Here is a 115,343-nt window from a genome sequence, read left to right as displayed (position 1 = left end):
GGTCCGGGCGTTTGCTGTCCGGCTCGATCTTGCGCCGCAGGCGGCTGACCTGCACGTCGATGCTGCGATCAAAGGCGTCGTGGCCCTGACCGCGAGACAGGTCGATCAATTGTTCGCGGGTAAGAATGCGCTGCGGGTGTTCGAGAAACACCACCAGCAGATCGAACTCGCCACCGGACAGCGGAATCATCACGTTTTCCGGGGAGCGCAGTTCGCGACAAGTGATATCCAGATGCCAACCGGCGAAGGCGATCACCGGCCGCGCCGGTTCACTCGCCGGGCTGACCTGCTCACCGGCGCGACGCTGCACGGCGCGCAGACGGGCCAACAGTTCACGCGGGGCGAACGGTTTGGTGACGTAGTCATCGGCGCCCAGTTCAAGGCCGACAATCCGGTCGCTCAATTCGCCCATGGCGGTCAGCATGATGATCGGAATGCCCATCTGCGCCCGCACTTTCTGGCACAGGCTGAGGCCCCCTTCACCGGGCAGCATCAGGTCGAGAATGATCGTGTCCGGGCGCTGCCGGGCAATTGCCGCCCACATCGCTGCGCCGTCAGCGGCGACATCGACCTCGTAGGCGTGCTGGACGAAGAACTTCTTCAGCAGGGCGAGAATTTCCACGTCATCGTCGACGATCAGCAGTCTGCTCACGGGCACAGGATCCTCAGGCCAAAAAAAGAACGCATCTAAAACTATTCTGGCGGGCGGGTCATATATTTCAATCGAGCAACATTCCGTCGTCCCGGACATCAAGCAGACATTCTGCGGCAAAACCCCTCAGGCACCCTGCACGCCATCGACAACCGGGGGGCTTTCAATGAGCGCATTGCACAACCGTTATACCGCCGAGGGCCACGACGCCCGCTATCCGTTGATTCTCAGCCAGCGCACCAGCGCGCCCGAGCAGGATACGCCGCTGTTGTTTCAGGAGTTCTGCCTGGGCCTGTCAGATGACCAAAGCCGTATCGTCCTGCGCCGCTATTTCGAGCAGTACGGCCCCAGCGATTCGCAATGGGTGGAGTACGTGCATTCGATTCCGACCGCCGAGCTCATCCAATGGATCATGAGCCACGGCCGTCTGCACATCGAATGCTCGGACAACACCCCGCCACTCTCCTCCCCCATCACAGCCCGCGCTTAAACCACGCGGGGCAACAGCGCAAAACAAGGATTCGCATGATCAGAAGCCATTGCTTGATGTCGGTGCTGTGTACGGCGTCCCTGAGCCTGTCGGCCTGCAGCAGCAAAACCGTCGAACCGCAGAAGTACACGGGATTCCTGTACGATTACAGCGTGCTCAGCGAGCACCAGTCGCCATCGGGGCAGACAGTGCTGAGTTGGGTCAGCCCGGCATTGGCCCGGGGGCGTTACACCCAAGTCTATCTGGCGCCCAGCCAGTTCTACCCCAGCGCCGCGCCGAGCGAGCGGATCCCGCTGAGCACGCTGTCCGGCGTCACCGAGTACTACGACGCCGCGCTCAGGCTGGAACTGGGCAAGGTCATGCGCCTGGTGCCGCAACCCGGCCCGAACACCCTGACCGTCAGACCGGCGATCACCCGCGTCGCCGCCAGCACCCAGGGCCTGCGCTTTTATGAATGGCTACCGGTGACGCTGGTCGCTGCAGGTGTGAGCACCGCCACCGGCATCCGCGATCAGGACAGCGAAATCACCACCGAAGTCTCATTCGAAGACGGCTCAACCGGCGAAGTGGTCGCCGAAGTCGTGCGCAAGGGCACCGGGCTACCGCTGGAAAACGACAAACAGGTACTGACCGCCGATGACGTCAAAGCGGTGCTGGATGGTTGGGCGAGTGATCTTGGGCAGTCCTACCTGGCGACCCGCCGTTAGCCATATCTACTGATGAACAAGTCTGTTGTGGCGAGGGAGTTTGCTGAACAGAAGTAGCCTGTGGCGAGGGAGCTTGCTCCCGCTGGAGCGCGAAGCGGTCCCGCTTCTCAGAGAAGGCTGCTGCGCACCCAGCGGGAGCAAGCTCCCTCGCCACAGTCATTCGTTGAGTTGGGAGTATTTTTCAGTCGGTCGCAATCGCTGAATCCACTCATGCTCTGGGTGCAATCGAGCCAGATGTCGCGCCAGCGCTCATGCGCCCTGCTCCTTGTCCGCCGCCGATCTGTCTCGGCATTTTATTCAGCTAGCCTTGCTTTGTGTCACTGAAGGAATTCAGCAAGGAGCTGCCATGTTCAAGTTCATCAAAACCACCGTGATTGGCGGATTGCTGTTCATTCTGCCTTTGGTGCTGGTTTTCGTCCTGCTGGAAAAAGCCATCCACCTGTTGCGTGGCCCCGTGGAAAAGCTGCTGCCGATGTTTGCCGGGCACGACGTTGCCGGCGTGACCCTGATCACGCTGGCGACGTTGTTCGGTTTGATTGTGCTGTGTTTTCTCGCCGGGCTGCTGGCCCGCACTTCCACCGCCGCCCGAGCGATCGAAAACGGCGTAGACAAGGTCTTGAGCAATCTGCCGGGTTACCAGTTGCTCAAGGACACCACCACACGCTTTGCCGGGATGGAAAACCCCGACGGCTCGAAGGTTGGCCTGATTGCCGAGGAACAAGGCTGGCGTCTGTGTCTGGTGGTGGAAAGTGTCGGTGACTGGATGACCGTGTACATGCCGGATGGCGGAACGGCCGGTGGCACGGCGGGCGAAGTGCGCTTGCTGCACGCCCGCGAAGTGATCATTACCGAGCTGTCGTGGCTGGCCATGGCCGCCGGGCTCCGCCGAGGCGGACGCGGGATGCTGGAGTTGATGCAGCCGTGGTTGCCGAAAACCTGAAAACCACTACTCGCTGCTCAAAATGCCATGACAGATCAAACCCAGCACACCGCGCATGTGTTCGGCATGTGCCGCCCGGTCCGGCTCAGGCTCGGTCGCCAGACGGATAAACGCCATGTTCGCGTACTGATTGAACAGCGTCGCCGCCACGTCCAGATCTACCGTCGCCCGCACCTTGCCCTGCGCCTGAAAATGCCCGAGCAGGGCCTTGGTCTCTTCGATCACCGCCGCATTCCACGGACTCAACGCCAGCGCCAACTCACCCGTCAGTAGAAACGGTGCCAATTCACGCCACAGCGAGGCCGGCATGGCTTGCAGTTGGTAGTCAGTCATCAAGCCTTCGAACTCGCACAACGCCTCCAGCGGATCGCTGTCGTCATCCAGATTGGCCCGCGCCTCGCGCATGGCCTGCTCGTCCGGTTGCTTGAGCAAGGCCAGCAAGATCTCCTGTTTGCCACCGAAATAATTGACCACCGTCGGCGCGGACACCCCGGCCTGGACCGCGATCTGGTCCAGCGTGGTGGCCGCAAAACCGTTGGTCTTGAACAGCTCCAGCGCTGCCTGCGCGATGACTTCCCTGCGCTGTTCCTTTTGCCGCTCTCTGAGCCCGCTCATGGTGCCTTTGTCCTGACTTGCTGATGGTCGTCAGCCTACGGATTTATTTTTTCACCGACAAATATTTTCTTTACAAAAATATTTTTAAGTGACAAATATTAACCGTGCACCGCTGGAATGAACGCGCACCCACTTGCCCCGTTTCTCTGGAGAACCGCCATGTCCGCCGAATTCGATCCGACCCGCAGCACCCGCGATTACCAGGCCGCCGACGCCGCCCACCACATTCACGCGTTCGTCGATCAGAAGGCCCTCAACGAGGAAGGCCCGCGGGTGATGGTCAGCGGTGATCGCCTGGCGCTGTGGGACAACGACGGCAAGCGCTACCTGGACGGCATGTCCGGCCTGTGGTGCACCAACCTCGGTTACGGGCGCAAGGATCTGGCCGCTGCTGCCACCGCACAGCTGGAACAACTGCCCTACTACAACATGTTCTTCCACACCACTCACCCGCAGGTGATCGAGCTCTCCGAACTGTTGTTCAGCCTGCTGCCCCAGCACTATAGCCACGCGATCTATACCAACTCCGGCTCGGAAGCCAACGAAGTGCTGATCCGCACCGTGCGCAAGTTCTGGCAGGTGATGGGCAAACCCGAGAAGAAAATCATGATCGGCCGCTGGAACGGCTACCACGGCTCGACCCTGGCTGCGACGGCGCTGGGCGGCATGAAATTCATGCACGAAATGGGCGGCACCATCCCCGACGTCGCGCACATCGACGAGCCATACTGGTTCGCCCACGAAGGCAACCTCAGCCCCGAAGAATTCGGCCTGCGGGCGGCGCGACAACTGGAAGACAAGTTCCTCGAACTGGGCGCCGACAAGGTCGCCGCGTTCGTCGCCGAACCGTTCCAGGGCGCCGGCGGCATGATCATCCCGCCCGCCACCTACTGGCCGGAAATCCAGCGCATCTGCCGCAAGTACGATGTGCTGCTGTGTGCCGACGAAGTGATTGGCGGTTTCGGCCGCACCGGCGAATGGTTCGCGCATCAGGCCTTCGGTTTCGAGCCGGACACCCTGTCGATCGCCAAAGGCTTGACCTCCGGCTACATCCCCATGGGCGGCCTGATTCTGTCGCGGCGCATGGCCGAGGCACTGGTGGAAAAAGGCGGCGTGTTCGCTCACGGCCTGACCTACTCCGGCCACCCGGTGGCGGCTGCGGTGGCGATTGCCAACCTCAAGGCGTTGCGCGATGAAGGCGTGGTCACTCAGGTGAAAACCGACACCGGCCCGTACCTGCAGAACTGCCTGCGCGAGGTGTTCGGCAACCACCCGCTGGTGGGTGAGATTCAGGGCGTGGGGCTGGTGGCGGCATTGCAGTTCGCCGAAGACAAAGCCACCCGCAAGCGTTTCGCCAACGAGAACGACATCGCCTGGCGCTGCCGCACGATTGGTTTTGAAGAAGGCCTGATCATTCGCTCGACGCTGGGCCGGATGATCATGGCCCCCGCGCTGATCGCCACGCGGGCGGAGCTGGATGAATTGGTCGACAAAACACGTATCGCGGTGGATCGCACAGCCCGCGAATACGGCCGCCTCTAACCCATAACTCACTGTGGGAGCGAGCTTGCTCGCGAAAGCGGTCGATCAGTTGACATAGATGTTGAATGACGTACCGCATTCGCGAGCAAGCTCGCTCCCACAAGGAATCGAGGTAAATCTGGAATCAAGAGGCGCGGTTTGATCTGTCGTTTGGTAACCCTGTCATTCAAATTTGGAACCCAATCCCTGTGGGAGCGAGCTTGCTCGCGAAAGCGGTCGATCCGTCGACATAGATGTTGAATGACGTACCGCATTCGCGAGCAAGCTCGCTCCCACAGGGGATTCAGTGCGTCGTGGATGCTGTAGTAATTGGCGGAAGGCAGCCGGAGTCGAACCTGCCCGGGAACGGATGCCGTCCCCAACCGGGTTTGAAGCCCGGCCGCGCCACCGGGCGCGATTGCCTTCCTTTGAACTCAGGGTGCGTCGGCACTGGCCAGCGCGTTGTCGTGGCGGATCACCCGGGATTCGCCGATGCGTCGGGTCAGACCGAGGCGGTCGAAGTATTCCAGGTACTGAATGCAGCGTTTGCGTCCCAAGCCTAGCGCATCACGGAAGGTTGTCACCTGGATCGACGGATTTTCCTGCTCCAGTTGCAACAGAATGTCCGCCATGCGCCGTAGTTGCAGGTCAGTCAGAAACAGGTCGCGCACCACCTGATGCATCAACCCCAGGCGCGCCAGTTTGCGCAGCAACAGACGCACCGGCGCGTCATCCTCGCCAAGCACTTTGGCGACATCACGCACCCACGGCGGATCAAACCCGGCCTGTTCGAACAGCGGCTGTATACGCTGCCACAGCGCTTCGTCTTCGCCATTCAAACGCACCTGATGATCCGGCAGATGCAACCACGGCCCGCTGGCGTTGATCGATCCGGCGGCGCGCAGTTCTTCCAGCAGGCTGCCGAAGGTCGAACGCTCCAGCGCCAGACCACTGAAGCGGCGCAGGCGATCGCGATCCGGTCCCATCTGGTCCGGTTCCAGTTCATGCAACTTGGCCAACTGCTCCAACAGGGTGAACTTCAGCTGCCCCCAGCGCTGCACGTTGAACAGCACCGGGCCTTGGCGGGTGTCGATCAGGCGCACGTTGGCCGGCAGCGCCCAGTCTTCACGCGGGCGATTGAACTGGCGCTCCAGCCGTTGCGGATCGAGGCCGCCAGCGCTGTGGTCGAGCAACATCGGCAGCGCCTGTTCAAGACTGTCGCTGCTGGCCAGCGCTTGCAGTTGTGCCAGCCGTTCCGGGCTGCGGCGCTGTCGGGCCGGGGCGAACGGGTCGAGCACCTGCCCGCCGCCGAGGGTGCGTTGCGCACTCTGGTCGCGCAGGATCAAGCGGTCGCCCTTTACCGCATGCACCGGCGCATTGATCAGCAGTTGCGCAAACATCCGTTCGCCGGGACGCAAACGCGGACCCTCGAGCAACGCCACGCGGGCGATGACGTCTTGCGTACCGAGGTGCACGTGCACCGGGTGAAAATGTTCGAACGTGCGCTCACCGGGCAACAACTGAAACTCGATATCGACCCGTTGCGTCGGTGCGTGCAGCCACTCCGCCAACAGCCATTGACCGCGATGGATCTGTTCCAGCGCCAGTCGATCGCCACTGATATTCAGCGCCACCCGCTGTCCGGCGAAGGCCTGCTCGGCGGGCTGGTTTTGCGCGTGCAGTCCTCGCACCCGCACCGATTTGCCGGACGCTGCGAGGGTCAGTTTGTCCCCGATACACACCGTGCCCGACAACGCCGTGCCGGTGACCACAATCCCGGCGCCCGCCACGCTGAAGGCGCGGTCGATGGCCAGGCGAAAACCACCGTCGCGACTGCGCTCATGCACTTCGCTTTGAATCTGCAGCAAGCTCTGGCGCAGTTCATCGACGCCCTGCCCAGTCACACTCGACAGCGCCAATATCGGCGCTTCGGCAAACGGCCCGGGTTCGAGCAAATCCAGAACCTGGCGCTGCACCTCCTCCACCCTGCCCGCTTCAACCCGATCGCATTTGGTGATCGCCACCAGCGCCCGGGGAATGCCCAGCAACTGGACAATCGCCAGATGCTCGCGGGTCTGCGGCATCACTCCGTCGTCCGCCGCTACCACCAGCAACACCAGATCGATGCCCTGCGCCCCGGCGAGCATGTTGTGGGTGAATTTCTCGTGGCCCGGCACATCGATGAACCCGGTCAGCCCGGCGCCGGGTTCCAGCTCCGCGTAGAGATAACCGAGGTCGATGGTCATTCCGCGCTCGCGCTCCTGCGGGCGGCGGTCGCCGGTTTGCCCGGTCAGGGCTTGCAGCAGCGAGGTCTTGCCGTGGTCGATGTGCCCGGCGGTGCCAACGATCACGACTCGACCTGCAACTGCGGCAACTGCGCCAGCCACGCCGGCTCGTCGTCGAGTTGGCGCAGGTCCAGCCACAGCGCGTCGTCGTCAATGCGACCGAGCACCGGGATCGGCAGACTGCGCAAAGCAGCTTCCAGATTCAGCAGAAAACGCCCGCGCAAGCGTTTCGATACCTGCGGGCGCAGGCAAAGCGCTGCACTCGGCAGACGGGCCACCGGTTGGCTGCCGCTGCCGATCATGCCCAAGGCCTGCACGGCGCTGACCTGCCAGGGTTCGCCCAAGACTTCCGCCATCGCCGGTTGCAGGCGAGAAGCCTGGGCGAGGATCTCCGCTTGCGGGCGAGTCAGCAGGCGCAAACTCGGCAGACGTTCGGCTAGGCGATCGGGATCGCGATACAGGCCGAGCACCGCTTCCAGTGCGGCCAGGGTCAACTTGTCGACCCGCAAGGCGCGCTTCAACGGGTTCTTCTTGATCTTCGCGATCAAATCTTTGCGCCCCACGATCAACCCGGCCTGTGGCCCGCCGAGCAATTTGTCGCCGCTGAAGGTGACGATGTCCGCGCCATCAAGCAGCGCCTGCCTTACCGTCGGTTCCGCCGGCAGACCCCAGCGGGTCAAGTCCAGCAGACTGCCGCTGCCCAGATCCTCCAGCAGCGGCAAGCCGTGTTGATGAGCCAGCTCGGCCAGTTCGGCGGTGGGCACCCGCGCGGTAAAACCTTCGATGCTGTAGTTACTCGCATGCACGCGCATGATCAAACCGCTGCGCGGGCTGATCGCCGCTTCGTAGTCGCGGGCGTGGGTGCGGTTGGTGGTGCCGACTTCGTGCAGACGCACGCCGGCGCGGGCCATGATGTCGGGGATGCGGAACGCGCCGCCGATTTCGATCAACTCGCCGCGCGAGATGATGCCTTCCTTGCGTGCGCCGAGGCTGTTCAGCGTCAGCAACACCGCAGCTGCATTATTGTTGACCACGGTAACGGCTTCGGCACCGGTCAGTTCGCGGATCAGGCCTTCGATCAGGTCATCGCGATCACCGCGTTTGCCACTGGCCAGATCGAATTCCAGATTGAGCGGATAACGGGCGGCCATCTGCACCGCATCGATGGCTTCATCCGGCAACAGCGCCCGGCCAAGATTGGTGTGCAGCACCGTGCCGGTCAGGTTGAACACCCGCCGCACGTTGCTGCGCTGCTGCTGGGCCAGACGCTCAGCAACCCGCCCGGCGAGTACGTCGGGGCTGATTTCGACGGCTGACAATTGGCCGTTCAACACGCTGGAACGCAACTCATCGAGCAACTGGCGCAAGCTGGCCAGCAACGACTCGCGGCCATAACGTTCGGCCAACGGCAAACACGCCGGGTGACGCAACAACCCATCAATGGAAGGTAAACGCGGGGCCACACTTGCGGACATCAGCCACTCCCGAAAAAACAAGACTGTCCGGCGAGTGTAGACGCTCTGGTCATTCGTCTCCCGGCGCCAGCAACAGATTCGGTGCCAAACGCTGATAACCGTCCTGCGCCAGACGCATGTCGAGCAGCAGGCTGGTGAGGTCAGCCGACAGCGCTTCGCCTTCGGCATCGTTTTCCAGGTACAGCAGTTTCAAATAGCTGTTGCAGCCCGGGCAGACCTCCGCCCGAATCGGCGCCTGATTGGCCGCATGCCGATCATCCTCAAGGCTCAGGTAATCCAGGCCCTTGCTCGATTCGCAATACACGCACTTGACCCGCACCACATGCCATTCGCAGGCACACAACGAACACACCAGATAACGCAGGCCGTTGTGTTTGCCGCGATGACGAATGACCCCGGCCATCGCCGGTGAGCCGCAACCCGGGCACTGGCTGAGGCTGTCGCCGGATTTCAGTTGCAGGTGGGGCACGCTGAGCAGCCAGTGGCTCCACGCCGCTTGCAACCCGGCACCGAGAAACGGCACCAACTGCGCCGGCACCATCGAATACTGGCCGCTGACCAGCGCCACGGCCCACGCACGCAACTGCCCGGCACTGGCGCCACGCAAGGTGGCGAGCGCGTCGACCACGGCGGGTTGATCGGGCGGCACGTAGCGTTGCAACAGAGCATCCAGATAAACCTGCCAGCCCTCTTCGCGCAACAATGTGTCGGCGGCGAACGGCGGCAAACCATGCAGCTGACAGGCTTCGATCCTTTGCTGATCAAACGGTGCCGTCAGCGGTGGATCGTCGAATACCTGCTGCTGAGCCCGGCACAATCCGCCGATCAGCCGCAGGTAATCGGCCAGCGGATGCCCTTGAGCCAATTGCTCCAGGCGCTGGGCGCGCAAGGTGAACAGGTTGTGCGGCGGCAGGTGCAGAAACGGCGGCGAACTGGCCGCCGCTTCGATTTCCCCGGGTTCAAGAATGGTTGCCAAAAGTCAGCCCTTTTTGGTGATCGGTCGCTCCGGTACGTCCGGATTGCGTTCATCGCGGGTGATGTCGCGATACCAGAGTTCATGGTGTTTTCTCGCCCAGGCGCGGCTGACCCAACCATGCAGCATCGCGTCCACCGAACCCTTGATCCACAGCCCGGCGTAGATGTGAATGATGATGCTGAGGATCAGCACAAACCCGGCCAGCGCATGCAGGAGCATGGCCCAGCGGATCACGGTGATGCCGAAGTACGCACTGAAATACGCGCGCCAGATCACCAGCCCGGTGAACAGCAAACCGAGCATGCACAGCAGTAAAGTCCAGAACAGCATCTTCTGCCCGGCGTTGTACTTGCCCACCGGCGGTACGCTTTCTTCATCGTTGACCAGCACCCGGTCGATGCGGCGCATCCACTTCCAGTCATTGTCGATGAAGAAGTTCGAACGCCAGAAGCGGAACACCAGACCGAGGAACAACACGAACATCAGCACGCCCATGAACGGGTGCAGGATCCGTGTCCACGGCCCGCCGCCGAACAGGTGGGTCAGCCAGAACATCGACGGATGAAACAACGCCAGCCCTGACAGCCCGGCCATGAAGAACAGAATCGCCACCAGCCAGTGATTGGTGCGCTGGTTGGCGGTGTAACGCAGGATCGTCTTGTTGCTCATGGCCGGTCCTCCCCGCGTGGATCGAAGGTGTGCACCGCCGGATCGACGACATGTACCGAAGTATCGGCTGGCGCCGGATGTTCATCTTCCTCGACGCGATTCGGCCCGATACGCACGTAATGGAAGAACCCGGCCAGCACCGCCGCGCCCATTGCCAGCAGGCCCAGCGGTTTGCTGATGCCTTTCCACAGGCCCACTAGCGGGCTGATGGCTGGTGCATCGGGCAACCCGGCGTAGATCTTCGGCGTGTCGGCGTGGTGCAACACATACATCACATGAGTGCCGCCGACGCCTTCCGGGTCATACAGCCCGGCGTTGTCGAAGCCACGGCTTTTCAGGTCGACGATGCGTTCGGCGGCGTGTTCCTTCATGTCTTCCTTGGTGCCAAAGACGATGGCGCCGGTCGGGCAGGTTTTCACACAGGCCGGCTCCAGCCCTACCGCGACGCGGTCGGAACACAAGGTGCATTTGTAGGCCTTGTGATCCTTCTGCGAAATCCGCGGAATGTTGAACGGGCAACCAGTGATGCAATAACCGCAGCCGATGCAGTGATCCTGATCGAAATCGACGATGCCGTTGGCGTGCTTGATGATCGCCCCGGGACTCGGGCAAGCCGCGAGGCACCCCGGTTCGGCGCAATGCATGCAGCCGTCCTTGCGGATCAGCCACTCCAGGTTGCCGGCGTCGGTTTCGTGTTCGGTGAAGCGCATCAGGGTCCAGGTTTCTGCGCTCAGGTCCTGCGGGTTGTCGTAGGTGCCGTGGTTGTGGCCGACCTCGTCGCGCAGCTCGTTCCATTCCGAGCAGGCGACCTGGCAGGCCTTGCAGCCGATGCATTTGGTGGTGTCGATCAGCTTGGCGACTGCCTGCTGATTCCGCACCGAGGGCGGCACCGTGGTGGTGGCCGAGCGGGCAATGATGTCTTGGCTGGCCATTTACAGTTTCTCCACGTTGACCAGGAATGACTTGGATTCCGGGGTCTGTGTGTTGCCATCGCCGAGGAACGGCACCAGGGTGTTGGTCAGGTAACCGTGGCGCGTCTGGCCGGTGAACCCCCAATGCAGCGGGATGCCGATCTGATGCACCACCTGGCCGTTGACCTGCAGCGGCCGGATGCGTTTGGTCACCACCGCCACCGCCTCGATGAACCCGCGCTTGCAGCTGACCCGCACCCGATCTCCAGCCGCGATGCCCTTCTCCTTCGCCAGCACTTCGCCGATTTCGACGAACTGCTCGGGCTGGGCAATCGCATTCAACTTGCAATGCTTGCTCCAGAAGTGAAAGTGCTCGGTCAACCGGTAACTGGTGCCGGCGTACGGGAAGTCCTTGGCTTCGCCGAGGCTTTCCCAGACCGAATCGAAGATCCGCGCCGCCGGGTTGCTGGTGGCTTTCTTGTTTTGCGGGTGCAGCGGGTTGATGCCGATCGGTGTTTCGAACGGCTCGTAGTGCTCGGGGAATGGCCCTTCGTTCATCTTGTCGACGGCGAAGAACCGCGCCACGCCCTCGGGGTTCATGATGAACGGGTTCATCCCGGCTTCCGGCGGCACATCGGCCTTGTAGTCCGGCACGTCGGTGCCGCCCCAGGCCTTGCCGTTCCACCATACGAGGCGCTTTTTCGGATCCCACGGTTTGCCCGCAACGTCTGCCGAAGCGCGGTTGTAGAGGATCCGCCGGTTGGCCGGCCAGGCCCAGGCCCAGCCCTGATGCTGATGCATGCCATACGGGTCGGCATTGTCACGCCGGGCCATCTGGTTGCCGGCCTCGGTCCAGCTGCCGGCGAAGATCCAGCAACCGGACGCGGTGCTGCCGTCGTCCTTGAGCAACCCGAACCCGGCCAGTTGCGAGCCGGCCTTGACCGCCACGCCGCTGGCATCGGTGAAATCGACCATGGCGCTACCATTGATCTCCTTGGCCAGTTCCTCCGGCGAAGGCTCATCCGGGATCTTGTACGGCCAGGACAGGTTCAGCAGCGGATCGGGGAACTTGCCGCCCTCGGCCTGATAACGCTTGCGCAGGCGCAGGAACAATTCGCTCATGATGCGAATGTCGGTCTGCGCTTCGCCGGGGCCGTCGGCGCCTTTCCAGTGCCATTGCAGCCAGCGACTGCTGTTGACCAGCGAGCCGTCCTCCTCGGCAAAGCAAGTGGTCGGCAGACGAATCACTTCGGTCTGGATCTCGGCGCTTTTCACGTCGTTGTACGGCCCGACGTTTTGCCAGAACTCCGAAGTTTCGGTGGCCAGCGGATCCATCACCACCAGCCACTTGAGCTTGGCCAGCGCGCCCATCACCCGGTTCTTGTCCGGCAGCGCAGCGATCGGATTGAAACCCTGGCACATGTAGCCGTTGACCTTGCCCTGGCTCATCAGATCGAACATTTTCAGGACGTCGTAGTTGGGGATGTCCAGTTTCGGCAGGTAATCGTAATTCCAGTTGTTCTCCAGCGTCGCGTTGGCGCCGTACCACGACTTCATCAGGCTGACGTGGAATTTGCTGTAGTTCTGCCAGTAGGACAATTGCCCCGGACGCAGCGGCACCTGTGTGCGCTTTTTGATGAAGGCGTTGTAGTCCTGCTCGCCATCGCTGCCCAGGGTCAGATAGCCCGGCAACGAGTTGGACAGCAACCCGAGGTCGGTCAGGCCCTGAATGTTCGAGTGGCCGCGCAAGGCATTCACGCCGCCACCCGGCATGCCGACGTTGCCCAGCAGCAGTTGCACCATCGCCGCGCTGCGGATGATCTGCGCGCCGATCGAGTGCTGCGTCCAGCCGAGTGCATACAGGATGGTCATGGTCTTGCCCGGCGTGGAGCACGTGGCAATCTCATCCCAGATTTTTTGCATGGCATCGACCGGCATCCCGCAGATCTGGCTCGCCAGCTCAATGTTGTAGCGGCTGTAATGCTGCTTCATCAATTGATAGACGCACTGCGGATCCTGCAGGGTCGGGTCGACCTTGACGAAGCCGTCTTCCCCCAGCTCGTAACCCCAGCCGGATTTGTCGGTGTAGCTGCGTTTGGCCGCGTCGTAGCCGCTGAAGATGCCGTCTTCAAAGCCATAGCCGGCTTTGACGATGAACGAGACGTCGGTGTAGTTGCGCACGTATTCGTGCTGGATCTTGTCCTGAGTCAGCAGGTAATTGATCAGCCCGCCCATGAAGGCGATGTCGGTACCGGTGCGGATCGGCGCGTAATAGTCGGCCACCGAAGCGGTCCGGGTAAAACGCGGGTCGACCACGATCAGCCGGGCAGCGTTGTGCGCCTTGGCCTCGGTCACCCATTTGAAGCCGCAGGGATGCGCTTCTGCTGCGTTGCCGCCCATCACCAGGATCAGATTCGCGTTGGCGATATCGGTCCAGGTGTTGGTCATGGCACCACGGCCGTATGTCGGGGCAAGACTTGCCACCGTCGGGCCGTGTCAGACACGCGCCTGGTTATCGAACCCCAGCATGCCGAGACTGCGAATCACCTTCTGGGTGATGTAACCGGCTTCGTTGGACGCTGCCGACGCGGCGAGAAACCCGGTGGTCAGCCAGCGATTCACCGTCTGCCCGGTGGCGTTCTTCTCGATGAAGTTGGCGTCGCGGTCGGCCTTCATCAAGTCGGCGATGCGATCCAGTGCTTCGTCCCAACCGATGCGTGTCCACTCGCTGCTGCCGGGTTTGCGCACCTGCGGATATTGCAGGCGGCCCGGGCTGTGAATGAAATCCAGCAGGCCCGCGCCTTTTGGACACAGGGTGCCGCGGTTGACCGGGTGGTCGGCGTCGCCCTCGATGTGGATGATGTTTTGCGCGACGTTCTTCGCGGCATCGCCCTGGCTGTACATGATCAAGCCGCAACCGACCGAGCAATACGGGCAGGTGTTGCGGGTTTCATGAGTGTGGGCAAGCTTGAAGTGACGCACCTGCTCGGCGAAGGCCAGCGTCGGGGCCATGCCCAACGCGCCCAGGCTAGAGCCTGCAAGGCCGATACCGGCGACCTTGAAGAATTGACGACGGCTGAGATCCATCGTGCACTCCTGATCAGGTGGAACCCGGTACTTGAGCCGGGCTTTTTCTGGACAAACACGGTTACGGCAGAATGGCTGCCGACTTTTTCACTGTAGACAATGACCACACACTCTGTGTGAAAACCGACCGTCGGCCGTTTGTCGGTCTATTCGCCAACGAACACAAAACCCTGTGGGAGCTGGCTTGCCAGCGAAAGCGGTGGATCAGCCAACACCAATAGCGACAGTGACGACGCCATCGCTGGCAAGCCAGCTCCCACATGGGTCGCGTTGGGCTTAGAATGGCGCCCAGGACCCATCCCGCCTTCACGAGACCGCGCATGACTTTCGATTTTGATCAGCTATTCGACCGCCACAACACCGGCAGCACCAAGTGGAGCCGCTACCCGGCCGATGTGTTGCCGATGTGGGTCGCTGATATGGATTTCGCCGCGCCGCCGGTCATCATCGAGGCACTGCAGCAGCGCCTGTTACACCCCCTGGTAGGCTACAGCGTGGCGCAGGACAACCTGCGTGAAGCCATCGTCGCCGACCTGTGGAACAAGTTCGCCTGGAAGGTCAAACCGCAGGAGCTGATCTTCCTGCCGGGTGTTGAATCCGGTTTCAACATGGCTTTGAAAGCGCTGGTGCAGCCGCAGCAGAACGTCGTGGTGCAGGTGCCGAACTATCCGCCGCTGCGACATGCACCGGGGCATTGGGGGCTGAACAAGGTCGAGCTGGAATTCGTCGCCCAGGCCGATGGCACTTATGCCACCCCGCTGGAGACCCTGCGCGAATCGCTGAACGGTGGCGGCGCCCTGCTCCTGAGCAACCCGCACAACCCGATCGGCAAAGTGTTCGATCGTGAAGAACTGCAAGCCGTGGCGGATATCTGCGCGGCACAGGACGCCTGGATCATCTCCGACGAGATCCACGCCGAGCTGTGCTTCGACGGCCGCGTGCACATTCCGACCGCCTCGCTGAGCCCGGAAATCGCCAGGCGCACGATCACCCTGATGTCGGCGAGCAAGGCCTACAACATCGCCGGCCTCAAGACCTCGTTCATGATCATCCAGGACGCCGCCCTGCGCGAACGCTTCAACCACGCCCGTTGCGGCATGGTCGACAGCGTCAACCCGCTGGGCATGGAAGCCACCCGCGTCGCCTACAGCGAAGGTGCGCCGTGGCTGGCCGAACTGAAAACCTATCTGCAGGCCAACCGCGACTGGCTGGTGGATGCGGTGCGCAGCCGCTTGCCGGGCGTCACGATCAATGTGCCGCAGGGAACCTATCTGGCGTGGCTCGATTGCTCGGCGCTGGAGCTGGACAATCCGCAGCAGTTCTTCCTCGAACAGGCCAAAGTCGGCTTGAGCCCCGGTCTGGACTTCGGTGACCAGCACCAACAGTTCGTGCGCCTGAACTTCGGCTGCCCGCGCTCGCTGCTCGAAGAAGGCATCAGCCGCATGGAGCGCGCCCTGACCAACCGCAAATCCTGAAAACACCACCTCCCCCTGTAGGAGCTGCCGAAGGCTGCGATCTTTTGACGTTGGTTTTTTAAAACAAGATCAAAAGATCGCAGCCTGCGGCAGCTCCTACAGGGGGTTTGTGTTTGCAGTGGGTGTGCAGCGCAAATCCGATCGAACTCACGGCAAACCGTCCGGGTCAACCACCCATACCTGCCCTGAGAACCTCGGAGATTGATGATGACCGACTACCCAAAACCACCCTTCCCCGCACAAGCCCAAGCCGTTCCCGGTGCGCAAAGTAAAATGCAGCCGTACCCCGACTGTGGCGAGCAAAGCTATGTCGGTTCCGGGCGGCTGGCCGGCAAGATTGCGCTGATCACCGGCGCCGACAGTGGCATTGGCCGCGCGGTGGCGATTGCCTTCGCCCGTGAAGGCGCAGACGTGGTCGTGGCCTATCTGAATGAACATGACGACGCCAAAGAGACCGCACGCTGGGTCGAACAGGCAGGCCGCCAGTGCCTGTTGCTGTCAGGCGATCTGGCGCAAAAGGCCCATTGCCAGGAATTGGTGGACAAGACTGTCGCACGCTTCGGGCGCATCGACATTCTGGTGAACAACGCCGCGTTCCAGATGACCCACGAAACCTTCGAAGAAATCCCCGACGACGAATGGGTGATGACCTTCGACGTCAACATCACGGCGATTTTCCGGTTGTGCCAGGCAGCGATCAAGCACATGCGCCCCGGCGCGTCGATCATCAACACCAGCTCGGTCAACTCGGACATGCCCAAACCGACGCTGCTGGCCTATGCCACCACCAAAGGCGCCATTGCCAACTTCACCGGCGGTCTGGCGCAGATACTCGGGCCGAAAGAGATCCGCGTGAACTGCGTGGCCCCCGGGCCGATCTGGACACCGTTGATCGTCTCGACCATGCCGGATGAAGAAGTGCAGAACTTCGGCAGCGAAACCCCGCTCGGTCGCCCCGGACAACCAGTGGAAGTGGCGCCGATTTACGTGCTGCTGGCCTCTGATGAAGCCAGTTACATCACCGGTCAGCGCTATGGCGTGACCGGCGGCAAGCCGATGCTCTGAGCAGCGCGATAAAAACTGAACCTGGCGGCATGACGTCCCTCCATACCTTTAAGAGTCCCAACCGGTCCGCAGGATCAGGAGGTCGTCATGTCCGCCCCTCTCATTAAACTCTTCACCCAGCCCAACTTCGCCTGGACCGATATCCGCCGCGAGGAAGAGGCCCATCCCCGTCACTACTTGGCGCATCTGTTGCTATTGGCGCTGATTCCCGCCGTGTGCCTGTTCTTCGGTACCACGTATGTCGGCTGGAGTCTGGCAGCCGGCGAGACCGTGCGCTTGAGCACGGCCAGTGCGCTGCAACTGAGCATCATGTTGTATGTGGCCATTGTCGCCGGGGTCGCGGTCATCGGCGGGTTCATCCGCTGGATGTCGCGTACGTTCGACGCGCGCCCCACGCTTAACCAGTGCATCGGCTTTGCCGCCTATACCGTAACGCCGTTTTTCGTCGCCGGCATCGCCGGTCTCTATCCGAGTCGCTGGCTGGCAATTCTGGTGCTGGGTGCCGCTTCGGTGTATTCGACGTTCCTGCTGTTCGTCGGCCTGCCGACGTTCATGCATGAACGCAAGGAACAGGGCCTGCTGTACTCGGCCTGCGTTTGGGGCGTCGGCCTGCTGGTGATGGTGACCATTCTGGTGTCGATGATTCTGCTGTGGTTCAACGTGCTCGCGCCCGAGTACCTGCGTACTACCGTTGCTTAACCCGGTGCCGACGCTGTCGTCGATGGGCGACCGAACATGAGCTTCGTCATCTGGGTCGCGGTGCTTGGCGCGGTGTTGCTGACCCTGGCGCTGACTTCGTCGTACCTGCGCTGGATGCCGGTCACCACTTCGGCCGTGTGCCTGTTGCTGGGGATCGGCATCGGTCCGAGCGGTCTGGATCTGCTGAAGCTGCCCCTGGAAAACGCCTCGGTGTGGATGGAGCACCTCACGGAAGTGGCGGTGCTGTTTTCGCTGTTTGTCTGCGGGCTCAAGCTGCGCCTGCCACTGCGCGACAAGCGCTGGCGGATTGCGTTCGGGCTGGCTGGCCCGGTAATGGTCTTGACCATCGCCGGGGTCAGCGTATTGCTGCACTGGGGCCTGCAACTGTCGTGGGGGCCGTCGCTGCTGATCGGGGCAATGCTGGCGCCCACCGACCCGGTACTGGCCGCGCTGGTGCAGGTCAATGATGCGCGGGATGTCGACAGCGTGCGCTTCGGTCTTTCCGGTGAAGCCGGGCTCAATGACGGCATCGCGTTCCCGTTCGTGATTCTCGGCTTGCTGCTGTTGCAGGCCGACGCGCAACCCGGCGCCTTGACCGATTGGGTGCTGCACGGTTTGCTCTGGGCGGTCCCGGTCGGTTTGCTCACCGGTTACTGGATGGGCCGTGTCATCGGTCGGTTGACCCTGTCGCTGCGCATCCGTAACGACGACAGCACCCTGAGCCCGAATGATTATCTGGCGCTGTCGCTGATTGCCTTGGCCTACGTTGGCGCAGACGCCATCGGCGGTTATGGCTTTCTGTCGGTATTCGCCGCCGGCCTCGGCTTGCGCCAGGAAGAAGTCAAATCCACCGGCGCCAGTCAGCCGCCCGCCGAACATCTGGTGCAACCGGTGGTGGGCCATCAGAACATCGAACCGCAGCACGCGGTGCACGGTGATACCGAACGACTGGAAAGCAGCCAGGTTGCGGCCGGGATCATGATGGGCGACATGCTCTCGTTCGGCAGTCTGGTGGAACGCGCCATGGAAGTGTTTCTGGTGACCCTGCTCGGCGTGGTGCTGGTGCCGCATTGGGACTGGCGCGCATTGGTCATCGGCGCGGTGCTGTTCTGCGTGGTGCGTCCGCTCTGCGTGGCGTTGATGCCTTGGGGCACCTTGCTTGACCGCGGTCAGCGCCTGTTGATCGGCTGGTTCGGCATTCGCGGGATCGGCAGCCTGTTCTATTTGTTTTATGCCTTGAACCACGGCCTGAGTCCTTCAGTCGCGACGTTGTGCACCAACATCACCCTGTCGGTGGTGGCATTGAGCATTTTGCTGCATGGCATCAGCACGCAACCGCTGCTGGCGCGCTACGAACAACGGCAAAAACGAAAAAACTGATTTTTCCATCGGCAATATCTCCGGAAATCAATCGAAGTTTTTTCTGAAAATAAATGGATCCCTCGGCCAATACCGGCAGTCACAACCATAACCCTCGCTGTAAGCACTCGGCGGGTCCGGCAGGTTCGGTTCCCCTGCGGCTTGCAGCCCATGAATAGGAATCTTTGGATAACAAGGTCACAGTCATGAAAGAATGCTCGACTCCTGCACAAATCAAGGCTTGCAGGGCTTTGGCCCTGGAACGCAATCGTCAACTGTTCGAAGATGCCCACGCCCTCAACCGAGCGGCTTACGAGCTGCTGGAAGCGGACAATCTGGACCTCGAACAGTTTGAGCACTATCGAGCACTGCGCCGCAAAGCCGATGCGAAGTTCGAGGAAGCCATCGATCACTTGTGTGTCCTCAACGAAGACTTCCCGCCGATTCCAATGTCGCCGCATCACTCGCAGGAATTGCGTCGACAGCTTGAAACCGTCGAATAACGCGCACAAGAAAAAGCCCGGCTGCAAAGTCCGGGCTTTTTCTTTGGGCGGCGTTTAGCCCCCGGGGTTGGTCACCTGAATGAACACCGCATAAGCCCCGAGCAGGATCCAGAACGTGGCGAAAATCCAGGGCGTGCGCACCGAAAACAACAACGACTTGCGATAGCCCTTGTGGCTCGACTCCATCTCGCTGAACAGCGGCGACTCGTCGTAAGCCATGCCCATGATCGGCTCGCTGCGCAACAACTCGCTCTGCTTGTAGTGCCAGTGATCAATGATGTCGTACGCCGCACGAATCCCCGGCCAGGCGTTGAGCGAACTGAGCAGCCCCAACAGCGCGAGAAACGGCGGCACCACCAGCGTGAACAGCTTGCCCCACTCGGGGTTGAGGTTGGCCATGCACGACGCAAAGGCAATCACCAAGAACGACTGCGCCGCCAGATAGGCATCGGTGCGGTTGGCGAGGATGCTGGTTTCGTACTGGATTTCCTTGCGATAGAAATCCAGCCGTTCCTTGGGTGAGCCGAACATCTTGGCGTCGTGTTCAGTCAGGTGCTCTTCAGCGCTGGGCTCAGTCAGTATGCGTGGCAAGGGGCGCGCGCTCCGTGGCGGGGGAAACCTTTTAGAAGGCCCTCGCCACGGACAAGTTCAGGCGGATTCACTTCATCGACTGCGCGATGATTTCCACCAGGTTGAGCTGGGTGAACGGCTTGGGCAGACGCGGCAGTTGCGCGGCAAAGCCTTCCAGGCGTTCAGCGTAACCGGTGGCCAGAATGATCGGCAGATCCGGCTTGAGCAGACGCACTGCATGCGCCAGTTGCGCGCCGCTCATCTGCGGCATGGCCATGTCGGTGATCATCAGATCGATGACTTCACCCTGCTCGAACAACGCCAGCGCCCTGGCGCCGGAGGTGGCGCTGATCACACGATGGCCTAGGTCTTCGAGCAGCAGCGTGGTGCTGGTCATTACCAGCGAATCGTCGTCGACCACCAGCACGCTGAGGCGTGGCACCAACACCGGTTTGACTGCCGGGTAAAGGTTTTTTGCCGTCTCCCCGGCCAGCGCCACCGGTATCCACATTTCAGCGCGGGTGCCATGGCCTTTTTCGCTCTTGAGAATGAAGCGGCCACCCAGTTGCTCGATAAAGCCATGCACCATCGACAAGCCCAGCCCGGTGCCCTTGCCCACGCCCTTGGTGGTGAAAAACGGATCCCTGGCCGAACCCAGTGTGGCTTCGTCCATGCCTTCCCCCGTGTCGATCACGCTCAGGCACACATAGCGTCCCGCCGCCATTGACGAATGGCTTTGCTCAAGCACAACTTCCGGCTGCGCAGTAATGCACAGGCTGCCGCCGTCGACCATGGCGTCGCGGGCGTTGGTCGCCAGATTGAGCAGCGCCAGTTCCAGCTGGTTGCTGTCGGCCAGCACCGGTTGCAGATCCTCGGGAAAGCGTGTCTCGATGCGAATCCCCGGGCCTATCGAGCTGCGCAACAGCCCGGTGATACCTTGCACCAGTTGCGCGATATCGACCGGCTCGGTCTTGAGCTCCTGACGGCGGGCGAAGGCCAGCATGCGTTGGGTCAGCGATACGCCACGCAATGCACCCTGTGTGGCGTTTTCCAGCAGACGACTGTTTTTCGGATCGTCACCGATGCGCTTTTGCAAAATCTCCAGGTTGCCCAGAATCACCGTCAGCAGATTGTTGAAGTCATGGGCGATGCCGCCGCTGAGCTGACCGATGGCCTGCATCTTCTGCGCCTGGAACAGCGCTTCACGGGTCTTTTCCAGCGCCACTTGCGCCTCATGGGCTTCGGTGACATCGCGGGTGATCTTGGCAAACCCGAGCAGCGTACCGGTTTCGCCGCGAATGGCGTCGACCACCACGTGGGCCAGAAACCGCGTGCCATCCTTGCGCATGCGCCAGCTCTTGTTCTCGAAACGGCCCTCGCGGGTGGCAATCTCCAGCGCCCGCTGTGGTTCGCCGGCCACGCGGTCTTCGGGGGTGTAGAAAATCGAAAAATGCTCGCCGATGATTTCTTCCGGCTGGTACCCCTTGATCCGCTGGGCGCCCTGATTCCAGTTGCTTACGCGACCTTCGGGGCTGAGCATGTAGATCGCATAATCGGTGACCCCCTGCACCAGCAGGCGGAACTGCTGTTCGCTTTGCTTGAGGGTTTCCTCGGCCATCTTGCGGTCGGTCAGGTCGCGGGTGATCTTGGCGTAGCCGAGCAGTTTGCCGTCGGGATCGATGATCGGATCGATGACCACGTGGCACCAGAAACGGGTGCCATCCTTGCGCACCCGCCAGCCCTCGCCTTCGAAGCGTCCTTCGCGCAGCGCTGTGTCGAGCGCGCGTTGCGGCAGGCCCGCCGCACGATCATCGGCGGTATAGAAGCGCGAGAAATGCTCGCCGAGAATCTCCGCCTCTTCGTAGCCCTTGAAGCGTTTGGCGCCGGAGTTCCAGCTGGTGATGATGCCGTCCGGATCGATCATGTAAATCGCATAATCGACCACCGCATCGATCAGCAGACGGAAACGCATCTCCTCGATCGCGGCAGTTTTGCTCGGTTTGTCACTCATCAGGTTCACCGCTGGTTTTCATTAGCGCAAGTATGCGGCAATCCGGCGCCATGGGAAGGTGCAAACGCGCTTCTATTCACGGCGTGATCAACGGGTTGATTGAGGGCGAGTCGGTACCGAGCGACCACCAGCGCGGCAGCAGTTGCTGAATGCGCGGTTCGGCAAAGCGGTCATCGATCAGCATCACCACACCGCGATCCTGCCGCGTACGGATCACCCGCCCGGCGGCCTGCACCACTTTCTGCACGCCCGGATACAGGTAGGTGTAATCGTAGCCGGCGCCGAAAATCGCTGCCATGCGCCGTTTCAACTGTTCGTTGACCGGGTTGAGCTGGGCCAGCCCCAAGGTCGCAATGAATGCGCCGATCAGCCGTGCTCCGGGCAAGTCAATGCCTTCGCCAAACGCACCGCCCAACACCGCGAAGCCGATGCCCTGACTGTCGGCGGTGAACTGATCGAGAAAGGCCTGCCGCTGCCCTTCGGCCATGCCCCGCGATTGCTGCCACAGATTGATCTGCGGATGGCGTTCGGCGAGCAGCGTCAGCACTTGTTGCAGGTAATCGAAACTGCTGAAGAACGCCAGGTAATTGCCCGGACGCTCGCTGAACTGGCGGGCGATCAGCTCGACGATCGGTTCCAGCGACGCCTGGCGATGATTGAAGCGCGTGGAAATCCGGCTGACGATCTGCACCTGCAGTTGATCGGCGCTGAAGGGTGATTCGACGTCTATGCATACCGTGTCGGCGGGCGTGCCGAGCAGGTCGGCGTAATAGCGCCGCGGGCTCAGCGTCGCCGAGAACAGCACGCTGCTGCGCGCCGCTTTCAGGCGCGGGCCGATGAACGCCGCCGGCACCACGTTGCGCAGGCACAGTTGCGACAGCGGCCGCTTGCGCTCGAGGTCACGCTTGCTGATGTCGAACAGGTAATGCTCGTCGAACAGCTCCGCCACCCGGCCAAACTGCAGCATGTCGAAATAGAAGGTTTGCAGCGCGCTGTCGAGCCCCTGCGGATGATCATTGAGGTAATCACCAATGGCCGCGCTGCACAGGGAAACGGCTTGCAGCAGTTTCTCCGGGGCCTTGTCGTAGGCCTGATATGGCGCCAGTTGCGGCTGGTGCAGCGCGTTCCACTCGCGGTTGACCCGTTGCAGGGATTTTTTCAGCACTTCTGGAGCGCTTTTGCGCACGCTGGCCAGCGCGGCCTGATCGAGACTGGCGCTGTACATCGAGCGCCCGCGTTCGACCAGGTTGTGCGCTTCATCCGCCAGCACCGCGACTTTCCATTGGTTGAGCTGGGCCAGACCGAACAGCAGCGCACTGAAATCGAAGTAATAGTTGTAGTCCGCCACTACCACGTCGGCCCAGCGGGCCATTTCCTGGCTCAGGTAATACGGGCAAACCGTGTGCTGACGAGCCACTTCGCGCATCGCTGCCTGATCAAGCAGATTGATCCGGCTCGCCGCTTGCCGGGCAGCGGGCAGCCGATCATAGAAGCCCTGGGCCAACGGGCAGGATTCACCGTGACAGGCTTTGTCCAAGTGTTCGCAGGCCTTGTCCCGGGCGACCATCTCCAGCACCCGCAGCGGCAAATTTTGCGATTGATCGAACAACACCTGGCTGGCATCCAGCGCCAGTTTGCGCCCCGGGGTCTTGGCGGTCAGGAAGAACACCTTGTCCAGTTGCTGCGGCGCCAACGCCTTGAGCATCGGGAACAGCGTGCCGAGGGTCTTGCCGATCCCGGTGGGCGCCTGGGCCATCAGGCAACGGCCGGTGCTGACCGCCTTGAACACCGATTCGGCCAGATGTCGCTGCCCGGGGCGAAAGTCGGCGTGGGGAAAGCTCAATTGCTGCGCCGCCAGATTGCGCGCCTCGCGATGGGCCATTTCCTGCTCGGCCCAGTTCAGGAACAACCGGCATTGTTGTTCGAAAAAGGCCTGCAAGGCTGGCGCACTGAAGGCCTCGACCAGACAGGTTTCCTTTTCGCTGACGATGTCGAAATACACCAGCGCCAGATTGATCTGCGCAAGCTCAAACTTGCGGCACATCAGCCAGCCGTAGATTTTCGCCTGCGCCCAATGCAACTGGCGATGGTTGGCCGGCTGTTTGCTCAGGTCGCCGCGATAGGTTTTGACTTCTTCCAGACAGTTCTGCAGCGGGTCGTAGCCGTCCGCCCTGCCCCTGACCTTCAGTTGCAGAAACTCGCCTTCCAGCGCCACTTCGCTCTGGTATTTGTCGTTGCGCCGCGAGGCCACGGTGCGATGGCCGAGCACGCCTTCGAGGGCTGTCGGCGAAGGGGTAAACCGCAGGTCGAGGTCGCCGGTCTTGGCGGTGAACTCGCACAGCGCGCGGACGGCAATGCTGTAGCTCAAGCGCTTTGCTCCGCCCATTGCACGTAACACACGGCGACCGGCATCTGGTGCTGATGGCAGAACTCCAGCCAGCGCAGCTGGTTGTCCTGCAAGCGGTCACCGGGACCTTTGACCTCGATCATCCGGTAGGTCTTGTGCTGCGGCCAGAACTGGATCAGGTCGGGCATGCCGGCGCGGTTGGCCTTGATGTCGAGCAGCAGGCGATTGAACCAGTGCTTGAGGTGTTCCGCCGGCAAGCACGCCAACGCCTGCTCCAGCAGTTGCTCATTCAACGCGCCCCAGAACACGAACGGCGACTGCACGCCCCACTTGGCGGCGAAGCATTCACGAATGGTTGCGACGTAACGGCCATCGTCGAGTTGGTCGAGACAAGCCTGGAACAGTTCGGCGCGGCGTTGCTGGAAGTCTTCGTTGAGCAGATCCACCGGCCCGCGCTGAAACGGATGAAAGAACGCTCCCGGCAACGGCGCGAAAATCGCCGGCCAGCACAACAGGCCGAACAGCGAGTTGATCAGGCTGTTCTCGACGTAATGCACCGGGCCGCTGTCTTCGTGCAGATGCGCCTGCACGTAAAACTCCACCGACAATCCCGGATCAGTGCGCGGCAATTGCAGATCAAGGCGCTCGACCGGCCGTGGCGTTGCGCGTTTGAGCGGTGGCCCGCCGAGTTTGCGTCGCAGCCGTGGCAGCATCCGTTGCAGGCTCTGCTGCTCGGCGGCGCTTTCCGGCGCCTGTTCGGCGAGCGTCGCGAGCTCCAGCGCCAGTGCGTATTCGCCGCAGCGCTCGAGCACGCGGATCATGCGCTGGCGGGCGCCGGGGTAGGCGCAATCGCGATAAATGCTCAGCGCCAGGGCGAACTCAGTGATGCGCTCGCAATACTGGCCGATCTGGAACAGCACCTTGCCGCGCCGCCGTTGCAGCCAAGGATTGTCGAACTGCAACGCGCTGACCTGCTCGACAATGGGCTCCAACGGTTCACCGGCCTCGAAGCGTTGCTGGCACTGATGCAGGAACAGGCAGGCGTCGACGTCCTCTCGACTGCGCAGACCACGGGAGTCGACGCAGAATTCGACTTTTTCGTAGGTAAAGATGCCAAGATCGGCGAGCACGAATTCCGACCAGTCCTGATACAGGTTGCCGAAGAACATCAGGCGCAGACGGTCGCACAGGTCCATGATGGTCAGGCTGAGCAAGCGGTCGCCGAGCGTCGGCGCCCAGTCGCAGAGGCTGCGCGACTCGCTGAATTGCTCGGCGAGCGCCGGCAGCCAGTCGTCCTTGCGGCCCTTGGGCTGTTCGATAAACGTACCGAACGCTTGCAACAGTTCGGCCTTGAGCAACACGTCGAACACTTCGGCCACGCTCAACAGCGCCTGATCGTCGAGCCAGCCGTGACTCAGCAACGGCTGCGCGGCGTCGCTGATGTCCCCAATTTCCGGGTAGTTGAGTTTGCCAAGGCGGAAATGCACGCCCTTACGCATTACCATGCGCACCAGCAGACCCTGCGAAGCGTGCGGCAAGGCCTTGAAGTCGCTGATAAAGCCGTGCTCGGATTCGCTCATCACATCGGCATAGCGAAGCTCAAGCCAATCAAGCACTTGCCGGAAGTTGTTGAGGTAATAGAACGGATCGTCGAGCGGGTTGGCAGTCACGGGAATTCAGGGCCATGGCGAGCAAATACTGGTTATGCGTACAGATACCAGCTCTGCCCTGCCGGGTGCAAACGGAAAAAGATCAATGGCAGCGGCAATTCGGATTTTTTCAGGGGGCCATCGAACTTTTCCCGGTTCGATGGCACCAACCGCGTTAGAGACCGAAGTCGGTCAATTGATATGGAATGAGGTATTTGAGGTGGCTATGAAGATCAAGACTCTGGGTATTCCTCTGGCGGTAGCGGCCCTGCTGGCATTGGCCGGCTGCTCGACGCCGACCGTGGTCACCTTGCAGAACGGCACTCAGTATTTGACCAAGGACATGCCGAAAACCAAGACCAAGGACGGGTTCTATGAGTTCGAGGATATTTCCGGGACCAAGGTGAAAGTCCGTTCCGACGAAGTCGCAACGGTGCGCAAGGAAGACTGACCCCCCAACCCCTGTAGGAGCTGCCGAAGGCTGCGATCTTTTGATCTTAAAAACAAAATCAAAAGATCGCAGCCTTCGGCAGCTCCTACAGGGGGAACGTTGGAGAATTACTCGAAAGCCGGCAGGCCCACAATGCTGTGATCGCAGCTGAAATACTGCTCACCGCGCCGCGCCAGCTCGGCTTGCAGACGTCGGCAACGCTCCAGATCCTGTTGGGTCATGCGGTCAATGCTCAGATTGCCGGTGGCTTGCGCTTGTTTGTCATCACCCCGCCGAAACGTCACGAACGGCTGTTCGGGCTGAATCTGAAACAGGCTTTTCTCTTCGACCGGCTCGACCGCTTCGGTCTTAGCCGGCTTCGGCAATTGATCGCTGCTGATGCCGTAGCGGCTGAGAATCGAGGTTGGCGGCAGATCGGCCCAGGCATTGGCCGATAACAGCGCCAGTCCGAAAATCCCGACATACCCCTTGAACCTTCTCACGTGTGCATCTCCTGTACTCAATGGCGGCTAGCTGTAGAACGTGTGTGCACGTGCTGGCTTTAGGCCGCTTCTGCTGTTTGCAGAGCTTTTGAGTCAGGGTGTGGCTGTTGAGTCACTTTCGATACCGAGTTGTGGCGAGGGAGCTTGCTCCCGCTTGAGCGCGTAGCGCTCACAAAATCTTCAGGGCCGCTTCGCGACCCAGCGGGAGCAAGCTCCCTCGCCACAGGTTACGGATGCATCAGGCGATCACAATGCCATCGGCACTGAGGCTATTCAGCGCCACCCCAACCAAAGTCACCGAATCCCCGCCAAACTTCAGCACCGTGTCCTGCCCCACCGCCGTCGCATGCGCGCGGAAGTCGTCATTGGGCAACACCCCTTGCACGCCAAGGAACACCAGTTTGTCGTTCGACGTAAAACCCAGCACCCGATCCTGACCGAACGCGCCGTTGAACAGGAACGTATCCGCCCCGCCTCCGGACTCCATCAGGTCATTGCCGGCGCCCCCGACAAACACGTCGTTGCCGGCACCGCCAATCAAGTGGTCGTTGCCGTCCAGACCGAACAGCCAGTCGCCGCCGGCATGCGCCTTCAGCGTATCGGCGCCGCTGGTGCCCTTAACGCTGGACTCGTACTGGGTAACGTTGTTGCCGACCTTCAAACCGCTGGCCGTGACGCTGTGGGTCACATCGTCCTTGAACAGACCCCAGAGGAAACCCGGCTCCTTGCTGACGATGCTGCCGATGTCGCGGGTGATGCTGATCCCGCCATTGGCGTCGCGGATGTACAGGTTGCCGGCGCCGTCGTTGGCGAAGTCGAAGGTGTTCACCGATTTCTGCAACTCGAGGGTGTTGTTGCCGGCGCCGCCGAGGATGACGTTATAACCGCCAGCGTCGCGGAAGGTATCATTGCCGGCGCGACCTTCGAGGTAGTCGTTGCCGCTGCCGCCCTGGATCAGGTCGTTGCTGTCGCTGCCGATGATGAAGGTGCTGCCCTTGTGGGTTTCGGCGTTGCGGTTGAGGTCCTGCACCCACGTGTTGGCCCGCGCCGGGTCCGACAGGTTGGCGACGATGATCGTGGAATCCTTGCTGGTCAGGTCGTAGAACTTCGACTCGATGATCCGGTTCATGCCGTCACCGTAAGCGGTCGGCAGGTGCGAGATCCAGGTCGGGATGTTGAGGATGGAGAACGGCAGCAGATTCCACGCGGTCGAGGCGTAGTGATCGTTGAAGCTGACGATGTTGTCGGTGGCCGATTCCTTGGGCGCGTCGTGCACGCCGACCGAGGCGCCGGTGAAGGTCGAGCCGTCGAGGGCGCGGAACACCGGATCGTTTTCGTAACCGACGTTGAGCACCTTGTCGGTGCCGCTCTGAGTCGGCGAGGCGTAGGCGATGTAGTTGGAATCGGCGAAGAACCCGCCCCACTTGCCGCCACTCAGGTCAGCCATGCTGTTGACCGCCAGCCCGCCGAGGCTGTGGCCGCTGACCAGCACGTCCTTGCCGCTGAGGCCGTTGGCCTTGGCGAACGCCATCACGTCATTCAGTAGATTGCCGAACGCTTCGCCGACGTAGTTTTTGGCGTAGTCCTTGGGACCGAAGGCGGCCAGCAGGTCGTTGATCACGTCGCCGATGGAGTCGAGGATCAGGTTTTCCCGCGGACCACTGGTGCCGCGAAAGGCGATGCCGATTTCGGTGAGATGGCCCTGGGCGTCGTACTTGCCGAGGATTTCCACCTGGGCGGTGGTGTAACCGGCCTTCTCGCCGAAGAAGGTTCCGCGGGCGTCGGTCTTGCCGTCGTAGCCCAATTGCGAGGCGCTGATCGGTGTCCAGCCAGCCTTTTTCACGGCGTCGAGGGCGAGTTTTTCCGAGTCGGGGTTCCACGGAATACCAGGAATCACCCCTTGCGAATCGGTACCGCCGAGCAGCGCGGTGACCAACGTGGCAGGCAGGCCGAGACCGAAGCCGTTGTGCTGATAACCGGCGGCAAAGCCGTTATCGAGGTTGTGATAGGAATACAGCGTGATCGCCATGGCATCGCTGAACAGCGCCTTGGAATCGGCTGTACCGAAGTTCTTGTAGTCATACACACCCATTGCTATTGCCTCTCTTTTGTTGGAATTGTCAGAGATAGCTCACAGCCAGGGCGCCCCTCGCGGGCACGCCCCGGAGCATTTCAGTACTACTTGCATAAAGGCTGCGATCTTCTGATCTTGAAATCAAAATCAAAAGATCGCAGCCTGCGGCAGCTCCTACATTCATAAATCCCTGTAGGAGCTGTCGAGTGCAACGAGGCTGCGATCTTTTGATCTTGAAAATCAGAAGCAAAAGATCGCAGCCTGCGGCAGCTCCTACAGGATGACGGCTTACGCGAAGACGAAAGACGAGTCCGACAGGTTAGCCACTCCCACCCCGATCAGGGTCACGGCATATTCGCCAATCTTCAGCACAGTGTCAGCGCCGGACTGTGCAGCATGCTGCTTGTAGTCGTAGCCCTGCCCCGCGCCTTCGACGCCCATGAACACCAGTTTGTCGCTGCCCTGGTAGCCGTTGATCGCATCAAAACCGAACGCGCCGCTGAACAGGAAGGTGTTGTTGCCACCCAGCGCCGTCATCACGTCATTGCCGGCGCCGCCGACGAAGGTCACGTGGCCCTTGTCGCTGATCAGCTTGTCATCGCCACCCAGACCGAACAGCCAGTCACCGTCGGCGCTGGCGTGCAGCGCGTTGCCATACGCATCGCCATTGAGCGAATGGGTGTACTGAGTCAGTTCATTGCCATTGGTCAAACCCTTGGCCGTGACGCCCCAAGTGATTTCCTTGCTGCCCCACCACGACCCCGACTCCTTGCTCACCAGCGCGCCGATGTCGCGGGTCATGCTGATGCCGCCGTAGGCGTCGCGCACGTACAGCGTGCCGTCACCGTCGTTGGCGAAGCTGAAGTTCTGCAGCGGTTTCTGCAGCTCGAAGGTGTTGTGACCCTGGCCACCGAGGAGGATGTTGAAACCACCGTCATCACGGAACCGGTCATCACCGCCCAGGCCTTCGAGGAAATCGTTACCCGCCCCGCCCTTGAGCCAGTCGTTGCTGTAGGTACCGATGATGAAGGTGCTGCCGGTGTGCGGCTCGCCGCTGCGCCCCAGATCCTCGACCCAGGTCTTGCCCCGGGAAGATTCCTCAAGGTTGGAGACGATGAGGGTCGAGTCCTTGTGCGTCAGGTTGTAGAACTTCGAATCGATCACCCGGTTCAGGCCATCGGCATAGCCCAGCGAGCCATGGGCCGACCAGCTCAGCGGATTGACGATGCTGAACGGCACCAGGTTCTGCGCGGTGGACGCATAGTTGTCGTTGAAGTTGACGATGTTATCGGTGGTCGACTCATGCGGCCCGTCGTGCTTGCCCAGCGAACCGCTGCTGAACGTGGTGCCGTCCAGCGCACGAAACACCGGATCGTTTTCGTAACCGATGTTCAGCACGTTGTTGCCGGTGCTGCTCTGGGTCGGCGAAGCGAAGGCAATGTAGTTGGCGTCCTTGAAGAACCCACCCCAATTGTTGCCGCTCAACTCGGCCACGCTGTTGACCCCGAGACCACCGAGGCTGTGGCCGCTGAACAGCACGTCCTTGGCGGCGATGCCGTTGGCCATGGCAAACGCGGCAACGGACTTGAGCAGGTTGTCGAAGGCGTTTTTCGCGTAGTTGCTCGCGTAATCCGACGGCCCGATGGCGGCCAGCAGGTTGTTCTTCATGTCGCCGAAGGTGTCGCTGTAACCCAGCCCGCCGGTACCGCGAAAGGCCACGCCGAGGCCGATCAGCTTGCCGCCGGCGTCGTACTTGCCGAGCACTTCGGCCTCGGCGCTGGTGAAGCCGTCCTTCTCGCCGAAGAACGTGCCTTGCGCGCCGACCTTGCCCTGATAACCCAGCGCCGTGGCGCTGAGCGGTTTCCAGGCGGTGGCCGGCAACGGCTGGCCGGTCGGTGTGTAGGCATACAGCGTCAGCGCGATGGCGTCGCTGTACAGCGCTTTGCCATCGGCATTTTTGTAATCGAACAATCCCATGTTGTGCTCTCTCTTCCTTCAATCAGGACTGGCAGCCTCCCGCGAGACTGCCAGTACTCCATCAGAACTGCCAGTCGAGGGTCAGACCCACACCGTGGTCTTTCTCGTTGTTACCGATCAGTCCGTTGTAGTCCAGGTTGACCCGGACATCGCGATTGAGCGCCAGCCCGGCACGGACGCCGACCACTGCCGCATCACGATCCATCGACACACTCTGCACGGTGAACGCGCTGTTGCCATTGGCGAAGGCCAGGTGGCTGTCAGCATCGACACTGCTCAGGTTGTGCTGCCAGCCGAGGGTTGCGCCCAGTTCAAGCTGATGTTTTTCCGACAGCGCGAAGCTGCGCTTGGCGCGTACGCCAAGGGTCGACAGCACCACGTCGCGGTTGTCTTCGCCGCTCTTGAGCGCCGCGGCATCACCTTTCTCGGTGAAGCTCTCGGTGTTCAGATGCACGTACGACAGATTGGCGAACGGCTCCAGGTTCATCGGTTGCAGACGCAGATCGTAAGCCGCTTCGGTGAACACCTGAGTGGTCGCCGCATCGTGCTTGGTTTTCTCTTTGCCGCTGACGCCCGCGAACTGCAGATCACGCTTCACGTCCACGCGGTGCCAGCTGTAAGCCGCACCGGCGGTCAGGCGCAACGCATCGATCTGATGCCCCAGATACGCACCGAGGTGGTAGCTGTCGACCGAAGCCGACGAATGCGTGCCGCCGCCCATGTTCAACGAGCTGTCGCTATAACCGGTAACGAAACCCAGACGCGTATCTTCAGCAATCAAACCGTCGACACCGGCCAGCAGCCCGCCGATGGAGCTGTTGGAGTCGGCGTTTTCGTGACCACCATCGCTCTTGCCCCACGAACCGAGCACCTTGACCCAGGCGTTGCTGCGGTCGTCGGTCGGTGCGTTGGCATTGAACAGATCACGCTCACGCAGACGCTCGCCCACCGCTTCACGCAGGTAGCGGCTGTCGTTGATCAGCATCGTACCGATGGCCGGGTGAATTTCGCCGGACAGTTGCTGGAAGGCTTGTTGCGCCGACGCCGCGTTCGGCGACAACAGGAGGGTTTCGAACAGCGCATTGCCCGCGCCCAGGCCCTCGGCAGCCGCGCCGACCGCACGCTGGTTCGGCGTCAGACCAACACTGGCGAACGACGCGCCATTGCGCCCGACGTCCAGTTGCACACCGTTTGCCGTGTACGCCAGGGTGCCGCCGAGGAACGCGTAGTTCGGCAGCACTTGCCCGAACTGCCCCTGAATGCCGCCGGCCGCTTGCAGGATGTTGAATTGAGCACCCTGCAGGCTTTTCACTTCAGCAGTCGTCAGCAAGGTCGGGCTGTTTTCCAGCGACAGACTGACCGTGGCGCCATCGATCACGGCTTTGCCACCGGCAACGATCTTGTCGCTGCTGGTCGGCGAGACTTCCACCGCGTAGGTCGAACCGCGCTCGAAGGTCACGTCACCGGCGACGTTCAGCGTGCCGATCGAGTTGCCCGGGGCGACGGTACCGCCGTTTTTCGCAGTCAGTGCGCCGATGCGGCCGTTACCGCCGAGGATGCCGCTGTCGTTGACCGTGACCGCCGAAGCCAGTGAGCCATTGATCGCCAGACGCCCCTGATTGACCAGGGTCGGGCCGCTGTAGGTGTTGTTGCCGGTCAGCACCAGCGTGCCGATGCCCTGCTTGGTCAGGCCGCCGTGACCGGAAATGTCGTTGCGCCAGGTGTCGAGGCCGCAAGTGATGTCGGTGCAGACGCGCTCGGTCGGTTTGCCCTTGTCGATGATCGCGCCAATGCCCGGCAAGTCCGCGACAAACTGCCCGGAACCGTAGGCACCCTGGATGCGGAATTCTTCCGGGATGTCCTGCTCGGTGACGAACATCGCCGGGCCGTCGATGCCCTTGCGCAGGTTGATCATGCCCCAGCCGTACAAGGCGTCGATGCCCGGTGCGCCGAGGTCGGTGGCGGTGGTGCGCAGTACCGTGGCGACCTGATCGCCAGTCATGTACGGGAAGCGCTCCATCAGCACCGCCATCGAGCCGGCCACGTGCGGTGCGGCCATCGAGGTGCCGTTGTAGTTTTTGTAGCCGGTGGTCAGGTTGTCGGCGTTGGTGCCGCTGATGATCGAGCTGTAGATCTGCGTGCCCGGCGCCGAGACACAGAAGCTCGCGGTGTAGCCGCAGCGCGAGGAAAACGTACTCATGATGTACGGATTGGCGCTGGCCAGATCCGGGTTCTTCTGCAACGCGGCGACGGTGATCCAGTTCGGCGCGATGTCCGGCACGAAGTAGCCGAGGCCGGCGATGGCGTCCGGGTTGTTCAGGTTGTAATCGTTGCCGGCGGCGAAGATCGTCACGATACCGCTGCGGGCGGCGGCAATCGCTCCGTCGTAGGCGCCGCCGGGCTTGGTGCCGAGCAGCGTGCGGATTTCGTTGAACTGCAATTGCGCGTCGTTGACGGTGAAGTGCGGATACGCCGGGTCGCGGCCGCCGAGGTCGAAACGGTCAGTAATGCCGATGCCCCAACTGTTGTTGATGATCCGCGCGCCACTGGCGATCAGCGCATCCCAACCGGCCTTGTACACCGCGCCATCGTTGCCACGGACGATGCCGTCTTCCGGGCCCGGGTCGCCGTTGTCGGCGCTGATGATCTGCGCACCGAACGCCACCCCGTGCATCGGCCCGCCATCGCGGCTGCCGGCGGCGATGCCACCGACGTGGGTGCCGTGGGCACCGAGCTTGCCGTCGGAGCCGACCGAAGGCGAACCGTCATAACGGAACGCATCGCCGGCTTTGACCGGGATGTAGGGGTCGGTGTATTCACGGATCCCGCTGGTGACCAGGGTGACGACTTTGTTGGCGCCGGAAAACTCCGGGTGCGCGGCGTAAACCGGCTGATCGAAGATCCCCAGTTTCACGCCTTTACCGGTGTAACCGGCGGCGTAGGCATGATCGGCCCCGATCGCGCCCAGGCCCCATTCCGCCTGGAACTCGGCGCTGCGCCAACTGGCGGGATCACCGCTGCGGCCGTTTTCCACATAAGGCGCCGCGTGCGCGGTGCCCCAAGTGGTCAGCGCGCAGAGCACCGCGCAATTGAGGGTTTTCATGGCGAAGCGACCGCCCGTTTGCGCGGGGGTATTGTTGTTATTCATCCAGCGACCTTCCTTAGTGTTGTTGCGAAAAATCCGTGTACTTCAATCTCATGAATGCAGCTTTGTGTGGCGAGGGAGCTTGCTCCCGCTGGGGCGCGAAGCGGCCCTCTGCATTCTTCCAGTCGAACCCGGTCTGGCAGATTTGCGACTGCTGCGCAGCCGAGCGGGAGCAAGCTCCCTCGCCACAGGTGTGTGCTCACATCCCCCTGTAGGAGCTGCCGAAGGCTGCGATCTTGGCTTTTCAAGATCAAAAGATCGCAGCCTGCGGCAGCTCCTTAGTGATGTTGCGAAAAATCCTTCTATTTCAATCTCATGAGTACTGCTTTGTGTGGCGAGGGAGCTTGCTCCCGCTGGGGCGCGAAGCGGCCCTCTGCACTCTTCCAGTCGAACCCGGTCTGGCAGATTTGCGACTGCTGCGCAGCCGAGCGGGAGCAAGCTCCCTCGCCACAGGTATGTGTTCACTGAATCTGAGGAGCTGCCGCAGGCTGAGATCTTGGCTTTTCAAGATCAAAAGATCGCAGCCTTCGGCAGCTCCTTCGTGTTGTTGCGAAAAATCCGTCTATTTCAATCTCATGAATACTGCTTTTTGTGGCGAGGGAGCTTGCTCCCGCTGGGGCGCGAAGCGGCCCTCTGCATTATTCCAGTCGAACCCGGTCTGGCAGATTTACGACTGCTGCGCAGCCGAGCGGGAGCAAGCTCCCTCGCCACAGGTGTGTGCTCACATCCCCCTGTAGGAGCTGCCGAAGGCTGCGATCTTTTGATCTTGTTGTTAAAAAATCAAAGTCAAAAGATCGCAGCCTTCGGCAGCTCCTACAGGGGACGTATTCACCCTCCGTCAGAACTGCCAGTTCAGGCTCAGCCCCACGCCGTGGCTCTTCTCGCGGTTGGCCAGTTGTCCGTTGTAATCCAGGTTGACCCGCACGTCCTTGCTCAACGCCAGGCTGGCTTGTACGCCGACCAGTGCCGCATCACGCACCAATGCCGAACTCTCGACCGCGTACGGCGTGCTGCCGCTGGCAAAGCGCAGATGCTGTTCGGCGTCGATGTCGCTCAGGCTGTGCTGCCAGCCGAGATGCCCGCTCAGGTCCAGCGCCTGCGCGGCCGACAGGTTGAAGCGCTTGACCGCGCGCACACCGAGGGTGCTGAGGACTGCATCACGCTGCTCGCCGGAGCTCTTCAGCGCCGCCGCGTCGCCCTTTTCGCTGAAGCCGTCAGTATCCAGATGCACATAGGCCAGATTGGCGAACGGCTCCAGTGCCAGGTTCAGCCGGTAAGCCGCTTCGCCGAAGACTTGCGTGGTCGCCGCATCGACCTTGGCTTTCTGTTTGGCGCTGACGTCGCCGTATTGCAGATCGCGCTTCACATCGGCGCGGTGCCAGCTGTAGGCCGCGCCGGTGCTCAGGCGCCAGGCGCCGATGTCATGACCGGCGTAAGCGCCGAGGTGATAGCTGTCGACCTTGGCCGACGAGTGCGTGTCCGAGCCCATGTTCAGCGAGCTGTCGCTGTAACCGGTGACCAGACCGATGCGGGTCTGCTCGTCGAGCGCGCCGTCGACACCGGCGAGCAAGCCGCCGATCGAGGTGCTGTAGCGCGAGGTGTCGTTACCGGAATCGGTCGAGCCCCAGGCGCCGAGGGCCTTGATCCAGCCATTGCTTTGCGTGGCATTTACATCGTGCAGACGCTCGCCGACCGCGTCGCGCAACTGGCGGCTGTCATTGATCAGCATCGAGCCGAGCGCCGGATAGATCTCCCCGCTCAATTGCTGGAAGGCCTGTTGCGCCGAGGTGGCATCTGCCGACAGCAGCAAGCTTTCGTACACCGAATTGCCAGCGCCGAGGCCTTCAACCGCCGTCGCCACCGCGCGTTGATTCGGGGTTTGCCCGACGCTGGCGAACGAGGTGGCGTTGCGCTGGATGTCGAGCTGAATGGCGTTGGCCGTGTAGTCGAGGTTGCCGCCGATGAACAGGTAATCCGGCAGCACCGCGCCGAACCGGCCCTGGATGCCGCCGGCGGCTTGCAGAATGTCGTACGAATGGCCGAGCAGGCTGCGCGCTTGCGTGGTGCTGAGCAGGGTCGGACTGTTTTCCAGCGACAGGCTGACCGTGGCGCCGTTGATGCTCGCAACGCCACCGGCAACGATGCGGTCGCTGCTGGTCGGCGACAGCTCGACCGCATAGGTCGAACCCGGCGTGAAGGTCACGTCACCGGCCACATTCAAAGTGCCGATGGAATTGCCCGGTGCCACGCGGCCACCGCTGTTGGCGAGCAACGAGGCGATCCGCCCGGAACCGCCAAGGGTGCCGCTGTCGTTGACGGTCACCGCCGAGGCCAGCGAGCCGTTGACGCTGAGCAAACCGCCATTGACCGTGGTCGGGCCACGGAAGGTGTTGTCGCCGGTCAGCAGCAAGCGCCCTGCCCCGGACTTGATCAGGCTGCCCTGATAGACCCGCGTCGCCGCTGCAGCATCGCGCGCCATACCGACCGCGTAGTCGGTCTGATCCTGCTGACTGGCGCCGGCCGGGACACCGTTCTGCCAGCCCTTGTCCTGCAGGGTCTGCTGCCAGGCGCTGTGTTCGGCGAGGTCTTCGCGCTGGCGCTGAATCAGTGCCTTGTCGGAGATGTCATTGCTCCACACATCGCTTTGCCCGGCGGCCAGATTGGCATCGAACGCGCCGAGCAATTGCCCCGGCCCGTGCATCGCCCGGTTGAGGTTGGCCACACCCCAGCCGACCCGTTCGGTCGGTGCATCGGTGACCGAACCGTCGAGTTGCGTGGCGGTGGTCAGCAGCACTTCGAGTGCCTGCTGGTTGTTCATGTACGGATAGCGTTCCATCACCAGCGCCAGTGCCCCGGTGGCGTGCGGCGCGGCCATCGAGGTGCCGGACTTGATCGCGTAATCGCCACCCGGAATGGTGCTGTCGATCTTCGCCCCCGGAGTGGTGATGCACCAGTATTTGGCGATGCCGCACTGGTTGTACTTTTGCTGATTGCTCTGATCCAGCCCGGAGACTGCCAGCCAGTGACCTTCAAGATCCGGCTGAAAGTACGGCAACGCCGAGCGCACGCTGGCGTTCGGGTAGCCGCTGTTGCCGGCGCTGAACACGTTGATCACGCCACGGCGCGAGACGTCCGCCGCCGCGTCGAGCCAGGTGCCCTGATTCCAGTGCTGGGCGTACGCGGCGTGCAGATCGGCCAGGGTGCGATAGCTGACATCCGGCGGCTGGCTACCCCAACTGTTGTTGATCGCGCGCACACCGGCATCCGCCAGAGCGTCGTATACCGCTTTGAAATAACGCGGATCGGGTTTCGGGCCGAACAGGAAGCTGTCGTTGTTGTTGGTGTTGCCGACGTAGATCTGCGCGTTGTACGCCACGCCGTGCATGCCGGTGCCGTCACGGCTGGCGCCCATGGTGCCGACCACGTGGGTGCCGTGGGAATCGTTGTTGGCGTTAAGGGTGCCATTGACGCTGAACAGCGAACCATCGACGTAACTGCCGGAGGCCATTACCGGATGATAGCGCTCGCTGGCGAACTCGGGGTGGGCGGCATCGAAGCCGGAGTCGAGGGCGCCGATCTTCACGCCTTTGCCGGTGATCCCGGCCGCATAGGCCTGATCGGCCTGCATCCGCGCCAGGCCCCAGTCGCGCTGGAATTCGGCGCTGCGCCAACTGGCGGGATCGCCGGGCTTGCCGGTTTCAAGGTATTGCGCGTTGGCCTGCGCGATGGAAACTGCGAGCAACAGGCTGCCGACCGCTGCCGGCTTGATGCGTACTTCCATGTTCACCACTCACTTTTCTTATGTTTTTGTTATGACCCGTTTCCCCGGGCGAGCACTTCTTGAACTATCGAGCGAGTCTATTTGTGGCGAGGGAGCTTGCTCCCGCTGGCTGCGCAGCAGCCCAAAATCTTGTGAGCGCTACGCACTCAAGCGGGAGCAAGCTCCCTCGCCACAGGTTCGGTGCCAAGCATTAACGCGAGTTGCTTTTCGGGCCTTGTCCGAACGCCTCATCCACCCGTGCCAGATCCTGTTCGTTCAACGTCCCCGCGTAGTAATGCAGCTTGGTCCAGGCCATCAAGTAGTCGTAGCGCGCTTGGGCCAGATCGCGGCGGGTGGTAAACAGTTGCTGTTCGGCGTTCAGCGCATCGAGGTTGGTCCGTTCACCACCGAGAATGCTTTGCTTGGTCGACACCACCAATGCCTCAGCCGAGGCCAGCGCCTTCTGGTAGGCGCGCAGTTTGTTGACGCCCGACAGGCAGGCGCTGAACTGGCGACGCAGTTCGATCAGCGTCTCGCGGGTCTTGCCATCGAGCTCGTATTCCGCTTGCTCCATGGTGCGGCTGGCCTGACGCGTCGAGGCCGACACCCCGCCACCGGCATACAGCGGCACGTTGACTTCAAAGCCGATGGTGTTGGTGTCGTAGCGCTGGTTATAGGTGTTGCCGCTGTCCGATTCTGTCTTGCGGATCGACGCATAGGCACTGACTTTCGGCAGGTGCCCGGCGCGGTTGCGCTCGACTTCGTACTTGGCCACTTCCACCGCCTGACGCTGCGACGCCAGATTGGGGTTGTTGCTGATCGCCAGCTCATGCCAGGTGTCGTAGTTGGCCGGCATCAGGGCGAAGGTCTGAAAATTCTGATCCAGTGGCGCCAGTTCGCTGATGTCCACCGTCTGCACGCCGACCAGCGCCCCCAGTTCACGTAGCGCGGCGTCCTGCTCGTTGCGCGCCTCGATCTCTTCGGCGGTCGCCAGTTCGTAGCGCGACTCGGCTTCCAGAATGTCGGTGCGCGTGCCCTCGCCCTGTTTGAACATGTGTTCGTTCTGCTGGAACTGCTGCTCGTAAGCCTTCTTCTTGGCCTGGGCGATGTCAATCTGATCCTGAGCGAACAAGGCTTTGGTGTAGTTGTCCAGCACCCGTACCAGCAGCTCCTGACTCTTGCCGCGAAACGCCTCGTCGGCGAACAGCGACTGCGCCACGCCTTTGCGATACGCCGCGTAGGCTTCGTAGTCGAGCAACGGTTGCTGCAAGGTCAGGGTCGAGCCATAGCTGTTGTAGTTGCGGTCTTCGGTCAGGTTGCCGCGAGCGGTCAGTTGCGTGGCCTTCGAGGTGTTGTGACCGCGGTTGTAGTTGTAGCCCAGTCTCGGCAACAGCCCGGCACGGCCGATGAGGCGGTTTTCCAGGCCCGCGTCGCGCTCCTTGATCGCGCCGAGGAACACCGGATCGTTGCGCAATGCCTGTTCGTAGACTTCGAATGGCCCCATGGCCGCCAGCGCGCTGTTTCCTGCGAGCAGCGCGAACGCTGCTCCCAACATCGAAAGCTTATTCATACAGCCGAACATCCTTATTCTTCGGTCAACGCGGAGCCGGCCCGATCGAGCAGCGGTTTGAACAGGTAGTTGAGCAGTGAACGTTCGCCCGTGCGCACGAACATTTCTGCCGGCATACCGGGCTTGATCACCAGGCCGTGGAGCTTTTCCATCGCCTGATCACTGACGCTGCTGCGCAACACGTAGTACGGCACGCCGGTTTTCTCGTCGACCATCTGGTCGGCGGAAATCAGGCTGACCTCACCCGGTACACGCGGGGTCTTGCTCTGGTTGAACGCGGTGAACAGGATGTCGACCGGCAGATGCGTGCCGACCTTGTCGATCAGGTTGATTGGCAAGTGCCCTTCGACTTCCAGGGTGGTGCCTTGCGGGACGATCTCCAGCAGGGTTTCGCCCTGACGCACCACGGCGCCTTCGGTGTGCACGCCGAGGTTGACCGCCACGCCGTCGGCGGTGGCGAGGATCTCGCTGTGTTGCAGGTCGAAACCGGCCGAGGTCAGTTGCTCCGACAGGGTCACGCTTTTGAGCTGCGCGTCGGCCAGTTGGGTGCGCACTTCCTTCTGATATTCCTCGCCATGCTGTTGCAGCTTCAGGCGCGATTCGAGGATGCCCTGCTCCACCCGGCCGCTTTCACCGGTGTTTTCCGCCAGTTGCTGCTGCACTTGCGACAGCTGACGCTGGTATTCCATCAAGCGGTTACGCGGGATGTAGCCGTTGTCCGCCAGCGGCTGCAGGTTGCTCAGTTGCTGTTGCAGCGAGTCGGCCTGGGCGTTGAGGTCGGTGCGGGCGCGGCGCATGCCCGCCAGTTGCGCGGTGGCACCTTCGATGCTGGCACGCAGACCGGCCTGCTCGCGGTAGAACGCTTCGCGACGGCTGCTGAACAGTTGACGCTGGCCTTCAAGGACCAGCGCCAGACGCGGATCCGGGTCGTTGCTCAACTCGGCCGGAAAGGTCACCTGCTTGAGGTTATCGCGCTCGGCCTGCCAGCGCGCGAGGCTGGCCCAGGCCATGCGGTACTGGGCTTGCAGCGACTGCACGTCGGCCGCGACCTGGGTCTGGTCGAGGCGGAACAGCGGCTGGCCCTGCTTCACGATCTCGCCTTCGCGCACCAGGATCCGGCTGACCACGCCGGCACTCATTGACTGCACGGCCTTGCGCTTGCCCGACACCACCACGGTGCCTTGCACCGGAATGCCTTGATCCAGTGGCGCCAGTGCGGCCCAGGTGAAGAAACTGCCAGCGCCGACGATGGCCAGAATCCAGCCCATGCGGGCGAAGAATTTCGCATCGCGCTCAGGCCGTTCGGTGACGTACGCGTGTTCCATGGAGGCTTCGTTTTCATTGTTCATGCTGGCGCTGCTCATACACCCGAATTCCTTGTCGTGGGCTGGTACTGCCGGCTCATGCTGAGCCCGCCCGGTGCCTGCGCAGATTTTTCCCGTTGTTGTTCCTGGGCGCCGGACAGCGCCTTGAGTACGTCCTGACTGTTGCCGAAGGCCTGCAAGCGTCCGTCGTTGAGCACCAGCAACTTGTCGGCCTGGGCCAGCACCGAAGACCGGTGCGTGACCAGAACCACAGTGGTGCCCTTGGCCTTGAGCTGGGCGATGGCGCTGGCCAGCGCGGCTTCACCGACGGTGTCGAGGTTGGAGTTCGGCTCATCGAGCACCACCAGGCTCGGATCGCCATACATCGCGCGCGCCAGAGCGACGCGCTGCTTCTGGCCGCCGGACAGGCCACTGCCGTCCTCGCCCAGTTGCGTGTCGTAGCCTTGTGGCATCCGCAGAATCATCTCGTGCACGCCGGCCTGTTGCGCGGCAGCCACGACTTTCTCCGGGTTGGCCTCGCTGAAACGGGCGATGTTCTCGGCGATGCTGCCGCTGAACAGTTCGATGTCTTGTGGCAGGTAGCCGATGTACGGGCCGAGCTCGTCGCGGTTCCAGCGATGGATGTCCGCACCGTCCAGGCGCACGGTGCCGCCGAGGGTCGGCCACACGCCGACCAGCACCCGGGCCAGGGTCGACTTGCCGGAACCGGAGGCACCGAGCACACCCAGTACTTCGCCCGCGCCAATCGCGAAATTGACCATGTGCAGGGTCGCCGCGCGTTGCCCCGGAGGGCCGGCACTGACTTGCTCAAAGGCAATCTGGCCTTTTGGCGCCGGCAGCGCCATGGCGTCGTCACTCGGCGGGAACGCCTGCAGCAAGGAGTCCAGACGACGATAGGCCAGCTTCGCCCCGCTCCACTGTTTCCACACAGCGATCAACTGGTCGATCGGGCTCAGCACGCGGCCCATCAGGATCGAACCGGCGATCATCATCCCGGCGGTCATGTCGCCCTTGATCACCAGCAACGCGCCGAGGCCCAGCACCAGCGATTGCAGGCACAGACGCAGGGTTTTACTGATCGAGCTGATCACCGCGCCGGTGTCGCTGGCCTGATTCTGCAGGCCGAGGAACCGCGAGTGCACACCGAACCAGCGCTTGCGCAGCGCGCCGAGCATGCCCATGGCCTGAATGGTTTCGGCATTGTGCAGGTGGCTGGTCGCCAGTTGGCTGGACTTCTGCGAGTAACCGGCAGCTTCGCCCAGTGGTTTCTTGGTCATGTATTCGTTGAGGCATGCCAGAGCGATCAGCAGCAGCGCCCCGGCCGTGGCGAGCACGCCCAGCCAGACGTTGAACAGGTAGATGACAAACAGATAGACCGGGAACCACGGTGCGTCGAAAAACGCGAACAGGGCCGGCCCGGTGACGAATTGCCGAATGTGGGTCAGGTCACCCAGCGATTGCCCGGCGTTGCCCTCGCCCTTGAACAGGTTGCGTTCGAACGCCGCCTGATACACCCGCAGGTTGAAGCGGCGCTCCAGTTGGCTGCCGATGCGGATCACGATGAAACTGCGTACCACTTCCAGCATGCCGATGAACGCGAAGAACCCGACGACCATCAACGACAACATGGCCAGGGTGGTTTCGTTCTGCGAAGACAGCACGCGGTCGTAGACCTGCAGCATATAAATCGAGGGCACCAGCATCAGCACGTTAATCAGTGCGGTAAAGCACCCGACGCTGATCAGAATGCTTTTATAGTCACCCAAAGCCTTGAATAAGGGAGCGGTGGCTGGGGCCTTCGCCATCTTCATTGATTATTCCTGCAATAATTTCCCCGCCATTCTTTGGCGAGACGCTTCCAATAATTATCCGTGCGCAGATCGGACGGGTTCTTGCAACTTGCATTTACACTTCAATAACAACTTTCAACATTTCAAACGCCATTCGTTGCATTGAACTGTTGCTTATAACTGCAACATCAAACCTTATATTCAACTGCTCAGTCGGTCCCGCTGTTCACGGCTGTGGCGTATGGCGCGTGAGCGTAATCACCAGCCCCGACTTCAAAGTGCTCAGATAAAGCCCATCACGTTGTCGGCTGAAGAACTGGATTCTTGAACCTTCCTTGCCGGTAATTGACAGGCCGTCCGGATCCGGGAACCAGCCAATCGGCGCTTGCTCAAGCCATGCCCCCAGGCATTCGGCGCCCTTGCCCAGCGTCTGGTTCGGTTCAAGATCAATCAGGCAGGTGTTCGACGGCTTGTCCTGTAATGCCTGCGCCTGCGGGGCGTCGTCCGTCGCAGTCAATACGGCCTGCCATTGCCCGGCAAACACCGATGGATCTTCAAGTCTGAGGCTGCTTGCCATGGTTGTTTCTCCAGAAATCATGATCAGCGCCGCCGAAAGCCACGCCATTGCCTTGTAGGTAAAAGCTTTATAGATCATCAGAAAATTCGCTCCGGCCCGTAGCCTTGCCCAGCGGCCAAGACGATGCAAGTAAAGAAAGCGGCGCATCAAGCGCCGCTTCCCTGTTTCACATCACGCCACGATGTCGCTGGTCGCTGCCTGGCCCACGGTGCTGACCTGGAAGTCCGCCACACCGTGCCCGGAGAAGTCCACCGACAACAGGCTGTTGCCGCCCGACGAGGTCAGAATCGCGTCGCCGGCCGAACCGGTGAAGCTGCTGACAAAGTGCAGGCCGGAACCATTGGTGATGGCGCTCAGGTCGATTTTGTCCAGGCCGCTGACGAAATCGAGGATCTGATCGACTGCACCCGGCTTGGAGTCGGAGCTGGACGCGAACACGAAGGTGTCCGAGCCCGCACCGCCCCACAGTTTGTCCGCACCACCGGCGCCGTAGATGATGTCGTTGCCGGCACCGCCCTTCAGCTCGTTGGACGCACTGTTACCGATCAGCAGGTCGTTGCCCGAACCGCCGATGGCGTTCTCGATGGTCACGCCCTTGGCGATGGACACGTTACCGATCATGCCGCCAACGTCGGAGAACGAGGCTTCGTTAAGGTTGATCTTCTGATTCTGGGTGAAACCCGAGAAGTCGAAGGTGTCCTTGCCGCCCGCATCCCAGACCGAGAACACCAGCTTGTCGCTCGACGACGAGGCGCTGAGGAAATCGCGCCCGGCGTTGGAGTTGAAGCCGTAGGTGGTGTCACCGGCACGGGTGTTCAGGTTGGCGCCGTACAGCTTCTGGATCGCTGCGATGTCATCCATCAGCGGGCCGGAGGCATAGGCTTCCACGCCGCCCTTGCTGAAGTTCTGGGCGGTGTTGCTTTCACTCCAGTAACTCATGAGGCTGTAACCGCGGGTGTCTTGCCCGTAGGAAGCATCCTTGTAAGTCGGGTTGCCTTCGCCGGCGTTGTAGTCGCCAGGGTGAGACAGGCCCAGGGTGTGGCCGATTTCATGGGTCAGAGTTTGACGCCCGTAATTGTTCAGACCCGGGGTTTTGTTGACGTCGTAGCCACTGCCGGTCAGGTACCAGGACTGACCGTCATAGCCTGGCTCGGTGCCTGGCAGGAACGCAAACGCCGCCGCGCCTTCCTGGCCGCCGCTGTAGTTGCCGAAGGTCATGTGACCGTCGCCACCGCGGGAAGCTTCGGTGAACGTAACGTTGGCGACATCCGCCCAGGATTGCATGGCGAGCACGGCCTGGGCCTTCTGCAGGGCACTGAACTGACTGAAACCGGTGACGCCGAGGCCGCTGAAGTTAGCGGTTTTGGCGGTCAGAAAGGTGTAGGTCAGTTCGATCTTGCCGCTGTTGTCGAGGTCGTGCCAGGAGGCACCGTCGCGCAACAGTTGAGTGGCGGCTTGATCTACCGAGAAGGAGGGTTTGCCATTGACCGTGAGGTTACCGCCACGATCGTATTGATGGCTGAAGCTGTTGATCTGGTTCCAGGCAGAGCTGGTCGCAGCCAGAGATTGCGCTGCGCCGACAGGCACGAATGTGTCTGCGGTGATATCAACAGCATTAGCTTTTACTTTCGACATAAACACACTTCCTTGTTTAGCAATGGAACAGTTTTTGTCAGATAGCGACAATCCCTGGCGAGATCGTCCTATCACTCGCCCAATGAAGGCGTAAGAAACCTGACACAATTTGAAATCTGTCGTCTAGCGTTTTTTTGAGATCAAATTGCACTGTTGCGCAAAACTGCCGTAAACAAAGCCTGCGGGGTCGAAAGATTGTTTTAACGGTTTAGGCATCGCCCAATTGTCTGACGATTTTCTATTTAAATATTAAATATTGGTAAGTTGCTTTTTGATGGGTACGTCTCACTTTCCTGCACTCTATTAGTGCGATGCCAGTGTATTGATATCAACTATTTAATAAGGCCTGCCCCCCTATTCCTGTAGGAGCTGTCGAGTGGAACGAGGCTGCGATCTTTGGGGTTTCAAGATCAAAAGATCGCAGCCTTCGGCAGCTCCTACAGGGTTGGGGGTTGGCTCAGCTACCGGTGCGGATCTTGTTCCATACCCGCGTGCGGATCCGGTCAATGTTCAGCGGCATGGCCTCCAGCGCAAACAGCTTGCCCATCATCTCCGGGCTCGGATAGACCTTGGTGTCACCCTTGATTGCCGGATCGATCAGACCATCGGCCTGTTGGTTGCCATTGGCGTAGTGCACGTAATTGCTGATGCCGGCCATCACGTCCGGACGCAGCAGGTAGTTCATAAACGCGTAACCGGCCTTCTCGTCCGGTGCATCGGCGGGCATGGCAACCATGTCGAACCAGATGGCGGCGCCTTCCTTGGGAATCGCATAGCCGATGTCGATACCGTTCTTCGCCTCCTTGGCGCGGTTTTCCGCTTGCAGGATGTCACCGGAAAAACCGACCGCCACGCAGATATCGCCATTGGCCAGGTCGCTGGTGTACTTCGAGGAATGGAAGTAACTGACATACGGCCGCACTTTCATCAGCAAGGCTTCGGCTTTCTTGTAGTCCTCGGGGTTCTTGCTGTGCGGCGGCAAGCCCAGGTAATTCAGCGCTGCCGGCAGCAGTTCCGGGCCGTTATCGAGAATCGCCACGCCGCACTTCTGCAGTTTTTCCATGTATTCGGGCTTGAAGATCAGGTCCCAGGAATCCACTGGCGCGTTGTCACCCAGCACCGCTTTGACCTTGGCGACGTTGTAGCCGATGCCGGTGCTGCCCCACAGGTACGGAAAGCCGTGCTCGTTGTTCGGGTCGTTGACCTGCAAGGCCTTGAGCAATACCGGGTTGAGGTTCTTCCAGTTCGGTAACTGGCTCTTGTCGAGCTTCTTCAGCGCCCCGCCCTGGATCTGCCGGGCCATGAAGTGGTTGGAAGGGAACACCACGTCATAACCGGATTTGCCGGTCATCAACTTGCCGTCAAGGGTTTCGTTGCTGTCGTAGACGTCATAGGTGACGCCGATGCCGGTGTCTTTCTGGAAGTTTTTCGTGGTGTCCGGCGCGATGTAGTCGGACCAGTTGTAAATCTTCACCGTTTCGGCGGCATGACTGATAGAGGCGACCAGCAGCAGCGGCGCCAGAGCGAGGGTTTTCTGGATCATGAGGTGATTCCTGTAGTGGCTATTTTTGTTGGCAGGCAATCAAAGGATCAAACAATCAGAAAATAAGGACGTAGGTCTTGCGCACGGTCTCCTGGATATCCCAGATGCCGAGCGTGTTGGCCGGCAACATCAGTGCGTCGCCACCTTGTATGTGCAGGGTTTCGCTGCCGTCGTCGGGGGTGAACGTGCAGCGGCCAGAAATGAAATGACAGAACTCCTGCGCGGTGATCTGCCGGCGCCAGCGCCCCGGGGTGCATTCCCAGACGCCGGTTTCAACGCCGTCATCGCGCTCGACGCTGGTGGTCGAGGCAATCGCGACCGGCTCGCCGATTGGCACGGCGACCGGGTTGGATTCATCCAGTTGCAGGCTGGCGGTGTTCTTGAACTGCGTAATGCTCATGGTGAGACCTGTCTTGTGAAGAAAACGGCGGTTAGCGCATGAAACCTTCCATGAAGCCCGCGACCTGACTGGCCAGCTTGCGCCGCCACGGTGCGCTGGCCGGATTGGCCAGGGTCTGGTCTTCGTGGACGAAACTTTTGATGATCGCGTTGTAACCGAGCCAGCGGCACGGCTCCGGCTCCCAGGCGCGCAGCGCATGAATCCCGCCGTCCGGCAGCACCCACGGCTGATGCACCAGTTCGGTATCGCGCTCGAGAATCAGATCGGCCAGGGTGCGGCCGCCGAGGTTGCTGGCACCCACACCCTCCCCGCCATAACCACCGGACAGCGCAATGCCATTGGCGCGATCGCAGAGCATGTGCGGCTTGAAGTGTCGCGACATGCCGAGGTTGCCGCCCCAGGCGTGGGTGATCTGCACGTTTTTCAGTTGCGGGAACAGTTCGCCGAACAGATAACGCCGCAGCTCGACTTCGTCGCGGGTCAGGTCGAAGTTGTGGCGCAACTTGCCGGCGAACTGATAACCGCCGCGGGCGCCGAAGATCAGGCGATTGTCGGCACTGCGCTGGCCATAGGTGACCTGACGGCTGAACTCGCTGAACGCCTGGCCACGGTTGAGGCCGATTTCATCCCAGGTCGCTGCCGACAACGGTTCGGTGGCGACAATCAGGCTTTGCACCGGCAACTGATAGCGACCTAACGGTGGCAGCGTGACCGAATAGCCTTCGACCGCCGGCACGATCCAGCGACTGCGCACACTGGCCCTGGCCGTGCGCAAACTGCCGGACTGCCAATGGGTTACGGGGCTGTTTTCGTAGATCTTCACGCCCATGTTCTGCACGGTACGCGCCAGACCGCGCACCAACTTCGCCGGGTGAATGGTCGCCACGTGCGGCGCATAGATGCCGCCGTAGGGTTTCGCCACGCGAATCTGTTGCGCCAGTTGCTCGGGATTCAGCCAGCGGTAATCGTTGTCGGTCAGGCCCTGGGCGTGCAGTTTGTCGAGGTATTCGCGCAGGCTGGTTTCCTGCTCCGGGTAGCGGGCGGCGCAGTACAGCACCCCGCCCTTGCGGTAATCGCAGTGAATGCCCTCACGTTCGAGGACAACTTCCACTTCATCCGGGATGCTGTGCAGCAGATCAAACGAGGCGCGGCGCTGTTCTGGAGAGAGCCCGGCGAGCAGTCGATCCTCGCCCAGCAGGTTGCCCATCAGCCAGCCGCCATTGCGCCCGGACGCACCGAATCCGGCGGTTTGCGCCTCGACGATGGCGATATCCAGACCCGGAGCGAGTTTTTTCAGGTAGTACGCGGTCCACAGCCCGGTGTAACCGGCGCCGATGATGGCCACGTCGACATCCAGATCCTGCTCCAGCGCCGGCCGCGCGGTGAGCGGCTCGTCGAGTTGATCCATCCACAAACTGATAGTGCGCCACGCCGGCATGCAAGACTCCGCCACTGAAAACCTTCGATGGCGTCGATCCTAGTGCGTGACTTCAATGACTGTCTTGCGCGCGTGCCCGCAAAGAAATTTGTTTGGCGTAGGCCTTCGGCGACTGACCGGTGTGTTGGCGGAAACAACTGTAGAACGCTGACAGCGAGTTGAAACCGGCGGCAAACGCCAGTTCGTCGATACGCAGCGGTGGCGTGGCCTGATCCAGCGACTTGAGCAAGTGCTGCAGGCGCGCCTGATTGACGTAGCGGTAAAAGCTCTGACCCAGCACCTGATTGAGCAGGTAGGAAATCTGATTGCGGCTGTATCCGCACTCCTTTGCCACCCGTTGCAGGTCCAGTTCCGGGTCGAGATACGGTTGCTGGCGTTCGAAGTACTGCTGCAGGTCTTCGGCCATGAAACTGATCTGGCGCGGTGACAGCCCCAGGCGACTCACCGCCGGGCGCTCACTCGGTGCGGCGGCGCCATTGGTTTGTGCGCGAACCAGCGAAGCGTATTCGTTGACCCGCCAGATCAATCCGTCCTTGACCGTGATCGCTTCGCTGGAACGGAACGACACCAGCCCGTCGCCGCCGCGCAGGGTCACTTCGTACTGAATGAACGCGGTGTTGCCATCCACGCGAATCCGGTCGCAATGCTCCAGCGCTTCGTCGGATTCTCGCGGCATGCTCACGCGCACGTACTCGCGCAATTCGTCGAGGCCGAGGATCCGGTTCTGGAAGAAATCGTTGTACTGGACGTCCGGGTGATACAGCGCCATGACGCTGTCCAGATCGCGGTGTTTCCAGCTCAGGTGATAGCGCATGACCGTGGCAGCCGTGGCCGGGGTCTGTTCTGGGCCGTCATCGTCGGCGTGCATAAAGGGCTCTGAGCAAAAGAACCGAGCTTGCCCAACTTCATCCAAACGATCAACGAGCAAACCGTAGTGGCCTTTTGGCGATGAATGTTCAAGGCGTGACTTACATCAAAAAATGGGAAGCAATCGCAAAATGAACTGAAAAATCTCACGGAAAATTCACATGCGGATGCTACTTTTAACCTCACTGACCGGTTGAGCCAATGAAGGCTCTTCCCACCTAACATGAGCAAACGGAAGCGCTCGATGAAGAAGGCGGGCAACACATGAATAAAGGTTCCAGTAAAGTCACGTTCCCTAACGCGTGCCAGCTGATGCGCTGGCATTTTCATCCCATGGGTTTCGAAGCGACGATGGATGCACCGGGCAGCATGATTGCTCGTCTGTTTGATCGTGCCAGCGGCGAAACCATGATCGCCATCGCGGGCATTCCGTGTGCCACGGTGATGAACGCGGCGGATGTCGAGCGCATTATCGAAGCAGTGGAAGATGAGCTGGAGGCTTTCATTCCTCCGGAATCCTTCAGGAGTTACGCTTAACCTGCTGTTTCTAATAAAAAAAGCCCGCCAATTCCGGCGGACTTTTTTGTGCGTGCGTGCTACGCGTTTTGCGGCTGTTTCCGCTGATCGACAAAGAACGCCTTGCCTTGGGCTACGCGGTCAGACGCTCTGGGCATGTTGACTGCCTGGGTGTCCTGCGGCTCGACATACCAGTAGCAATGGCTGACCGCCCGGGTGATGCCAACGTAGGCCAGCCGCAGGATCTCGTCCTTCTGCGCCGAGTCATAAGGCTCGCTGTCGCCAGCCTTGCCCAGCCCGGCCATGCGGTACACCTGATTCTTGTAGGGCGAGCTGGTCAGATGCTGGCAGTCACCCAGCAGAAACACTGCATCGGCTTGCAGGCCCTTGGCGCTGTGGTAGGTGAGCTGCTTAAGGCGCCGGGCTTCGTACGGCAAGCTCGAATCCACATTAACTACTGGCTGAATATGCTTTTCAATCAATGACTTATCACTGCTTTTTCGATAAAGCATCAAGATTGAATCGCCGCGATTGTAATGTTCAGCCAGGCGCTGCCCCAAAGCCTGATCATCGCGCTCCAGCACATTGACTGGCTGCAATGCCTTGGGGGCACCGCTGGCCTTGGCCTTCTTCCCGGGAATTGCCGGCGCTGCGCGGACGATGTGTTCCGCAGCATCGATGATGTGCTGGTGGCTGCGATAGTTGTCACTGAGCATCACTCGCGTGGTAGCTGGTGACGGGAATTCCTTATTGAACTCCATGAAGTAACTCGGCGAACTGCCGCGCCAGCCGTAAATCGACTGCCAGTCATCACCGACGCACAGCAACGACGAACGCTGCGCGCCCCGCCCGACGTGCATGGCCGGGCCGCGACTGCGGATTTCCGTCAGGCTGGCGCGAATCCACGAAACGATCTGCGGCGATACGTCCTGAAACTCGTCAATCATCAGGTGCGACATCGGTCGCAGCAGCTCATCACTCAGCAGCTTCAGGTTTTCCGGCGAGTGCTCGCTGAACAGCGCAAACATGCGGTTGTAGGTCATCACTGGGGGTTTCTGATCGAGCAGGTGATCTTCCAGCGCACGCCAGAACAGGCTCAGCGCCTCAAAGAAGAACCGGTCCGGGTCGTCCTTGGCAAAACTCATGCGGCCGACCGCATCTGGCACGTCCAGCCCAAGGTTTTCGATGAAGCCGGCCGCCGCGACAAAACAGTCCAGCAGCGGCGCCGAGACCAGCTCACCTTTGACCTTGTAATCGAAGCCTGGACCGGCGCTCGCGTCGCCGGCCAATGTCGACAAAACCCGTTTCGATGCTTCGTAACTGTCCAGCCAAATCAATGGCTTACGACAGAAAGCTTGAAACAGGGTGCGCTTCACAGCCCATTCAGCACGCACACTGAGTTTGGCGTTGGGGCGGCAGATTTGCGGGTTTTCCCGGGGATCGAAGCCGAGTACCACCCAGGCATCGAGGCTGGGAATATAGCCATGGCAGTGAAAGGTCGACCCATTGATCTCGAAGGTCTGGCGGCTGGGTTCGATGCCTTTGATCGGCCAGGCACCGGCACGAAACCAAAGGTCTTCGATGGCGTCGCACAGCTCCTCGTCGCGCTTGGCTGCCAGCTCGGTCACTGCTACGCGCTTTTGCACGTCAGGATGATCGCGCTCCAGTTCCTTGAGCTGCAAACCCGCCTTGGCCAATGGCTGAATCAACTGGCGGAAACGCTCGTCATCATTGAATAACCGGTGGTAGCAAGCGTTGAGCTGCTGGCGCTGGGCATCATTGATGCGCAGATCGAACGGGTTGCTGTCGACCTCCTCGTCAGCGCCTTGTGGCCGATTGCTGAGATTTTCAAAAGCCTGCAAGCGTTCGAACCCCGGCAGGCTGCGGACCATCGGCAAAATGCGTGAGTGAAAGGTGCGCACCAGCTCCCGCGCCTGTTTCAGGCTTAACGGTTGGCCCCACAGCGCGAACATCTCGATCAGCTTATTGATGAAATCCTTGCGCGACTCGCGGGTGAAGGTCACCACGGTCATCGAATCCAGCTCAAAGCCCAGATAATGCGTGAGCAACAGGATACGCAGCACCAGCGTGGTCGACTTGCCTGCCCCGGCCCCGGCGATCACCGAAGTCGAGGGAGTGTCGCTGAAGATCATCTTCCATTGTGCGAGGCTTGGCTGGGCATGCGCGGGCAGCAGGCGCGCTACGTCGGCTTTCATGCGTTTCTTCAGCTCGGCGCTGAGTGGCAGGCGCCAGTCGTCGAACAGATGATTATCGACGCTCGGCGGACGATGCTCGGTGCTGCGGCTGTCGCGAATCAATAGAACCTGGCGACCTTCCTCCAGCCCTTCAAGTTTTCCCTCCTTGAAACCGTACTCCACACCCGCAGTGTGGCCGCTGCGAAAACCGTCAGCCTGGCCGTGTAGCCAAGAGGCACGGTGCTGGGCGCGCAAACGCGTCAGGCCATGGCCGAAGAAGCGCGCGGCCAGCCGCTTGAACCATGGCATCTCGGCCAATGGACGAAGTTCGGGAGGAAGATCGGGAGTGTGTTGCGCCACGCTGAGGGGCTCCAGTGTGTGAGGCTGTTGCGGCTATGGTGGCCGTATTTGCCCGTGAGTTCTAGCGAAATGCTTACAGGTCATTGGTTTAGGCGATGAACTGAAAGTTGGGTGAGATCGTTTCGAGCCGGTTTCCCATCAACGAATTCGATGACAATGCCGCACTTTTTACGCTTTTTCTCGATGATTGACTGATGGATGATGCCCGTCATTAACCGACGGTCTCGCTTTGTGGCTCTGGCGTTACGCCCCATGACGAACCTTTTAAGGAGACGATCATGCTTGAACTCAGACCTTTCAACACGCTGGGCGGCGCTCATCACGGCTGGCTGGATGCCCATCACCACTTTTCGTTCGCCGAATACTACGACCCGCAACGCATGAACTGGGGCAATCTGCGGGTGTGGAACGATGACGTGATCGCCGCCGGCACCGGTTTCCCGCTGCACCCGCACCGCGACATGGAAATCATCACTTACGTGCGTGAAGGTGCGATTACCCACCAGGACAACCTTGGCAACAAGGGGCGCACTGAAGCCGGCGACGTGCAGGTCATGAGCGCCGGTACCGGCATCGCTCACAGCGAGTACAACCTGGAAGACGAAGAGACCCGAATTTTCCAGATCTGGATTCTGCCAACCGAAACCGGCGCGCCGCCCTCATGGGGTGCCAAACCGTTCCCCAAAGGTCAGCGCGAAGGCTTCGTGACCCTGGCCAGCGGCAAGGATGGCGACGACCAGAGCCTGCGCATTCGCGGCGATGCGCGTTTGGTCGCAGCCAACCTCAAGGCCGGTGAAACCGCTGAGTATCAGCTGGATGCGGGACGCCGAGCCTATCTGGTACCCGCCACCGGGGTGATTGAAGTCAATGGCTTGCGCGCACAAGCTCGAGATGGTGTTGCCGTTGAGCATGAGTTGGTGCTCACGGTGACGGCGCTGGAAGACAGCGAAATCGTCTTGGTGGATCTGGCTTAGATTGCGGGTATGAAAAAGGGTGACCAATTGGGTCACCCTTTTTACACATGATTTAACGGCCGCCAATCTTGTGGCGAGGGAGCTTGCTCCCGCCGGGGCGCGAAGCGTCCCTGTTTTTGCGACTGCTTCGCAGCCGAGCGGGAGCAAGCTCCCTCGCCACAGTTTTTCGGTGATTAGTACTATTTCGTAGAAACAGCACCATCCACCAGCGTTTGCGCTTCAGCCACCAGTTGCTTGAGGTGGTCGTCGCCAATGAAGCTTTCGGCGTAGATCTTGTAGATGTCTTCGGTGCCCGAAGGACGCGCGGCGAACCAGCCGTTTTCGGTCATCACCTTCAGACCACCAATGGCCTGATCGTTGCCCGGCGCATGGCTGAGAATGCTCTGAATCTTCTCGCCTGCCAGCTCGGTCGACGTCACTTGCTCCGGCGACAGCTTGCTCAGCAGGGCTTTCTGCTCAGGGTTGGCCTTGGCATCGACGCGCACCGAGAACGGTTCGCCGAGTTCATCGGTCAAGGCGCGATAGGCCTGGCTTGGATCACGGCCGGTACGCGCGGTCATTTCGGCCGCCAGCAACGCCGGAATCAGACCGTCCTTGTCGGTGCTCCAGACGCCGCCATCCTTGCGCAGGAACGAAGCGCCAGCACTCTCCTCGCCACCGAAACCCAGCGAGCCATCGAACAGGCCATCGGCAAACCATTTGAAACCGACCGGCACTTCGTACAGACGACGTCCCAGGCGCTTGGCCACGCGATCGATCAGGCCACTGCTGACCACGGTTTTACCCACGGCGGCGTCGGCGCGCCATTGCGGACGGTTCTGGAACAGATAGTCGATGGACACCGCCAGATAGTTGTTCGGTGCCAGCAGACCACCCGACGGAGTGACGATGCCATGACGATCGTGATCCGGGTCGCAGGCGAAGGCCACGTCGTAACGTTCCTTGAGGCCGATCAAACCTTGCATGGCATGGCTGGACGACGGGTCCATGCGAATCTGTCCATCCCAGTCGACCGTCATGAAGCGGAAAGTCGGATCGACCTGCTTGTTCACCACATCCAGATCGAGACGGTAATGCTCGGCAATCGCCGACCAGTAGCGCACCCCTGCTCCGCCCAACGGGTCTACGCCCAGACGCAGCTTGGCATCACGGATGGCATCGAAGTCGATCACATTGATCAGGTCAGCGACGTAAGTGTTCAGATAGTCATGACGGTGGGTGGTGCTGGCCTTGAGCGCCTGCTCGTAGCTGATGCGTTTGACACCCGCCAGTTTGTTGGCCAGCAGTTCGTTGGCCTTGGCTTCGATCCACTTGGTGATGTGGGTATCGGCCGGGCCACCGTTGGTAGGGTTGTATTTGTAACCCCCGCTTTGTGGCGGGTTGTGCGACGGCGTAATCACAATGCCGTCGGCCAGGCCCGAGGTGCGGCCACGGTTGTAGCAGAGAATTGCATGTGAAACCGCAGGTGTCGGCGTGTATTCGTCACCTTCGGCGATCATCACGGTCACGCCATTGGCCGCCAGCACCTCCAGCGCACTGGCGCCGGCCGGGGTCGACAGCGCATGGGTGTCGATACCGACGAACAACGGGCCATCGATGCCTTGGGCTTCGCGGTACAGGCAGATCGCCTGGCTGATTGCCAGAACGTGCCATTCATTGAAACTCAGATCGAAAGAGCTGCCGCGGTGACCGGAAGTACCAAACGCCACACGCTGGGTGGAAATCGAAGCGTCCGGTTGGCCGGTGTAATAAGCCGTTACCAGTCGCGGGATATCGACCAACAATTCTGCCGGTGCCGGTTTGCCCGCAAAAGGACTGATAGTCATGCAAAACCTCTGAAATAGAGTGGTTCAGGAAATACAGCGCAGTTTACTGGCAGTTTGACCGCAGCGCGACGGGATCTATCCGACAGATTTCAACGTTCATTCAAGCGGTGCCAGCCGCAGTGCATCACCCAACAAGGCGATCGCTCCGACCAACCCGGTTTCGCCATAATCCAGCAGGTTCAGGCGCAGATGACGACGGTGCAATCCCTGCAAGCTGAACAGTTCGCCCGGCGCGATCAATACCTGTTGCCTGAGCAGGCGCTGAAACACATCGCGCATCTCCACCGGACGCAGCGCCCGCACCCAGACCGTCGCACCGCCCTGCGGCTCGACAACCTGCAGCGCATCACCCAAGCGCTCGCGCAGCAAGTGGATCATCGGGGTCCGACGCTCCTTGAGCAGCCGGCGCAGCACATTCAGATGCTGATCAACCCGACCGTTTGCGTACAGTCGGGCAATCGCCTTCTGGCGGATGGGTGACAGTCGGAACGAGCGCATCAGAAAATGCCGCAACAGTTCGCTTTTCCATTGGCGCGACAGTACGAACCCGTAAGGCGCCTCGATGCCGATGGTTTTCTCGAATGTAGAGAAGATCAACAGCCGGTCGGGGTCCAGCCGATCACGCAAACGCTCGCCGTCCAAGGCCTCAACCAGCTCGCCGTAGCAATCGTTTTCCAGCACCCAGGTGCCATGTTCGGCAAGCATGCTGGCGATGATGTTGCGGTTTTCCGCAGGAGCCTGCGTACCGCGCGGCATGGACAAGCCCGAAGACAGCAGAATCAACCGTATGTTTTCAGTGTTGAGCAGTGCTTCCAGGCGTTGCGGTTCCAGCCCTCCACAGGCCTGCAACGGCAGTTCGATCACCCGCACCTCTGCCGCCTGCAGCAATCGCAATATCACCCAGTCACAGGGCGACTCGACCAGAATGGTGGCGTGTTTGAGCTGCAGAACAGCCACCAGGATCTCCAGTACTCCGCGCAAATCCGCGCCGATATAGACATCCTCGGCGTGCCAGCACTGTCTCGGCGAGGTGGTGTAGCGAGCCGCGAGGACGGCGCGCAACTCCAGCTCACCGCAGGGCTGATCGAGCAACGGCGGCTTGCGGGGGTACTGACGCAGCAGTTCGCGTTCCAGCAACAGCAATGGACTGTCCAGCGATTGCACTGAAACCGGATCTTCTGCGCTCAACAAGCGCATCCCCGGGCGTCGCGCATTGACGTAAAGCGCCTCAAGCAGATCGTTGCCAACGGCCTGAGGTGTCAGCCCGGCAACCGCTTGGGCGTAGTACCCGGACTTGGCGACGGAATAGACCCGCCCTTCTTTCTCCAGCAGCGAATACGCGTATTGAATGGTCGAGATCGATACGTTCAGGCGATCTGCCAACTGCCGCAGTGACGGCAGCCTGAGGTTGCCTGCTTCGGCCGAATCCGCGATCAATCGTATCAAGTAGCGATAGACGGCCTGATAAGCGAAACCCGACTCCCGCACTGCTTTCATGAGCCCAATACCATTGACACCGATGCGGGGAAAAATTGATCGCTCACCTCAACGTTCCGCTGACCGGTCACCCATGCTGGCGTCGATACCATCAGGTCCTGCAGTTTGCAGTGCGGTATCCGTTGCGTGCAGACCTGCCCCGCGCACCGGCAATGACTCCATGGCGTAGAGACGACAGATCAGCCTGACCGGCAATCCACTGACATCCGTCATCCATTGCAGCACTTGCTCCGGGCCGTGCAGCCCCTGCATGGCTCGATGCAGATCGGGCATCGCCACCAACATGCCGGGATGACAGCTGCGCAGGAACCGTTCGAGGCTGGCTCCACGGTTGATAAACGGCGAGAACAACAGGCAGACCCATTGGGTTTCATTCAAGCCGTACGTCGTTTGAATGCAGTTCGCCGCCGACTCGCGCAGCTCATCAAGCGCTGGTGGCTGTCCCAATCGGGCAATCATCTGCTCGCATACCGCTTCCGGAACCCGTTGCTGCTGCATCGTCACCAGCATGTGCTGAACATGTTGCGAAAACCCGGCTTCATAGCTGCGGCCATCGACGAACTCGGCCTCCAACCCGCGCAAATGGGCCTCGATCAACGGGTCGGCGTATTCGCCCCCGCCGAGGTGAAACACCCATTCCTCGGCCTGGAACCCGAGAAACTCGCTGAGCAGCGGCCAGCGCTCTTCCAGATTGCCCACCGCCATGTCGTGAATGTCGACAAACGTGGTGCGACGGCAGGACTCGAAACTGTCCTCGGGACGCCAGCACAACCGTTCGGCTTCGGCGTAAAAACCGCGGTACAAGTCCCCGCCCAGCCCGTCGAGCAGGGCGAACAATTCATCGAATGTCCCGGTATTGGGCGGTAGCGCACCGATGCCTGCCTTTTGCACCGCACGATCGAGGTTGTCGATGAATTGTTTCTGGCGTCGCAGCGACTCACTCGCCACCCAGGCATCAACACCGTTGCCCCAGCGAGCGATCTGCCCGCAAAACTCCGCCCAGGCCAGGCAGGCGTCGTCCCACAACTCGAGCTTCTCGTCCCTGGCCCGTCGATGCCCCATCATTAGCAGGTTGGTGCGATTGGCTTGCGTACTGTCCTTGTCAGGTGGCGCCAGGTGATCGAATGGCAACACGTGACGATGATCCACCATCAGCAACTCGACACGCGGGTCGTCATACAGGAACAGGGCAGCGAAACTGCGGTGCATATTGCTGGATGCCGCCCCCGATTCGCTCCTGCGCAACATGGCCACACGCAACTGAAAAGTGGCCGGTGCGCGGCCGGCGATACTCAGCTGCGCGGCGCGCAGCAGCGCCAGGGTGTAGCAACTGTCACGGGTACCGGACGGTGTCACCATGACCTTGTAGTCACCCATGCGCTCCATTCCTCCGGCGGCGACCACCAGCCGTTGAATCAGCAATTGCAGCGCTGTCCGTTCGGCTCTGGAAAAGAAACTCAACAGACGCTGCAATACTTGCTGGTAGACATAGTTCATTGCCTGATCATGGATCGTGCTCATCAGTACTTTACCCGGCGTAAAAAATTCATATCGCGCATCAGCGATGACGCTGGCGCAATAAATTCATCAATAAGTAATAGACGATCAAATACTAACACTTATGGTTTTGTAGTTATTTGAAACACTTGACGCGAAGAATTCGGCGGAGCCACCACCCTAGGTGACGCAAACCCCCGCCACCATTGAATTTTTCCGGGAGAAAAAATATCTGAGGAAACTTCTTACAGCGTCCCACGAATATTGAGTACAAGAAAAGCAGAACGACAATAGGAAATAACCTACGGCCATTAAACAGAAATCGGTATATCGCCCACGAGAGAACATATTAAACGCGCAACGGAAAACAGAATGCACAGACATGGCTCATTCCTTGAGATGAAAGTAATCATTCAATTATCAGGGCTTATATGACGATTAGAAGATACAGATGGCAGACAAAAACCGGTTCAGATGTACAACCGGCCACGCACCATGCTCGGTATGTCTGATTATTTGCGAGGGGTAAAACGCAAGAGTCCGTGCGGGTCACGGACTCTGTTCGGAGGGAATTACGCGGGTTCGACCTGCAGGGCGACCCGTTCACGGCATGGGCATTCGTCCATGTAGCGATGTGCTTCGACGAAATCGTTGAACGGGAAGACCCGCGTCTTGAGTGGCAGCAGCACGCGGTCAGCCGTCAACTGATTGATATCACGCAGGGCACGTTGCAAGGCGACGTGATCCTGAACAATGCCCAACTCGGGTTTACCGGTGAAATTACCGATACAGTGCACGAAGAACTGGATGTTCTTCTGGAACGCCGCGCAGGCCGGGAAAGGTGTCTGATTACCGCCTTGCAGGCCATACAGAACGAGGCTGCCACGCGGTGCGAGCACATCGCCGAGCAACGACATCTGCGGACCACCAAGACCGTCGAACACCACATCGACACCACGGTTGTCGGTGATCTTGTTGATTCGCATCAACAGATCTTCTTCCTCGGTAACAATGACTTTCTCGGCGCCCAAGGACAGCAGGTATTCACGTTCCTCTGCGGTTTTCGTCGCGGCAATCACCCGTACACCCATGGCCTTGCCCAGCTGGACAAAGGAAGGTCCGGCGCAGTGGCTGGCATCAGTGACCAGGGCAAACTGTCCGGGTTTGACCCGCGCCAGATCGGCATAAGCGAAATAGGCGATCAACAGCGGTGTGTAATGCACGCTGGCTTCGACCGGGCTGAGCACATCCGGATAGCGGGTCAGCGCGGTGCGCGGCAGCACGATCTGCTCGCCATACACCGGGTAGTCGTTCGGGCTTTCGGCCGGAAAACTGGCCACCTTGTCGCCCACCGACAGATCATCCACACCGTCACCGACGGCGGTCACCACACCGGCCATTTCATGGCCGAGACCGGACGGCAGGCGTGCCTGGGACGAGGCCAGGTTCTGACGCCAGAGAATGTCGTACCAGCTGATGCCGATCGCCTCGACACGCACCTGCACTTCGCCAGGACCTGGCTGAGCGGCCGCATGCTCTTCGCATTTGAGCACCTCGGCCGGACCAAACTTGTGAAAACGGATCGTGCGGGACATCGCAAACCTCGTCAAAGTAACCTCTAATGCCCTGAACTCTATCTGGGCTTTTGACCCAAGACTATCAGTGGCTATTAATAGTCGACATGCCTGTCATTGATTCCGCAGTATGAACGGCATTGGCAAAATCGATGAAAAAATACCGCAACCGGCCCGGTAAAGCTGAATTTAGCGGTGCAGAGTACCAGCCTTTCCCCGTAATATTCATGCCGGCCATTGTTCTCATATGGTCGCTCTCGTCAAGCTTGATGACTCTGCCAGGACTCCAGATGAATCGTAATGACCTGCGTCGTGTCGACCTGAACCTGTTGATCGTATTCGAAACGTTGATGCACGAACGCAGCGTGACCCGCGCCGCCGAGAAACTGTTTCTTGGCCAGCCGGCGATCAGTGCGGCGCTCTCGCGCCTGCGCAGCCTGTTCGATGACCCGTTGTTCGTGCGCACTGGACGCAGCATGGAACCGTCCGCTCGCGCGGTGGAAATCTTCGCCCTGCTCTCCCCGGCGCTCGACTCGATTTCAACGGCTGTCAGCCGCGCGGCGGAATTCGACCCGGCCACCAGCACTTCGGTGTTTCGCATCGGCCTGTCCGACGACGTCGAATTCGCCCTGCTGCCGATGCTGCTCAAACGCCTGCGCGCCGAAGCACCGGGCATCGTCCTCGTCGTGCGCCGAGTCAACTACATATTGATGCCGGGCCTGCTGGCCTCCGGCGAAATCTCCATCGGCGTCAGCTACACCACCGACCTGCCGGCCAACGCCAAGCGCAAGGTGCTACGGCGCAGCCAGCCGAAACTGCTGCGCGCCGACACCGTGCCAGGGCCGCTGAGTCTGGATGACTACTGCGCACGTCCGCATGCGCTGGTGTCGTTCGCCGGTGACCTCAGTGGCTTTATTGATGAAGAGCTGGAGAAACTCGGGCGTAAGCGCCACGTGGTGTTGGCCGTGCCGCAGTTCAATGGCTTGAGCACGTTACTCGCGGGCACTGACATTGTTGCGACCGTGCCGGATTACACCGCTGATGCACTGACGGCTGCCGGCGGCGTGCGGGCGGAGGATCCGCCACTGCCGACGCGTACGTTTGAGCTGCACATGGCTTGGCGCGGGTCGCAGGATAATGATCCGGGGGAGCGTTGGTTGCGGTCGCGGATTCAGATGTTTTTTGGCGATCCTGAAAGTCTCTAGGCGTCGCTGGGCAGGCTGTGCGGCTGATCATTTCTGCCTTTCCACAAACCATGGAGCTCCATTCACTTCCAGAGGATTGCTACATTGGGGACATATTTGAGGGCATGCTATGGATTGTTTGAAAAGGATGCTCCCAGCCTGAAGCCCCACGTAAGCAAGCGTCCAACTCACCTTTTGTAAGTCAGGTGTCCACTGATGCGGCAGCAGTTGCCCGGTTTCGCTGGTCTTTTGGATAGGCAACTGCGTTAGCACATCTTTACTTCAAAACAAACCAAAAACCATGATCTACCGCAGCCATGGCCAGTCTACAGAGCGCATCTGTGCCGCACAGCACTGCCCCTCGGGAATATTGCATGTACAAATATGTACCTTCCATAATACCCGTGGATTGGAGAATATTTGTCTATCAAAAACCGCCTGACCATGGACACACGCTGTGTGAATGGAATAAGCGGACGACAGCAGCGCTGCCACCGCTTGTAATTCTGGCGACACTGCCGTCCAGCCGCCAACTCAATGCTCTGCTAAGATTTGCCTCTCAGATTGATTTCAAGGAGAAAAGTCATCAGCCGTATTAAGGACACCGAGGCTTTCATCGCCAAATCAAAGGCGAAATTTGGCCAGCAGTTCAGTTACTCCGAGACCCTCTGGCACTCAGCGCGCGCACCTGTAGTTCTTCACTGCCTGAGGCACAACCCCCCCGAAAAAGTTGAGATAAATCCCGATCAGCATCTGAGCAAGAAGGGCGGCTGCAGGCAATGCAAGGTTGACAGCGTAAGGGCTCGACATGGCAAGACTCGGGAGGTCTTCGTCGCCGAGGCCAAAGCCAGGCACGGGGACGCCTTTGATTACGGCAAATTGGTATATCTCAATGCCAAGACAAAATTACTCATATACTGCCTTGAGCACTGCATCGAGTTCTGGCAACTTCCCGAGGTCCATTTGAAGGGCAGTGGCTGCCCTGCCTGCAAGAGTGCAAAGTTAAAAAAGAGCAATGCGGAGTTGTACAGCCAGCGGAGCGTCAAATTTGAGGAGTTCCTGACTAGGGCAAATTTGACGCATAAAGGTTACTACCAGTATCAGCCCGAAAGCTATGTAGGCTTTAGCAAAAATATTCGCATCATTTGCCCCAAGCACGGCCTGTTCTCTCAACGCGCCGAGCGACATGCGAGCGGTAGTCAGTGCAAGAAGTGCGTGGCTGATAACCTCAAGATCACCGAGCCAGTACTTCGGGCGCGTATTGAGCAGAAATTTGGCTCGATTCTTTCGGTTCGATTCGGTGTCTGGTCAGGCTTCAAAACGATTGTCCAGGCATTCTGCAGTCGACATAGACATAGCTGGAGCTTGACTGCGAGCGCCCTGCTGTCGGGCGGTGGTTGTCGTCACTGTGTAAACGAACTTAAAAATCGGCCTGCTTTAGCAGCGCTGGTGAGCAGCTTGCCCCCCGAACTACGTTATTTGGAAACCAGTCGAAACCCTGATTTTCTGAGATTTAGCATCGACGCCACGCGCAAACACCGAGCTCAGTACCGCTACGAGGAAAACCTCTTTATCTCGTTTTCCCGGCCGTGCCAAGTGATCTGCCACACCCACGGAGCCTTCAAATTAAAGCCTGAAGAGCATCTGGGCGGCACGGGTTGCCATATTTGCGCCTACCAAGACCAGTTCATCAGGTCGGCACGCCAACGCTTCGCTGACCGTTTCGATTATGGCCAAACGAATTTCAGCCAAGCCAGTGGCCAAGAAAAAATCAGCATCCTCTGCGTTGAGCATGATGTTCGCGGCAGTATCAGCGCCGAACTACATCTGCGTGGCACGCCGTTCTGCGGGGTTTGCAAGAGCCAATCGCGGGCGTTGACCACCGAACAAAACCGCCGTGCTAAACACCATGCCTTGCTCCAAGCCTTTAGAGAGGCGGCTTTCGCGGCCCACTCTGGAAAGTACGAATATCCTAACTTAGAGGAGGAGCTAGTCACACGTGTCAGCAAAATCACTGCCTACTGCAAGCAGCATGATTTTACGTTTACACCGTCTGCAGCGGCGCACGTACAAAAAGGCAACCGAGCCCCCTCAGGATGCCAGCGTTGCAAGGGAGACGTTTCTCGACTGCGCTACCGCAAACCTTACATCGAAGTCCAAGCAAAATTGGCCAAACATGGTTTTAGCCTCCTCACCCCAGAGCATGATTACAAGAACCAAGGTGAACCATGTTGGTTCGCTGCAATGAAGGCCATGAGGCAAACGTAGTCCCGCAGAAGATTTTTAGTGGTCGAAGCTGCCCAAATTGCTCTCCTTTCGTTGGCGAGGCAATTACCCGCAGTATTCTTGAAGAGGGCTTCGGATTTTCGCTACAGAAACGGCGATTTAAGCAGAAAGATCATCCTCACTTGATTCAGCCCCACGCCAGCCTCGAACTGGATGGATACAATGCGCAGTACAAAGTTGCGTTTGAATACCAAGGCGCATGGCACTACCAAAGGGCTCGGCACCGTACGGAGGCGAGCTACCAGCGCCAAATTCAGCGAGATGAGCAGAAGGCTGTTATGTGCGAAGAGCTGGAAATCAAACTAATTGTAATAAACGAGTTCATGTACCCGTTTGAGGCTGCAGATGTAAGAAAGAAGATCCTGGAAGGCCTTGATAAGGTTTGTCTGAAACAGCAGTGTGTTGTTCAAGAGCCTTTGCTGCTGCTATCTCACATTCCATTGTTCAACCTGAATGGCCAAAAGAAGCTGCTTGCACTGGCTGATGAACATAACCTCAGTGTGAAAGAAACGGCATGGTACGGAAAATGGCATAGCTACTCATGGCAATGCAACATATGCGACAACGAGTTTAAATCGCCTTATATCGTGCGTGAAACTGCAAAGTGGAAGTGCTGTCCCCGCTGCGCACGAAATCATCCAGAAGTCAAAGAGCGACGCCGGAACACAATGAAATTAAAGGGTGGTGAATACCTGGAGGCGCTTCGAGAGAGAGGCCGATCCATTGGTCTGGAGCTAGTGGATGCCGATTGGAAAACTGCGGCTCAACACGTCACTTATAGGTTCAAATGCATCCACACGAAAGCTGAAGTGAAACCCAGAAACTACAACAGCGTATTCTTGGGATACAACGGTTGCGATTGCGATGAACACCGCCGACCACGAGTTTGAGCCAGCGAACAATTTTGATTTGTATCGATCTCTTGTCCAGACTGAGGTGATTAAGTCACCTCATTTTCCGTTTTTCACGGCGAGATGATGTCGAAGAGCGGCGGACTGCCATCAACATCGCCATAAAGCTGATCTCGTCCCAGAGGTCGCTTCTCTCCGCCCATGACTTTATGTCGTTCTGAGCGTTTACAGTTCGTTAGTCAAAAGCTTGATCGGGCATCGATATACCCTCGTTTACCTGGTCTAGAGATCGACATCGTCAAAGATGTTTCGGCCGCCCTCCTGTGCAGATGGCCGCATCAGATCGCTTCGGCCAACTGCAGGCTCTTCTCCCCGCTCTTGTGATACTTCGCTCACCCACTCGTCGACTCGGCGCCTTTGAGTTTCGACCACATCCTCCACCCTGGGCCATTCAGGGAAAGCCGCACGTATTCCCTCTAGCTGATCAATAAAATCAGAAAGGTGGTAATCAGGATCGTCCTCATAGCTATACATTTCCTGCTGAGACTGGCGAATCCTGTCTAGGTCAGGCAAGACATGCTTCTGTACATCGCTGTAGAAGTCTTCCCGCTCCTGGTCACTAAAGAACTCATGCATGTCCTGATCGTAGATGTACCCTAGGTCATCCTCATCGAACACAAAGCCGTGAATTTTGGTCGAGATCGCACCCCTTGCTGATTCCTCAAAAAGGCCTTGTCGAAGCAAGCGCAGTGCAAGGTCAGACGACATCGTGAATAGGTTTCTCGCAAAATCACGAACCAGGCTGGAGGCCAGTTCACCATCAGTTTTCGAGTACATGGCCAGAAATACGGCGTCAGTCCTGCGCAGCAGAAAAGAGTACAATCTGCCCCGCCTCATGCGCACCACTTCGGCCCCACAAGTGACGTACTGATAGCATCGTGTTGCGATCACTGCGAACATGCTCGACGGCAAAATCGTAGCATTCTGGATGCCCGCATCGCCGCACGTCACAAGTTCCATCAAGCGCTCAATGGGTGTGCCATCTACAAAAATCTGCAGGTGATCAGGACTCTGGGCGAGAATCAAAGCAAACGCATCGCCAATCGTTGGGTGCTTGTACCGCCAATAGCGTCCTTCAGCAGTATCTGCTACTTGTACAAAGCTTCCCCGGAGACTCTCAAGCGCACGGATGCAACCGGCTTGGTTACCACCTAACCTTTCAATTGTCTTCATCTCATCCCCTGAGAGGTTGACCGGGCTTTCGATCGCTCCGTGCTTCATGTAAAGCAAAGCCAATGCGGCCTGACTTTCGTCATCCATGCCATGCATTGTCTCAACGAGCCATCGCTCCTGCTTGGCGACAAACTCATCGATACTTCTCTGGTCGATCTTGAGGGCCCTGGTGAATTCAATACTGCCCAACCGCCGAGCTGTCTCAGGAACGAACCGACTGTGAGCTGCCACCGCAGGAAGAAACTCCTTTAAAGCTGTCCGAACCCGCTGCGGTTGGTTGCCAAGCTTCACATGGTTGTAGAGGATTTCTGACTTTTCTCGTGGGGTCAGCTCTTTCACGTCAATGACCACCTGGCTTTCCTCGATCAAAGGAAATGCCGTTCTCTTGAGGTCACGCCGTGCGCTGTTGTAGATGTAATCACGGCTAGTCAGGACTACACGATGGCCCGCTCGGATCATCGTCGAAAGCGCCGGGAGTATCCGATTCCATTCCATCACTAGGTCGGCTTCGTACTGCATCGCTCCAAAGGCGTCATCAATCCAGATGAACTGCGATGCTTCGTCCGTATTCCAGTGATCTCGAATTTGCTCGGGCTTTTCCAGCTTCAATACCATACTTCCCCACTTATCCATCGCACACATGGCCATAAGTGAGGCAATCGTCGTCTTTCCTGCGGCGGGCTCTCCAACCAAGAGAACAAAACCATGCTGCTGGAGGGCCTGGAGTGCTTTGCGATACGTGCCAGTCACCACAAGCTTTGAAAGCTCAGGAAGCTCTGTCAGCAGCGCCTTCGTCTGCTTGTACCGTCTCTCATCCAAGATCTGACTGAGGTCACCCAGACCATAGAGCCGAGGTACATTCATGCGCAGGTTACTATTTAGCTGGATCTTCTCGCAGATCCATGTGGAACCCAGCAGCAGAACGTGCTTGACCCCAGCATCTTCAAACGCCTGCTTGATCTTGAGATGGCTCTGCCCAGTCCAGTCTCCGTTCGTCATCAGAACATAGACATCACACTGCCCCTTGGCGACGAGTCTGAGCACTTTTTCACGCTCACCAGCTACATCTGAAAGCGTCAGATTATGATCACGGCGCGATGTGAACTTACACTGGAAGACGAACGCGCCTTCATACAACTCATTTGGCTGAGGAGACCACGTCCCCTTGAACCCACCGTCGCGACCTCCATCATTTCCCTCTAGGAACGTCTCGACCGACTGCCCCAATACCGTAGAAGCTACAGCCATACATAACTGCTGAAAGCTATGCCAACCCAAGAGGTGAAGATCGTATTTGGGGACGCTCATCTGACGTTGATCCTTGCAGCCAAGCCCTAACTCGGGGCAAGGACTATCATAGCGTAACCGCCGAAATACCGTTCGCTGGAGATAGCGGCAGCATTACTTTTTAGCCTAGGTCTGGGCCTAATCCTTCGATATAATCTCCAAAACTAAGTACGATGGACAGATCGGAGAAAACCTAGCAGTTCCCCCTAGATAACTGCATCAGGCCATTTCTGCCTGAATCACTTTATCAAACCCAATTACTAGATCCTTCATAAACACAACGGCGTCTAAGGCTTGTTGTTTTGATATGTCACGCATTTTAACCTCCCGACCTCGCGACTGGATAATAAGATCTGCTTCATGCACGATTTGGTTTCGTCGGCGAGCTATGCCATTCAATTTATCAGTGATATCTTTTTGGCTTCCGTTATTCATAGCTACGGTAACCTTGCGCCAAAAATCCTTTATACCAAGAATGGTAGCGGCTTTCTGAATATTGGAAGCCGTTTGAAATGTGAAGTCACGATGCAAAATTTTTCTAACCTCTTCCTTGATAATATTCCCAGGCCGAGCGGCTGCATCAGATCTAAGCTTGTCGGTAGCTCTCTTCACAGCATTTACAGGAAGAGAGATAGAGCGAAATTCTTTCGACTGAGACTCCAACGGCAAGTTGAGGATTTTCAGGAAGTACTTTGCAACAATCTCGTGCATATAGCGATCTAACGCAGAGACTGTTGCCGAAATAGCTCCGCGCAATAATTCAGATGCATAGTCATGTGTAAAGCTTTCCCGCGAAAGCCCGGCTGACTCTCTGAGAACAAGTAAGCTTTTTTTATCCTTACCATCAATGCGGACTATTTTTTCATTTTTTGGCCAGCGCATCAATGAGATAAAATTTGCTTTCCAATCGCTTCGTATACTTCGCTGCCGGGAATTGTGAACCAAGTCGTAAAGATCGAGAAAATGATCTGCCCTTCGCATTGCGTGATCGAATAGATCCTTCGGTTCGAGAGCCATCTAATACCTTCCTTTAAGATTATTGATCATCAAACTTTGAACATAAAATACCACGCAAAAAACCGACATCGCTCCGCGTCCGGTCAAGGACCGAATCGCTGAACGCCCCGAATTGCCGGACTATTCATTCCCCGCTTACCATCAGAAGAATGTCCTATTTTGCTCAGAAACTCTGAAAGTGTCGCGGAGCCACAAGCTGACTTTAAAATCTCATCCCAACATAAGGATACAATAAAACTTGACACCAAAAAAAACCAGCTAAGCGACGAACTTCAGCCGCCCCCCAAAAAAAGTCAAGCATGAGCAGCTAATCTGGCCTTGAATTGCTATCAAAAGCTTCAAACCCTAAACCGAACAATTCATCAGATTTGGACTCAATTTCCTCCACATAAATTTTTTCCTGCAATAAATTAAGTTTCTTTTCAGCGACCGATCTAGCGCCTTCAAAAAGCTCAATCCACAAATTACTATCACCCTCTCTAAACCACACCAAGTCAGGTTGAAACATTTCGACCTTTATGCCATACCCGAAAGGCTTACCTCGTTCGATGTTTTTTTGTCTGACAAAATAAGCCCGACCGCTTTCAATGCCGCGAGATCCACTATGCGATACGTAGTCATGCCTGTAAGTCATTGCAGTGTCATGCGTCTCTCGTAATTCCTCAGGAAGCATGATGCGCTCAAGCTTTACTGATCTACCGTCACCAACAGTAAAACACTTCCCATAAAAAGAAATTGCAGCCACAAATAAAGCCTTCACTATCTCCCTATCAACCATGGCTGAACTATCAACATGGAGTGCATCATTCGCACTAGGCAATTTTATGTCACTTATTTTCTTTAGCCACACTATCGCAGCGGTGAGATCTCTCTCTATCGCCGCATAAGCAAGCATTTGCTTGCAAAGGTGAGAATCCAAAACAAACTTAACGCATTTTCTACCCATATATGTATAGGTAGACTCTCTCTGACCCGTCGCCGCATTCAAGTGCACGTAACTTTTCCATTCCTTTCCCACGCTCACCTCCACTGAAACGCGTTATAAATTTTATTTTACGCGCTGGTAATGACCCGGACATCCGAACCAGACACACTCTTGATGTAGGAATAACTTGTACCGAGGACAGTAAGCTGATCAGCGGAGATTTTCGCTGCTGAAATGGCGGGCTGCACGATTACAAATCTGAAAATCATCTCATGATCGTGACACTTGTTGCGAAGCAGCTCCAAATCTATTGGGTCACCCTTGAGGATTCTGTCGAACCCTTTCGGCAGCGATTGCTGGTACCGACCCATTAATCGATTAAAGAGTTTTTCCTCGGTGTGCAGCCACTTTACTGATCGTGATGCCTGGCCGCAGACCTCATAGACATCGCTCACACGAGCTCCAGGTCGAGCCTCGCCATCTTTTTGGGGGCAATACTTGCAGTGGTAAAGGTCGACAAAGATTGCGTCCTTGCTCTCTTTGATTGCCACCAAATCCGCAATCTCACCTGCGCCATCATCGTTGAAAATGAATGCATAGTCGTCCTCGATTCGGCTGTAGGTGAACCCTTGGACGGTGTCCATGTTACGAGTTGCCTTCATGGACTCGCTGTGGATCTGGGTGGTCCCCCAGTCCCAAGCCTCAATCAGTGCTATAGGAAGCTTCAAGTCCAAGCTATTGGGTGTGTAGAACCGGTAATTGCCCTCGACCATCGAACCGTCCACGGCTAGCAATACCAAAGGGTTCGCATCCAAGTACTGCTCAAACGAGCTCTCTTCAGCGAAAATAATCTTCACCCCCGGGCAGGACACTTTGTAGCTGTCGTTCAGTAACCGTATTGTGATGCCAGGAAGCTGACGCTCCGTGCCATCTGCTGCTATGGCGATGACGGGCACTTCTAGTGTCAGATCGTCGGTCCGCTGAGGTTTGCCAAGCTCGACATCAAGCAGGTTGAAAATCTCACCGTTGAACGCTATCGAAATTTTCTGCTCGTTTTCGATCGCAATGGACTCCGGCCAATCAGCATAGAAAAGTCCCGTTGGCCAGGCCCCTTCGATCTTCTCCGAGCGAATCACATCCTTGAGCACTTCAGAAGGGTTTATCGAGGCATCGTTGAGTTTCTGTGAGGCACGTTTGCACCACTCAATCCAGTAAATGATACTGGAAGAGTTCATCTCCCAGATCTTCCCTTTGTGAGAGCAGCCAACGGTGGTGCGCTGTCCATCTTCATAGCCCGTTGCGAAGATGTTGGACTTTTTCGCCGTGCCGTTCTCGATTTCACTGATGACGGTATTGATGTCCCGCCCGACGTGCATCGTGAATCTCAGATCCTTGCGTGTCCTGGACAGCCCCACGTTCTGCAGCTTCATGAGCTTGATGTCGTGCAGGGTTCGGAACGTAGGCTCGCCGTTGATTCGCCTGGCATCCTTTGCAATCAAATTCAAAAAACGCGTCGCTTGCGATTCATCACCGGAGGAGTGAATGAATAGCGTCTTGTCGGGCGCGTGGTAGTACGCCAGGTAGAGAATCCAGTTGGTATCAACGATCGCTGATGTCTGAGCCCATCCGACGGGAGATTCTCGTCGCGTCACCATGATGATGGTGTCTGAATCGTCGTTGATGGAAAGGAACTGCAGCGGTTCTTTCTTCTGCGAGAAGTTATTCGCTTTCTCTGGCCGCCACTGGTCGCGCTCCACATGGTAGGCGATCGCACTGATCTTGGGGTTGGGGCTCAACCCGAAGATGTCCTCGGAGTCGGCATCATCCGGGAACTGTTCAGTGAACATCTCTTTTTCGATTTCGCGGGCGATCTTGTCTTGACTCACGTCTCGAATCACGGCGCTCCAGTCGGCACTTTCCTTGTAAAGCACTGCCATCTGGTAATCGACTTTCTGGTTGGCAATGTTCGAGACGAATTTGGCGTCGCCTAGCGTGTCATCAACCCGCGTTAGCCGACCGATAAACTGTAGCGTGACTGCCGGACTGCGATGCTGGTCGTGAATAGCCGCAATCTTCAGCTCTGGCAGGTCGAAGCCTTCGCCAAGCATGTCCACGCAAACGATGATTTTGTATTTCTTCTCGACAATTTCACCCAGCAGCTTGACCCGATTCGGCACCTTGCTGTGGATAAGAATGGGTGAGAGGTCTTCATGTTTTTTGTAGAGTTCAAACAGAGCTTCAGCCCGCTTTTGCGATCGGGAGCGTACCATCAGTAGGTGGTTAAAGCCTTGCTCTCGATCGCCTCGCAACAACTCTACCGCTTTATCAGCAACCACTTGGTCAGCCAACTCGAGGTTGTATTCGCGGACGGGGTGAAATTCGATCGACTTGAAGTAACCATCGATCTGCGCATCCTTCAACGGGTAGTTGTAGATAATCTTGCCGTCAAGAGGCTGATTGTCCTCCCTGAAAGGCGTAGCAGTGAACTGCAGGCATGCCTTCTCTTTGAACGCGGTTTTTACCCGCCCCCATGTCATGGCGGCCACATGATGGGTTTCATCAATGATCAGGTGGCTGCAGATTTCAGCCAAGGCTTGGAGGGACTCTGTGTCGAATCGCTGCAATGCTTGCGGGGTAGCGACAATTACATTTGCTTCGGCAAGCTGTTGCACATCTTCAGCCGACATTCCTGAGCCGATCGCCCTCACCACAGGGTTAAGCGCTGTGGCAGAAACAGCACCGATCTCTCGAAGTTTTTTCAGCCCGAGGCATTTTTCGACAAGCTGGGAGCGCAAGGCATCTGACGGGACGAGCACCAATGTCCTTGCCAACCGCCCTGCGATAAGCAAACCCAGCATGGTATCGGTCTTGCCGGTACCCGTTGGCATCACGATCGTTGCGGTCGTGGCCGGAGACATCACTAGGTGGCCCAGTGAAGCGTATAGGGCGGCAAGCTGAGGCTTACGCAAGCCTGGCATATTGGTTTCCCTGACTGCCAGGTTGAAGTTGAAGAGGTGTTGCTGCCAGCTTTGATAGACGTCTAAGTACTTCCCTGTAGCATCGGACATTGCATTCACCAAATTGAATGTGACAATCAGCGCTGATCATTCAGTGGCCACATGCTATCAGTGAACATCATCTCAGGTGTACCCTGAAAATTGGCGGTCATACCCGCCACTCTCTCTACCTTCACCAACCGACGATCGATGCCAAATACTCAAATCTGAGATGGAGGTAAACTGAAAACCATCCCAATCCACCCTGGTCTCCGTCAGAAAACGTCATTCGCGATCGCTCCCACACCCGGTGAGAATGAGGGCAAAAAATGGGGGGAAAACTCGTTTTTTTCGAGCTGAACCCATCGTAATAGCCAAGCAGAAATGTTGTTCGGCAGCCCTGAGAGCTAGTGATAACTGCTCATAAGCAACTTTCATAAGCTGGGAATGGAAAACGAGCGTGGCGCAAATTTGGGCGACAGACGTCATTCAGGAGACATTCATGTCAGGCGGCATTAGTGCAATCAAAGGGTTTGATTACCAGGCTGCGGTTATCCTGGAACTGTTGCTGGAGCATTTCAGAAAACACCCTGAGGGTCGAGTAAGACCTGAGGGGCTGGACGACCTGGACCTCTATACGTCCAGAGCTGCCGAAGGCGTTACGTTCGTTCAGATCAAAAAGCCGACGGAGAACGTAAATGGCGAACTCACCCCGTCCCCTTGGACTTTGCATGAAGCCGCCAGACACTTGATGAGCCCCGCCGTAGTTAAATTGCTTGACGGGAAGTCCAGGCAAATATGGGTGCTGGGTGATGAAAGCACCTTAGAACTCAAACAGCTTATCGATGCGGGAGCGCAAGCGCCTACGGAGTGCCCGGCGTCATACTGGCTCATGGTCTTGTTGATCACTCGGCAAAGCCTTGAAGAGGATGGCTTACCGGTCGAACACCTACCCAAGCCCAATCACAAGCTGCTGAAAGAGTGGACAACAAGACACAACTCAGACATCCCGTTTGATTGGCTGGATAAAAAAATCTCCTCAATCGCAACCCAACAAGGCGCATCGCAGAGTCTCGTCAACATCCACGCGGAGAAACTCTCAAGATACGCAAGCTCAATGCCGCATGTGCTAGAAAGAATCACCCTGCGATGTGGGTACGGATCAGAACAGGAGGTCAATGCTCGCGTAAAGGATAAACTCTCCACCGAGCTGGCCCTTTCTGCCGAGGTCGTCAACAGCACGCTCTATTTCAACCTTCGATCCTTTATCAATGAGATCTCGAAAAAGCCTGGGCAATGTTTCTCAAGGGATGATTTCGAAGCAGAAGTGCGTTGTGTATGGCCGCACATGAGCCCCATCTGCACGCCCCCAGCCCTGCCCCGCTATCACATAGCTCGCGTGGACATCACCCGCCCGCTGATGTCCAAGCCTCTCACGGAAGTGATCGGTGTCTCGGGCTCTGGAAAAACCTACCTGGCTACCGAAACCTATCATCTTGCCCGAAAACGTGAGCCAGGCAGCGAGATCTATTACGTTGAAGTCAGGCAGGATACTTCCCTGAGGTCCGTGCTAGCGGGCATTTCCTTTCACCTGCGTAGGATAGGTATTCGAAAACCCTTCACGATTGTCACCCGAGCGGGCGAGACAGAACAAGAACGTATCTCACAGTTAGCGGCAGCATTAAGCGAGTCCAGCGCCAGAATGTTGTTCTTGATCGACATTGTCGACGGTACGTGCGGCCCGTTGTTCAAGCGTGAGCTCAGTTCATTCATCAAGGCGCTACAACCGGGTGCTGTTTCAATAATATTTTTTTCCCAAGAAAGCCCCCTGCTACTGAGCAACTTCGAACGGAAAAGCGCACAGGTTGCCACGCTAAACCTGCGCGGTTTTACGTATGAGGAATTCTCCAAGCTGGTAAGCCGATATCACGCTAACTCCCAGTCCTGGCCGCTGTATAGGATCTTTAGGCGCATCACCGCAGGTCGAGAATCCGGTTTGTTCGCAACGCTTGCGGATACACTTGCACGCGCCTCGACGCTCGACGAAATGCAAATGCTCGCCGCACAAGAACCAGAAGATATTCTGCCCACGGCAGAGCGGATTAGATTCGCAAATATCAGTAGTAGCGCCCGCCCTGCCGCAGAAAGACTGATATGTTTCGCCCTCCCATTCGACCGTTCCGACGCCAAAGAGATTTTCCCCAAGGAGCCTGTGGCGCTCGCCATATCAGAAATGCTTGAGCTTGGCCTGTTGCGTACCCGGGGTGACGGTCTATTGGAAATGCATGAGGTCGTCAGGGCGGGACTTGAAGAGAATATCCCCGTTGATACCCGCCGCTGCGCACACCAAACACTCGCCACTTGGTACGGGTCGTGCGGAGTCGTCAGCGCAGAGATATTTCACCTTGATAAAGCCAACCTCACCGCAACGGCCCAAGCTCGTGCCAAACAGGCTTTTCTTAAAGGGCTGAACTGGAACGAACTGGCAAGCTTTGTATTGCGCCGAAAACTCATCAGCGCAGAGGAAGTCATCACTACCTTTGCACAGGCCGACAAGGCCATTGAGCACTGTTTCATATTACCTGACCTCTTGCGTGCGCTGGATTACAACGATGCCAACGCGCTGATCGCTGTGCTGAAAGAGCGGATCAAACATCGACAGCTCGATTACCAGTTTGACAGTGCGATTACCGAAGCCATCATGCAGATCGACCCTGGAAAAGTTGAAGAACTGATAGCGCTGATCGTTGATGCGACCACGGATGAGGTAAAAAGAAAATCCGCGTTTTCCACACTGTCGAGTGGCATCAGAAAGTTCAAATTCGTACTTTCAGAAGCGACCCTCTGCCTCTTCGACGCCCAATCTTTTGAGACACAACGATCACTGCTAGGCATTTTTTCGCAGGACAAACGCGTTGATACACTCAGCCGCGTTTTCCAAGTCCATGCAGAAGAATTAAGAGCCGCAACATGCGATGAGCATGTAAGCCCCCTTCATCTGAAAATAGCTACACTGGAGGACGCCAAAGCTCTCATCGCGGCCTTGCCGTCCGTTTCCACGCAGGCCATGTTGATTTCAAAATCGGCGTTGTTAGGTCCGCTCGTCGACACTCTTCGTCCACTCAGAGTTGCCTTGAAACGCCACAGCATTGAAATCCTGAGGCAGCCCTCCATTGATCCGGGGTTGCACGCCAATGCCATTCGCGTGATCTCTCTGTTTGCCGACAGAAACACCCCTGCGCTCTGTCACGCGTCGATTGTCAACCAGCTACCAATGGCGGCCTTCCATGCCGTTATCCCAGCGCTGATGCCCTCGTTGTGTGAGCGAGGCGACTATGAAAGCGTCGTTCTAAACCCGTTAATCTCGATTGGAGAGCGCCGTTGGGCCATGACAGCACTCGCCCTTTTGGGTGTCGACCTCGAAGAAACCTTGTACGCACTCGCAGCGCTGCCCGGCCAAGAAAACACGGACGACCAATGGGAGCTCTACAGCCTAATGACCTGTAGCTTTAGCCCATTCAAGGGTGGTATCGCTTTATTGCGCAAATTCTTCGAAGCGAACCCAGGCACCGTACCCATAGCACTGACACTGGGCCCATTGCTCAAACTGAGCGAACTCGATACACCCGACGCTTCAGCGCTCTTGGCCATGGCATTGGCAAGCCCCCACAGAGAAGTTCGTCGGCTCGCCGCGATGCGATTGCAATACCGAAGGGACAGCACCGTCCTCGCCCCCATGATCCAGGCCTATCGCAAGGAACAGGACACCACCACGGCACTTTATCTGGCCAGGGCCATAGTTGCTTCCGGTGCCAAGAACACAGGCGACCTGGACCATGACCAGCACCAGGATGCCGCGTTCATGGTGTGGCGTTGCATATTGGCCAGACGCAGTAAAGACGAATGGGCATCTGCTTTACTCGTCAAGCTAGCACTTGATAACGCTCAACCATGGAAGGTGCGCAGGGCAGCGATAGCAGCGGCGGGCGAGTTGCCGTACGACACCGTACTCTCGCTGATCCAAACCACTCTGCTGACAACTGCACTTCCACTTGTCGACCACAGTGTCAGTCTGTCCAGCTACCTTATTCTGAGCTTCCACATCGAACATAACGCCAGACTATTTCTCCAGTGGCATTCCTTGGGACGAATAACCTTTATTGAGCTCGTGGGGAGCCTCGTAGACCGCGAAATCAAGGACATATGGTTTTCAGAAAACGCGACGTCAGGCGCGACCGCTGCCGAGTGGTTGTATAACAGCCTTTCACGTGACGACAGGACCGCGTCATATGATCTTGCCGCAGTGGAAAATGCCATCCACCTCCCCTTACTTCAACTGGCTACAATCCAGTCATTACGCAAACATGGCAAAATCGACATCATCGAAGCCTTACTAAAGGCTACGACCTGCGAATGGTTGAGAATCCATGCCACCAAACAACTCGTTGTAGCGCGGGGCGGCGGCAGTGCCACGGAGTCCCACCTTCGCCACCTCTTGGGCGATGCGTGTTCCGATCACTCCTTTCTGGGAGGTCTCCTTCCAGAGCTCTGCAGTCGCAAGCCGGCCTCCAGCACCCATAACCTGCATCCACCGAGTCATCGCCCCCTCAGCAATAAATCCCAAGGACTGGCCGCCTCCACAATCATGAAAATGGTTCAGGAAGATACCCTCGAAAAAGCCTTGCCCCAAGATTTTATCATCACAGATTTATCGCAGACACAACTCGTCGAGTTGATACCGCTGCTTGACCCTGAGCGCGATCCTTCTTCATTTGTTAGCGAATTCCAACCCGTCGTCGGGTTTACGTCAGACGGTCACTATGTCGCACAGGAAAGCTCGCGCTCCCGTCCGTCCTCGAACGCTCGCTCGAGACTCAGGGCCGCACTCGCCGCTGCAAATGACTTCGACGTGGAAATCAATTGGCATGGCAAAAGTCTCTCCACCCCTTATGGCACTGAGTACCGTATCCAGTACCTCCATGCACTGGTACTTAGGGGCAACTCACAAAAATTCTACAACGAACTGGACGCCAACCACGACACACTGCTCATCGAGCTTTTGGAGAACGGCCGAATCGCATCGCTCTCCAGCCTGCTGGATGACAGGATTATTCCCTTGATATCGCCGTATATAGAGCCTTGCAACCTCAAACTTTTTTTATCACTTTGCAACGTTGCAGCACTCATACAGACCCCGTCTATCGATGCCACGCTCAAGCGGCTGACCTATCGCTGGGCTCGAGAGTTCACAGCACCCGAGCGCGAGGCAACGGCCCATAACGAACAGTTTTTACATCAAGGCTTCCATCTTCTTGTCCGACATCCTCGATTCATCCACGTCGATGGCATTTATGACTGCCTCGCCTCGGTCCACAGGCACACGCATGAAGTGTTCAGTGATTTCGACCTGCCTGATATCTTTGAACATCACCCCCGTGCCTACGTAGATTTGGAGTCCAGGCTTGCAGACATTGTGGAATTCGAGCACTACCAAGTTAGCAGATACGACAAATTGGATGATCGTTGTGCACAATTGTTCAGCGCCCTTGATGGTCCCTAGGCTCTTTACGATACCTTTGAAACCCTGTCAAAGCCGCTCGGCCTGATGTCCAATAGAGTTCTCGCCTTTTAGGCGAGGGCCCTTGTCTAGCCCAGCGATACGAATTTTCCGACGCGTACCGGAAATGGTTATAAGCGTGCACCCGAGCTGCGCCACCAAATCCATCTATGGCATTACACTGAATTCCATCAATGGCCACACCGGAACGCAGTCAGGATCCCCAATCTCGATCGCCCGTGCATGATTTGCGAATGGGGGCAAAACTGGGGGCAAATAAAAGATTTATCGACCTGAAAACACCGCCCTAGAGCCTAGTCAAAATGTTTTTTGGCGACCCTGAGAGTCTTTAGGCGTTGTCGGGCAGGCTGTTTAGCTGATCATTTCTGCCTTTCCACAAACCATGGAGTTCCATTCACTTCCGGTAGATTGCTACATTGGGGGCACATCTGAGGGCATACGTTGGATGGTTTGAAAAGGATGCCCCCAGCCTGAAGTCCAACAGTTCCCTTCTAGAAAAGTCACCCGTTGTTGTTCCCACACACCGCGGTGTGAAGGTAAGCCGATGAGATGCTCCCCTCTGCCCAAGTGCGTGAGCAACCGAGTGATACCTCCTGTGCAGTTAATATTTCAAGTGTAAGTCGCCAAGCTGAATTCAGGTATTACTCCGACGCTTTTCAAAACGCTGCCAAAAGTCGGCTGCTCACTCCAGGGGGCCAGCAGGCTTTACCAGACCTCTAGTTGGACAAAGGCTGCTAACGGTAAAGAGCAAAAATTCAGTAGGCGCAGTTCCTTGTCTGCCTTGCTGCGATATCTGACACACAGGCAGTCGTGGTCTGACAGCCGCTCTCAGCAATTTTCGGTCGTACGTGATGGTTGCTTTCGGTTAGTCTTGTCGTCTAGGAGCAGGGGAACAAGATGCAATAGGACGCCTGCATTGGATTGTCGTCAAGGAAGTCAACCGTAGCGTGCACATCACTTTTGGCCTTTTCTTGGATACCCGTCAAGGGCCGTCCCCGACGAACTTCTTCAACACCCCGATAGTCGGCCGCCTCGGATTCCTGTCCCTGCTGGAGACCTACCTTGGTCTAAGCGCGCCAGAAGCGTCCAAGGCCAAACGCGTGACCATCTACTCTGGCCTGCTGCGCATCCATGACAACAACTCGCGCTTCTACAGTGAGTCCCTGAAGGCCGACAGTATTGGTACGGCTGCGCGCCTCCTGGCCTGGCGTGACGAGTGGCGGCTTGGCGGTTGGGACGGGAGCGCGAATCCAGAGCATACTTCGCGAATCCAGGAGCTTGCCGCCATTGAAAAGGCAGCTCTCGAAACGCTGCCGCCCGGAGAGGCCGAGCGCTTGCACCTGGTGATACAGGCTCTGAGTGCGTCCGGCCCCGGCCCCATCAAGTCAGTTCACCTGGTTGACCCGCCCGAAGACTTCCCGCTTCTCTGGCGGCAGGTGCTCGAGCGCCTGCCAGCGGTCGAAGTCCGACTTCCCGAGCCACAGGGAGAAGGCCAACTCCGTGCGTTGCAAGAGCAAGCCCTAACCGTTCTGGCTGGACGCTCTGCGGGCAATCTGACCGTGCAGACCGACAGGAGAGTCTTGCTAGTGCACGCTCTCGCGGCCACGACCGCCGAACACTGGTTGAGCGCACAACACTTGCACCAGCCCGGCGACCGGCTGATCCTGGCTGAGGATGCTGGCGACTCGCTAGATGTGTCGCTGTCTGCGACCGGCGGGGTCAACTGCGGGTTCGAACGCCCTAGTCAGCTTCGCCCAGCCCTACAGGCACTAATCCTTGCCTTGGAAATGTGCTGGGAACCAATAGACATGAACCGACTGCTGGATTTCCTGACGCACCCAGTTGGCCCATTCAGTCGTCCTGCGAGAGGCAGGCTCGCTCGTGCTGTCGCCAAGCAGCCTGGAATTGGGAGCGACGCCTGGACGGCGGCTAAGGCCAAGATCGCAGCGGGTGACGATGCCCAGGAAATAGCAGATGAAATTACCTTCTGGCTGGAGTCAGAGCGCTGGTCACGCACCGATGGAGTGCCGGTCGATGCACTGATTGCTCGCGTCGCCCGGATGAAGGAGGCTATGCGGCTTCGCCTTTCAGGTGAATCCGCTGATGCGGCGAGCTTCACGGCAGCGCATAGCCAATGTGCGGCCGTCCATGAAGCATTGATCGAGTTGGCTCGGCAAGGGTTGGCCACGGTGCTGCCTCGGCAAGTCGAGCAGTTGGTCGCCCACGCCACGCCCGCCGGGGCAACCAACCCCGCTGCGGTTTCCCATGTCGGCTGCATGCGCTCGACCAGCACGGCAGCCGCGTGCATCGAAGCCGCTGATGAAGTGATCTGGTGGATGCCATCTACGCCTGCCCTGCCCTCACCTCTGCCTTGGTCTCCTGCCGAGGTGAATGCTCTGACTCAATTAGGTGTGCAGTTGCGAGACCCGGCGCGTGAGCTTGTATCGTTAGCACTGAAGTGGCTGCGGCCACTACTTGCTGCGAGAAAAAGATTCATCATCGTCTACCCTCCCCCCGGTTCAGAAGTACATCCGATTCGCCAGCTTCTTAAGAAGCTCGTACCGGATATCGAGTCCGCTTCGCTTGACCTGGACATTGCACTCGACTCCACACTTCTCGGGGTAACTGCCGAGGTGCTTGCACGTCAGTCGCTGCCCGCTATTCCACGACACATCCAACTCCCTCATCCCGTGCAGCTCGGCGACGCCTCACAGTCGTTTACTACGCTCAACGAGCTCTTCAATGACGCGGCCCTATTCGTTTTGAAACGAGTGGCGAAGCTAGATCCTACTTCAGTCCTGGGGGTGGATGAGGGCAACCGCCTGCTGGGCATCCTCGCTCATCGGGTGCTCGAGAAACTCTTCGCGCACAACGATGCCCTGAGTTGGTCAAACGCCGATGCCGTTGCCTGGTTCCGCGCCGAAGCCGACTCGCTCTTGCTGACTGAAGGCGCTGTACTACTCATGCAGGGCGCGGGGGTAACGCAGCAACACTTCCGGAAGGTTTGCGAACGAGCCATAGGTAGTCTCCTCGATCACCTCAGGCTCGCAGGTGCCATTCAGGTTCAGACTGAGGTGGAGTTCAGAGGAACCTTGGGAGCAGTTCCGCTGATCGGCAAAATTGATCTCTTGGTCACGCTTGGTGACAAGCGAACTGTCGCCGTGGACATAAAGTGGAGAGGCGATACCTACTACGCCGGGCTGCTTCGCTCTGGTGAGCACCTACAGTTGGCGCTCTATTCCAGCCTCATAGAGCAAACAAGCGGTGTCGCACCCGCCGCGCTTGGCTATTTCATCCTGGAAAGCGGGGGACTGTACATCACCGCTGCCGACATTTTCCCAAAAGCGCAAGTCAGAAGACCGCCCGACGGCGTAACCGTCTCCAACCTACTAGACCGTGCCCGCACCACGTGGGAGTGGCGCAAGCAGCAGTTGGATGCGGGGACCATCGAAGTCGTTCCGGAAGATCCGAGTGACGAGTTCCAAGGCCCTGAGGGGACCCTTCCGGTCAACGGTCCAAACCAATGGGACCGAGATCACCTTATCTTGCTGGGAGGCTGGAAATGATGAGCAACATCGAATTCATCAGTGCAGGCGCCGGCAGTGGCAAGACTTACAAGCTGACCGAAACACTCGCTCAAGCTCTCGAATCGGGCACAGCGCGCCCTCACGCCATATTGGCCACGACCTTCACCGTGAAGGCCGCTACCGAACTGCGCGAACGCGCCCGCTCCTGGCTGCTTGAAAATGGACGTATCGACCTGGCCACAGCTATCGGCCAGGCCCGCTTGGGCACCGTCAATAGCGTTTGCGGCCAGATGCTCAAGCGGTTCTGCTTTGAGCTGGGCCTGTCTCCCGATCAGACTGTATTGGGCGAGGGTCAATCCAAGAGACTGCTCAAAGCTACACTTGCCGAGTCGATGGAAGCCGACGCTCAAACGGAGCTTGTTCGGCTCACAGAGCGGTTCGGCATCGAGCAGGCGGACTGATCCAAGACTGTTGAGGCTGTCGTTAAGGCCGCACTCGACAACGATATTGGACCGGAGGAGCTTCGAGTGATGGGTTCCCAGAACGCGGACGCGATGCTCACGAATTGGCCTGCTCCGGCTACGGGGCTGGACCCAACCGAAGCATTGGCGACTGCGCTGGCAGAAGCACACAAGGGGGTAGCGGCATACGTAGAACAGCAGCAAGCTGTCGATGCCAAAGTTGCAGACAACCTATTAAAAGGCCTAGAGGGACTCCAGAAGCTAGATCGACTCTTCCGTGAAGGCCGCTGGTGCTGGCCCGACTGGATCGGCGCAGCCGGATTTGACGCTGGCGCCAAGGTCAGAGATATCGTGGCGCCAGTCAAATCCGCAGCGCAGGTCCACGAGTCTCACCCGGCCTTTCATGCCGAAGTCCGCCAGTACCTTGACCAGATATTCAACCTCGCCGCCGACGTTCTCAATGCCTACGAGCAGGCTAAGAAGGCGCTGGGTGCCGTCGACTTCAGCGACCAAGAGGTGTTGCTGCTACGTGCGTTGAGAACAAAGCCATCTGTCCGGGAAGTCTTGGCGGCAGAACTGGATCTCATCATGGTTGATGAGTTCCAGGACACCAGCCCTCTCCAGCTAGCGCTTTTCATCGAGCTGGCCAAGCTGGCTAAGAAGTCGGTGTGGGTCGGCGACCCCAAGCAGGCTATCTATGGCTTCCGCGGAACTGATGCAAGCCTCATTTCCGGCGTTCTCAACGCCATCAAGGGCTGGGGCGGAATCGTAGGGAAGGCCCTGGACACCTCCAGGCGCTCCAACGAAAGCCTGGTCTCGCTCACTAATGGTCTATTCATCTCTGCGTTCGAGCCTGAGCTGACGCCCGAACAGGTTCGGTTGCAGCCACTGCGCAAGGACATTCCGGACCAGCCCGCGCTGTTGAACTGGAACTTCGAGAGCAGCCGAAACGACTCGGATTACCTATGTCTTGGCCAGGCCATCCGCGAGCTGCTGGAGTCCGGGGTCAAGGTCGAAGACAAGGACACCGAGGAGCTCCGTCCGATTCAGGCCGGCGATATCGGAGTGCTTTGTCGCTACAACGACCAGGTCGAATATTCCGTTACGTCGCTCACCCGCTGGGGCATCCCGTCAGCCAGCCCACGCTCCGGTTTATTGGGAACTGCCGAAGCCATCTATGTCATGGCCTGTCTGAGGCGCATGAACGACCCAACCGACACCGTCGCCACGGCGCTGGTACTAACCCTGGCCGATGGCACTCCGATCGAGACCTGGCTTGCAGACAGGCTGCAATACCTAGCCACCGATGGGGTGAGGTCACACGAGTGGCTGACGAAGGGTGACAGCGCCCATCCGCTACTGGCCCGATTGAAAAGCTGCGTCCAACGCTAATGGCTTTGACGCCACAGGAAGTACTGCGACTTGCTGCTGCCGAGTCCCAAGTGGTGCGGCGGGTCGGCGAATGGTCCACCTCCCCTCACGAGAGCCGCAATAGGCTGTCCAATGTCGAGGCACTGGTCGAGCTCGGAAAGACTTTCGAGGACGAGTGTGTCGCCGCGAAGCGACCGGCGACCGTCAGCGGCATGCTTCGTTGGCTAGACGAACTCGCCAGCGCAGAGGACGATAACCGGGCCATTTCAGAAGACAACTCGGTCTCAGTCCTCACCTATCACGGGGCCAAGGGGCTGGAGTGGCCAATCGTCGTGCTGACAAGCCTCGATGCGACAGCACGCAGTTCACTTTGGGGCGTGCGCGCGAGGACAGTTGGGGGCTTCGATCCGCAGCAGCCGCTCGCCAACCGCTTCGTACACTGCTGGCTGAAGACCTGGGGCAAGCGGTCCCAGCCCCAAGCCGCACTCAATGCCGAAGCCAGCGTAACTGGCCAAGCCATGCAGGCAGAGGCCTTGGCGGAGAACAAGCGTCTGCTATATGTGGGCCTGACCCGCGCACGTGACATGAACGTCGCACTATCTTTCGTACGCAGGTCAGGGCCGGGCCGCGCCTGGGTCGGCGAGATTAAAGGTGCAGCCGAGCTGTTGTTCGGTGACTCAGAAATAATAACGACTTCCGAAGGCAAGCAGCTTTCCAGGCTATCTAAGTCCTGGAACAAGGATGAGTGCTCAACGGAGCCACCTGCCAAAGCCTCCGAGGCTTGCCACTGGTTTACAACTCGTCCGCGCGTGCAGGCCGAACCTTTGTGGCACCGCCCGAGTTCTGCTTCGGGCGGTGCATTCACGGTTGTCGAGACCGACGCCGTCGGAGTTCGGCTAAGCCTGGCAGGCAAGCCCGACATGGCATCGCTGGGCACGGCGCTTCACCTGTGTATCGCACGCGCCGGCGTGCTTGGCGGTATTTCTCCCCCTGACGTCGAGGGCATTCTGAAGACCTGGGCCGTGGCTGGTTCTGTAGATAAGGATGCCGTGTGCACCCAGACCTCAGCGTTCCAAGCTTGGATAGCCAAGCGCTGGCCCGACTGTCCCGTTTACGTCGAGGTACCCATCGAAGCAGATGGCCCGAACGGCACTCGTATCAGGGGCCGCATCGATTTGCTGGTGGAGTTGCCAGACGGCTGGATTCTCCTGGACCACAAGTCGAACCCCGGAGGCTCAGCCAGAGACGAGGACCTGGTGGCCGAGCACGGCCCCCAGCTCGAGTCCTACGGTCATGCCCTTCTCAACGCAACCGGCAAGCCCGTGAGCGAGCGATGGCTCTACATGCCGGTCGCTGCACGAGCAGTCCGCCTCTCCTGACGTTTCCCAGAAGCGCACCGGACTTAGTTCAATAGAAGCACGAGGAAAAGCAGAGATGGATGTGAAGTTCCTGTCGGCTTCGCAGACGCAGTCGACACTCATAGCGCTGGTTGAGAACTGCGAGTCGATGCAATGGGCAGTAGCCTGGGCTACCGAGAACGCGGTCTTCGAGGCAGCGATGAAAGACAGCTCGAAGTTCGAGCACTTCGTTGTCGGCACTCATATGTTCCAGACGCAACCCGAGGTGCTTGAGCGGGCTGCAGCACTAGCGGCCGCAGCCGTCGTTCCTCCTACGGGCGATCTGTTCCACCCGAAGGTCTACCTGTTTCGTAACGGGCAACGCATACGCTGCGTGGTCGGGAGCCCGAATCTCACGAAGGCGGCGATGAGCCGAAACGTCGAGGCGAGCGTGCTGCTTGATGGCTCGCTCGACGATGCAGCGCTAGTAGACCTCAGTCGCTTCGTCGCAGAAGCGTGGAAAGGGGCGGAGGACATCTCTCACGAGTTCCTCTTTCGGTACCGTCACCAGTACGCTGCTAAGACGGCTGCGCGACAGGAACTGATCAAGTTCGCTGACGTTCGGCCACCTTCTAAGCCGAATACCAAGCGAGCGCCACATGACATGAGCTGGGCGGACTACCTCGTGCAGGTCCGAAGCTCATCACACCCGTCTGCGCACCTGTTTAAGGAGCGCTTGGGCGTTCTGACAAAGGCTCGCGCCCTTTTCGCGACTGGCATACCCTACGCGAAGTGGAACAAGGACGACCGCAAGCTGGTCGCCGGCACTCTCGGGCGCAAGAAGTCTCAGCAGCCAGGCGTGGACTACGGGCTTTTCGGGAGCATGGGCGCAAGTGGGACGTTCGCGAACCTGGTCATCGAAGCGCCCACAGGTCTCTCCCACGCCCTCGATTTCATCCCGTTGATGGGCGCGGGCACGCAGGACGACTACGACCGCTACTGCAAAGCGTTCAGAGCAGCCTTCGATCAGGACGGGCGAGTCGGCGGACTACCGACCGCGACTAGGCTCTTGGCGATGAAGCGGCCTGACGCATTCGTGTGCATCGATTCGGCCAACCGAAAGGACTTGTGCGAAAACTTCGGTGTCAGCCCGAGCACAACGAACCTGGAGAACTACTGGCAGCGCATCATTGAGCCGATGCACGGTGATCCGTGGTGGAGACATCCGCAGCCGAGCAATGCGGCTGACGCCGAAATCTGGTTGGGACGCGCAGCGCTTCTGGACGCCATCTACTACACGCCCCGTTGAGCCTGCAGCTCTTCGACTTCCTGCGGACGCAGGACACGTCCATCCCCTCTTGAAACCGCCGAGGTTCACCGATGGTGAAGAAGTCGCTGACTTGGTCATCGTCAAAAAATATACATCCTGGCAGTGCAGACCAAGATCCTACGCCACCGCCTCACCATAAGAGAGGACGCGTGGTTTCTTGTGAATATTAGTCTACCGGCTCCCACACGGTTGAAAGTCAGCTTGCAGCCTCCGCCGACGTTCAGCTGCGAAATCCGGCAGACAGCAACCAGCCTTTTCCGGTCACTACCGACAAGTCCCTAACTCTCGCTTTGGGTCGAAAACGGTCGGTCGCGAATGGTTGAATCCACAACCCAAAGTGGACCTTCATCAAGGGCAATTTCCCGTCAGTAGCCCTCACTGACTACCCCATCCGGACGAGGCGGTATGCTCCCAGTCTATGTGCACGACAAAGGTCACATGACCTGACTCAACTCCGTTAACCAAGGCCCATACGCTAGGTGTAGTGTAGGTAGTAGATCCGGTCGCATCAGTACGTCACACCCCTCTACGCAGTATGAGTCCTCAACTGAAATCTGATCGCTCCGCACTCGCCACGTACGTTGAACCACCGCAAGGTTTCCGGCGGTATCCACCCATCTCATAGAACCTGCGTATCCGCAATGTCGCAGATCAGCGAGCATTTGAAGACTTGCCGGGGGGACCAGTAATGAAGTCCTTCCCAACCAGTCATCAATCGGGACCCGGTTTACTAACCAAAGACTACGCTCGTCCATTAGCTCATCTGGACTGCCCGCGCTGATCAACCAGTCCTCAACATACCCTTCGTTGAAAGGGCACGCATCGGGCGGGATATCTTCATCAGGATGCACTGCGACAATCCCGCCCATACGAATAATCATTCGCTGCCGATCCGATTTTATACGTGAGTTTTGAGGATGCTCCTCCTCATAGAAGCCAAGTCGAATCCAGCCACTGTACTCCGGATCATCGTCGGCAACTGTGACGATCGGGTTAAGACCATTGCGTGCGCTGGCTTCCCATTTAGGGCGCGGCGTCCTGCTGGCGACAGCCATCAAGTGCGCCGGAATATTTGGCAGAATGTAGCGGAGCATCTCCTCGACCAACTCTGATTCGAAGCCTTCGGGCAGCCCTACGGGATGCGGAAGGCTAACGAGCATGGAGTCAAGAATGGATAGATAGAGTTCCATTTGCCATAGCAAGACTTGGGCGGGAAGACGGGCATTGCCATCACGACCGACACTGAGCTCCCATCGCCGGCGACCTGGAATAGAATCACGCCACATGATGTTATTCAGACGTCCCTCGATGATGTACGGGAGGTCAGGCCAGAACTGCGCCAGAAACTCCATCACTTCAAGCTGCTCAAGTGCCGCGATCATCCGTAACTGTTGACGAACGACCGGTGTGGACGACATCGTCGGATCAGTTCGGTCTGCAACTGTCACATCTATCCTGGCAAGAAGTAGTTGCGCCATGCTCGCCACTGCCCAGGAGTCGGACTCGGCACACAGCGTAAGCTCGGGTGTGACATCGGCAATCAGGTGTGAAAGATCGACTGGAGACTCAAGCAACACGCGAAGCACTAGATGCAGCGAGGACACTGATGTATCAGCCAGTAGCCAGTGGCTCAAAGGACGCGCGAATAGATGAGTACGATCACGCAGCAGACGTGCTATGGCACTCAAGACCAGCCCTTTGCGTGGCAAGACCGGATTGCCCAGGCGATTCAGTAGCAGGCTGATCAAGGCCTCTTCCACTGACCAGTCGCAGCCCCCCGGCTCAAGATCTTCAAACCCAAGGTAGCGTCCCGGCAGCGGCAAACGAAGCTCCATCACATCGAATGCCTCCGCCCAAGCCTGTGTTGCGATGCCTGGAGCCTCCCATTCGGCAAGCTGCTCAACCAGACATTGCGTCACACCATGAACATTGCCAGACCGCAGCTTACGGGCCGTCTCGTCTGCTAGCACCTGCCGGGCTTGCGCAGGATCAAGCTCAAGCGCTCTGGCTACCGAAGCTGCGTGCTTACGGCCGCCGACGTTATGCCAGCCGCCGCCTTTTGCACAACTATATGCAAGCACGTACGTGATGGCGGCCAGTTGTACATGACCGGCGTTATCAAGCGCGTCAGCCAGGCCTTTGATGGCCTGGTAACGATCCCGAAACCAGTAATCCGTATCGTGCACATAAAAGTGGATCAGTCGTTGGGCTGCTAATTCATCGCCTGCGTCGACCATTTCGCTGATGATATAAGCCAGAGGTAGTGTCACTACCCCGTCGATCTCGGAATCCGAGATTTTCGCTTCACCTAGCCTGCGAAGCGTAGACAGCACATCCGTATAGGTACGCGCTTGAGGAAAGGCGGGACGAAGCTCCTCACCTGTGGTGTCGTGTTCACGGGATCTGCTTTCACTGCGTACTATCTGCGTGGGATGACGGTAATCACGCAGGGCTGCTGGAGTTGTAAGCGCATGCTCTGATGCAAATGTAAGAAGTCGCTCAACGGCATCGATCCGATACCCCGTAGCGTCATCTAACACTTCTGCACATAGTTGTGTGAATCGATCCTGGACGTAGGATACGTTGCTCGGGATAAGCCGTTCGAGCGGTCTGAGCCGCTCCATGACAAGCTTACTGCCGGCACCATCATGGTCAACCACGAACAAGATTGAGCCCCAAACCCCATCGAGCAAGAGCGGATCTGCCGTTTCGGCAACCTTCGTCAATACGCTCGTCAGCGCGGCGAGCGTGACCCAAGACTCCCCCCCACGCTCACGTGCCAACGTCGACGCTAAAAGCCGAACACCGCGTACCGGGTCAACAGCCATGAGCGCACTGAACCAGGCATTCGGCGCATGCTTTGTCTCTCTGCCGTCGGTATGGTTCCTTACTGCCCGCACGAGCGGCTGTAACTTGATCAAGCCATCAAGCGCTGCGGTGGAAGACCCACTCTTCAAGGCGCTCACACTCTCGATCAGGTCAAATAGAGAGGTGTCTTTGTGAAACCCGTACCCCAGTAGAAATCCACAAGAGTGCCGCCAATAACTGGCCGCCGCCTCAGGTTGTCCTGCAACTGCTAACGCCTGTGCCAACCGCATGGAAAACTCGGCATGGTTGCTGTAGTAAGTACCGCCGTCTATCTCCTCCGCCACGAGTTCACGATCTAAAGCGTCGACCACCAACTGCGACGCTGATTCATGTTTAGCGTAGGGAATTAGTATCGAAAAAAAAGTATTGGCCGAAATAGCCCCGCCGTCTTCCCTGTCCATCTGGGTCGCAATACCCAGACGAGCCTCGGATATGGAAGAAATGGCGTATTCCCATTCCTCCAGCGTTCTAGGGAGACTCAGTGCTCGGGCGAGGCTATCGGCTATAACTGAATGGATTAGGTAGAGGTCGCATGCCCGAGGAGAACCCACGAAGGGACGAAGATCCCCGAGCAGCTGTGCAAAAACAGCATTAGAGTCGTATGGCCTGTTTTGGATGGTCGACGCTTCAGCTTCTGCGCTTGCTATCACGAAACGTAGCCAGCAACGGTACCAGCCCTCTCCTTGAACACGATGCCGCTCTGCGTCCAGGGTTTGTGAGTTGCCAGTTAAGGCATGTAGACGTGTGGATGCGACCCAGTCACGCACTGGCTGGGCACTGTGTAGGTGGCCATCGTCGCCCAGAGCGATGTCGAGCGTATCTGGCTCGACCAAAAATGGTTTGCCATTTTCAACTGAAGCGCCTCGCTCAAAACACCAGATAGCCTGCTCTACCCCTCTGGCGTGACGCAGCGCGTTGCTGGCGTAATCTGCTGCTGCCACAAGGTTGCTCGCCTCCCATGCTACGTCTGACAGCCCCAACCAAGTCGCACACGCGCGCTCATCGTTTAAGCCGAATCGCTGATCAGGTTGAACGCGCACTCGCCCAGCGAGACGTTCAACGGAAGACATAGGTAGCTCGTGAGAGAGCATGCTCGAAAGCCTACGTACGAAGATGAATTTGAGTTCTTCCTCGAAATACAACTGATCACAAACCTCTCGGGCGACACCAAACGTATACCCTAAGCGCAGTTGTCCACGCAGCGATGCCAGGTAAACCTTCTCCTCCTCATACAGATCAGCCTCAGGATCGAAGTGATCAGAGTGACTGCTGCGGTGGCCGTCAAACCACAACTCAAGGTATTCCGCCCAAGGTGCTACTGCGCCTTGTGCCTCGACCGCCTCACACGCGAGCAGTCCTTGAGTCGCATCCAGAGTTGGTTCCCCATCGAAAAGCATGCGTTGTGCGAGAGCGTGCGGCCCATGTAGCGCCTGGTAGGTGATCCAATACGGATGCCAGCGATTTGTACCTTCGTCAAAGCACATGTCGAGTGAACGGAAGATCTCAGAGCACCTGAGCAGCACTGGCCAGTTTCCGCTGCTTGCCGCAATGTCCGCTGCAAGCGAGACGCCGTTCTCAATAGACGTTCGAGAGTGTCCATGAACGAGACTGTCACGCGCAAAGGTGGCAGAGACCCGCTCCAGAATCTCGTCGTCCCGTCCCACCCGGCGCAAAGAGGGAAGCAAAAAGCGGTATGAGCGAGCGTCCTGAAAAAAGTCCTTGGATTCTAGCCAGGCGATGACCGGATTCAGGATATTGCGAACGCTTTTGCCTGCGGCTTGTAACTCGTCAAGAATGAAGCGCCTGAAGCTCTCATGAAATATCCGCACACCGCCTTGACCTGTGGCGCGGGAAAGGATGGGGGACAGCATGGCCAGCGCTTCGGGAACATAGTCTTGCATCAAGCTCCCGACAATTTCTTGCAGCTCTGCCTCCGTCACCGAGAAATCAAGAACACCTAGGATATTAGCCACGGGAATGGTGTTGCGGCTGGCGGTCAGGTTCAGGTGTTGATAGTAACGGGCAATGTCACCGTCCAAGGCTGGCGCTGAAGATAGCCACTCATGAGGCGCTTGAATGCGCCCGCTCTTTAACCCCTCAACGAGGCCAACCGACAAATAGCGGGTGTAGAGTGGATTTCCTTGGGCCTTCGACGCCAGTAAGGTGAGTAACTCGTCTCGTTCACCTTGGTCGCAAATGGCGACGTCTTCAAATGCTTGTGAAACGCCGTGTTTGTCACACAGAGAAATTATTTCTTCGCGTTGCCATGCTTGAAGGGTGTGCTGGTGCAGTGAGTCCTTGAAACGATCTCGGAGAGGATCAAGATGCTCGCCAGGTTGAGAGCCAATGACAAGCGATACACCTTCGGGTAAAGCAAGTGTAGATAAGCGCTCCACGATATCTGTTTCATTGTCATTTAGGCTTTGAGAGGTGCTGCGTACTCGCGCAATGTGATCCATACCGTCAACAATAATGACGACTCGGGATCCGCTTTCAACGATCTGCTGCAGGCTTACTTCAAGGACATCAGCTCCTGCCGCGAAGGTTTGCCGAGCAGATACGCTCTCTTGCTCACTCAACCAGTCCTGGATGTCCCCCAGAAGATTTGCAAACAGGATGTTGGTGCTAACCCGCTTCTCTGCCAAACCGTCTCCAGGGGCAAGGAAACAATAGTGCTGCGCTACAACAACACCGCGATTTCGCAAAAAATCGGCAAGCTGCGTCAACTCCCAAGATTTACCTGATCCTGGGCCAGCAAGGATCAAATGAACGCCGCCCTGCAGCACCGTTTCAGCCAGATTGTCGCGAACGTGCGGTCGCGGCTGTAGCACAGAATTATCAATCGGGAACTGTTGAAGTACTCGCCCGAAATCTGTGCGCAGCATCAAACGACTTGCTACGTCCCCAGGAGTCAGTCTCTCGCCTTGAATGCGCGCGTTGGTGGCGATGTGAATAGCTAACGCTGCAACATCCTCAGGCCGTCTTTCGGCGTTGGGGTATCGCCCTACTCCAACATCCTTCTTCAACAAGTCGAGCAGTAAATCCTCTAACGGGCCGGGGCTATCAAGATCAAGCGTTGCTGAGGGCAAAGCAAGTTCAATGACAAAGCGCTCGCAAAAAGCGACAACCTGATCTCGGGTAAGCGGTGCTGGGCCCTCCTTGGAGGGGCAGAGTACCGAGAGTTTGGGGCCTTCGGCATGTGGCCAGATTCGAGCTGAATCGATGCGATATCGCTTTGTAGTAAACCCTGCGAACGTGCCAGCGGCATCTGACACTTCAAATAAAGCGGACAAGGCGTCGGCTATAACAGGGCTCTGCCAGGTCGCGCAGAGCCTGTACTCGTCAGCTGCGTCCATGCCCGCATGGGTGAACGTCTGAACCAAACGGTCAAATCGAAGAGAGGAGGCATGGCCTGTGAAATCTTGAAGCTTCAGTGCGACGTCGGGGTTCAGGCTGGACTTTAGCTGGCGCCGGATTCTGGTTCCATTGGCCGTCACCTCAAGATCGTCGAAGCGGTCGTCTTCGACAGTTTTACGATCTACGATGACCGCTTCATGCTGGTGAACAAGTGCTCGAACCAGTAAGTATGCGGTAACCAAATCTTGGTAGGCATAGCCCCTATGAGCGGCGCTCAAGGAGCCCATGTGTGTCGTAATCAAATTTCCCGCTCCTTTTAAAGCCCGGCACTAGGGCCCTCCTTCACTGGCTACACATATTAAGCTACTGATGGCTTTCTGGTTGCTCTTTGCAAAATGCTTTTAGCAACGATGGCGCGCCCCCTCTGAGTGCGATCAACAGTGACTGCAGGTAGTTTTGCACCACGGAAATTCGCACTCGAATCGAAGAGGGCACGTGCGAGATGCGATTGCTGGAGAACAACCAGCGGTCCGGGGCGGCCGGCCTCATAGAACCGCTAAAGAAAAACTGGGTGAGTCCAGATCTGACTGCCAGTTGACCGCAATAGCCCTAACCCATCCTGATTTTTGCTATCAACCGAACTTCAGGACCATGGTCGAGGCAGGATGATTCGGCTAAATTGCACCACCGCACTGCAGATCCATGAGGAACTGGATGTCTATCGAAATCATTGGCCCCAAAAAATACAAATTCCAGGATCGTGTATGTCTGCTTTTGGCGCTGCAGCATGCACAGAGCGCACACGCGCAATTGGAAATCGAACCGCGCGGTGGCGAAGATGCGCAATTGGTTTTTGACGATGGCTTGAGTCGCAATGTCGTTGAAGTTCAGGTCAAAGGAGCGAAAGCAAAAGTCACTGTTGATGAACTCGCGGATTGGCTTGCCCATTTCCCGGCACATGAGGCCGAGGATCCTTTGATTGCACGTCTGGTCAACATCCCTACCCATAACGTCATGATGATCGCTTCTGGCCGCTGTGATGATGCCACATCTACTTACGTGGCCGATCTTGGCGATCCGATTGCCCCTTGGCCAGCGACTCGAATCAAGAAGCCAGACCTTGCAAATATACGAAAAGGTTTAGCGTCTTATGAGGTGCCCCTCGATGGGGATAGCCCTCTGCAACAACAGCGCAGAAAGGCCATCGGCACCCTCTTCTCTCTGCTGAAGGATCCAGCGCTGCGTCAAGCCGTACGACGTGTACGCATAATCGAGCGGCTGGACGAAAGCACGGTGCGGCAAATGTCTGAAAGTCTTCTCCAGTCTGTTCACGGAGTCGTTCCTGACCTTATCGCCAGGACGTTGACAGCCCTGGAGACCATCATCTTCGACGCGAAAGGCACCGGCGCCGATGTGCTGCCAGCGATCCGGACGCAAATACGGGCGGCCAGACCCGACGAACGCCTGGCTCCCGCTGGCTATATAGCACGAGGAGATGAGGAAGACCTAAAACTCAAATTAACCACGCAAAGAGTACTGCTCCTCGCCGGCCGGCCGCGCATCGGTAAGACCATGACATCGCGGCAACTTGCGGGGGACTTTGAACAAATGGGGTTCATCGTCAAAATTGCCGAAAGCGTCCAATCGGCTCAACGGTTCTTGATGGATCCGGTGAACGAGAATCGCCTTGCCGTTGTGGATGATCCTTTTGGCGGTGCGCACGCCACTGACGATGCCGTCCGAGAACTCGCTCTCCTTGAGCAATTGTTAGGGTCGATCGGCGCAAACCGAAGGCTTATCGTCGTCCAAGCGCAGGACCGATTGCTGGAGGTCACGCGCAAAAGGTCTGTCGATGAGATGGAAACGCGTGGAGTGAAGTGGATAGAGCTTGGCCACCTGGACTGCGTTTTTTTATCAAATGTCTGGACGCAGGCCTGCACAACCTACTCCGTACCGAAATGGCTGAGTGAGTGTGTGCGATCTGACCTCTCCACTTCGGCACTCGATCTCGAACCAGGCTGCCTGCTTTATCTAGCTACAAACCACCATAAATTGTCAGCGGGTGCAACGCTGCCCGAGATAATTCGGCTCGCGCGAGAAGATGCTCAGACGCTCGGCCGAGCCTTAAAGGCGGAGGGGCTTGCCCCTCTTGTCACCGCCTTGGCCATCTCGACCACACCCGACCTGCCAGTTTCCCCTACAGAGTTGGCATTCGCAATGGGTGCTGGCGGGCCTGATCGTCCTGGCCGGAGTAACGTCACTGGCAAATCAATTTCCATGGGAGCCGCGACGACTCGGGGCAGCCGTCCTGAGCCACAGTACGATCCATTACCGGAACTCATTTCTGGCACGGACATATTGGTCGAAATGCTGGAGGCGCGTCGGATTTTGGAAATTCGAGCAGGCGGCTTGTATGCGTTTACCCACCCATTCTACCGAGCGGGTTCTGAGTCACTGATTGACGGTGCTACTGCGCGCGCAGAAAAAAGTGCTCTCGATACAGTGGGTCGTACCCTGCTGAGCCTGTCACCGGAAAGCTCTGATGCGGCCGCTAGGAATCTTTCCTGGCTCTACGATCGACTTGATACCCCGGATGGTCGCGCGGCGGTGATCAACATCGCAATCGATGGCCTAAGCTCAATCTTCCCAAGAACACGGGATGACTGTTTTGGCTTCTTGGTGAAGCGACTCACGCAGTTGCCTTCCGAAACGCAAAGTCAGATCTCCAAATGGGTTTCAGCTGTCACCTTTTTTGATATTGACGATGTGGAATGGTTTAACGGGCAGCCCCATATCCCAGCTGGGAGCATGGGTGGGACCATAGAAGTCGACATGTTCGCCAAAGAAAGGCCCTGGAAGGAGATTAAGGATGTTGTTCGAGCGCTCGACAACGCCGAAGCCACTGTCATTTCGCCGGAGCAAGCCGCAGCTGCGCTTACACACTTAAGCCGTCATCCGAAAAAAATGACGCCCAGCTCTGCAGGACGGCTCCTCAGCTATGATGTCGCATTGATCCGAGCGCCATCTGCCGCTGCGTGGCTTTCTGTACCCCGTTCGGATGACGATGATCTGCTGGATCGTATATTCGGAGAAGAACATCCGGCTGTCGCGACAGAGGTGCTCAAGTCGGTCTTGGATGTTTGGGGTGACTGCGAGCCAGAAAGGCGCCGCAAGCTCCAAAGTGGTCTGGTAGCGATGGCAGACTCTCCAATTGCTGCTTTGGCGTTCATCGAGCGCCTTGTGCTTTTCGACCGTATCGAGGAAACCGGCGACACCCCCCCTTGGGAACTGTTCAGCGAGTTGATGAGCCAGGTCATGAAAGCGCTACCTACCGGCGCCGTCTTTCGCGAGGCTCGCCTTTACAACGTGCTGTCTGAAGGATTGGGGCATATACCAAATGAAGCGCTCATGCGGATCGCGGATCACTGGATTGATTTGCTGCACAACAGTGTCAGAAACCGCCGACTCAGCGACTACATGCTAGGTGTGACAGACATCCTGATTGAAGGTACAACTTCCGAACCCTCGACACGTTCAGGCCGCGTGCAAAGGCTGTTGGAATTACCGGGTACCAGCGCTCGTATTCGCGTTGTCGCAGACCTGGTTCAGCGGTGGGACTTGCTGACACCTGCAGAACAACATGCGTTGCTGAAGCAGCTGGAAACCCCGGCCGAAGACCTTGACTGGCTGCGAGCGACCGCGATCACGCGAAAATCAGTCCCTCCTGAGATTCTGACACTCACCCTCCCAGGGGAGGGTCTGGTTGCGCTGAGTTCACTGCCGGCGATCCTGAATACCCCAACGGCGTTGCTGAATGCTGTTGTGCACGTCTACACAGGGTGGCATCCAGAGGTTCAGTACATTGGAGTTTACGGAGGACCGCACAAGATCTGGCGGCCTGTCGTAGCATACTTCGCTCAACATGCCAGCCATCCGATGTTCGAGATTTGCTGGGAGACGTTGCTTTCCTTAGGGGACACCGTTGAGCTCTCGGAGGCAATAAAAGCCCTCGGCGCTGATCATGCTCCGCGCCTGTTCGACATCATGCTTGCGCGGAATATGCAGACCACAGGCGACTTTCTACCGAAGGCATGGCAATCGCTCTTTGAGGTCGCAGCAGATGAACAGCTCACCGCACAGTGGATCGGCCTAATGGCCAAGGCTGCCCCTTGGGTCCTGGACGAACTTACAGAGGTCGATGAGTGGATCCCCAGAGCATTCATAGAGCAATTTCTGAAGCATATGGAGCCAGATATGAGGCTCATGCAGCTCTTGCAAGCGCTGTCTAAGCTGGCAAACAGTGACGCCGTTGTACCGTCATATGCATCCGATCTTACCGATCTATTGCGGAAACTTCTTGAGGCACAGCCACCTCGACATTGGGCGACTTGCCAATACATCGAGCGGAGAGTCAAGAAGTTAAACATAGACAGCACAGAGTTGCTGATGGAGATTGAAGCCTTGCGGCTCAAACTGCTCAATGAGCGCGAGCCCCGTAGCTACCCAACATATCCGCCGCTCGATGGATGGGTTATGGCCTCGATGACCGGATAAATCTGAAGCTGAAGGATCAAGCTGCCCCTAAGCCCTCACGGCTAAGGGGCTAACGTTCGCAAAGATCAAGGTAGACCTCCTGCAAATCACATCGCTCAGTCCACAGGCCCGCAAACAGCTTTGGTGGACATATTTTTGATCGTGTTTGCCATGTGCACGGCATCAAGCATCCTCTGACCAAGGTCTACGACCCCGAGACCAATGGCCAGGTCGAGCGCACTCCCTTCAAGGTGACCTGTGAGGCCTGGACGAAAAACCCAGAGCGATTCATTACCAATTCGTACCATCTCATTCTGGCAACGTACAGTCGACCGGGCAGTGAATGTCGTGATCACTAACCCGGAACTGGTCAAAACAGGCTTGGACCTGTTGGAGTTCCCCACCATCATCTTCATGCAGTCGGACTGGAACGTATACACGCTGCAGCAGGCCGCCCGTCGCTCGTCAACCGCAAGCGGTTCACGTCATCTTCTTGGGCTACGCCGACATCTCTGCCTGCAGTTGTTGGCTAGAAGATCATAGCGTGCCAGAGTACGTCGGAAGGCATACCAGACTATGGATTGAACGTGCTGAATCACGACGGCGACTCGGTTGAGGTGGCATTGGCCCGGCAACTGGTCCGGTCTGAATCTGACGTTTCCTCTCCCCCGAACGGGGACCCGCAAGGCTCCTCGGAGTCTTCTTGTTTGCCCCATCGCAGCGGCGCACACTGAAAACTCCGGCGGGATCACAGTCAGCTGCATTGGCCAGAGACTTCACTTCTACGGCGCGATAGTATTCGGGGCAATGAACTTGTGTCTAACAGGGAGGTTGATAGTGACCAAAAGAGACGATTTCAAAGCAGCCACAAAAACTGCGCTAGCCCGCCGGGCTGCACATTTTTGCTCCAATCCGCGCTGCCTCAAACTCACCATCGGACCGCACTCTGACCCAACCAAAGCTCTGACTTCTGGGCACGCCGCACATATTCATGCCGCCTCCGAACTGGGCCCCCGCTACAAGGCCTCGCAGACTGCCGTAGAACGGACGGCCATCGAAAACGGCCTGTGGCTTTGCAAGGGAGTGTGGAGTCATCGTCGATGGCGACGAGGATGCTTACGAAGCGGACTTGCTCCGAAAGTGGAAGATTGACCACGAAGCCATGGTGTCGGAGGTGCGCACCGCAGGGTACTCTCGCAGCCTGGCACTGCTTCAATCTGGACGCATGGAACCGCAGATTGCGAAGGAAATCGTCTCCGCCATGACGGATCGGCGGTCGTTGTGGGCCACATTCGATGCCGAATGTCCTGACCACGTCCGAGAATCGCTTGATGAACTGCGCAGGCGATTCGCCGTCATTCGGGGAAAGCTCGTTGACGGAACAGCACTTGACGGCATTCTGCTATCGCTGACTAAGACAATTCTGATTTTCTTCAATGCGATGAAATCTGTTGACCTCAGAACGCTACGATGTAGTTCGGCTGACCCCGAGTGGCTGCATTTTAATGACGCCCTGGCAGCTCTCAGGAAATCCATCGGACTGCAGATAGCTAACCTCGCAGAAGCCTATGAGATTGCTTTGTGCGAGGACCTCCAGAGTATTGCACCAGCCAGAAGCTAATTGCTTTACAGAGCAGCGACACTCAGATACAGGCGCGCGATTCACACCCAGATTGCGCCAAGCCGATGGCTTATAGGAATGGATTAAGGCGGATGCAGATGAATCCAGATCAGATCGAGTTCAACAAACTCCTGGGCCAGAATCAGAAAGATGCCAGCGTCAAAGCATGCTTGCGAGGTGGCGATAAGCAACTGGATTGCGCAGGGAAAATTATTCACTCCCATTCCATCCAACGAGGCAAAATCGTCGCTTCGATCGCAGATGGCGGCGGAGAAAGCGAAGGAAAGGTCTACCACCTTGGGTTCGCGCCAGCAGAGGACTGACATGAAGAACGTGATGCTCAACGTTTTTCCGGAGGACGGCCAAACCCATATCATTTTCACCTTCTCCAAAGGCAATCCGAGCTTCAAGGCGTCGATCGAACGACTGCTCAAGCTGGAGGATCAAGCGCTGAAGATTGGCCTTTCAAACATCGTACTCAACTACGTCGAGAACTCTGCTTACGGCCCGAAGTACATCAACGAGAACTTCAGCTCGGAGCAGATCGCAAGCATTGCTGAGTCGTTCGCGGTATCCGCAATCGATAGAAGTAAATTTCGAAAGAGCATCATCAATCTATTCGTTGTCAAACCAACCGCTACGACTCGACAATAACCCGGTCGAAAACACGATCAAGCCGTGGACGCTTGGGCGTTCGAACTGACTCTTCGCAGGATCATTGCACAGTGGTAACCGGGCGGCGGCGATCATGAGCCTGATCCAGTCGGCGCGCCTGATTGGGCATGATCCGTACGTGTACCTCATGGATGTGCTGACGCGGTTGCATACGCAGAAGGCCAGCGAGATAGTGCAGTTGTTGCCGCTTCAGTGGGTGGCTGATCTGCGCAAGGTGTGTTCCGCGTACGCTTACTCTGTACCAATCGCAGGCTTTCGGTCAGTGGCCCCGCAGGTGAACGCCATGGACCTCAATGCTGGGATTCTTAAAGTGTATTTGCTGGCCGCTAGAGAGTCCCATCATTGCTCCCACTTCTACAGCCAATAGCGCCAAGCCCTCAGGGATGGAGGTTAGCCGAGTGCTACACACACCCACTCACCCACCCCATGGGAGATGCACGAAAATCTAACCTAGGGTCCGCAGGCTACTCAATAACATGCTCAGTGCCAAAGCACGATGGGATCTGAGCTAACGCAGTCTAGCCAAGCAATTGGGTGAAAAGCATCTCTGAGCGTGCAACTCGCGCCCCCCAGCCAACCCCAGTTTGGGCGTACACTCAAAGCCACCCAAATCCATACTGGATTTCGTCAGGAATCGCCATTCGTGATCGCTCATGTAAGGCGCCTGAGTGGGGGCAAAATTGGGGGCATAATAAGATTTTTTCAAACTGAAACTACCGTCCTAGAGCCCAGTCAAAATGTTCTTTGGCGATCCGGACAGTCTCGAGCTGCCTGCGCATTAACCAGGTAGCCAGCGACTCAAGCCCCAGCCCGGCCATTGCGATAAATCGACAAACAGTAAAACGCCAGCGCCGAAGCCGCCAGCATCCCGCCCACCACCCCGATGTAAGCAAAACCAAACTGACTGCCAACCCAGCTCCCGACCAGCGCCCCGCCGCCGATACCGATGTTGTAGATGCCTGAAAACAGCGCCATCGCCACGTCGGTGGCGTCCGGCGCCAACACCAGGACTTTCGACTGCAACGCCAGACCGAAGCCCATGATCGCCATGCCCCAGAACACACTCAGCACGCCGAGGTATGAAACGTTGCCGCTCAACGGCAACAGCGAAGCCAGGCACAAGGCGAGCACCGATACGCAAATGATCAGAAAGCGCTGTGGGTTATAGCTGTGCAGGTAGCTGAACAGCAGCGAGCCGAAAATACCGGCGCCGCCGAATAGCAACAGCAGGAGCGTCACCACCTCGCCGCTCATGTTGGCCACGGTCAGTACGAACGGTTCGATGTAGCTGTAGGCGGTGAACTGTGCCGTCACCACCAGCGCCGTCAAAACATAGACGGCCACCAGCGCAGGTCGCTTCAGCAATATGGGCAGGCTCTTGAGCGAGCCCGAGTTCTGGCTGGGCAGCAGCGGCAGCACCTTCGCCAGGCAGAACACCAGCGCCGCGGCAAAGCCTGCAATCACGATGAACGTGGTGCGCCAGCCCATGGCCTCGCCCAACAAGCGACCGAGGGGAATGCCCAGCACCATCGCCAGCGAAGTACCGGTTGCCAGCAAGCCCAAGGCTTGAACCTGTTTGCCTGGCGGCGCCAGACGCACGGCCAGAGACGCGGTGATCGACCAGAACAACGCGTGCGACAACGCCACACCGATCCGGCTCACCAGCAGCACCCCGAAACTGGTCGCCAGACTCGACAGGATGTGACTGGCGATAAACATCCCGAACAGCACAATCAGCAGTTTCCGTCGTTCGACGTTACGTGTCAGCAGCATGATCGGCAGCGATGTCAGAGACACCACCCACGCATAGATGGTCAACATCAGACCGACCTGCGCGGTCGACATGTCGAAGCTGCTGCCGATCGAACTCAACAGACCGACCGGGACAAATTCGGTGGTGTTGAACACGAAAGCCGCCAGTGCCAAGGCAATGACTGCGTACCAGTTGCCGGAGTTTGTCGCCGTAGATTCACTCATTTAAACGTCGTATTACTCTTCGATGATCATGCGTGAATGTACGCAAGCGATCTGTGCCCATCTGTCGGTGTCTTGATACCGATTGCCGAATGTGTCGACGTTCAAAGGACGCATCATCAGAGGGTCAAGCCACACTGATCTGCTCCAATGCGGTAGAAGCATACGAGGTATTGATCAATCAAGCTGCCTTGTTCACTGGCCCGAGTAACCTTAGACGCGCATGCAGTTATTGGTCAGGTCGATCTGTTTTTCCGCGATGACAGTCGTGCACAGATGCCACGCAGGCGCTCAACAGCGTCGCAAGCAACGCAATCATCAATAATTTCAGGGTGTGTACCGCCGGTTGATCAAGGGCTGCGATGTTCCTGGCGGGTTCCAGTTGCAGAACCCGAGATCACTTGCAGACGATTGTCGTATCGGTTGAAGCCGCTCCTACCGCCGCCGATTAATGTTTGAGCCGCGCCATGTTGAAGTGAAGACAATCGCAGTATCTTTCAATGACGCTTAGAAATACTTAACCAGAGCGACGGCCATGCAACTCGATGCAAAACAGATGCAGGCGTTCCTCGCCGTGGTCGACAGCGGCAGTTTCGAGAAGGCTGCAGACCGTCTTAACGTGACACCGTCGGCGGTGTCGCAACGCATACACGCCCTTGAAGTTCGCCTCGGCAGCTCGGTTGTGGTGCGCGGGCGCCCTTGCGAGCCGACGCTGGCGGGTAGAAAACTGATGCTCTATCTACGCCGTGCAACCGTGCTTGAAGCAGAACTGCTCAACGAGCTGAGCGGCGATGAACAGGATCACCTGCGTGTGGTGATTGCGGTCAATGGCGACACGCTGGCCACTTGGTTCTTTCCGGCACTGGCCGAGATCTTCGTCAGCGAGAATATTCTGCTCGACGTCGTGGTCGACGATCAGGATCACACCTATGCCTTGCTGGAAAGCGGCCAGGTCATTGGCTGCATCGGCACGCGATCACAGCCTATGCGGGGATGTTTTGCCGAGTTGCTGGGGTCGATGCGCTATCAGTTGGTCGCATCGCCCGCGTTTCAGCAGCGCTGGTTTGCCAAGGGCCTGACACGCGCGACTGCACGCAAGGCGCCGGTATTCGCCTATTCGCGCAAGGACACCTTGCAGTCGGAGTTCATGCAGTCGCGTTTTGGTCTTACCGCAGACGCCTATCCCACACACTACCTGTCACTTCCGGAGGCACGTCTGAAAGCCATACGCCGTGGCCTGGGTTATGGAATGGTGCCGCACATGCAGGTCAGCGACTTGCTGAAAAGTCGGGAGCTGGTGGATGTCGCGCCGAATCATTTCACCGATGTAGAGCTTTATTGGCACGCCTGGGAATTGCAATCGCCACGCATGGAAATGCTCTCCGGGCGGGCGGTGCATGCCGCGCGGCGTATCTTGAGCAGCAAGGAGCCAGTGAAGCGTTCGACCATGCCGAAGAAGTAAATGACCTCGTTGGCAGGGAATCCCGATTGCCTTCAGTCTTTTCGCAACCGCGTACCCACAGCAGCAATGATGGCAAAGTGCTAATGACAAATCCGGTAATAAAGTTTAACTTACCGCCGCCCCGACCGTTGGAGGGTCGGGCATTCGCACTCAGTTAAGGAAAACGATGGCAATGGTCTATTGTCGTGCTTGCGCCAAGGAGCTACACGAAACGGCGCTCACCTGCCCCCAATGCGGGGCGCCCCAACAGGCCTGCGTGCCGCAAACGCAAGCCGAAATGCCCTGGCTGGCCATCGTTTCATTGATCCTCGGGATTATCAGTGCACTCACCCTGTTCGATGATTCCGAATGGGACAGGGATGCGATTGTCGGTGTGGGCATCCTCAGCCTTGCGGGCCTCACTTGCGGCATCGTCTGTATCAACCAAAAACACCCAGGAAGAAACCTCGCGATCGCCGGCATCATTTTGTCTGGCCTTGCCGCGTTCGTTTTGTCCTGTCTATCGATTGAATAATTTTAGGGAAAAAATATGAGCTTGGTTTTCTGCCGTGGTTGCGCCAAGGAAATTAGTAGCCTGGCCGTGGCATGCCCACAGTGCGGCGCACCTCAGGCCGCTCAACCGTCGTATGCCAGCGGCCCCGCCATCACCACCGGCAATCCTTACGTGGAAGCGCTGAAGAATTACGCCGAATTCAAAGGCCGCGCCACCCGTCGCGAGTACTGGATGTTTGTGCTGATCAACCTGGGCATCTGCATTCTCATGGGCGTTCTCGACGCCATGCTCAACACCAAGGGTGTGCTCTACAACCTGTACAACCTGGCGATGTTTCTGCCGAGCATTGCCGTCGGTGCACGCCGCATGCACGACACCGACCGCAGCGGCTGGTGGTTGCTGCTGCCGATCGTCAACCTGGTATTTTTGGCGCAAGACAGCCAGCCGGGGCCAAACCGTTTCGGGCCGAACCGCAAAGGCAATAACTGAGCCACCCCGCAACACGTTGAACGAGACGGCCTTTACGGCCGTCTCTTTGTTTGTGCAATCGGTACCTGAAGCCGCCGCTGGATTTTTACGGGTGGCGCAACACACATTTGTCATCAAACCAATTGATAGCACCCTAACGAAAGGTGCATGCTAGAGGGCTCGAATCGGTCTTATATCATTCCGAATGATAGTTACCTTTGCTTCATTCGATTCGTGCCATCACACCTCGCCGAGCATCATCCGCCCATCTTCAATACATTGGCGGATGATTCCATGGAACAGTCACTCAAACATTTGCGCTTCCCCTTGGCCATGTTGGCCGTGCTGGTGATGAGCGCTTGCGGCAAGACTCCGGAGACTGCCGCCACCCTGCCCGCTGCCAAAGTCAGCGTGGCCAAGGTGCTGGAACAACCGGTCAACGAGTGGGACGAATTCACCGGGCGCCTCGAAGCACCGGAAACTGTTGAAATCCGTCCTCGGGTCTCCGGCCAGATCGACGAGGTCGCCTTCACCGAAGGCGCACTGGTCAAGAAAGGCGACCTGCTGTTCCAGATCGACCCGCGTCCATTCCAGGCTGAGGTGCGCCGCCTCGAAGCGCTGGTTGCTCAATCCCGTGCCAACGCCACCCGCAGTGAAAACGAAGCCGGACGTGGCGAACGCCTGCGTGCCAGCAACGCCATCTCCGCCGAGCTGGCCGACTCGCGCACCAGCGCCGCTCAGGAAGCCCGCGCCGCCGTCGGCGCCCTGCAAGCGCAACTGGATTTGGCCAAGCTGAACCTGAGCTTCACCCGCGTCACCGCGCCGATCAGCGGCCGCGTCAGCCGTGCCGAGATCACCGCCGGTAACCTGGTGACCGCCGACACCACTCCGCTGACCAGCGTGGTTTCCACAGACAAGGTCTACGCCTACTTCGACGCCGACGAGCGTGTGTTCCTCAAATACACCCAACTCGCCCGCAACGGCCAACGTGGCGCCACCACCCCGGTGTACATGGGCCTGTCCAACGAGGACGGCAACCCGCACCTGGGCCAGATGAACTTCGTCGACAACCAGGTCAACCCGAAAACCGGCACCATCCGTGGTCGCGCGGTGTTCGACAACAGCGACGGCACCTACACCCCGGGCCTGTACGCACGGCTGAAACTGGTCGGCAGCGGCACCTACAACGCCATGCTGATCAACGACGAAGCGGTCGGCACCGATCTGGGCAAGAAGTTCGTGCTGGTGATGGATGCGGACAACAAGACCGCCTACCGCGCCGTCGAACTGGGGCCGAAGATCGAAGGCCTGCGCATCGTGCGCACCGGGCTGAACAAGGACGACACGATCATCGTCAAGGGTCTGCAACGGGTACGTCCGGGTTCGCCGGTGACGCCTGAAGTGATCCCGATGGCCAGCGAGCAGACCATTGCCGCTCTGGCTCAACAACGTCAAGCGCTGGAAGCCAGCAACCTGCCCAAAGTCGCACCTGCCAAAGGTGCACAGGGTACGGCTGTGAAGCTCGCCGCTGCGACCCCACGCGGTTAAGGGACGACAACTCCGATGAATTTTTCCCAATTCTTCATTTCACGGCCGATCTTCGCAGCGGTGCTTTCGCTGTTGATCCTGATCGCCGGTGCGATTTCGCTGTTCCAGCTGCCGATCAGCGAATACCCGGAAGTCGTGCCACCGACCGTGGTGGTACGTGCCAACTTCCCGGGCGCCAACCCCAAAGTCATCGGTGAAACCGTGGCCGCTCCGCTGGAGCAGGCCATCACCGGCGTCGAGAACATGCTGTACATGTCCTCGCAGTCCACCGCTGACGGCAAGATCACCCTGACCATCACCTTCGCCCTGGGCACTGACCTGGACAACGCGCAGGTGCAGGTGCAAAACCGGGTGACCCGGACCGAGCCGAAACTTCCCGAAGAAGTGACGCGCATCGGTATCACCGTCGACAAGGCTTCGCCCGACCTGACCATGGTTGTGCACTTGACCTCGCCGGACAAACGTTACGACATGCTCTACCTGTCCAACTACGCGATCCTCAACATCAAGGATGAGCTGGCGCGTCTGGGCGGTGTCGGTGACGTGCAGCTGTTCGGCATGGGCGACTACTCGCTGCGGGTCTGGCTCGATCCGAACAAGACCGCTTCGCGCAATCTGACCGCGACCGATGTGGTGACCGCGATTCGTGAGCAGAACCGTCAAGTGGCGGCCGGTCAGCTCGGTGCACCCCCTGCCCCGAATGCCCAGAGCTTCCAGCTGTCGGTCAACACTCAGGGCCGTCTGGTTTCTGAAGAAGAGTTCGAGAACATCATTATTCGCTCCGGCGACAACGGTGAAATCACTCGTCTGAAGGACATCGCGCGCGTTGAACTCGGTTCCAGCCAGTACGCCCTGCGTTCGCTGCTGAACAACCAGCCAGCGGTGGCGATCCCGATCTTCCAGCGTCCAGGCTCCAACGCCATCGATATCTCGAACGAAGTTCGCGGCAAGATGGAAGAGCTGAAGAAAGGCTTCCCGCAAGGCATGGACTACAGCATCGTCTATGACCCGACGATCTTCGTACGCGGCTCGATCGAGGCGGTGGTTCACACCCTCTTCGAAGCGCTGATCCTCGTGGTGCTGGTGGTGATCCTGTTCCTGCAGACCTGGCGCGCCTCGATCATTCCGTTGGTGGCGGTGCCGGTGTCGTTGATCGGTACGTTTGCGGTGATGCACCTGTTCGGCTTCTCGCTCAACGCGCTGTCGCTGTTCGGCCTGGTACTGGCGATCGGTATCGTGGTGGACGACGCCATCGTGGTGGTGGAGAACGTCGAGCGCAACATTGAACTGGGGCTCAACCCGTTCGATGCGACCAAAAAAGCCATGGGTGAAGTGACCGGCCCGATTATCGCAACAGCGCTGGTGCTGTGTGCGGTGTTTGTACCGGCGGCGTTCATCTCCGGCCTCACCGGGCAGTTCTACAAGCAGTTTGCGTTGACCATTGCGATCTCGACCGTGATCTCCGCGTTCAACTCGCTGACCCTGTCGCCGGCACTGGCCGCTGTGTTGCTGAAAAGTCATGACGCGCCGAAAGACCGCTTCTCCAAAGTGCTCGACAAGATCTTTGGTGGCTGGTTGTTCCGTCCGTTCAACCGCTTCTTTGAAAAGGCCAGCCACGGTTACGTCGGTACTGTGCGCCGGGTCATCCGTGGCAGCGGCATCGCCCTGCTGCTGTATGCAGGCCTGATGGTGCTGACGTTCTTCGGTTTCTCCAGCACGCCGACCGGTTTCGTACCCGGCCAGGACAAGCAATACCTGGTGGCCTTCGCGCAACTGCCGGACGCCGCGAGCCTGGATCGCACCGAAGACGTGATCAAGCGCATGTCCGACCTGGCGCTGAAACAGCCGGGTGTGGAAAGTGCCGTAGCGTTCCCCGGTCTGTCGATCAACGGCTTCACCAACAGCCCGAACGCCGGCATCGTGTTCGTGACCCTGAAACCGTTCGACGAACGTAAAGACCCGAGCATGTCCGCCGGTGCCATCGCCGGGGCGTTGAACGGTCAGTACGCGAACATTCAGGAAGCGTACATGGCGATCTTCCCGCCACCGCCAGTACAAGGTCTGGGCACCATTGGCGGGTTCCGCCTGCAAATCGAAGACCGCGGCAACCTGGGCTACGACGAGCTGTACAAAGAGACGATGAACATCATCACCAAAAGCCACAGCGTGCCTGAGCTTGCGGGGCTGTTCACCAGCTACACCGTGAACGTGCCACAGGTCGATGCCGCCATCGACCGCGAAAAAGCCAAGACCCACGGTGTGGCCGTCAGCGACATCTTCGACACCCTGCAGATCTACCTGGGTTCGCTGTATGCCAACGACTTCAACCGCTTCGGGCGCACCTATCAGGTCAACGTTCAGGCTGAGCAACAGTTCCGCCTCGAATCCGACCAGATCGGCCAGCTGAAAGTACGCAACAACAAGGGCGAAATGATCCCGCTGGCGACCTTCATCAAGGTCAGCGACACCTCGGGCCCTGATCGCGTGATGCACTACAACGGTTTCATCACCGCAGAAATCAACGGTGCGGCGGCCCCCGGCTACAGCTCCGGCCAGGCCGAAAAAGCCATCGAGAAACTGCTCAAGGATGAACTGCCAAACGGCATGACCTACGAGTGGACCGACCTGACCTACCAGCAGATTCTGTCCGGCAACACTGCGCTGTTCGTGTTCCCGCTCTGCGTACTGCTGGCGTTCCTGGTGCTCGCCGCTCAATACGAAAGCTGGAGCCTGCCACTGGCGGTGATCCTGATCGTACCGATGACCCTGCTGTCGGCCATCACCGGGGTGATTGTCTCCGGCGGCGACAACAACATCTTCACCCAGATCGGCCTGATCGTACTGGTGGGCCTGGCGTGCAAGAACGCGATTCTGATCGTCGAGTTCGCCAAGGATAAACAGCTGGAAGGCCTCGATCCGCTGGCAGCGGTACTGGAAGCCTGCCGCCTGCGTCTGCGGCCGATCCTGATGACCTCCTTCGCGTTCATCATGGGTGTGGTGCCACTGGTGTTCTCCAGCGGTGCCGGTGCCGAGATGCGTCACGCCATGGGTGTGGCGGTGTTCTCCGGGATGCTCGGGGTGACCTTCTTCGGCCTGTTGCTGACGCCAGTGTTCTACGTGTTGATCCGTAATTTCGTCGAGCGCGGCGAAGCCCGCAAAGCGGCCAAGGCGCACGCTCTGCAAAAGCCACTGGAGGCGCAATAATGAGTCTGAAAGTCTTCCTGCCGAGTCTGCTGGTGCTGGCTTTGAGCGCCTGCGCCGTCGGCCCTGACTACAAGACCCCGGCGACGGAGGCGGCCAACATCACGACCGCCACCGACGGCGCCGCCGGGCAAAAGAACTTTGACCGTTCGAAATTCGAAGGTATCTGGTGGCAGCAATTCGACGACCCGACCCTCAACCAGTTGGTCACGCAATCGCTGCAAGGCAACCGTCAACTGCGCGTGGCGTTCGCCCGCTGGAAAGCCGCCCGGGCGATCCGCGACGACGTCAGCAACGATGCGATGCCGACCATCACCAGCCGCGCGAGCAGTGATCTGGCCAAGGGGCAAATCCCCGGCCAGACCACCAAACGGGTCAACAGCGAACGCTACGATCTGGGCCTGGACATGGCCTGGGAACTCGACCTGTTCGGGCGGATCCAGCGCAATCTGGAAGCCAGCGACGCCGACCAGCAGGCGGCCGAAGCCGATCTGTACCAACTGCAAGTCACCATGATTGCCGAACTGGTCGACGCCTACGGTCAACTGCGCGGTGCGCAATTGCGCGAGAAGATCGCCGTGGCCAACCTGGAAAACCAGCAGGAGTCACGCAAGATCACCATCAGCCTGCGTGACGCCGGCGTTGGCGATCAGCTCGACGTCGAACGGGCCGATGCGCGTCTGGCCTCGGTCGAAGCCAGCGTGCCGCAATTGCAGGCGGAACAGGTTCGGCAGAAAAACCGCATCGCCACCCTGCTCGGTGAGCGTCCGGACAAACTGACCGTGGATCTGAGCCCGAAAGACTTGCCGGCAATTGCCAAGGCCTTGCCGATCGGTGATCCGGGTGAGCTGCTGCAACGGCGTCCGGACATCCTCAGCGCCGAGCGCAAACTGGCCTCGGCCACCGCGCGGATCGGCGTGGCGAAAGCTGATCTGTTTCCACGGGTCAGCCTCAGCGGGTTCCTTGGCTGGACGGCCGGGCGCGGTTCGCAGATCGGTTCCTCGGCGGCCAACGCCTGGGCACTCGGCCCGAGCATCACCTGGGCGGCGTTCGATCTGGGCAGCGTGCGCGCGCGTCTGCGCGGCGCCGATGCCGACGCCGAAGGCGCACTCGCCACCTACGAGCAACAGGTTTTGCTGGCGCTGGAAGAATCGGAAAACGCCTTCAGCGATTACGGCAAGCGTCAGCAACGGCTGATCTCGCTGATTCGCCAGAGTGAATCGAGCCGTAAGGCTGCGGATCTGGCAGAGATCCGCTACCGCGAAGGCACCACCGACTTCCTCGTGCTGCTCGACGCCCAGCGCGAACGCCTGAACGCCGAAGACAGCCAGGCCCAGGCCGAGGTTGATCTGTATCGCGGCATCGTCGCGATCTACAAGGCCTTGGGCGGTGGCTGGCAGCCGGAAACCGTCGCCAGCAAGTAAGCGTCTCTACAGAGCTCCTTTGGTTGGCCGCAACCAACCAATTTTTTGCCCCGCGTATCATTCGGTCGCGGGGCTTTTTATGCCCGCCCCTGTAGGAGCTGCCGCAGGCTGCGATCTTTTGATGTTGCTTTTAAAAAACAAGATCAAAAGATCGCAGCCTGCGGCAGCTCCTGCAGGTCAATTCGCAAGCACGGGTTTGACTCATGGCCTTCTCTGACCGAAGCTTGCCCCTCTGCTATAGAACGCCAGTTCACGGAAATCTGCATGCCTCAGTCCCGCCGTTACCTGTTCATCAGCCTTGGCCTTGTGCTGCTTGTCGTCATTGCCTGGTTATCGCTGCGCTCCACCGCCCCGGTGGTGCCGGAAGCGATCAAGCGCGGCTACAGCGAAGCCCTGACGGCGGCCCGTTCCGGTCAGCCGGGAGCCGCGCGGCAGTTGTATCAGCAGCTGGGACGCCCGGACCTCTCGGTCAAACGCAGTGTCTGGCTGCTGGCCGAGCTGCCCAACTACCCAAGTCCGCAAGCGCTGAAACTGGCCGACGCTCACCTGCAGAATGAAGCCCCCGAAGTACGGCTGGCGGCGATTCAAAGTGTGGTCGGACTGGTGCCCGGCGGGCAACGCAGTCTGTTGCTCGGGCCGATGCTCGAGGATGAAGACCAAAGCGTACGATTCGCCGCGATCAACGCCCTGCTCGGCCTGACGCCGGATGAACTCGGTCTGTATTTCGCCCCGCTGCAGCAAGCCATCGATGGCTGGGAACAAGCGCTCAAGGGGCAGCCGGAAAGCGCGGCCACCTATGCACAACTGGCGCGCCTGTATCTGCACAACGCCGAGCTCAAACAGGCCCAGCAAGCGCTGGACAACACCCTGCGTCTGGAGCCGGGCAATCTGCCGGCGCTGGTAATGCAGATCGATGTTCTCGACCGTCAGGGCCAGAGCGACGCCGCTCGCCAGTTGCTCGCCAAACAGCTGCAGGCGCAACCGGATTCCGCCTACCTGCAACAAGCGCTCGGGCTGTGGCTGTTGCACCACGGCCAGCGTGAGTTTGCCCTGCTCGGGTTGTCCAAAGCGGTGGAACTTGAGCCGGACAACAAGGATTACCGCTACGACCTCGCCACCACCCTGCACGCCGCCGAAGAGCTGGAAGCCGCGCAAAAGCAGTTGCAGGAAGTCGTCCAGCGCCACCCCGCCGACCGCAAGGCACGGGTGTTGCTGATCAATTACTGGAAGGAAAGCGGCCAGTTGCAGAACGTGCAGATTCTGCTGGCGCAACTGGAGCAGATGAACCCTGATGACCCCGCGTTGCAGCAGGGCCTTTGAGCCTTTACCCGCTGATTCAATGACATTTTGATATCGAAACCTCGGAACCGTCATGACTGGCAGCGGTCAAGTAATCAGGTAGAGCACAACGGCTGATACAGCCTGCTGCCTCGATTCCCCTAGTCATGAGAGGGCATTCTTTGTCTACGTCCAACGAGTTGATCAGTGCAAAAGCCGCCACCGGCATCATTGGCCTGGATGACATCCTTGCCGGTGGTCTGTCCCGAGGGCACGTGTTTTTGCTCGAAGGTGAACCCGGTACAGGCAAAACCACCGTCGCGTTGCATTTCCTGATGGCGGGCGCCCGTGCCGGCGAACGCTGTCTGTACATCACGCTATCGGAAACCGAGCGTGAATTGCGTCAAGGCGCGGCCTCCCACGGCTGGGAGCTGAACGAAAACATTGAAATCTTCGAGCTGACGCCGCCCGAAAGTCTGCTCAACGCCGAGCATCAGCAAAGCCTGCTGTACTCCTCCGACCTGGAGCTGGGCGAAGCCACCAAGCAGATTTTCGAAGTGGTCGAGCGCTTCAAGCCGACCCGCGTGGTGCTCGACAGTCTGTCGGAGATCCGCCTGCTGGCGCAGAGTTCGCTGCGCTACCGCCGGCAAATTCTGGCGATCAAACATTACTTCGTGCGTTACGACGCCACCGTGCTGCTGCTTGACGACCTGACCACCGAGTCCCTCGACAAGACCGTGCACAGTGTCGCTCACGGGGTAATCCGCCTCGAAGAACTGACGCCCAATTACGGCGCCGAGCGCCGCCGCGTGCGCATCGTCAAGTATCGCGGCCAGAAATACCGTGGCGGTTACCACGACTTCACCATCATGGGCGACGGCGTGCATGTGTTCCCGCGACTGGTCGCTGCCGAACACCGTGGCGACTATCCGCGCCTGCAATTGACCAGCGGCATCAAGGAAATGGATGCGCTGCTCGGCGGCGGCATCGAAACGGGTTCCAGCACGCTGATTCTCGGCCCGGCCGGTACCGGCAAATCGCTGATCTCGATGATATTCGCCGCCGCGGCAGTGGCCAGGGGCGAAAAAGCTGCGCTGTTCATCTTTGATGAAGAGCTGGGTCTGCTGTTCGAGCGGATGAAAAATATCGGCATCGACCTCAAGGCCCTGCAAGCCACCGGCAACCTGCTGATCGATCAGGTCGACGCCGCCGAGCTGTCCCCCGGCGAGTTCTCGCATCGGGTGCGTCGTTGCGTCGATGAAGGCAACATCAAGACCGTGGTCATCGACAGCATCAACGGTTATCAGGCCGCAATGCCGGAAGAAAACGCGCTGGTGCTGCACATGCACGAGCTGCTGCTGTATCTGAACCGCAAAGGCGCGGCGACCTTCATGACCGTTGCCCAGCATGGCCTGGTCGGTGACATGCAGGCGCCGGTCGACATCACTTACCTGGCCGACACGGTGATCCTGCTGCGCTACTTCGAAGCCATCGGCAAGGTTCGCCGGGCCATTTCCATCATCAAGAAACGTACCGGCAGCCACGAATCGACCATCCGTGAATACCGCATTTCGGGCCAGGGCATGACCATCGGCGAACCGCTGGAAGCGTTCCAGGGCGTGCTGCGTGGCGTGCCGACTTACCTCGGCGCGAGCAATCCGCTGTTGCGGGAAGAAACCTTGTGACAGCTTCCGTATCACTGCCGGAACGGGCGCTGATTCTGGCGCCCATGGGTCGGGACAGCCAAGTGGCGCTGATGATCCTCAATGAGGCGGGTTATGGCGGCGTCATCACTCCGGATCTGGGCGCACTGTGCGCAGAACTGGAGCCCGGTGCCGGGCTCTTGTTGATTGCCACCGAAGCCCTGCGTGGTCCCGAGCTGGAAAGTCTTCTGCACTTTCTGGAACAGCAGCCGGCCTGGTCGGATCTGCCGATCGTCTTGCTCACCCATCACGGCGGCCCGGAACCGGGCCCCTCCTCGCGCATGAGCAAACTGCTGGGCAACGTCACATTTCTCGAGCGCCCGTTTCATCCAGCGACCCTGGTCAGTCTGGTCTCGACCGCCCTGCGCGGGCGACGACGACAGTACGAAGCCCGCGATCGCCTGATTGATTTGAGTGAAAGCGAACGCCGACTGCAATCGACCCTGGAAACCCTTGAGCAACAGGTCGAGGAACGCACCGCGCAACTTCGCCACAACGAAGAAGCCTTGCGTCAGTCGCAGAAAATGGAAGCGGTCGGTCAGTTGACCGGCGGCATCGCTCACGACTTCAACAACATGCTCACCGGGATCATCGGCAGTCTGGAACTGCTGCGCCGGCGCTTGGCCCGTGGGCGTACTGAAGACCTCGACAGCCTGATCGATCTCGGTGTCACTTCCGCCAACCGCGCGGCCGGCCTGACCCACCGTTTGCTGGCGTTTTCCCGCCGGCAATCGCTGGACTCCAAAGCCGTGCAGATGAACACGCTGGTGCTGTCGATGGGCGAGTTGCTGCAGCGCAGCCTCAACGAAAGCATCCAGCTGGAGATGCGCCTTAACGACCAATTGTGGATCGCCGAAGCGGATCCCAATCAACTGGAAAGCGCCCTGCTCAATCTGGTACTCAACGCCCGTGATGCGATGCCCGAGGGTGGCAAACTGGTGGTCGAAACCAGCAACCAAGTGCTTAAGCCGGAGTTCACCGAGGCCTACCCGAATCTCGAACCCGGCGACTACGTGATGCTCAGCGTCACCGATAACGGCAGTGGCATGCCGCAAAGTGTGGTCAGCCGCGCGTTCGATCCGTTCTTCACTACCAAGCCGATCGGTCAGGGTACCGGGCTGGGCCTGTCGATGATCTACGGCTTCAGCAAACAGTCCCGTGGCCATGTCTCGATCGACAGCGAAATCGATCAGGGCACCACGGTCAAACTCTACCTGCCGCGCTTTCGCGGCGAAGAGCTGGAGCATCCGGTGTCCGATGTTCAACAGGCCCCGGAAGCGCTGGACGGCGAAACCGTGTTGATCGTCGAGGACGACCCCGCCGTGCGCGTACTGGTCAGCGCGGTGCTCAGTGAGCTGGGCTATGCGTTTGTCGAAGCCGGCGATGCCGATGGTGCAATGCCGATCCTCAACTCGACGCAGCGCATCGACCTGCTGATCAGCGACGTCGGCCTGCCGGGCATGAACGGCCGGCAACTGGCGGAAATCGGCCGGCAGTATCGGCCGGGATTGAAGGTGCTGTTCATCACCGGGTATGCCGAGCACGCGGCAGTGCGCGGTGGGTTCCTCGACCCGGGCATGCAGATGATCACCAAGCCGTTCACTTTCGATCTGCTGACCGCCAAGGTCCGCGAGATGATCAAGAACTGATCCCCCAAAACGACTGCAGGAGCTGGCGCAGGCTGCGATCTTTGATCTTGTTTTTTAAGATCAAAAGATCGCAGCCTTCGGCAGCTCCTACACGGGCATTTCAGTGTTTCTTGATCAGGCCAGCAATTCCTGAATCTTTTCCTGCAAGACGTCCAGATCGAACGGTTTTTCCAGGATCGGCGCCTTTTGCGTGATCGGGCTGCCGGTCTCGCGGATTTCCTGCGGATAGCCGCTGATGAAGATTACCTTCAGATCCGGGCGCAGTTTTACTGCCGGCTCCGCGATCTGTACGCCGGAGATCCCGCCCGGCAGACGAAAGTCAGTGATCAGCATGTCCAGATGCGGCTTGCTCGCGAGAATCTCGAACGCCTGCTCGCCGTTTTCGGCCTGCAACACGCGGTACCCCTGCCCCGACAGGTAATCTGTCAGCACCATCAAGATAACCGGTTCGTCCTCGACGACGAGTACTACATCTTGTGCATCTACGCTCATGGGAAGCCTTTGTTCGGTCAATAGCTGCTGATACGACCGTGCGGTCACTCAGAGGTTGCGTCGGATATGCCGTTTTCCTGGATTGGCAGACAAACGCGAAACAGGGCGCCTTCGTTGATTTGACTCTCGACGACGATGGAACCGCCATGGGCGGCGACGATCTGCTCGGAAATGAACAGACCCAGCCCGAGACCAGCCACTACCGTCTTGGCGGAAACCCGTTCGAACTGTTGGAAAATACGCTTCTGGTTCTCTTCGCTGATGCCGATGCCCCGGTCCTGAACCTCGACCCGCGCCTCGTCGCCCTCACGGTACACGCGCACCTGAATCGGGCTGCGACCGCCGTAGCGCAAAGCATTGGTCAGCAGGTTGGACACCACCTGCTCGATGCGAAATTCGTCCCAGTAACCTTCCACCGGCTGCGGCGCGGTGAACGACACTTCGGTCTCGGCGGCCTCGATCTGCTGCGCGAAATTCTGCAGCAGGTTGGCCACCAGTTGTGACAGATCGAAGCGATTCGGCCGGATCGACAGCTTGCCGGTACGAATCCGCGAAACGTCGAGCATGTCTTCGATCAGCCGGATCAGGCTTTTGATCTGACGCTCGTCGCGATCGACCATCGCATGCATCTTGTCGAGGGTGAACGCGGCGGCGTTGTCCCGCGCCAGGTGCATCTTGCGCAACTGGGTTTCGAGTATCAGGCCATTGAGCGGTGTGCGCACTTCGTGAGCGACGATTGACATGAAGTCATCGCGCATACGCACCGCCTGCTCCAGCTCCAACTGCGTGCTTTGCAGTTGCTGCAGCAGCGCTTCCTGCTCGCGACGCGCCTGCTCCAGGGCTTCGACCTGTTGCTTCATGGCCTTGCTCTGGCGGTAAAGGTCGACGAACACATTGACCTTGCTCTTCACCGCGTGGATATCCAGCGGCTTGTGCAGAAAGTCCACCGCCCCGCTTTCGTAACCCTTGAACGCATAGTTCAGTTCACGGCCGGCGGCGCTGACAAAGATGATCGGAATGTTTTTGGTTTTTTCGGTGCCGCGCATCAACTCGGCGAGTTCGAAGCCGTTCATCCCCGGCATCTGCACGTCGAGGATGGCCATGGCGAACTCGTGTTGCAGCAGCAGCGAAAGTGCTTCGTCCGCCGACAGCGCCTTGTACACCGTGCGGTCCTCGCGCTTGATCAGCGCTTCGAGGGCCAGCAGGTTCTCCGGCAGATCGTCGACGATCAGCAATTTGGCCTGGATATTACTCAGCATGCGATTCGTTCCAGCTCGACAAGCAGACGGCCGATGCCGTGAATGGGTAGGACATGGTCGGGCTGCTGAATTTTCAGCGCAGCCTGAGGCATGGTGGCGACCTGTGCGTCCTGCGGGTCTTGAACAATGGTCAGTCCGCCGCGTCGCTTGACTTGCGCCAGGCCGCGAGCACCATCGTGATTGGCGCCGGTCAGCAACACGGCAGCCAGGGTTTCGCCGTAAACATCCGCGGCGGATTCAAACAAGTAATCAATGGCCGGACGGGAATGGTGCACGCGGTCTTCAAGGCTCAGCGACAGACTGCGATCCTGTTCCACCGACAGGTGATAACCGGGGGTAGCGAAGTAAACCGTGCCGGGAGCGATGTCCTGTTTGTCGCTCGCCTCCTCCACCGGCAGCATCAGCCGCCGGGCGAACACCTCGGCCAATTGGCTGCGACGCTCCTCCGGCAGGTGCAACACAACAATGATCGGCAA

74 protein-coding genes, 1 tRNA gene and 2 pseudogenes (2 of these 77 running past the window's edge) are annotated in these 115,343 nt (G+C 58.6%); 36 read left to right on the top strand and 41 right to left on the bottom strand.

Annotated elements, in window-relative coordinates; translation table 11 throughout:
- A protein-coding gene (locus tag ACU680_RS06010; protein ID WP_448178923.1) for a response regulator crosses the window boundary here: on the bottom strand, positions 1-652 show its 5' portion. 59 nt of this gene lie to the left of the window's left edge; 652 of the gene's 711 nt are visible here — the first part of the coding sequence; it begins with the start codon at positions 650-652; its stop codon lies beyond the left edge, outside the window.
- Positions 653-818: 166 nt separating this feature from the next.
- On the opposite strand from ACU680_RS06010, the gene ACU680_RS06005 reads away from it, so the two are divergent.
- The 3 genes from ACU680_RS06005 to ACU680_RS05995 all read left to right on the top strand — a co-directional run bounded on the left by ACU680_RS06005 (position 819) and on the right by ACU680_RS05995 (position 2,789).
- Positions 819-1,142 carry a hypothetical protein gene (locus ACU680_RS06005; protein ID WP_448178922.1) on the top strand — a complete coding sequence of 108 codons (324 nt, stop codon included), beginning with the start codon at positions 819-821 and terminating at the stop codon, positions 1,140-1,142.
- 35 nt (positions 1,143-1,177) lie between these two features.
- Positions 1,178-1,849: a DUF3313 domain-containing protein gene (locus ACU680_RS06000; protein ID WP_448178921.1), complete on the top strand. Its 672-nt coding sequence runs from the start codon at positions 1,178-1,180 to the stop codon at positions 1,847-1,849.
- 346 nt (positions 1,850-2,195) lie between these two features.
- Positions 2,196-2,789: a DUF502 domain-containing protein gene (locus ACU680_RS05995; protein WP_448178920.1), complete on the top strand. Its 594-nt coding sequence runs from the start codon at positions 2,196-2,198 to the stop codon at positions 2,787-2,789.
- A 6-nt stretch (positions 2,790-2,795) separates the two neighbouring features.
- On the opposite strand, the gene ACU680_RS05990 is transcribed toward ACU680_RS05995, so the two are convergent.
- The gene (locus tag ACU680_RS05990) at positions 2,796-3,404 is read right to left on the bottom strand and encodes a TetR/AcrR family transcriptional regulator (RefSeq protein WP_202368229.1); all 609 of its coding nucleotides are present in this window, start codon (positions 3,402-3,404) and stop codon (positions 2,796-2,798) included.
- Positions 3,405-3,563: 159 nt separating this feature from the next.
- Between ACU680_RS05990 and ACU680_RS05985 the strand changes: the two genes are divergently transcribed.
- The gene (locus tag ACU680_RS05985) at positions 3,564-4,946 is read left to right on the top strand and encodes an aspartate aminotransferase family protein (protein ID WP_448178919.1); all 1,383 of its coding nucleotides are present in this window, start codon (positions 3,564-3,566) and stop codon (positions 4,944-4,946) included.
- Positions 4,947-5,256: 310 nt separating this feature from the next.
- Here ACU680_RS05985 and ACU680_RS05980 read toward each other — a convergent pair.
- The 7 genes from ACU680_RS05980 to fdnG form a co-directional block, all read right to left on the bottom strand.
- A tRNA-Sec gene (locus ACU680_RS05980) sits at positions 5,257-5,352 on the bottom strand.
- 7 nt (positions 5,353-5,359) lie between these two features.
- Positions 5,360-7,276, bottom strand: a complete 1,917-nt coding sequence (selB, locus tag ACU680_RS05975) for a selenocysteine-specific translation elongation factor (RefSeq protein WP_448179131.1) — start codon at positions 7,274-7,276, stop codon at positions 5,360-5,362.
- Positions 7,273-8,685 (bottom strand): L-seryl-tRNA(Sec) selenium transferase, encoded by a 1,413-nt coding sequence (gene selA / locus ACU680_RS05970; RefSeq protein ID WP_448178918.1) that lies wholly within the window; start codon positions 8,683-8,685, stop codon positions 7,273-7,275. The genes selB and selA overlap by 4 nt, the downstream gene beginning before the upstream one ends.
- 49 nt (positions 8,686-8,734) lie before the next feature.
- Positions 8,735-9,661, bottom strand: coding sequence for a formate dehydrogenase accessory protein FdhE (gene fdhE, locus ACU680_RS05965; protein ID WP_448178917.1), 927 nt, complete (start codon positions 9,659-9,661; stop codon positions 8,735-8,737).
- A 3-nt stretch (positions 9,662-9,664) separates the two neighbouring features.
- Positions 9,665-10,330, bottom strand: coding sequence for a formate dehydrogenase subunit gamma (locus ACU680_RS05960; protein ID WP_367084489.1), 666 nt, complete (start codon positions 10,328-10,330; stop codon positions 9,665-9,667).
- Positions 10,327-11,262: a formate dehydrogenase subunit beta gene (fdxH, locus tag ACU680_RS05955; protein WP_448178916.1), complete on the bottom strand. Its 936-nt coding sequence runs from the start codon at positions 11,260-11,262 to the stop codon at positions 10,327-10,329. Before fdxH ends, ACU680_RS05960 begins: the two co-directional genes overlap by 4 nt.
- On the bottom strand, positions 11,263-14,328 hold the full coding sequence (gene fdnG, locus ACU680_RS05950) for a formate dehydrogenase-N subunit alpha (RefSeq protein ID WP_448178915.1): 3,066 nt from the start codon (positions 14,326-14,328) through the stop codon (positions 11,263-11,265). It lies immediately after the preceding gene.
- 320 nt (positions 14,329-14,648) lie between these two features.
- Between fdnG and ACU680_RS05945 the strand changes: the two genes are divergently transcribed.
- The 5 genes from ACU680_RS05945 (at position 14,649) to ACU680_RS05925 (ending at position 19,429) form a co-directional block, all read left to right on the top strand.
- Entirely contained in the window at positions 14,649-15,803 is a 1,155-nt protein-coding gene (locus ACU680_RS05945) for a MalY/PatB family protein (protein WP_448178914.1), read from the top strand.
- A 207-nt stretch (positions 15,804-16,010) separates the two neighbouring features.
- The gene (locus ACU680_RS05940; protein WP_448178913.1) at positions 16,011-16,868 is read left to right on the top strand and encodes a glucose 1-dehydrogenase; all 858 of its coding nucleotides are present in this window, start codon (positions 16,011-16,013) and stop codon (positions 16,866-16,868) included.
- An 87-nt stretch (positions 16,869-16,955) separates the two neighbouring features.
- Positions 16,956-17,567, top strand: coding sequence for a Yip1 family protein (locus ACU680_RS05935; RefSeq protein WP_007967011.1), 612 nt, complete (start codon positions 16,956-16,958; stop codon positions 17,565-17,567).
- A gap of 36 nt (positions 17,568-17,603) precedes the next feature.
- Positions 17,604-18,947 (top strand): cation:proton antiporter, encoded by a 1,344-nt coding sequence (locus ACU680_RS05930; protein ID WP_448178912.1) that lies wholly within the window; start codon positions 17,604-17,606, stop codon positions 18,945-18,947.
- 185 nt (positions 18,948-19,132) lie between these two features.
- Positions 19,133-19,429 carry a hypothetical protein gene (locus ACU680_RS05925; protein WP_007967009.1) on the top strand — a complete coding sequence of 99 codons (297 nt, stop codon included), beginning with the start codon at positions 19,133-19,135 and terminating at the stop codon, positions 19,427-19,429.
- Positions 19,430-19,483: 54 nt separating this feature from the next.
- Here the strand turns inward: ACU680_RS05925 and ACU680_RS05920 are convergent, their stop codons facing one another.
- From ACU680_RS05920 to ACU680_RS05905, 4 genes are all read right to left on the bottom strand, one after another.
- On the bottom strand, positions 19,484-20,020 hold the full coding sequence (locus tag ACU680_RS05920) for a hypothetical protein (protein ID WP_007967008.1): 537 nt from the start codon (positions 20,018-20,020) through the stop codon (positions 19,484-19,486).
- A 67-nt stretch (positions 20,021-20,087) separates the two neighbouring features.
- Entirely contained in the window at positions 20,088-22,010 is a 1,923-nt protein-coding gene (locus ACU680_RS05915) for a hybrid sensor histidine kinase/response regulator (RefSeq protein ID WP_448178911.1), read from the bottom strand.
- A gap of 76 nt (positions 22,011-22,086) precedes the next feature.
- Positions 22,087-24,378: an ATP-dependent DNA helicase gene (locus ACU680_RS05910; RefSeq protein ID WP_448178910.1), complete on the bottom strand. Its 2,292-nt coding sequence runs from the start codon at positions 24,376-24,378 to the stop codon at positions 22,087-22,089.
- A complete protein-coding gene (locus ACU680_RS05905) occupies positions 24,375-26,027 on the bottom strand; it encodes a VRR-NUC domain-containing protein (RefSeq protein ID WP_448178909.1) in 1,653 nt (550 codons plus the stop codon). Before ACU680_RS05905 ends, ACU680_RS05910 begins: the two co-directional genes overlap by 4 nt.
- Before the next feature lie 205 nt (positions 26,028-26,232).
- On the opposite strand from ACU680_RS05905, the gene ACU680_RS05900 reads away from it, so the two are divergent.
- Positions 26,233-26,457 carry a YgdI/YgdR family lipoprotein gene (locus ACU680_RS05900; protein WP_007967004.1) on the top strand — a complete coding sequence of 75 codons (225 nt, stop codon included), beginning with the start codon at positions 26,233-26,235 and terminating at the stop codon, positions 26,455-26,457.
- A 107-nt stretch (positions 26,458-26,564) separates the two neighbouring features.
- On the opposite strand, the gene ACU680_RS05895 is transcribed toward ACU680_RS05900, so the two are convergent.
- From ACU680_RS05895 to ACU680_RS05830, 14 genes are all read right to left on the bottom strand, one after another.
- Positions 26,565-26,939, bottom strand: coding sequence for a hypothetical protein (locus ACU680_RS05895; protein ID WP_448178908.1), 375 nt, complete (start codon positions 26,937-26,939; stop codon positions 26,565-26,567).
- Between the two features lie 238 nt (positions 26,940-27,177).
- On the bottom strand, positions 27,178-29,031 hold the full coding sequence (locus tag ACU680_RS05890) for a polyurethane esterase (RefSeq protein ID WP_448178907.1): 1,854 nt from the start codon (positions 29,029-29,031) through the stop codon (positions 27,178-27,180).
- A 270-nt stretch (positions 29,032-29,301) separates the two neighbouring features.
- Positions 29,302-30,990 (bottom strand): polyurethane esterase, encoded by a 1,689-nt coding sequence (locus ACU680_RS05885; protein ID WP_448178906.1) that lies wholly within the window; start codon positions 30,988-30,990, stop codon positions 29,302-29,304.
- 61 nt (positions 30,991-31,051) lie between these two features.
- A complete protein-coding gene (locus tag ACU680_RS05880; protein ID WP_448178905.1) occupies positions 31,052-34,138 on the bottom strand; it encodes an autotransporter domain-containing protein in 3,087 nt (1,028 codons plus the stop codon).
- An 835-nt stretch (positions 34,139-34,973) separates the two neighbouring features.
- Positions 34,974-37,916 carry an autotransporter serine peptidase EprS gene (gene eprS, locus ACU680_RS05875; RefSeq protein WP_448178904.1) on the bottom strand — a complete coding sequence of 981 codons (2,943 nt, stop codon included), beginning with the start codon at positions 37,914-37,916 and terminating at the stop codon, positions 34,974-34,976.
- A gap of 190 nt (positions 37,917-38,106) precedes the next feature.
- Positions 38,107-39,477: a TolC family outer membrane protein gene (locus ACU680_RS05870; protein ID WP_045122086.1), complete on the bottom strand. Its 1,371-nt coding sequence runs from the start codon at positions 39,475-39,477 to the stop codon at positions 38,107-38,109.
- 2 nt (positions 39,478-39,479) lie between these two features.
- Entirely contained in the window at positions 39,480-40,829 is a 1,350-nt protein-coding gene (locus tag ACU680_RS05865) for an HlyD family type I secretion periplasmic adaptor subunit (protein ID WP_448178903.1), read from the bottom strand.
- Positions 40,826-42,601, bottom strand: a complete 1,776-nt coding sequence (locus ACU680_RS05860) for a type I secretion system permease/ATPase (RefSeq protein WP_007963526.1) — start codon at positions 42,599-42,601, stop codon at positions 40,826-40,828. The genes ACU680_RS05865 and ACU680_RS05860 overlap by 4 nt, the downstream gene beginning before the upstream one ends.
- A gap of 205 nt (positions 42,602-42,806) precedes the next feature.
- Entirely contained in the window at positions 42,807-43,235 is a 429-nt protein-coding gene (locus tag ACU680_RS05855; protein WP_367086237.1) for an AprI/Inh family metalloprotease inhibitor, read from the bottom strand.
- 93 nt (positions 43,236-43,328) lie between these two features.
- Positions 43,329-44,792: a serralysin family metalloprotease gene (locus ACU680_RS05850; protein ID WP_007963528.1), complete on the bottom strand. Its 1,464-nt coding sequence runs from the start codon at positions 44,790-44,792 to the stop codon at positions 43,329-43,331.
- A 457-nt stretch (positions 44,793-45,249) separates the two neighbouring features.
- Positions 45,250-46,335, bottom strand: coding sequence for a polyamine ABC transporter substrate-binding protein (locus tag ACU680_RS05845; RefSeq protein ID WP_367084474.1), 1,086 nt, complete (start codon positions 46,333-46,335; stop codon positions 45,250-45,252).
- A gap of 55 nt (positions 46,336-46,390) precedes the next feature.
- The gene (locus ACU680_RS05840; RefSeq protein WP_007963530.1) at positions 46,391-46,735 is read right to left on the bottom strand and encodes a cupin domain-containing protein; all 345 of its coding nucleotides are present in this window, start codon (positions 46,733-46,735) and stop codon (positions 46,391-46,393) included.
- A gap of 31 nt (positions 46,736-46,766) precedes the next feature.
- Entirely contained in the window at positions 46,767-48,173 is a 1,407-nt protein-coding gene (locus ACU680_RS05835) for an NAD(P)/FAD-dependent oxidoreductase (protein ID WP_448178902.1), read from the bottom strand.
- A 52-nt stretch (positions 48,174-48,225) separates the two neighbouring features.
- Positions 48,226-49,041: a helix-turn-helix domain-containing protein gene (locus ACU680_RS05830; RefSeq protein ID WP_007963532.1), complete on the bottom strand. Its 816-nt coding sequence runs from the start codon at positions 49,039-49,041 to the stop codon at positions 48,226-48,228.
- A gap of 263 nt (positions 49,042-49,304) precedes the next feature.
- On the opposite strand from ACU680_RS05830, the gene ACU680_RS05825 reads away from it, so the two are divergent.
- Entirely contained in the window at positions 49,305-49,577 is a 273-nt protein-coding gene (locus tag ACU680_RS05825; RefSeq protein ID WP_007963535.1) for a DUF1652 domain-containing protein, read from the top strand.
- Between the two features lie 59 nt (positions 49,578-49,636).
- Here ACU680_RS05825 and ACU680_RS05820 read toward each other — a convergent pair whose 3' ends face one another.
- Positions 49,637-52,111: a UvrD-helicase domain-containing protein gene (locus tag ACU680_RS05820; protein ID WP_448178901.1), complete on the bottom strand. Its 2,475-nt coding sequence runs from the start codon at positions 52,109-52,111 to the stop codon at positions 49,637-49,639.
- 278 nt (positions 52,112-52,389) lie between these two features.
- Here ACU680_RS05820 and ACU680_RS05815 point away from each other — a divergent pair, with 278 nt between their 5' ends.
- A complete protein-coding gene (locus ACU680_RS05815; protein ID WP_448178900.1) occupies positions 52,390-53,085 on the top strand; it encodes a pirin family protein in 696 nt (231 codons plus the stop codon).
- 179 nt (positions 53,086-53,264) lie between these two features.
- Here the strand turns inward: ACU680_RS05815 and pgm are convergent, their stop codons facing one another.
- From pgm to ACU680_RS05795, 4 genes are all read right to left on the bottom strand, one after another.
- On the bottom strand, positions 53,265-54,911 hold the full coding sequence (gene pgm, locus ACU680_RS05810; RefSeq protein WP_448178899.1) for a phosphoglucomutase (alpha-D-glucose-1,6-bisphosphate-dependent): 1,647 nt from the start codon (positions 54,909-54,911) through the stop codon (positions 53,265-53,267).
- 96 nt (positions 54,912-55,007) lie between these two features.
- Positions 55,008-56,408 carry an aminotransferase-like domain-containing protein gene (locus ACU680_RS05805; RefSeq protein ID WP_448178898.1) on the bottom strand — a complete coding sequence of 467 codons (1,401 nt, stop codon included), beginning with the start codon at positions 56,406-56,408 and terminating at the stop codon, positions 55,008-55,010.
- Positions 56,409-56,456: 48 nt separating this feature from the next.
- A complete protein-coding gene (locus ACU680_RS05800) occupies positions 56,457-57,929 on the bottom strand; it encodes a hypothetical protein (RefSeq protein ID WP_448178897.1) in 1,473 nt (490 codons plus the stop codon).
- Positions 57,930-58,477: 548 nt separating this feature from the next.
- Complete coding sequence (locus ACU680_RS05795) at positions 58,478-59,500, bottom strand: zinc-dependent alcohol dehydrogenase family protein (RefSeq protein WP_007963541.1); 1,023 nt, start codon at positions 59,498-59,500, stop codon at positions 58,478-58,480.
- Between the two features lie 269 nt (positions 59,501-59,769).
- On the opposite strand from ACU680_RS05795, the gene ACU680_RS05790 reads away from it, so the two are divergent.
- The 3 genes from ACU680_RS05790 to ACU680_RS05780 all read left to right on the top strand — a co-directional run bounded on the left by ACU680_RS05790 (position 59,770) and on the right by ACU680_RS05780 (position 63,839).
- Entirely contained in the window at positions 59,770-60,684 is a 915-nt protein-coding gene (locus ACU680_RS05790) for a LysR family transcriptional regulator (RefSeq protein WP_027612769.1), read from the top strand.
- Between the two features lie 531 nt (positions 60,685-61,215).
- Positions 61,216-62,931 (top strand): DUF723 domain-containing protein, encoded by a 1,716-nt coding sequence (locus ACU680_RS05785; protein ID WP_448178896.1) that lies wholly within the window; start codon positions 61,216-61,218, stop codon positions 62,929-62,931.
- A complete protein-coding gene (locus ACU680_RS05780) occupies positions 62,892-63,839 on the top strand; it encodes a hypothetical protein (protein WP_448178895.1) in 948 nt (315 codons plus the stop codon). Before ACU680_RS05785 ends, ACU680_RS05780 begins: the two co-directional genes overlap by 40 nt.
- A 243-nt stretch (positions 63,840-64,082) precedes the next feature.
- Here ACU680_RS05780 and ACU680_RS05775 read toward each other — a convergent pair whose 3' ends face one another.
- From ACU680_RS05775 to ACU680_RS05760, 4 genes are all read right to left on the bottom strand, one after another.
- Positions 64,083-66,341: an nSTAND3 domain-containing NTPase gene (locus ACU680_RS05775; protein WP_448178894.1), complete on the bottom strand. Its 2,259-nt coding sequence runs from the start codon at positions 66,339-66,341 to the stop codon at positions 64,083-64,085.
- Between the two features lie 198 nt (positions 66,342-66,539).
- Positions 66,540-67,337: a HEPN domain-containing protein gene (locus ACU680_RS05770; RefSeq protein ID WP_448178893.1), complete on the bottom strand. Its 798-nt coding sequence runs from the start codon at positions 67,335-67,337 to the stop codon at positions 66,540-66,542.
- A gap of 307 nt (positions 67,338-67,644) precedes the next feature.
- Entirely contained in the window at positions 67,645-68,355 is a 711-nt protein-coding gene (locus tag ACU680_RS05765) for a hypothetical protein (RefSeq protein WP_448178892.1), read from the bottom strand.
- Between the two features lie 35 nt (positions 68,356-68,390).
- On the bottom strand, positions 68,391-71,330 hold the full coding sequence (locus tag ACU680_RS05760) for a DEAD/DEAH box helicase (protein WP_448178891.1): 2,940 nt from the start codon (positions 71,328-71,330) through the stop codon (positions 68,391-68,393).
- Positions 71,331-71,760: 430 nt separating this feature from the next.
- Here ACU680_RS05760 and ACU680_RS05755 point away from each other — a divergent pair, with 430 nt between their 5' ends.
- From ACU680_RS05755 to ACU680_RS05730, 6 genes are all read left to right on the top strand, one after another.
- Positions 71,761-76,818, top strand: a complete 5,058-nt coding sequence (locus tag ACU680_RS05755; RefSeq protein ID WP_448178890.1) for an ATP-binding protein — start codon at positions 71,761-71,763, stop codon at positions 76,816-76,818.
- Between the two features lie 965 nt (positions 76,819-77,783).
- On the top strand, positions 77,784-80,402 hold the full coding sequence (locus tag ACU680_RS05750; protein WP_448178889.1) for a PD-(D/E)XK nuclease family protein: 2,619 nt from the start codon (positions 77,784-77,786) through the stop codon (positions 80,400-80,402).
- Positions 80,399-80,824 carry a UvrD-helicase domain-containing protein gene (locus tag ACU680_RS05745; protein ID WP_448178888.1) on the top strand — a complete coding sequence of 142 codons (426 nt, stop codon included), beginning with the start codon at positions 80,399-80,401 and terminating at the stop codon, positions 80,822-80,824. Before ACU680_RS05750 ends, ACU680_RS05745 begins: the two co-directional genes overlap by 4 nt.
- Positions 80,825-80,893: 69 nt before the next feature.
- Positions 80,894-82,216: a UvrD-helicase domain-containing protein gene (locus ACU680_RS05740; RefSeq protein WP_448178887.1), complete on the top strand. Its 1,323-nt coding sequence runs from the start codon at positions 80,894-80,896 to the stop codon at positions 82,214-82,216.
- A 5-nt stretch (positions 82,217-82,221) separates the two neighbouring features.
- Positions 82,222-83,574, top strand: a complete 1,353-nt coding sequence (locus tag ACU680_RS05735; RefSeq protein WP_448178886.1) for a 3'-5' exonuclease — start codon at positions 82,222-82,224, stop codon at positions 83,572-83,574.
- A gap of 55 nt (positions 83,575-83,629) precedes the next feature.
- Complete coding sequence (locus tag ACU680_RS05730) at positions 83,630-84,841, top strand: phospholipase D family protein (protein WP_448178885.1); 1,212 nt, start codon at positions 83,630-83,632, stop codon at positions 84,839-84,841.
- 455 nt (positions 84,842-85,296) lie between these two features.
- Here ACU680_RS05730 and ACU680_RS05725 read toward each other — a convergent pair whose 3' ends face one another.
- Positions 85,297-91,389: a hypothetical protein gene (locus ACU680_RS05725; protein ID WP_448178884.1), complete on the bottom strand. Its 6,093-nt coding sequence runs from the start codon at positions 91,387-91,389 to the stop codon at positions 85,297-85,299.
- A 412-nt stretch (positions 91,390-91,801) separates the two neighbouring features.
- On the opposite strand from ACU680_RS05725, the gene ACU680_RS05720 reads away from it, so the two are divergent.
- From ACU680_RS05720 to ACU680_RS05695, 6 genes and pseudogenes are all read left to right on the top strand, one after another.
- The gene (locus ACU680_RS05720) at positions 91,802-95,641 is read left to right on the top strand and encodes an nSTAND3 domain-containing NTPase (RefSeq protein ID WP_448178883.1); all 3,840 of its coding nucleotides are present in this window, start codon (positions 91,802-91,804) and stop codon (positions 95,639-95,641) included.
- A gap of 306 nt (positions 95,642-95,947) precedes the next feature.
- Positions 95,948-96,261 (top strand): annotated as a pseudogene (locus tag ACU680_RS05715) (hypothetical protein); the annotation flags it as partial.
- Between the two features lie 584 nt (positions 96,262-96,845).
- Complete coding sequence (locus ACU680_RS05710) at positions 96,846-97,241, top strand: DUF6650 family protein (RefSeq protein ID WP_100632860.1); 396 nt, start codon at positions 96,846-96,848, stop codon at positions 97,239-97,241.
- A gap of 98 nt (positions 97,242-97,339) precedes the next feature.
- Positions 97,340-97,564, top strand: a complete 225-nt coding sequence (locus ACU680_RS05705; protein WP_448178882.1) for a hypothetical protein — start codon at positions 97,340-97,342, stop codon at positions 97,562-97,564.
- A gap of 1 nt (position 97,565) precedes the next feature.
- Positions 97,566-97,895 carry a hypothetical protein gene (locus tag ACU680_RS05700; RefSeq protein WP_100632664.1) on the top strand — a complete coding sequence of 110 codons (330 nt, stop codon included), beginning with the start codon at positions 97,566-97,568 and terminating at the stop codon, positions 97,893-97,895.
- A pseudogene (locus ACU680_RS05695) lies at positions 97,885-98,115 on the top strand (transposase domain-containing protein); the annotation flags it as partial. The gene ACU680_RS05700 and the pseudogene ACU680_RS05695, both read left to right, overlap by 11 nt.
- A 599-nt stretch (positions 98,116-98,714) precedes the next feature.
- Here ACU680_RS05695 and ACU680_RS05690 read toward each other — a convergent pair.
- A complete protein-coding gene (locus ACU680_RS05690) occupies positions 98,715-99,893 on the bottom strand; it encodes a sugar transporter (protein WP_448178881.1) in 1,179 nt (392 codons plus the stop codon).
- Positions 99,894-100,425: 532 nt separating this feature from the next.
- On the opposite strand from ACU680_RS05690, the gene ACU680_RS05685 reads away from it, so the two are divergent.
- The 9 genes from ACU680_RS05685 (at position 100,426) to ACU680_RS05645 (ending at position 113,116) form a co-directional block, all read left to right on the top strand.
- Complete coding sequence (locus tag ACU680_RS05685; RefSeq protein WP_400758182.1) at positions 100,426-101,352, top strand: HTH-type transcriptional regulator ArgP; 927 nt, start codon at positions 100,426-100,428, stop codon at positions 101,350-101,352.
- A 166-nt stretch (positions 101,353-101,518) separates the two neighbouring features.
- Positions 101,519-101,866, top strand: coding sequence for a hypothetical protein (locus ACU680_RS05680; protein ID WP_007963547.1), 348 nt, complete (start codon positions 101,519-101,521; stop codon positions 101,864-101,866).
- Between the two features lie 15 nt (positions 101,867-101,881).
- Positions 101,882-102,334 (top strand): DUF805 domain-containing protein, encoded by a 453-nt coding sequence (locus ACU680_RS05675; RefSeq protein ID WP_400758180.1) that lies wholly within the window; start codon positions 101,882-101,884, stop codon positions 102,332-102,334.
- A 273-nt stretch (positions 102,335-102,607) separates the two neighbouring features.
- On the top strand, positions 102,608-103,861 hold the full coding sequence (gene mexE, locus ACU680_RS05670) for a multidrug efflux RND transporter periplasmic adaptor subunit MexE (protein WP_329697987.1): 1,254 nt from the start codon (positions 102,608-102,610) through the stop codon (positions 103,859-103,861).
- Positions 103,862-103,876: 15 nt separating this feature from the next.
- Positions 103,877-107,065 (top strand): efflux RND transporter permease subunit, encoded by a 3,189-nt coding sequence (locus tag ACU680_RS05665; protein WP_123586431.1) that lies wholly within the window; start codon positions 103,877-103,879, stop codon positions 107,063-107,065.
- A complete protein-coding gene (locus ACU680_RS05660) occupies positions 107,065-108,486 on the top strand; it encodes an efflux transporter outer membrane subunit (RefSeq protein ID WP_258679720.1) in 1,422 nt (473 codons plus the stop codon). Before ACU680_RS05665 ends, ACU680_RS05660 begins: the two co-directional genes overlap by 1 nt.
- Before the next feature lie 264 nt (positions 108,487-108,750).
- A complete protein-coding gene (locus ACU680_RS05655) occupies positions 108,751-109,806 on the top strand; it encodes a HEAT repeat domain-containing protein (RefSeq protein ID WP_448178880.1) in 1,056 nt (351 codons plus the stop codon).
- A gap of 140 nt (positions 109,807-109,946) precedes the next feature.
- Complete coding sequence (locus ACU680_RS05650) at positions 109,947-111,449, top strand: ATPase domain-containing protein (RefSeq protein WP_123586433.1); 1,503 nt, start codon at positions 109,947-109,949, stop codon at positions 111,447-111,449.
- Positions 111,446-113,116: an ATP-binding protein gene (locus tag ACU680_RS05645; RefSeq protein WP_367084449.1), complete on the top strand. Its 1,671-nt coding sequence runs from the start codon at positions 111,446-111,448 to the stop codon at positions 113,114-113,116. Before ACU680_RS05650 ends, ACU680_RS05645 begins: the two co-directional genes overlap by 4 nt.
- Positions 113,117-113,230: 114 nt before the next feature.
- On the opposite strand, the gene ACU680_RS05640 is transcribed toward ACU680_RS05645, so the two are convergent.
- The 3 genes in view from ACU680_RS05640 to ACU680_RS05630 are tightly spaced (at most 44 nt apart) and all read right to left on the bottom strand, a layout consistent with a single transcriptional unit that may run on beyond the window.
- Complete coding sequence (locus tag ACU680_RS05640; RefSeq protein WP_007963558.1) at positions 113,231-113,608, bottom strand: response regulator; 378 nt, start codon at positions 113,606-113,608, stop codon at positions 113,231-113,233.
- 44 nt (positions 113,609-113,652) lie between these two features.
- Entirely contained in the window at positions 113,653-114,867 is a 1,215-nt protein-coding gene (locus ACU680_RS05635; protein ID WP_400758171.1) for a hybrid sensor histidine kinase/response regulator, read from the bottom strand.
- Positions 114,861-115,343, bottom strand: the 3' portion of a protein-coding gene (locus ACU680_RS05630) for a chemotaxis protein CheB (protein WP_400758169.1). Its footprint extends 111 nt past the window's final position; the window shows 483 of its 594 coding nt (coding positions 112-594); the start codon falls outside the window, past its right edge — the gene reads right to left on this strand; its stop codon occupies positions 114,861-114,863. Before ACU680_RS05630 ends, ACU680_RS05635 begins: the two co-directional genes overlap by 7 nt.

This window comes from Pseudomonas sp. LF020, from assembly GCF_053456425.1.
This window is presented reverse-complemented; position numbering and strand designations above follow the sequence as displayed.

Excerpts from the sequence above, each read along its gene's own strand:
- ACU680_RS06005 (WP_448178922.1), top strand. The coding sequence starts at position 819 with ATGAGCGCATTGCACAACCGTTATACCGCCGAGGGCCACGACGCCCGC.
- ACU680_RS06000 (WP_448178921.1), top strand. The coding sequence starts at position 1,178 with ATGATCAGAAGCCATTGCTTGATGTCGGTGCTGTGTACGGCGTCCCTG.
- ACU680_RS05995 (WP_448178920.1), top strand. The coding sequence starts at position 2,196 with ATGTTCAAGTTCATCAAAACCACCGTGATTGGCGGATTGCTGTTCATT.
- ACU680_RS05990 (WP_202368229.1), bottom strand. The coding sequence starts at position 3,404 with ATGAGCGGGCTCAGAGAGCGGCAAAAGGAACAGCGCAGGGAAGTCATC.
- ACU680_RS05985 (WP_448178919.1), top strand. The coding sequence starts at position 3,564 with ATGTCCGCCGAATTCGATCCGACCCGCAGCACCCGCGATTACCAGGCC.
- selA (WP_448178918.1), bottom strand. The coding sequence starts at position 8,685 with ATGTCCGCAAGTGTGGCCCCGCGTTTACCTTCCATTGATGGGTTGTTG.
- ACU680_RS05960 (WP_367084489.1), bottom strand. The coding sequence starts at position 10,330 with ATGAGCAACAAGACGATCCTGCGTTACACCGCCAACCAGCGCACCAAT.
- fdxH (WP_448178916.1), bottom strand. The coding sequence starts at position 11,262 with ATGGCCAGCCAAGACATCATTGCCCGCTCGGCCACCACCACGGTGCCG.
- ACU680_RS05945 (WP_448178914.1), top strand. The coding sequence starts at position 14,649 with ATGACTTTCGATTTTGATCAGCTATTCGACCGCCACAACACCGGCAGC.
- ACU680_RS05940 (WP_448178913.1), top strand. The coding sequence starts at position 16,011 with ATGACCGACTACCCAAAACCACCCTTCCCCGCACAAGCCCAAGCCGTT.
- ACU680_RS05935 (WP_007967011.1), top strand. The coding sequence starts at position 16,956 with ATGTCCGCCCCTCTCATTAAACTCTTCACCCAGCCCAACTTCGCCTGG.
- ACU680_RS05930 (WP_448178912.1), top strand. The coding sequence starts at position 17,604 with ATGAGCTTCGTCATCTGGGTCGCGGTGCTTGGCGCGGTGTTGCTGACC.
- ACU680_RS05925 (WP_007967009.1), top strand. The coding sequence starts at position 19,133 with ATGAAAGAATGCTCGACTCCTGCACAAATCAAGGCTTGCAGGGCTTTG.
- ACU680_RS05915 (WP_448178911.1), bottom strand. The coding sequence starts at position 22,010 with ATGAGTGACAAACCGAGCAAAACTGCCGCGATCGAGGAGATGCGTTTC.
- ACU680_RS05900 (WP_007967004.1), top strand. The coding sequence starts at position 26,233 with ATGAAGATCAAGACTCTGGGTATTCCTCTGGCGGTAGCGGCCCTGCTG.
- ACU680_RS05890 (WP_448178907.1), bottom strand. The coding sequence starts at position 29,031 with ATGGGTGTGTATGACTACAAGAACTTCGGTACAGCCGATTCCAAGGCG.
- ACU680_RS05885 (WP_448178906.1), bottom strand. The coding sequence starts at position 30,990 with ATGGGATTGTTCGATTACAAAAATGCCGATGGCAAAGCGCTGTACAGC.
- ACU680_RS05880 (WP_448178905.1), bottom strand. The coding sequence starts at position 34,138 with ATGAATAACAACAATACCCCCGCGCAAACGGGCGGTCGCTTCGCCATG.
- eprS (WP_448178904.1), bottom strand. The coding sequence starts at position 37,916 with ATGGAAGTACGCATCAAGCCGGCAGCGGTCGGCAGCCTGTTGCTCGCA.
- ACU680_RS05870 (WP_045122086.1), bottom strand. The coding sequence starts at position 39,477 with ATGTTCGGCTGTATGAATAAGCTTTCGATGTTGGGAGCAGCGTTCGCG.
- ACU680_RS05865 (WP_448178903.1), bottom strand. The coding sequence starts at position 40,829 with ATGAGCAGCGCCAGCATGAACAATGAAAACGAAGCCTCCATGGAACAC.
- ACU680_RS05860 (WP_007963526.1), bottom strand. The coding sequence starts at position 42,601 with ATGAAGATGGCGAAGGCCCCAGCCACCGCTCCCTTATTCAAGGCTTTG.
- ACU680_RS05855 (WP_367086237.1), bottom strand. The coding sequence starts at position 43,235 with ATGATCTATAAAGCTTTTACCTACAAGGCAATGGCGTGGCTTTCGGCG.
- ACU680_RS05850 (WP_007963528.1), bottom strand. The coding sequence starts at position 44,792 with ATGTCGAAAGTAAAAGCTAATGCTGTTGATATCACCGCAGACACATTC.
- ACU680_RS05845 (WP_367084474.1), bottom strand. The coding sequence starts at position 46,335 with ATGATCCAGAAAACCCTCGCTCTGGCGCCGCTGCTGCTGGTCGCCTCT.
- ACU680_RS05840 (WP_007963530.1), bottom strand. The coding sequence starts at position 46,735 with ATGAGCATTACGCAGTTCAAGAACACCGCCAGCCTGCAACTGGATGAA.
- ACU680_RS05835 (WP_448178902.1), bottom strand. The coding sequence starts at position 48,173 with ATGCCGGCGTGGCGCACTATCAGTTTGTGGATGGATCAACTCGACGAG.
- ACU680_RS05830 (WP_007963532.1), bottom strand. The coding sequence starts at position 49,041 with ATGCACGCCGACGATGACGGCCCAGAACAGACCCCGGCCACGGCTGCC.
- ACU680_RS05825 (WP_007963535.1), top strand. The coding sequence starts at position 49,305 with ATGAATAAAGGTTCCAGTAAAGTCACGTTCCCTAACGCGTGCCAGCTG.
- ACU680_RS05815 (WP_448178900.1), top strand. The coding sequence starts at position 52,390 with ATGCTTGAACTCAGACCTTTCAACACGCTGGGCGGCGCTCATCACGGC.
- pgm (WP_448178899.1), bottom strand. The coding sequence starts at position 54,911 with ATGACTATCAGTCCTTTTGCGGGCAAACCGGCACCGGCAGAATTGTTG.
- ACU680_RS05805 (WP_448178898.1), bottom strand. The coding sequence starts at position 56,408 with ATGAAAGCAGTGCGGGAGTCGGGTTTCGCTTATCAGGCCGTCTATCGC.
- ACU680_RS05800 (WP_448178897.1), bottom strand. The coding sequence starts at position 57,929 with ATGAGCACGATCCATGATCAGGCAATGAACTATGTCTACCAGCAAGTA.
- ACU680_RS05795 (WP_007963541.1), bottom strand. The coding sequence starts at position 59,500 with ATGTCCCGCACGATCCGTTTTCACAAGTTTGGTCCGGCCGAGGTGCTC.
- ACU680_RS05790 (WP_027612769.1), top strand. The coding sequence starts at position 59,770 with ATGAATCGTAATGACCTGCGTCGTGTCGACCTGAACCTGTTGATCGTA.
- ACU680_RS05780 (WP_448178895.1), top strand. The coding sequence starts at position 62,892 with ATGTTGGTTCGCTGCAATGAAGGCCATGAGGCAAACGTAGTCCCGCAG.
- ACU680_RS05775 (WP_448178894.1), bottom strand. The coding sequence starts at position 66,341 with ATGAGCGTCCCCAAATACGATCTTCACCTCTTGGGTTGGCATAGCTTT.
- ACU680_RS05770 (WP_448178893.1), bottom strand. The coding sequence starts at position 67,337 with ATGGCTCTCGAACCGAAGGATCTATTCGATCACGCAATGCGAAGGGCA.
- ACU680_RS05760 (WP_448178891.1), bottom strand. The coding sequence starts at position 71,330 with ATGTCCGATGCTACAGGGAAGTACTTAGACGTCTATCAAAGCTGGCAG.
- ACU680_RS05755 (WP_448178890.1), top strand. The coding sequence starts at position 71,761 with ATGTCAGGCGGCATTAGTGCAATCAAAGGGTTTGATTACCAGGCTGCG.
- ACU680_RS05745 (WP_448178888.1), top strand. The coding sequence starts at position 80,399 with ATGATGAGCAACATCGAATTCATCAGTGCAGGCGCCGGCAGTGGCAAG.
- ACU680_RS05740 (WP_448178887.1), top strand. The coding sequence starts at position 80,894 with ATGGGTTCCCAGAACGCGGACGCGATGCTCACGAATTGGCCTGCTCCG.
- ACU680_RS05730 (WP_448178885.1), top strand. The coding sequence starts at position 83,630 with ATGGATGTGAAGTTCCTGTCGGCTTCGCAGACGCAGTCGACACTCATA.
- ACU680_RS05720 (WP_448178883.1), top strand. The coding sequence starts at position 91,802 with ATGTCTATCGAAATCATTGGCCCCAAAAAATACAAATTCCAGGATCGT.
- ACU680_RS05710 (WP_100632860.1), top strand. The coding sequence starts at position 96,846 with ATGGAACCGCAGATTGCGAAGGAAATCGTCTCCGCCATGACGGATCGG.
- ACU680_RS05705 (WP_448178882.1), top strand. The coding sequence starts at position 97,340 with ATGAATCCAGATCAGATCGAGTTCAACAAACTCCTGGGCCAGAATCAG.
- ACU680_RS05700 (WP_100632664.1), top strand. The coding sequence starts at position 97,566 with ATGAAGAACGTGATGCTCAACGTTTTTCCGGAGGACGGCCAAACCCAT.
- ACU680_RS05690 (WP_448178881.1), bottom strand. The coding sequence starts at position 99,893 with ATGAGTGAATCTACGGCGACAAACTCCGGCAACTGGTACGCAGTCATT.
- ACU680_RS05685 (WP_400758182.1), top strand. The coding sequence starts at position 100,426 with ATGCAACTCGATGCAAAACAGATGCAGGCGTTCCTCGCCGTGGTCGAC.
- ACU680_RS05680 (WP_007963547.1), top strand. The coding sequence starts at position 101,519 with ATGGCAATGGTCTATTGTCGTGCTTGCGCCAAGGAGCTACACGAAACG.
- ACU680_RS05675 (WP_400758180.1), top strand. The coding sequence starts at position 101,882 with ATGAGCTTGGTTTTCTGCCGTGGTTGCGCCAAGGAAATTAGTAGCCTG.
- mexE (WP_329697987.1), top strand. The coding sequence starts at position 102,608 with ATGGAACAGTCACTCAAACATTTGCGCTTCCCCTTGGCCATGTTGGCC.
- ACU680_RS05665 (WP_123586431.1), top strand. The coding sequence starts at position 103,877 with ATGAATTTTTCCCAATTCTTCATTTCACGGCCGATCTTCGCAGCGGTG.
- ACU680_RS05660 (WP_258679720.1), top strand. The coding sequence starts at position 107,065 with ATGAGTCTGAAAGTCTTCCTGCCGAGTCTGCTGGTGCTGGCTTTGAGC.
- ACU680_RS05655 (WP_448178880.1), top strand. The coding sequence starts at position 108,751 with ATGCCTCAGTCCCGCCGTTACCTGTTCATCAGCCTTGGCCTTGTGCTG.
- ACU680_RS05640 (WP_007963558.1), bottom strand. The coding sequence starts at position 113,608 with ATGAGCGTAGATGCACAAGATGTAGTACTCGTCGTCGAGGACGAACCG.
- ACU680_RS05635 (WP_400758171.1), bottom strand. The coding sequence starts at position 114,867 with ATGCTGAGTAATATCCAGGCCAAATTGCTGATCGTCGACGATCTGCCG.